The 115,343-nt window shown below is 32.9% G+C and carries 97 protein-coding genes, 1 pseudogene and 1 riboswitch (1 of these 99 running past the window's edge); of the genes and pseudogenes, 8 read left to right on the forward strand and 90 right to left on the reverse strand.

Translation table 11 applies throughout. The features are described 5' to 3' along the window. Positions 1–749: 749 nt before the first annotated feature. Positions 750–1,207 (forward strand): annotated as a pseudogene (locus KA867_RS13465) (transposase); the annotation flags it as partial. A gap of 30 nt (positions 1,208–1,237) precedes the next feature. On the opposite strand, the gene KA867_RS09685 reads toward KA867_RS13465, so the two are convergent. The 26 genes from KA867_RS09685 to ylqF all read right to left on the reverse strand — a co-directional run bounded on the left by KA867_RS09685 (position 1,238) and on the right by ylqF (position 33,023). After that, entirely contained in the window at positions 1,238–2,170 is a 933-nt protein-coding gene (locus tag KA867_RS09685) for a hypothetical protein (protein ID WP_210137852.1), read from the reverse strand. A 313-nt stretch (positions 2,171–2,483) separates the two neighbouring features. Next, the gene (gene infB / locus KA867_RS09690) at positions 2,484–4,598 is read right to left on the reverse strand and encodes a translation initiation factor IF-2 (RefSeq protein ID WP_210137853.1); all 2,115 of its coding nucleotides are present in this window, start codon (positions 4,596–4,598) and stop codon (positions 2,484–2,486) included. Between the two features lie 4 nt (positions 4,599–4,602). After that, positions 4,603–4,920 (reverse strand): L7Ae/L30e/S12e/Gadd45 family ribosomal protein, encoded by a 318-nt coding sequence (locus KA867_RS09695; protein WP_019468439.1) that lies wholly within the window; start codon positions 4,918–4,920, stop codon positions 4,603–4,605. Then, the gene (gene rnpM / locus KA867_RS09700) at positions 4,917–5,201 is read right to left on the reverse strand and encodes an RNase P modulator RnpM (protein WP_019468440.1); all 285 of its coding nucleotides are present in this window, start codon (positions 5,199–5,201) and stop codon (positions 4,917–4,919) included. The genes KA867_RS09695 and rnpM overlap by 4 nt, the downstream gene beginning before the upstream one ends. Before the next feature lie 15 nt (positions 5,202–5,216). Beyond that, positions 5,217–6,413 (reverse strand): transcription termination factor NusA, encoded by a 1,197-nt coding sequence (gene nusA, locus KA867_RS09705; RefSeq protein ID WP_210137854.1) that lies wholly within the window; start codon positions 6,411–6,413, stop codon positions 5,217–5,219. Between the two features lie 23 nt (positions 6,414–6,436). Further along, entirely contained in the window at positions 6,437–6,904 is a 468-nt protein-coding gene (gene rimP / locus KA867_RS09710) for a ribosome maturation factor RimP (protein ID WP_210137855.1), read from the reverse strand. Positions 6,905–7,111: 207 nt separating this feature from the next. Further along, positions 7,112–11,428, reverse strand: coding sequence for a PolC-type DNA polymerase III (locus KA867_RS09715; RefSeq protein ID WP_210137856.1), 4,317 nt, complete (start codon positions 11,426–11,428; stop codon positions 7,112–7,114). Positions 11,429–11,814: 386 nt separating this feature from the next. Further along, a complete protein-coding gene (locus KA867_RS09720) occupies positions 11,815–13,515 on the reverse strand; it encodes a proline--tRNA ligase (RefSeq protein ID WP_210137857.1) in 1,701 nt (566 codons plus the stop codon). 17 nt (positions 13,516–13,532) lie between these two features. Further along, positions 13,533–14,819, reverse strand: a complete 1,287-nt coding sequence (gene rseP / locus KA867_RS09725; protein WP_210137858.1) for an RIP metalloprotease RseP — start codon at positions 14,817–14,819, stop codon at positions 13,533–13,535. Between the two features lie 307 nt (positions 14,820–15,126). After that, on the reverse strand, positions 15,127–15,903 hold the full coding sequence (locus KA867_RS09730) for a phosphatidate cytidylyltransferase (protein ID WP_019468446.1): 777 nt from the start codon (positions 15,901–15,903) through the stop codon (positions 15,127–15,129). A 17-nt stretch (positions 15,904–15,920) separates the two neighbouring features. Further along, entirely contained in the window at positions 15,921–16,682 is a 762-nt protein-coding gene (locus KA867_RS09735; RefSeq protein WP_210137859.1) for an isoprenyl transferase, read from the reverse strand. Positions 16,683–16,909: 227 nt separating this feature from the next. Beyond that, positions 16,910–17,464: a ribosome recycling factor gene (gene frr / locus KA867_RS09740; protein ID WP_019468448.1), complete on the reverse strand. Its 555-nt coding sequence runs from the start codon at positions 17,462–17,464 to the stop codon at positions 16,910–16,912. 16 nt (positions 17,465–17,480) lie between these two features. Next, complete coding sequence (gene pyrH, locus KA867_RS09745; protein ID WP_019468449.1) at positions 17,481–18,203, reverse strand: UMP kinase; 723 nt, start codon at positions 18,201–18,203, stop codon at positions 17,481–17,483. 134 nt (positions 18,204–18,337) lie between these two features. Further along, positions 18,338–19,216 carry a translation elongation factor Ts gene (tsf, locus tag KA867_RS09750; RefSeq protein WP_210137860.1) on the reverse strand — a complete coding sequence of 293 codons (879 nt, stop codon included), beginning with the start codon at positions 19,214–19,216 and terminating at the stop codon, positions 18,338–18,340. Positions 19,217–19,309: 93 nt separating this feature from the next. Further along, on the reverse strand, positions 19,310–20,101 hold the full coding sequence (rpsB, locus tag KA867_RS09755; RefSeq protein WP_040030607.1) for a 30S ribosomal protein S2: 792 nt from the start codon (positions 20,099–20,101) through the stop codon (positions 19,310–19,312). Positions 20,102–20,483: 382 nt separating this feature from the next. After that, complete coding sequence (gene codY / locus KA867_RS09760; RefSeq protein WP_192946725.1) at positions 20,484–21,257, reverse strand: GTP-sensing pleiotropic transcriptional regulator CodY; 774 nt, start codon at positions 21,255–21,257, stop codon at positions 20,484–20,486. A gap of 23 nt (positions 21,258–21,280) precedes the next feature. Then, positions 21,281–22,693, reverse strand: a complete 1,413-nt coding sequence (hslU, locus tag KA867_RS09765) for an ATP-dependent protease ATPase subunit HslU (protein WP_210137861.1) — start codon at positions 22,691–22,693, stop codon at positions 21,281–21,283. A 111-nt stretch (positions 22,694–22,804) separates the two neighbouring features. Beyond that, positions 22,805–23,347 (reverse strand): ATP-dependent protease subunit HslV, encoded by a 543-nt coding sequence (gene hslV / locus KA867_RS09770; RefSeq protein ID WP_107384725.1) that lies wholly within the window; start codon positions 23,345–23,347, stop codon positions 22,805–22,807. A 3-nt stretch (positions 23,348–23,350) separates the two neighbouring features. Further along, on the reverse strand, positions 23,351–24,241 hold the full coding sequence (gene xerC, locus KA867_RS09775) for a tyrosine recombinase XerC (RefSeq protein WP_210137862.1): 891 nt from the start codon (positions 24,239–24,241) through the stop codon (positions 23,351–23,353). Positions 24,242–24,360: 119 nt separating this feature from the next. Next, positions 24,361–25,668, reverse strand: a complete 1,308-nt coding sequence (gene trmFO / locus KA867_RS09780) for an FADH(2)-oxidizing methylenetetrahydrofolate--tRNA-(uracil(54)-C(5))-methyltransferase TrmFO (protein ID WP_210137863.1) — start codon at positions 25,666–25,668, stop codon at positions 24,361–24,363. Positions 25,669–25,820: 152 nt separating this feature from the next. Then, positions 25,821–27,887: a type I DNA topoisomerase gene (topA, locus tag KA867_RS09785; protein ID WP_210137864.1), complete on the reverse strand. Its 2,067-nt coding sequence runs from the start codon at positions 27,885–27,887 to the stop codon at positions 25,821–25,823. A gap of 195 nt (positions 27,888–28,082) precedes the next feature. Beyond that, entirely contained in the window at positions 28,083–28,955 is an 873-nt protein-coding gene (dprA, locus tag KA867_RS09790; RefSeq protein ID WP_210137865.1) for a DNA-processing protein DprA, read from the reverse strand. 226 nt (positions 28,956–29,181) lie between these two features. Beyond that, complete coding sequence (gene sucD, locus KA867_RS09795) at positions 29,182–30,087, reverse strand: succinate--CoA ligase subunit alpha (RefSeq protein WP_210137866.1); 906 nt, start codon at positions 30,085–30,087, stop codon at positions 29,182–29,184. A 21-nt stretch (positions 30,088–30,108) separates the two neighbouring features. Beyond that, positions 30,109–31,275 (reverse strand): ADP-forming succinate--CoA ligase subunit beta, encoded by a 1,167-nt coding sequence (gene sucC, locus KA867_RS09800; protein WP_210137867.1) that lies wholly within the window; start codon positions 31,273–31,275, stop codon positions 30,109–30,111. Between the two features lie 107 nt (positions 31,276–31,382). Next, positions 31,383–32,153 (reverse strand): ribonuclease HII, encoded by a 771-nt coding sequence (locus KA867_RS09805; protein ID WP_210137868.1) that lies wholly within the window; start codon positions 32,151–32,153, stop codon positions 31,383–31,385. Between the two features lie 9 nt (positions 32,154–32,162). Then, the gene (gene ylqF / locus KA867_RS09810) at positions 32,163–33,023 is read right to left on the reverse strand and encodes a ribosome biogenesis GTPase YlqF (protein ID WP_210137869.1); all 861 of its coding nucleotides are present in this window, start codon (positions 33,021–33,023) and stop codon (positions 32,163–32,165) included. Positions 33,024–33,369: 346 nt separating this feature from the next. Here ylqF and KA867_RS09815 point away from each other — a divergent pair, with 346 nt between their 5' ends. Continuing rightward, positions 33,370–35,946 carry a YfhO family protein gene (locus KA867_RS09815; protein WP_210137870.1) on the forward strand — a complete coding sequence of 859 codons (2,577 nt, stop codon included), beginning with the start codon at positions 33,370–33,372 and terminating at the stop codon, positions 35,944–35,946. A 28-nt stretch (positions 35,947–35,974) separates the two neighbouring features. After that, positions 35,975–38,599 carry a YfhO family protein gene (locus tag KA867_RS09820; RefSeq protein ID WP_348634808.1) on the forward strand — a complete coding sequence of 875 codons (2,625 nt, stop codon included), beginning with the start codon at positions 35,975–35,977 and terminating at the stop codon, positions 38,597–38,599. Positions 38,600–38,689: 90 nt separating this feature from the next. Here the strand turns inward: KA867_RS09820 and rplS are convergent, their stop codons facing one another. The 4 genes from rplS to rpsP all read right to left on the reverse strand — a co-directional run bounded on the left by rplS (position 38,690) and on the right by rpsP (position 41,055). Further along, complete coding sequence (rplS, locus tag KA867_RS09825; RefSeq protein ID WP_019468465.1) at positions 38,690–39,040, reverse strand: 50S ribosomal protein L19; 351 nt, start codon at positions 39,038–39,040, stop codon at positions 38,690–38,692. 103 nt (positions 39,041–39,143) lie between these two features. Continuing rightward, the gene (gene trmD / locus KA867_RS09830) at positions 39,144–39,881 is read right to left on the reverse strand and encodes a tRNA (guanosine(37)-N1)-methyltransferase TrmD (protein ID WP_210137872.1); all 738 of its coding nucleotides are present in this window, start codon (positions 39,879–39,881) and stop codon (positions 39,144–39,146) included. Continuing rightward, positions 39,881–40,387, reverse strand: a complete 507-nt coding sequence (rimM, locus tag KA867_RS09835) for a ribosome maturation factor RimM (protein ID WP_107384515.1) — start codon at positions 40,385–40,387, stop codon at positions 39,881–39,883. The genes trmD and rimM overlap by 1 nt, the downstream gene beginning before the upstream one ends. A gap of 401 nt (positions 40,388–40,788) precedes the next feature. Continuing rightward, the gene (rpsP, locus tag KA867_RS09840) at positions 40,789–41,055 is read right to left on the reverse strand and encodes a 30S ribosomal protein S16 (protein WP_019468468.1); all 267 of its coding nucleotides are present in this window, start codon (positions 41,053–41,055) and stop codon (positions 40,789–40,791) included. A gap of 203 nt (positions 41,056–41,258) precedes the next feature. Continuing rightward, a riboswitch (TPP riboswitch) is annotated at positions 41,259–41,357 on the forward strand. A 107-nt stretch (positions 41,358–41,464) separates the two neighbouring features. Here rpsP and KA867_RS09845 point away from each other — a divergent pair. Both KA867_RS09845 and KA867_RS09850 read left to right on the forward strand, forming a co-directional pair. Beyond that, on the forward strand, positions 41,465–42,217 hold the full coding sequence (locus KA867_RS09845; RefSeq protein WP_210137873.1) for a 3-oxoacyl-ACP reductase: 753 nt from the start codon (positions 41,465–41,467) through the stop codon (positions 42,215–42,217). A gap of 19 nt (positions 42,218–42,236) precedes the next feature. Further along, positions 42,237–43,547, forward strand: coding sequence for an LLM class flavin-dependent oxidoreductase (locus KA867_RS09850; RefSeq protein ID WP_210137874.1), 1,311 nt, complete (start codon positions 42,237–42,239; stop codon positions 43,545–43,547). A gap of 257 nt (positions 43,548–43,804) precedes the next feature. Here the strand turns inward: KA867_RS09850 and ffh are convergent, their stop codons facing one another. The 10 genes from ffh to fapR all read right to left on the reverse strand — a co-directional run bounded on the left by ffh (position 43,805) and on the right by fapR (position 55,167). Next, positions 43,805–45,172: a signal recognition particle protein gene (ffh, locus tag KA867_RS09855; protein ID WP_210137875.1), complete on the reverse strand. Its 1,368-nt coding sequence runs from the start codon at positions 45,170–45,172 to the stop codon at positions 43,805–43,807. Positions 45,173–45,198: 26 nt separating this feature from the next. Continuing rightward, on the reverse strand, positions 45,199–45,531 hold the full coding sequence (locus KA867_RS09860; protein ID WP_040030561.1) for a putative DNA-binding protein: 333 nt from the start codon (positions 45,529–45,531) through the stop codon (positions 45,199–45,201). After that, positions 45,518–46,753, reverse strand: a complete 1,236-nt coding sequence (gene ftsY, locus KA867_RS09865; protein ID WP_210137876.1) for a signal recognition particle-docking protein FtsY — start codon at positions 46,751–46,753, stop codon at positions 45,518–45,520. Before ftsY ends, KA867_RS09860 begins: the two co-directional genes overlap by 14 nt. Continuing rightward, positions 46,750–50,319: a chromosome segregation protein SMC gene (gene smc / locus KA867_RS09870; RefSeq protein ID WP_210137877.1), complete on the reverse strand. Its 3,570-nt coding sequence runs from the start codon at positions 50,317–50,319 to the stop codon at positions 46,750–46,752. Before smc ends, ftsY begins: the two co-directional genes overlap by 4 nt. Before the next feature lie 296 nt (positions 50,320–50,615). Further along, on the reverse strand, positions 50,616–51,326 hold the full coding sequence (gene rnc, locus KA867_RS09875; RefSeq protein ID WP_457315161.1) for a ribonuclease III: 711 nt from the start codon (positions 51,324–51,326) through the stop codon (positions 50,616–50,618). Positions 51,327–51,574: 248 nt separating this feature from the next. After that, complete coding sequence (locus tag KA867_RS09880) at positions 51,575–51,808, reverse strand: acyl carrier protein (RefSeq protein ID WP_019467939.1); 234 nt, start codon at positions 51,806–51,808, stop codon at positions 51,575–51,577. A 161-nt stretch (positions 51,809–51,969) separates the two neighbouring features. Beyond that, a complete protein-coding gene (gene fabG / locus KA867_RS09885; RefSeq protein ID WP_019467940.1) occupies positions 51,970–52,707 on the reverse strand; it encodes a 3-oxoacyl-[acyl-carrier-protein] reductase in 738 nt (245 codons plus the stop codon). Beyond that, positions 52,700–53,626: an ACP S-malonyltransferase gene (fabD, locus tag KA867_RS09890; protein WP_210137879.1), complete on the reverse strand. Its 927-nt coding sequence runs from the start codon at positions 53,624–53,626 to the stop codon at positions 52,700–52,702. The genes fabG and fabD overlap by 8 nt, the downstream gene beginning before the upstream one ends. Continuing rightward, a complete protein-coding gene (gene plsX / locus KA867_RS09895; protein WP_019467942.1) occupies positions 53,619–54,605 on the reverse strand; it encodes a phosphate acyltransferase PlsX in 987 nt (328 codons plus the stop codon). Before plsX ends, fabD begins: the two co-directional genes overlap by 8 nt. Next, positions 54,598–55,167 (reverse strand): transcription factor FapR, encoded by a 570-nt coding sequence (fapR, locus tag KA867_RS09900; RefSeq protein WP_019467943.1) that lies wholly within the window; start codon positions 55,165–55,167, stop codon positions 54,598–54,600. The genes plsX and fapR overlap by 8 nt, the downstream gene beginning before the upstream one ends. Before the next feature lie 292 nt (positions 55,168–55,459). On the opposite strand from fapR, the gene KA867_RS09905 reads away from it, so the two are divergent. Next, positions 55,460–57,019, forward strand: a complete 1,560-nt coding sequence (locus tag KA867_RS09905) for a M4 family metallopeptidase (RefSeq protein ID WP_210137880.1) — start codon at positions 55,460–55,462, stop codon at positions 57,017–57,019. Between the two features lie 66 nt (positions 57,020–57,085). On the opposite strand, the gene recG is transcribed toward KA867_RS09905, so the two are convergent. From recG to KA867_RS09930, 5 genes are all read right to left on the reverse strand, one after another. Continuing rightward, a complete protein-coding gene (gene recG, locus KA867_RS09910; protein ID WP_210137881.1) occupies positions 57,086–59,131 on the reverse strand; it encodes an ATP-dependent DNA helicase RecG in 2,046 nt (681 codons plus the stop codon). Between the two features lies 1 nt (position 59,132). Then, entirely contained in the window at positions 59,133–60,002 is an 870-nt protein-coding gene (gene sdaAA, locus KA867_RS09915; RefSeq protein WP_210137882.1) for an L-serine ammonia-lyase, iron-sulfur-dependent, subunit alpha, read from the reverse strand. 13 nt (positions 60,003–60,015) lie between these two features. Further along, positions 60,016–60,681, reverse strand: coding sequence for an L-serine ammonia-lyase, iron-sulfur-dependent subunit beta (gene sdaAB, locus KA867_RS09920; protein ID WP_040030555.1), 666 nt, complete (start codon positions 60,679–60,681; stop codon positions 60,016–60,018). A gap of 368 nt (positions 60,682–61,049) precedes the next feature. Next, on the reverse strand, positions 61,050–62,711 hold the full coding sequence (gene fakA / locus KA867_RS09925) for a fatty acid kinase catalytic subunit FakA (protein ID WP_210137883.1): 1,662 nt from the start codon (positions 62,709–62,711) through the stop codon (positions 61,050–61,052). Positions 62,712–62,725: 14 nt separating this feature from the next. Then, positions 62,726–63,097 carry an Asp23/Gls24 family envelope stress response protein gene (locus KA867_RS09930; protein ID WP_019467949.1) on the reverse strand — a complete coding sequence of 124 codons (372 nt, stop codon included), beginning with the start codon at positions 63,095–63,097 and terminating at the stop codon, positions 62,726–62,728. A 240-nt stretch (positions 63,098–63,337) separates the two neighbouring features. Here KA867_RS09930 and rpmB point away from each other — a divergent pair, with 240 nt between their 5' ends. Continuing rightward, positions 63,338–63,526, forward strand: coding sequence for a 50S ribosomal protein L28 (rpmB, locus tag KA867_RS09935; protein ID WP_002483503.1), 189 nt, complete (start codon positions 63,338–63,340; stop codon positions 63,524–63,526). A gap of 81 nt (positions 63,527–63,607) precedes the next feature. On the opposite strand, the gene KA867_RS09940 is transcribed toward rpmB, so the two are convergent. From KA867_RS09940 to gmk, 15 genes are all read right to left on the reverse strand, one after another. After that, the gene (locus tag KA867_RS09940; protein WP_210137884.1) at positions 63,608–64,243 is read right to left on the reverse strand and encodes a thiamine diphosphokinase; all 636 of its coding nucleotides are present in this window, start codon (positions 64,241–64,243) and stop codon (positions 63,608–63,610) included. 5 nt (positions 64,244–64,248) lie between these two features. Then, positions 64,249–64,893, reverse strand: a complete 645-nt coding sequence (rpe, locus tag KA867_RS09945; RefSeq protein WP_210137885.1) for a ribulose-phosphate 3-epimerase — start codon at positions 64,891–64,893, stop codon at positions 64,249–64,251. Next, on the reverse strand, positions 64,894–65,769 hold the full coding sequence (gene rsgA, locus KA867_RS09950) for a ribosome small subunit-dependent GTPase A (protein WP_210137886.1): 876 nt from the start codon (positions 65,767–65,769) through the stop codon (positions 64,894–64,896). A 219-nt stretch (positions 65,770–65,988) separates the two neighbouring features. After that, entirely contained in the window at positions 65,989–68,034 is a 2,046-nt protein-coding gene (pknB, locus tag KA867_RS09955; protein WP_210137887.1) for a Stk1 family PASTA domain-containing Ser/Thr kinase, read from the reverse strand. Next, positions 68,031–68,774: a Stp1/IreP family PP2C-type Ser/Thr phosphatase gene (locus KA867_RS09960; RefSeq protein WP_210137888.1), complete on the reverse strand. Its 744-nt coding sequence runs from the start codon at positions 68,772–68,774 to the stop codon at positions 68,031–68,033. Before KA867_RS09960 ends, pknB begins: the two co-directional genes overlap by 4 nt. 4 nt (positions 68,775–68,778) lie before the next feature. Continuing rightward, positions 68,779–69,873 (reverse strand): dual-specificity RNA methyltransferase RlmN, encoded by a 1,095-nt coding sequence (gene rlmN, locus KA867_RS09965; protein WP_210137889.1) that lies wholly within the window; start codon positions 69,871–69,873, stop codon positions 68,779–68,781. A 3-nt stretch (positions 69,874–69,876) separates the two neighbouring features. Next, complete coding sequence (rsmB, locus tag KA867_RS09970; protein WP_348634809.1) at positions 69,877–71,184, reverse strand: 16S rRNA (cytosine(967)-C(5))-methyltransferase RsmB; 1,308 nt, start codon at positions 71,182–71,184, stop codon at positions 69,877–69,879. A 2-nt stretch (positions 71,185–71,186) separates the two neighbouring features. Next, positions 71,187–72,119 (reverse strand): methionyl-tRNA formyltransferase, encoded by a 933-nt coding sequence (gene fmt, locus KA867_RS09975; RefSeq protein WP_210137891.1) that lies wholly within the window; start codon positions 72,117–72,119, stop codon positions 71,187–71,189. Further along, a complete protein-coding gene (locus tag KA867_RS09980) occupies positions 72,112–72,600 on the reverse strand; it encodes a peptide deformylase (protein WP_210137892.1) in 489 nt (162 codons plus the stop codon). The genes fmt and KA867_RS09980 overlap by 8 nt, the downstream gene beginning before the upstream one ends. 203 nt (positions 72,601–72,803) lie before the next feature. Beyond that, the gene (locus tag KA867_RS09985; RefSeq protein WP_210137893.1) at positions 72,804–73,493 is read right to left on the reverse strand and encodes a GNAT family N-acetyltransferase; all 690 of its coding nucleotides are present in this window, start codon (positions 73,491–73,493) and stop codon (positions 72,804–72,806) included. A 364-nt stretch (positions 73,494–73,857) separates the two neighbouring features. Then, a complete protein-coding gene (locus tag KA867_RS09990; RefSeq protein WP_210137894.1) occupies positions 73,858–74,304 on the reverse strand; it encodes a GNAT family N-acetyltransferase in 447 nt (148 codons plus the stop codon). A gap of 452 nt (positions 74,305–74,756) precedes the next feature. After that, positions 74,757–77,165 carry a primosomal protein N' gene (gene priA / locus KA867_RS09995; protein WP_210137895.1) on the reverse strand — a complete coding sequence of 803 codons (2,409 nt, stop codon included), beginning with the start codon at positions 77,163–77,165 and terminating at the stop codon, positions 74,757–74,759. Between the two features lies 1 nt (position 77,166). Then, positions 77,167–78,369, reverse strand: a complete 1,203-nt coding sequence (gene coaBC, locus KA867_RS10000) for a bifunctional phosphopantothenoylcysteine decarboxylase/phosphopantothenate--cysteine ligase CoaBC (RefSeq protein ID WP_210137896.1) — start codon at positions 78,367–78,369, stop codon at positions 77,167–77,169. 369 nt (positions 78,370–78,738) lie between these two features. Next, a complete protein-coding gene (rpoZ, locus tag KA867_RS10005) occupies positions 78,739–78,939 on the reverse strand; it encodes a DNA-directed RNA polymerase subunit omega (protein ID WP_019467770.1) in 201 nt (66 codons plus the stop codon). Beyond that, on the reverse strand, positions 78,939–79,562 hold the full coding sequence (gene gmk / locus KA867_RS10010; RefSeq protein ID WP_019467771.1) for a guanylate kinase: 624 nt from the start codon (positions 79,560–79,562) through the stop codon (positions 78,939–78,941). Before gmk ends, rpoZ begins: the two co-directional genes overlap by 1 nt. Positions 79,563–79,721: 159 nt before the next feature. Between gmk and KA867_RS10015 the strand changes: the two genes are divergently transcribed. Next, positions 79,722–81,422, forward strand: a complete 1,701-nt coding sequence (locus tag KA867_RS10015; RefSeq protein WP_210137897.1) for an Rqc2 family fibronectin-binding protein — start codon at positions 79,722–79,724, stop codon at positions 81,420–81,422. Between the two features lie 118 nt (positions 81,423–81,540). Here the strand turns inward: KA867_RS10015 and KA867_RS10020 are convergent, their stop codons facing one another. The 30 genes from KA867_RS10020 to rsmH all read right to left on the reverse strand — a co-directional run. Next, entirely contained in the window at positions 81,541–81,948 is a 408-nt protein-coding gene (locus KA867_RS10020; protein WP_210137898.1) for a VOC family protein, read from the reverse strand. A gap of 118 nt (positions 81,949–82,066) precedes the next feature. Further along, positions 82,067–82,921: a YitT family protein gene (locus KA867_RS10025; protein WP_210137899.1), complete on the reverse strand. Its 855-nt coding sequence runs from the start codon at positions 82,919–82,921 to the stop codon at positions 82,067–82,069. Positions 82,922–83,543: 622 nt separating this feature from the next. Further along, complete coding sequence (locus KA867_RS10030; RefSeq protein WP_210137900.1) at positions 83,544–85,097, reverse strand: MFS transporter; 1,554 nt, start codon at positions 85,095–85,097, stop codon at positions 83,544–83,546. Positions 85,098–85,313: 216 nt separating this feature from the next. Continuing rightward, positions 85,314–85,499 carry a hypothetical protein gene (locus tag KA867_RS10035; RefSeq protein WP_210137901.1) on the reverse strand — a complete coding sequence of 62 codons (186 nt, stop codon included), beginning with the start codon at positions 85,497–85,499 and terminating at the stop codon, positions 85,314–85,316. Between the two features lie 22 nt (positions 85,500–85,521). Next, entirely contained in the window at positions 85,522–86,133 is a 612-nt protein-coding gene (gene pyrE / locus KA867_RS10040; RefSeq protein WP_107383734.1) for an orotate phosphoribosyltransferase, read from the reverse strand. Further along, the gene (gene pyrF / locus KA867_RS10045; protein ID WP_210138065.1) at positions 86,126–86,830 is read right to left on the reverse strand and encodes an orotidine-5'-phosphate decarboxylase; all 705 of its coding nucleotides are present in this window, start codon (positions 86,828–86,830) and stop codon (positions 86,126–86,128) included. The genes pyrE and pyrF overlap by 8 nt, the downstream gene beginning before the upstream one ends. A 218-nt stretch (positions 86,831–87,048) precedes the next feature. After that, positions 87,049–90,222, reverse strand: a complete 3,174-nt coding sequence (carB, locus tag KA867_RS10050) for a carbamoyl-phosphate synthase large subunit (RefSeq protein ID WP_210137902.1) — start codon at positions 90,220–90,222, stop codon at positions 87,049–87,051. Next, on the reverse strand, positions 90,215–91,315 hold the full coding sequence (locus KA867_RS10055) for a carbamoyl phosphate synthase small subunit (RefSeq protein ID WP_210137903.1): 1,101 nt from the start codon (positions 91,313–91,315) through the stop codon (positions 90,215–90,217). Before KA867_RS10055 ends, carB begins: the two co-directional genes overlap by 8 nt. Further along, positions 91,315–92,589 (reverse strand): dihydroorotase, encoded by a 1,275-nt coding sequence (locus KA867_RS10060; protein WP_210137904.1) that lies wholly within the window; start codon positions 92,587–92,589, stop codon positions 91,315–91,317. Before KA867_RS10060 ends, KA867_RS10055 begins: the two co-directional genes overlap by 1 nt. After that, positions 92,573–93,487 carry an aspartate carbamoyltransferase catalytic subunit gene (locus KA867_RS10065; protein ID WP_210137905.1) on the reverse strand — a complete coding sequence of 305 codons (915 nt, stop codon included), beginning with the start codon at positions 93,485–93,487 and terminating at the stop codon, positions 92,573–92,575. The genes KA867_RS10060 and KA867_RS10065 overlap by 17 nt, the downstream gene beginning before the upstream one ends. A gap of 31 nt (positions 93,488–93,518) precedes the next feature. Further along, the gene (locus KA867_RS10070) at positions 93,519–94,826 is read right to left on the reverse strand and encodes a uracil-xanthine permease family protein (protein WP_210137906.1); all 1,308 of its coding nucleotides are present in this window, start codon (positions 94,824–94,826) and stop codon (positions 93,519–93,521) included. Positions 94,827–95,128: 302 nt separating this feature from the next. Then, positions 95,129–95,656: a bifunctional pyr operon transcriptional regulator/uracil phosphoribosyltransferase PyrR gene (pyrR, locus tag KA867_RS10075; RefSeq protein WP_107383727.1), complete on the reverse strand. Its 528-nt coding sequence runs from the start codon at positions 95,654–95,656 to the stop codon at positions 95,129–95,131. A gap of 514 nt (positions 95,657–96,170) precedes the next feature. Next, positions 96,171–97,088 (reverse strand): RluA family pseudouridine synthase, encoded by a 918-nt coding sequence (locus tag KA867_RS10080; protein ID WP_210137907.1) that lies wholly within the window; start codon positions 97,086–97,088, stop codon positions 96,171–96,173. 12 nt (positions 97,089–97,100) lie between these two features. After that, a complete protein-coding gene (gene lspA, locus KA867_RS10085; RefSeq protein WP_210137908.1) occupies positions 97,101–97,577 on the reverse strand; it encodes a signal peptidase II in 477 nt (158 codons plus the stop codon). Between the two features lie 136 nt (positions 97,578–97,713). Then, positions 97,714–98,508 carry a VOC family protein gene (locus KA867_RS10090; protein WP_210137909.1) on the reverse strand — a complete coding sequence of 265 codons (795 nt, stop codon included), beginning with the start codon at positions 98,506–98,508 and terminating at the stop codon, positions 97,714–97,716. A gap of 309 nt (positions 98,509–98,817) precedes the next feature. Beyond that, positions 98,818–101,568 (reverse strand): isoleucine--tRNA ligase, encoded by a 2,751-nt coding sequence (gene ileS, locus KA867_RS10095; protein WP_210137910.1) that lies wholly within the window; start codon positions 101,566–101,568, stop codon positions 98,818–98,820. A 243-nt stretch (positions 101,569–101,811) separates the two neighbouring features. Continuing rightward, on the reverse strand, positions 101,812–102,426 hold the full coding sequence (locus KA867_RS10100; RefSeq protein ID WP_210137911.1) for a DivIVA domain-containing protein: 615 nt from the start codon (positions 102,424–102,426) through the stop codon (positions 101,812–101,814). Positions 102,427–102,559: 133 nt separating this feature from the next. Next, positions 102,560–103,330 carry a YlmH family RNA-binding protein gene (locus tag KA867_RS10105; RefSeq protein WP_210138066.1) on the reverse strand — a complete coding sequence of 257 codons (771 nt, stop codon included), beginning with the start codon at positions 103,328–103,330 and terminating at the stop codon, positions 102,560–102,562. Positions 103,331–103,436: 106 nt separating this feature from the next. Next, on the reverse strand, positions 103,437–103,727 hold the full coding sequence (locus tag KA867_RS10110) for a YggT family protein (RefSeq protein WP_210137912.1): 291 nt from the start codon (positions 103,725–103,727) through the stop codon (positions 103,437–103,439). Positions 103,728–103,739: 12 nt separating this feature from the next. Further along, on the reverse strand, positions 103,740–104,321 hold the full coding sequence (locus KA867_RS10115) for a cell division protein SepF (protein WP_210137913.1): 582 nt from the start codon (positions 104,319–104,321) through the stop codon (positions 103,740–103,742). Between the two features lie 5 nt (positions 104,322–104,326). Then, positions 104,327–105,001, reverse strand: coding sequence for a YggS family pyridoxal phosphate-dependent enzyme (locus KA867_RS10120; RefSeq protein WP_210137914.1), 675 nt, complete (start codon positions 104,999–105,001; stop codon positions 104,327–104,329). An 18-nt stretch (positions 105,002–105,019) separates the two neighbouring features. Next, a complete protein-coding gene (gene pgeF / locus KA867_RS10125) occupies positions 105,020–105,808 on the reverse strand; it encodes a peptidoglycan editing factor PgeF (RefSeq protein WP_210137915.1) in 789 nt (262 codons plus the stop codon). Between the two features lie 237 nt (positions 105,809–106,045). Continuing rightward, entirely contained in the window at positions 106,046–107,212 is a 1,167-nt protein-coding gene (gene ftsZ / locus KA867_RS10130; RefSeq protein WP_210137916.1) for a cell division protein FtsZ, read from the reverse strand. Between the two features lie 29 nt (positions 107,213–107,241). Then, a complete protein-coding gene (ftsA, locus tag KA867_RS10135; protein WP_210137917.1) occupies positions 107,242–108,657 on the reverse strand; it encodes a cell division protein FtsA in 1,416 nt (471 codons plus the stop codon). Between the two features lie 105 nt (positions 108,658–108,762). Beyond that, a complete protein-coding gene (locus tag KA867_RS10140) occupies positions 108,763–109,653 on the reverse strand; it encodes a cell division protein FtsQ/DivIB (RefSeq protein WP_210137918.1) in 891 nt (296 codons plus the stop codon). A 14-nt stretch (positions 109,654–109,667) separates the two neighbouring features. After that, a complete protein-coding gene (gene murD, locus KA867_RS10145) occupies positions 109,668–111,017 on the reverse strand; it encodes a UDP-N-acetylmuramoyl-L-alanine--D-glutamate ligase (protein ID WP_210137919.1) in 1,350 nt (449 codons plus the stop codon). Between the two features lies 1 nt (position 111,018). Beyond that, on the reverse strand, positions 111,019–111,984 hold the full coding sequence (gene mraY / locus KA867_RS10150; protein WP_210137920.1) for a phospho-N-acetylmuramoyl-pentapeptide-transferase: 966 nt from the start codon (positions 111,982–111,984) through the stop codon (positions 111,019–111,021). A gap of 202 nt (positions 111,985–112,186) precedes the next feature. Next, positions 112,187–114,469 carry a penicillin-binding protein gene (locus KA867_RS10155; RefSeq protein ID WP_210137921.1) on the reverse strand — a complete coding sequence of 761 codons (2,283 nt, stop codon included), beginning with the start codon at positions 114,467–114,469 and terminating at the stop codon, positions 112,187–112,189. Next, the gene (ftsL, locus tag KA867_RS10160) at positions 114,450–114,854 is read right to left on the reverse strand and encodes a cell division protein FtsL (RefSeq protein ID WP_019469309.1); all 405 of its coding nucleotides are present in this window, start codon (positions 114,852–114,854) and stop codon (positions 114,450–114,452) included. Before ftsL ends, KA867_RS10155 begins: the two co-directional genes overlap by 20 nt. Before the next feature lie 14 nt (positions 114,855–114,868). After that, a protein-coding gene (rsmH, locus tag KA867_RS10165; protein WP_210137922.1) for a 16S rRNA (cytosine(1402)-N(4))-methyltransferase RsmH crosses the window boundary here: on the reverse strand, positions 114,869–115,343 show its 3' portion. 461 nt of this gene lie beyond the right edge of the window; the window shows 475 of its 936 coding nt (coding positions 462–936); its start codon lies off the right edge, out of view; it ends in the stop codon at positions 114,869–114,871.

Here is a 115,343-nt window from a genome sequence, read left to right on the forward strand (position 1 = left end):
TTTTTTTATTTCATAATATTTCACTTAATATGTGTATTGCTGAACTCCATTTTATATTAAAATATTACGATTTTGATCGTGCATGCTTGCCTGGGGATATGGCTCGAGCCTGTAGTCTCTCGCTCATATCATTTCCCCGGGCGTCAGCACGATGCAAAATCTCTATAAGTGATGTATTTTAATACAATAGAAAAAAGCTTCGTATTATTTAACTGATACACCAAATAGAAAGTCATATTTTTAATCAACCAAAATATATAACTTAATATGAAAACACATGAAGTCCATTTTATATAAAAAACTTACAATTTTGATCGCGCATGCTTGCCTGGGGATATGGCTCGAGCCTGTAGTCTCTCGTCCATATCATTTCCCCGGGCGTCAGCACGATGCAAAATCTCTATAAGTGATGTATTTTAATACAATAGAAAAAAGCTTCGTATTATTTAACTTATAAAGCTAATAGCAAGTCATATTTTTAATCAACCAAAATATATAACTTAATATGAAAACACATGAAGTCCATTTTATATAAAAAACTTACAATTTTGATCGCGCATGCTTGCCTAGGGATATGGCTCGAGCCTGTAGTCTCTCACTCATATCATTTCCCCGGGCGTCAGCACGATGCAAAATCGTTTGGAATATTTGTCAAGATACAAAAGCAAAGGCTCATTTGAAACAATTCATTACCTCTAATCTATTGATGAAGTTCTTATTTTATAAATTTAATAACATGACTCAAATGATACGCATGTGATGATCGTTTCAAATCTCCACTTAAAAATTTATGGATGAAAAACAATGCAAAAACGAATAAGAAGAAGATGAAGCATTTTAATTGGGAGTATTTTAAACCTCAAATTAATCAGCAGTTTTCAGAAACAGAAACTAAAAAATCTACAGTCAAAGAAAAATTGATGTAGAATCAGTTTTTGGATTCATGAAGGCTATTTTGTGTTTCACTCGAATGTCAATTCGAGGGGTAGACAAAGTCGAAAGAGAATTATGATTTGTCCTAATGGCATTAAATGTAAGGAAAATAGTAGCTCAACGTGGTACATTATTTGATAAAAAAGAAAACGACAATTCCTACATTATTTCAATAGAAATTATCGTTTTCTGTTTAGTCAGAGACATTTATGTCCCGAACCTTTTTAGTTATTTCAATTTTACTAGCGTGGTAACGCTTCTTTATATTGGATAGCTTTAAGTTTTCTTATAAAATCCGAATTTCCTAACTCTCGCTCTTTTTTTGTTGTTGATTCCATTTATAATAATCTATTTTATTTAATGATTCTTTCTTTTTTAAGCGCTTAACATGCTCTTTATAACTCAATACATTACATGCAGTGATGTGTCTATTTTGTTTAGATGAAAGCACAAACAAATTGTCAACAAGGTATTGATGTAATGCACTATTAGTAAAATTTTTGAAGATTGAAATAAAGAGTTCTTCTTCACTTACAATATAAATCCGTCGCTTATCATCATTAATAACTTTTAATAATAGTTCAAAATTCATGACTTGTGATGGCAGATAATGATTAAATGTTAAAAAATCTTTTGGTATACCTGCTGTGTGGCCAGTTTGATATGGAAAGAAATTCATAACCATCACTCTATTTGGATTAATATTAAATTGCTTTAATATAGACCCATTGCTATAGATATATTTCTTAAACCAACAATGATGATCTATATAAGGAAGAAATACTTTTTGTCCGTTTAAATTCAACTTACCTTGGATATCTTGCAATATTCTATTACGATAATGTACTACCATTTCTTCTGGTAATGAAGGATCATTAATTATAAAATCATTTTCAGCCTTTTTTTTCAAAATTACTATATCTGCTATTTCAGGATTTCCAAAATATGGTCTTGCTATGGCTGGACTTAATACTGCATCATTTTGTACAATTCGTTGTCTATGCTTATTAATTTTTACCTTCCCATTTGCAAAATCAATCAATTTTTTAAATCTTGGGATATTGCTAAAATCTTCACCAAAATTTTTTTTGAAGTATGCTAAATCTTGTGGGTGTAAAAAAGCAGTTGTGTCATGTCTTTTTATTATTTCATTTAAAGTATCTAAGTCATAAATAGAGTTATATTGATCCAAGTATGCTTGCCAAAATTCATTTATTTCTTTTAAATATTCACTCATCACTTATAACCTCCTATTTATGCTAAGTTTAATTAAGTACATAGACAGTTAGTGTCCAGATTAAGGTAACAAGCAATTTTACTTAAAATTTTTTAACTCGTTCACAACGCTTAATAAATGGCTAAATTTTCAAATAAATATGCACTTAAAGCTAAACATTAAAATAAATTATAAAAATAAACAATTATTTTAAATAATTCAAAGTTACACATGCTCTTACCCAAAAGATAACATATTTAAAAGAAAAAAACCGTAAGCTAACACTATAAATTAGCCTACGGTTTATTTTTTTATTTATTAAAAATAACTGCCTTTATCTTTTAATTTCAACCATTTCGAAAGCTTCTATAATGTCGCCTTCTTTTAAATCGTTATATTTTTCAATTGTGATACCACATTCATAGCCTTGGGCTACTTCTTTAGCATCGTCTTTATAACGTTTTAACGTGTCCAATTCACCTTCAAATTGTACAATACCATCTCTGATAACCCGGACACCGGCATTTCTCGTAATCTTACCATCTGTTACATAACTACCAGCAATTGTACCTACTTTTGAAACTTTAAATGTTTGACGTACTTCTGCTTGGCCAATTACTTGCTCTTCGTATTCTGGGTCTAGCAAGCCTTTCATTGCTGCCTCTATTTCTTCAATAACGCTATAAATGACACGGTGTAATCTCATGTCCACACCTTCTGTTTCAGCTGCACGTTTGGCACCTGTATCTGGTCTTACATTGAAACCAATGATAATACCATTTGACGCATTCGCTAAGGTCACATCGGATTCGTTTATCGCACCTACTGCAGTGTGAATAATACGAACATTAACACCTTCTACTTCAATTTTCATTAATGAAGCTGCAAGTGCCTCTACAGAACCTTGGACATCACCTTTAATGATGACATTTAAATCTTTCATTTCACCTTGTTTCATTTGTTCAAATAAATTATCTAGTGAAACGCTCTTACTTTCTTGACGTTGTTGTAAAACATTGGCTTCATGACGTGCTTCTCCAATACGTCTTGCTTGTTTCTCATCTTTAAACACAACAAAACGGTCCCCAGCTTGTGGTACATCATGAATACCTGTAATTTCAACAGGAGTAGACGGCTCTGCAGATTTAATTCTTTGTCCTAAATCATTGACCATCGCACGAATTCTACCGTACGTATTACCAACAACCAATGCATCTCCGACATGTAGCGTACCATTTTGCACTAGAAGTGATGCAGACGGACCACGTGATTTATCTAATTCTGCTTCTATCACTGTACCTACTGCTTTTTTCTCAGGATTAGCTTTTAGTTCTTGTATTTCAGATGTAAGGACAATCATTTCTATTAAATCTTCAATACCATCACCGCTTAAAGCAGAAAGTGGTACGAAAATTGTATCGCCGCCCCAAGCTTCAGGAATCAAACCATATTCAGTCAATTCTTGCATTACTCGGTCTGGGTTAGCAGTTGGTTTATCAACTTTATTGACAGCTACAATTGTTGGTACATTCGCCTCTTTGGCGTGATTAATAGCTTCTATCGTTTGAGGCATTACGCCATCATCTGCTGCTACTACCAAAATTGTAATATCAGTTACTTGTGCACCGCGTGCACGCATTGTTGTGAATGCAGCATGTCCTGGTGTATCAAGGAAAGTGATTTTTTTACCATCATTTTCAATTTGATAAGCACCAATATGTTGTGTGATACCACCAGCTTCACCTGCTGTTACTTGTGTGTGACGGATAGAATCCAACAATGTTGTTTTACCATGGTCAACATGTCCCATAATAGTAACAACTGCTGGTCTTTCTACTGCATCTTCATCTTCAGATTCATCATCAAAATAAATTGATAAATCCTCTTCATCAATAACAACTTCCTTTTCCACTTCTACACCATAATCATCAGCAATCAATTCTAATGTTTCATCATCTAATGCTTGATTAATGTTAGCCATTATTCCTAATAAGAATAACTTTTTAATAATTTCTGAAGAATCAACATTAATTTTCTCAGCAAGTTCTCCAACAGTTATACCTTCTTGATAAGTGATGTGTGAAGGTATTTCTTTTGGTTCTTCCTGTTTAGTTTGTTTGTTTTTATTGTTATTTTTGTTGTTCTTATTGTTCTTCTTATTTTTGTTATTATTTTTATTATTTTGTTTGTGATTTTGATTACTATTATCTTTTTTATTAGCATTAGGCTTGTTATTTGATGATTTTTGTTGATTTTGACCTTGTTGTTTTTGTTCTGATTGATTGGATTTCTCCGGTTTATAAACTTTATCTAATGCTTTTATTTGGTCGTCTTCTAACGTTTGCATATGACTCGTTACCTCAACGTCCATCTTCTTTAACTCGTCTATAATATCTTTACTTTTTAATTTTAAATCTTTGGCGTATTCGTAAATTCTTATTTTACTCATATAGTCACTCCTTACGATATTCATCTATCATTGACACTAACTTTTTAGCAAAGCCTTGATCAGTGATTCCAATGTTAACTCGTTCTGCTTTACCTAAAGCTTGTCCTAATTCAGCTCTCGTTCCAAATATGCGAAATGATATATGGTAACTTTCACACTTGTTCTGAAACATTGTCATTGTGTTTTCAGAAGCATCAGTTGCAATAATTACGAGCTTCAATCTATTTTTCTTAATGTCATTTAAAATGACTGATTCACCTGTTTTAACTTTTCCAGCACGCATTGCTAACCCTAAAAAATTCACGATTTTCTCTATAGTCATTTAGGTATCTCTTCACGATAAATAAGACGTATAATTTCCTTATATACAGGATTTAGAGTTTCTGCATCAACTTTAAAGTATTTTTCTAATACACCTTTTTTTTGTGCATCTTCTACTAATTTAACATCTTTTGATACATATGCACCACGACCTTGCTGTTTTCCAGTTGCATCAGCAAAAATTTCGCCTTCTTTATTAATAACAACTCGAATCATATCTTTTTTAGGATGCATGTCGTTAGAAAGTATACATTTACGCATTGGAATTTTTTTCTTTTTCATAAAGCTCACTCCAATTTATTTTTCAGCGTCTTCTTCATCTAAGCTATCTGTTTCGTCATCTTTTTTGAAGTCATTAATTTCTGTATTAACGTCTTCTAAATCAATGTCTGTGTTTTGCTCAATATTTTCAACATCCTCAGTGTCAATCGCCTCATCTGTAGGATAAACGCCTTCAGCTCTAGCATCACTTTCTGATTTTATATCAATTTTCCAACCAGTTAATTTGGCAGCTAAACGTGCGTTTTGTCCACGTTTACCGATTGCTAAAGATAATTGATAGTCAGGTACAACAACAACCGTTGATTGGTTTTCCTCATCAACAATGACTTGTAGTACTTGAGAAGGGCTTAAAGCATTTTTAACAAATACTTTCGGATCTTCATTCCATTGAACGATATCAATTTTTTCGCCGCCTAATTCTTCTACAACCGCTTCAACACGGGAACCTTTAGCACCTACACATGCACCTACGGCATCGATATCTGGATTATCTGAATGAACGCTGATTTTAGAGCGATCTCCAGCTTCACGAGCAACTGATTTCACAATTACTGTACCGTCAAAAATTTCTGGTACTTCTTGTTCAAATAAGCGTTTTAATAATCCAGGATGACTACGTGAAACGTAAATTTGAGGCCCTTTTGTAGTTTGCTCTACTTTATTGACATACACTCTAATTCTCTCATTAGGAATGTAGCTATCATTAGGGCTTCTTTCAGCTTCAGATAATACAGCTTCTGTGCGTCCTAAATTAACATAAACATAACGATGATCGACTCTATCAATGAGACCATTAACAATATCATCTTCTTTATCGATAAATTCATCATATAATATTTCACGCTCAGCATCGCGTAAACGTTGCATTACAGCTTGTTTCGCAGCTTGTGCACCTACACGTCCAAAATCACTTGGCGTTACGTCTTCTTCGTAGATATCACCAACTTCATATGCTGGATTTTTAACTAGTGCTGTACTTAAGTCGATCTCTTCTCTATTATCCATTACTTCTTCTACGACTTGTTTACGAGCGATTACATGAAATGTACCTTCATCCATATTTAACTCAACGCGTACACTTCTTGCACTATCATAGTTCTTTTTATATGCAGTAATTAGCGCTGCTTCAATTGCATCAATTAAAACTTCTCTTGGAATCTTTTTTTCTTTTTCTAAATATTCAGTTGCTAATAATAATTCATTACTTGACACGATTTATCATCCTCCTCATCACATTAAAGCATTACAGCATGACGTGCTTTAGCGATTTTATTTCTTGGAATTTCAACTTGCTTCTTCTTAGATTTTTCTTTTACTTCCATAATAATCGTTTCACTTGTTACTTCTTTTAAGATACCTAACCATTCTTTTCCACCTTCAATAGGAGCATATAAAGAAACGTATATCGGTTTTGAAACAGCATTTTGGAAATCTTTTTCTTTTTTTATAGGTCTTTCAGCACCTGGAGAAGCTACATCTAAATAATACATTTCTTGAATAGGATCTTCTTCATCCATAACTTCACTAATCTTTTCAGAAGCTAGGGCACAATCGTTTAAATCGACGCCACCTTCTTTATCAATGGATACTCTTAAGAAGTAATCTTTTCCTTCTTTTGTGTATTCGACTTCAACTAATTCGAAATTTAAGTCGGCAAGGACGGGTTGAATAATTGATTCAACTTGCTCAGTTACTTTACTCATACTGACCTCCTTTTTTGGCAAATAGAAAAGAGCGGGTATAACGCCCACTCTTCCTGCCTGAGTCTAATTTTTTAAGCAATATTATTATACCATATGTTTATTTCCTATACAAACAACTATATCTTTCATATAGTATGACAATAACTAATATCAAATTTTTATACATTTAACATTTTGACATTCAATTTTAATCAATATATTGAGCGATTACATATCAAATATTGATAATTGTGCTTTATCTGGCAAGTTAGGTAATGAACCAAGTTCGTCTAAATATTCAATGACTTTTTGTGACAAACCTGCTTTTTTATTTAAATCTTCTTTAGATAAAAACGGTCCTTCTTCACGTGCCTCAACTATACGTTGTGCAACGTTTTCTCCTAATCCAGGAACAGAAATAAATGGTGGAATCAAACTATCATCTTCAATGATAAAATCAAATGCTTTACTTTTCTCTAAACTAATCGGTTGCATACGATAACCGCGTTGCGCCATTTCATTCATGATTTCTAATACAGTTAATGTATCTTTTTCTTTTTTGGCTAAATCCATGTAGCGTGAATACATATCGTTTACTGTATTTCGAATACCTTCTTTATCCTTAATCATTGAGATCAAATCAAAATCAGACGCACGCACCGTAAAGTAACTTGCATAGTAGTAAAGTGGATAATGGACTTTGAAATATGCAATACGTACCGCCATCAACACATATGCTGCAGCATGCGCTTTAGGGAACATATATTTAATTTTTCTACATGAGTCCAAATACCAATCGGGCACTTCATTGTCTACCATTGCTTCAACCATATCATCCGTAAGTCCTTTACCTTTACGCACAAATTCCATTGTCTTAAAGGCTAGTGATGGTTCTAATCCGTTATACATTAAATAAACCATAATATCATCACGACAACAAATGACACTTGATAAATCACAAGTTCCTGAACGTATTAAATCTTGTGCGTTACCTAGCCAAACATCTGTACCATGTGATAATCCAGATATTCTAACTAATTCTGAAAATGTAGTTGGCTTGGTATCTTCTAACATTTGACGGACAAATCCTGTACCAAATTCAGGCACACCAAATGTTCCAGTTTTACATAAAATTTGCTCTGATGTTACACCTAATGGTTCTGGTGAACTAAAAATACCCATGGTTTCCTTGTCATCAACAGGTATTGTTTTAGGATCAATCCCAGATAAATCCTGTAACATACGTATCATCGTCGGGTCATCGTGTCCTAATATATCCAGTTTCAATACGTTATCATGTATTGAGTGGAAATCGAAATGAGTTGTCATCCAAGCTGATGATTGATCATCTGCCGGAAATTGAACAGGTGTAAAATCGTAGATATCCATATAATCTGGTACAACAATGATGCCACCTGGATGTTGTCCAGTTGTACGTTTTACGCCCGTACAACCTTTTACGAGTCTATCAACTTCAGCACCTCTTTTGTGAATGCCTTGATCGTTTAAAAATCCTTTCACAAAACCGAAAGCTGTTTTTTCTGCCACCGTACCAATTGTACCGGCACGAAAGACTTTGTCTTCACCAAACAATTCTTTTGTGTAATTATGTGCTTGAGGTTGATACTCACCACTAAAGTTCAAGTCGATATCAGGCACCTTATCACCTTTGAAGCCTAAGAAAGTTTCAAATGGAATATCTTGTCCTTCTTTAATCAATTCACAACCACATGTGCCACATTTTTTATCTGGTAAATCAAAACCAGAACCGATAGATCCATCGTTAAAGAACTCACTTTCTTTACATTGCGGACAAATATAATGCGGTGGTAATGGATTAACTTCTGTAATTTCAGTCATTGTCGCTACAAAACTTGAACCTACAGAGCCACGTGAACCTACTAGGTAACCGTCATCCAGTGATTTTTTAACAAGTCTTTGCGAAATTAAATATATAACGGAGAATCCATTCCCAATAATACTTTCAAGTTCTTTCTCTAATCGGTCGATTACAATTTGTGGTAAATCTTCGCCATACAATGCTCTAGCATTGGCATAGCTCATATCTCGTATTTCATCATTAGCACCTTCCATACGCGGCGTATACAATTCATCTTTTATCGGAACTACACGTTCGATACGGTCTGCTAATTCATTCGTGTTTTTAACAACTAGTTCATGTGCTTTTGCTTCACCTAAGAAATGTAATTCGTCTAACATTTCATCTGTTGTTCTAAAATGTGCCTCAGGTAAAGTACTACGATTTAACGGGTTACCTGGCTGTGATGCAATTAAAATTTTACGTGCAATACCATCATGTTCGTTTAGATAATGCGCGTTTCCTGTCGCAATAACAGGAATATCATTTACATCTCCAGCTTGAATAAGACGTTGATAAATTTCATGCAATGTCTCATTATCTCTCACAAGTTCTCTATCTATTAAATCTTGATATAATGCAGGTGGTTGTACTTCAATGAAATCATAGTATTTTGCTATTCTTTCCACTTGCGATTGATCTTTTTGCATTACTGCAGTAAATACTTCACCTTCATCACATGCAGAACCAACAAGAATACCTTCTCGATATTCATCTAATAGTGATCGTGGAATTCTAGGTGTTCTATAATAATATTTAACTAAAGATGCACTTACTATTTTAAATAAATTTTTCAAGCCTTGTTGATTTTGCACAATAAGCGTTACGTGGTTTGGACGTGCACGTTTATACGCATCTTCATTAGATAACGATTTATTAATATCTTGATGATTATAAACTTCCGCTTCTTCTAATTGTTTTAACATTTTTATAAAAATATAAGCTGTTGCTTCAGTATCATAAATCGCTCTGTGATGCTGTGTTAAATCTACACCATATTTTTTAGCTAAAAAATTCAGACCATGCTTACCATATTCTGTGTTGATAGTTCTGGAAAGTTCAAGTGTATCTATCACACCATTCGTTGATGCACCTAGACCAATTTTTTCATAACCAGTATCTATGAATCCCATATCAAATGATGCATTATGTGCTACAAATATCGCATCACCGACCCACGCTTTAAACTCTGTTAATACTGTTTCAATTTCAGGCGCATTGACGAGCATATCGTCTGTGATATGCGTTAAATTCTTGATTGTTTCAGATAAACGCTCATGTGGATTACTAAAACGTTCAAATTTATCAATGATTTCTCCTTCTTTTACTTTTACAGCTGCGAGTTCGATAATTTTATCATATTGATTAGATAAACCTGTTGTTTCAACGTCAAAAACAACGTATGTTGCAGTTTTCAAATCAATATCTTGTGGCTTATAAGCTATGGGCACACCATCATCAACCAACATGCCTTCCATACCATATATCATTTTAATATTATTTTTTTCAGCTGCAGCATGCGCATCTGGAAATGCTTGAACCACATTATGATCAGTAATTGCAATCGCTTTATGGCCCCATTTAGCTGCTTGATCTACATATGCACTTATATTCGGAATGCCATCCATCTGACTCATGGATGAATGCAAGTGAAATTCTACGCGTTTCTCATCTGCTTTGTCTTGTTTAACTGTTTTTTTTATTTCTTCAATATCAGACATCATCATTACTAAGTCACGTACGAATGTGTCTTCTTCTATTCGACCTTGTGCTCGTACCCATTTACCAACACTGAGCGCTTTAAAATGAGCTAAATCATCTTTATTTTTTCTAGTGAACATTTTCAACACTAATGAATCAGTATAATCTGTAACTTTTAATTCAACAATATGGCGTCCACTTTTCAATTCTTTTAAATTAATATCAAAGATAACACCTTCTACCGCAACTTTAAATTCTTCTTCGATAATCGATTCTATAGGTTTTACATTTTCTATTTGAATCGGTTTACCGATTTGACATTTTGCTACAGCACTTTCGTTATTATCTTGTTGCTTGGCTTTTTCAGCGCGCATCTTTTCTAATTTTTCAGTGGCTTCACGAGCACTTTTTTCATCTTCTTGTTGAATATGTGCCTCTAATGAGGCTAAATCGTCCCCATTTGAAGTATGATCAGTTTCAAAAATGATACTACTGATTGCAAATCCACATTGTTGAAATGCTTTAATCAAACTCCCATTGCAAGCTTTATCAAAATGATCACGTTCTATATCATTCTGACACATAACTTTGAGAACATCCCCTGACATAATTAAGCGCTTTTGCTTAAGCTGACCTTTTACTTTTGGCGATAATTGCGTTTGATCAATACAATAACTAAAGTATTTCAAGGCATATTCATCTTGATTCACTTTATTCGTAATTGTAAAATTGCAATCAACTTTGGCAATTGTTTTAAATTCTTCAGTAATTGCATTCATAAATAACAGATAATCTTCAATAGGTAAAAAATATGGAAATGTTATCTGAAATACCCAAATACGATCAGTTGTTTTAACATCTACACGCGTTAATTCACTTTGTGCTAAAATTTCTGGATCCAAATGATCTGCAATTTTAATTTGATCAGCTAAGACCTTAAATTTTTCTTGATTTGTCATTGACATGACGATAACCACCTTACTATTAATTACACTACGTTACTATTTCAAATCACTTTTTTAACTGTCGCGTATGTATTTTTTACATTATCTATCTTATAACGGAAAAGCATTAATTTCTAATACTTAAACTCTACTACTTTTACAATATGGTTACTAATAATAAATAAGAGCGGAAATGAAATCAAATATGACTCATTCGATTTCGCTTTCCCGCTCCCCTATATAAGGCGATTATTTACCAAATTACAGGTTAATTTTAAAAATTCAACAATACCTGTATACAAACATATTTATTGTTATAAATTATCTTTGCTTTTAATTGTTTAACATACATATCATTTTTAACATCATATGTCATAGCAATTACTTTTTTAAAGTAAATTGCTGACTTATATACTTAGGTATAAGTCATTAATATAACGATTTAAGTTATCAATTTGAACATCTTCACTTTCACCTGTATCACGTCGTTTAACTTCTACGATACCTTCTGCAGCATTTTTACCAACCACTACTCTAATTGGTAACCCAATTAAATCAGCATCATTAAATTTAACACCTGCACGTTCCTTACGGTCATCATATAGTACATCGTATGTTTCTTTTAATTGTGTATATAGTTGATCGGCCAATTCGCGTTGTTCTTCTTTTTTAGGGTTGATTGTAATTAAGTGTAAATCAAATGGCGTTACTGATTTAGGCCATATAATACCATTTTCATCGTTATTTTGTTCAACAATCGCACTTAAAGTTCTAGAAATACCTATACCATAACATCCCATTAATAAAGGTTTGGCCTTGCCTTGATTATCTAAGAATGTTGCGTTCATTGCTTCTGAATATTTTGTACCAAGTTTAAATACTTGCCCGACTTCAATTCCTTCAGCAAATTTAGCGACACCTGATCCATCAGCTAAAGCTTCACCTTCTAAAATAAATCTAAAGTCACCATACGCTTCTATTTCAAAGTCACGTCCTACATTTGCATTCAATAAATGGTAACCATCTTCGTTAGCACCTACAACAATGTTATTTAAATCTTTTATAAAATTATCAGCATATACTTTGATGTTTTTATCAAAAATTGGTCCAAGTGAACCAGGAGATGCACCTAATAAATTTTTAATTTCATCTTCTGTTGCTAATTCGATGTGATCAGTACCAAAGAATGCTTTTAATTTCACATCATTAATTTCATGGTGACCACGTACAAGTACCATAATAAATTCACCATCGACATTAAATACCATAGATTTTGTAATTTCATCCAATGGCTTTTCTAAAAATGTTGCTAATGCTTGTGCTGTATGTACTTGAGGTGTTTCTATTTTTGTTAATGGCGCTACATCATCATGTTTTTCATTAGGATGATATACAACCTCAGCTTTTTCAATATTGGCAGCATAATCACTATTTTCACTATAAACAATTGTGTCTTCACCAATTTCACTTAAAGCCATAAATTCGTGTGTATGGCTTCCACCAATAGCACCTGAATCTGCAACTACTGGTCGTGCATTAATTCCGACACGTTTAAATATGCGATCATATGCGTGATACATATCTTGGTATGTTTCATCTAAAAAAGCTTCATCTGCATGAAACGAATATGCGTCTTTCATAATAAATTCACGACCACGTAACAGTCCAAAACGCGGACGTTTTTCATCTCTAAACTTAGATTGTATTTGGAATAAAGTAAGTGGTAATTGTTTATATGATTTAAGCTCATCTCTTATCACAGACGTTATAAGCTCTTCATGTGTTGGCCCAAGTGCAAACTCACGGCCATGTCTATCTTTTAAACGCATTAGTTCTGGACCATATGCATTCCAACGACCTGATTCTTCCCATAGTTCTGCTTTTTGTAACGCTGGCATTAAAATTTCCACAGCCTCGATACGTTCCATTTCTTGTCTTACAATTGTTTCAATGTTATTCAAAACTTTTGCAGCTAACGGTAAATAGCTATATATGCCACTCGTACTTTGTTTAATTAATCCTGCTTTTAGCAAAAGTCTATGACTTAAAGCTTCGGCTGCAGCCGGTACTTCTTTCATCGTTGGTATAAATACTTTAGATTGTTTCATTTACATGCTCTCTCCTTTTATAAGAAATAACGTTGAATGTCATTCCATGTCACTAAGACCATAACAATTAAGACAAATACTGCACCAATCGCTATAATGGTAGTTTCTGCTTTTTTGTTTAATGGCTTTCTGAAAATCGCTTCATATATAACGAATAAGATACGTCCGCCATCAAGTGCTGGAACTGGTAATAAATTCATCAAACCTAAATTGACACTGAGTAATGCTGTCCATGAAATTAAATTGATAATGCCTGTTTTAACAACAGAATCAACCGTATGGTAAATACCAACAGGACCGTTTAACATATCAAATGAAAATTGACCTGTAAAAATGCTCGCAATCATACTTAAAATCGCAGTAAAAATCAGTTTCCCAGCTACTAATGAACGTTCTACACCAGATACAATTGGTTTAAATAAAGTATGTTCAGTAGAAGCAGTATAACCTAATAAATATTTTGTTTCTGAATGTGTTTTAGTTACTTTTTGTTCATATTTTTTAGGTTTTACTTGTAAGTTTTCTGTTTTGCCATCCCGTTCTACTTTAATTTGCGTCTTTTTGTCTTTAACTTGCGACATCGCTTGATCTATATCAGATTTACTATCGATAGATTGGTCATCAATTTTCACGATAGTGTCACCTGTTTTTAAGCCAGCGTGTGCTGCTGGACTATCTTGCGCAACTTTATCAACTGTATTTGTTGGTGTACCTTGATAATAAGCCAAGCCAATAAATAATACTAATGTAAGTAAGAAGTTAAATAACGGACCCGCAAACAGTGTTAAGAATTTTTGATAAGGTTTTTTGTGTGTGAATTGTCGGTTTTTAGGAGCAATTTGAATTAAACTACCATTTTCAACAAAATAGGCTTTGTTAGCAATCTGATAATGATGTCTTTGCTGATCATATGCAGTTACACCTTCTATATATAAATCTTCTTTAAAATCACATTGCTTAACTTCCATTGCTTCAATTTGTTGGAATTTGTGTTGATCATCTAAAATGATATGTGTAATTTCATCTTTATCATTTAATTTTATCTTTACATGCATACCTGGTTGAACGGGGGGTTCTTCCAACCCGTCACCTGCCATTCTTACATACCCTCCAACTGGCAATAAACGAATGGTATATAAAGTTTCATTTTTTCTGAAACTGAAAATTTTTGGCCCCATTCCAATTGCAAATTCTGGACACATAATGCCAGCTCTTTTTGCAAAAAACATATGACCGTATTCATGAACTGTTACAAGAACACCAAATACGATTATAAAAGAAATAATTGTCACTAGAAAACTCAAATTGATACACCTCATATTTTCCGTAAGATTGTTCCATTATTTTATATTATTATAATATACAAGAAATTTAATGCTTTTGATTATAAAATTATAACATAACACTACCGACTGATACACGTAACTTTATACAGTATAATAAATTTTCACGACTTACCTCTTAAAATATATACGATTCATTTTATAAACTTATGAAAAGGAGTTAAAAATTTAAATGTCTCATATGATCAATCATCAGCATTTAAATTAATAACTCCTTTTATTTTTCAATTATACAATTTTAAAAGCATATCATTTCTTTCAAAATCACTTAAATTAGGAATATATTTAATAATGGTAAAACAAACATAAAACTATCGAATCGGTCTAATATACCACCATGTCCAGGTAAAATGCGTCCAGAATCCTTCACACCAAAATGGCGTTTAAAACCTGATTCCACTAAATCTCCTAGCTGCCCAAACATACTCAAAATAACTGTACATAATAGCAATAACCATATTGCAATGTTAAAGTCTATAAACATCATCATTATAAGTGGGACGATCAAACTACAAATAATACCACCTATAAATCCTTCAATTGTTTTATTAGGACTGATTACAGGCCATAATTTATGTTTGCCCATTAATCTACCAAAAATGTATGCACCAGTATCAGTAGACCACACAATTAAGAAAGCTAACAATATGTAATGTAATCCCTCTGATCTTGTTTCATAAAGATACATAAAACCTATGCCTACATAAGCTATAGACATTAAACAAAAAGCAGCATCCATAAAACTAAATCTATTTTTAGATAGCACAGTATAACTTAATAAAATAAAACTCATTGCTATCAAAGATTTTAATTGTAAATCATTTACCCATGTACCTGCCTCTTGCGGTATCATAATAATTAAAATTCCTAATGCACTTATAATTCCTGGGATGGACAAGAACTTTATCATATTCATATTTAACAATTCTTTGAGACCTATAAACGCTAATAAATATGAAAAAAGCATTAGTACAAGGCCACCCTTTAACAATACAGGTAGAAAAACAATAAGTGCTATTATTGCTGTTAAAGTTCTAACTTTCATACTATTCTCCTAACTATCTATAATCCCCCAAAACGTCTTTGACGAGATTGATAAATTTTAATACAGTTTATTAATTCTTCTTTGTCAAAATCTGGCCAAAATTTTTCATTGAATATAAATTCACTGTAAGATACTTGCCAGATAAGAAAGTTACTAATTCGTTGTTCACCTGAGGTTCTAATTAAAAGGTCTGGATCAGGATAATGGCGGGTCATTAAATGTTCATTAATCAGTTGTTCTGTAATATGTTCACTGGATAAGCCTTCTGAAGATAATTTTTCATAAATTGACTTTACACTTTGGACAATTTCAGCACGTCCGCCATAGTTAATTGCAAAAATCAGTTTTAAACCAGTATTATCTTTGGTCTGGTCCTTCGCTTTACTGATGGCTTCAAGTGTTGCTGTTGGTAAATCCTTTAAAAATCCAATAGTTTCTACTTTAACATTATTTTCTATTAATTCTGGTAAAAAGGTTTTTAAGAAATTAACTGGTAGGTTCATAATATAATTAACTTCATTTTTGGGTCTAGTCCAATTTTCAGTTGAAAATGCATACAACGTTAAATATTTAATACCTAAATCACTAGCTTCTTTAGTTATTTTTTTGATCGTTTGCATACCTTGGTAATGTCCTTTTATTCTAGGCAGCTTTCTTTGTTTAGCCCAGCGTCCATTGCCATCCATAATAATTGCTATATGATTAGGTACATTATGTAAATCCAGGTCAATGTTGGATGCGTTAGGCTGGTTTTTTTTCTTGTTTAGCTTTTTAAACATGGTATTTCCTCCGAGCGTTATCATCTCTGCTTTTTATATTAGCTTCTAAATGCAATTATCTATCATTTTATCATACTAGATAAGCGCAATGAATAAACAAATAAAAAAACTGTACCAAAGTCTGATTTGATACAGTTCAGATAAATTCATAATATGCTTTATTTTCAATATCAAACAACTAAAAGATAGATATTTACTCACGAAAAGTCATATCATAATTACCATGTTTATACTGACATAATATCTTGTTCTTTTTCTTCTAATAATTTATCAATGTCATTGATAGAATCGTCAGTTATTTTTTGAACTTCATTTGTTTGAGTTCTTAGGTCATCTTCAGTGATGTCACCATTTTTCTCTTGCTTTTTAAGCTCGTCATTCGAATCACGACGCACATTTCTAACTGCAACTTTAGAATCTTCGCCAATTTTTTTAACTTCTTTTACAAGTTCTTTACGACGTTCTTCTGTTAATGCAGGTACGCTGATACGGATTACTTCACCATCACTAGATGGATTCACACCTAAGTTTGCTGCATTAATTGCTTTTTCAACATTAGCCACTGATGATTTATCGTATGGTGAAATGACTAAAAGACGTGCTTCTGGCACACTGATACTAGCAAGTTGTTGTATAGGTGTTGGTGCCCCATAATAATCAACCGTAACACCGTTTAAAAGGTTTGAATTTGCTCTACCAGCACTAATGTTGGCTAATTCTCTTGAAAGACTATCAATTGATTTTCTCATCTTTGTTTTCGTGTCATTAATTATGTCACTCATATTATACACCTCTAAATTATTTTGTAATTAATGTTCCTATTTTTTCACCCATAACAGCACGTTTAATATTTCCTTCTTCTGTGATAGAGAATACATTCAATGGGATATTGTTATCCATACAGAAAGAAGATGCTGTCGAGTCCATGACTTGTAAGCCCTCTTGTAACATTTGAATATGCGTTAAATGTTCATATTTAACTGCATTTTCATCTTTTTTAGGATCTGCAGAATAGACACCATCAACATTATTTTTGCCCATTAAGATAACATCTGCTTCAACTTCAGCAGCACGTAAAGCTGCAGTTGTGTCAGTTGAGAAGTATGGATTACCTATGCCAGCTGCAAATATCACAACGCGTTTTTTCTCTAAGTGTCTAATTGCGCGACGACGAATATAAGGTTCTGCAACTTGTTTCATCTCTATAGAAGTTAATACACGTGTATCACACTCTAATTGTTCTAAACTATCTTGTAGTGCTAAAGCATTCATAACAGTAGCTAGCATACCCATATAATCTGCTGTACCACGATCCATACCTAGATCACTACCAGTTTTACCTCTCCAGATATTACCTCCGCCAACAATCACTGCAATTTCACAATCCATTTTTGCTACCTCAGCTACTTGTTGAGCAACACTTTTAATAATTATGGGATTTATCCCGAATCCATCTTCACCTGCTAGTGCTTCGCCACTTAATTTTAAAACGACACGTTTATATTTAGAAGTTTGAGCCATTGTCTTATCCTCTCTATTGTGAAAATATGTATTTGATACAAGTAAAGAAGACACAGTAGAACTTCCAATATAAAAGTAAGTCTTTCATACGGAGCACAAAAAGGTGTCTTCTTTCTTGTTCAAACTATGAAAAATTATTTCATTTGTCCTTTTACTTCGTCAGCAAAGTTTTCTTCACGTTTTTCCATACCTTCGCCTACTTCATAACGTACGAAGTCAACTAGTTTTCCACCTTTTGATTTTAAGAAAGCTTCAACTGTTTGATCAGGATCTTTAACAAAGTTTTGGTCAACTGCACAAATTTCTTGTAAATATTTACGTAAACGACCTTCAACCATTTTCTCAACGATTTTTTCTGGTTTTCCTTCGTTTAAAGCTTGTTGTTTCAATACTTCTTTTTCATGAGCAATTTCATCTTCACTTACTTGTTCAGATGAAACATATTTAGGGTTAATCGCAGCAATATGCATAGCTACATCTTTAGCAGCATCACTATCAGTAGTACCTTCAACAACTGTTAATACACCGATACGTCCACCCATGTGTAAATATGAACCAAATGCATCACTATCTGATTTTGTTCTAACTGCAAAACGACGGATACTTAATTTTTCACCGATTGTAGAGATTGCTTCTTTCATGCGTTGATCTACAGTTTTACCGTCAGCTAATTCAGATTCTAATAAAGCTTCAACAGTATCTACTTTACTATCTAACACTTGGATAGCAATTTCTTTTACTAATTCTTGGAAACCTTCGTTACGTGCTACGAAGTCAGTTTCTGAATTAATTTCTACGATTGCTGCCTCATTTCCTCTTTCTTCTACATGTACTAGTCCTTCTGCAGCGATACGGTCAGCTTTTTTAGCTGCTTTTGCAATACCTTTTTCACGTAGGTAATCAATAGCTTTATCAATATCACCATCAGTTTCTGTCAACGCTTTTTTACAATCCATCATACCAGCGCCAGTTTTTTCACGTAATTCTTTTACAAGTTTAGCTGAAATTGCCATTTCATATTCCTCCATTATTTAATGAATTTTAATATATTTATTTTAAAAAAAGGTGATAAGCTTATATATCTTATCACCCATTTTACATTATTCTTAGTTTGATTCAACAGAAGTGTTTTCTTCAGTTGTTTCTGCTTCAGTAGCTTCTTCTTTTGATTCATTTAAATCAATGTTTTGTTCAGCTGCTACTTCTTCATTTGATACACCTTGTTGACCTTCTAAGATTGCATCTGCCATTTTACCAGTTAATAATTTAACGGCACGGATAGCATCATCGTTTGCAGGGATAACATAATCGATCTCATCTGGATCACAGTTAGTATCCACAATACCAACGATTGGGATGTGTAATTTACGTGCTTCAGCAATTGCGTTGCGCTCTTTACGAGGGTCAACTACAAATAATGCTTGAGGCATAGATTTCATATCACGAATTCCGCCTAAGAATTTAATTAAACGGTCATATTCTTTTCTAAGTTCTACTACTTCTTTTTTAGGTAATACTTCGAATAAGCCATCTTCTTCCATTTTTTCAATTTCAGAAATACGTTTGATACGTTTTGAAATTGTTTTATAGTTAGTTAAAATTCCACCTAACCATCTTTGGTTAACATAGAATTGACCAGCACGTTCTGCTTCAGCTTTTACTGATTCTTGTGCTTGTTTTTTCGTACCAACGAATAAAACTTTTCCGCCATCTTCTGAAATTTGTTTAATAAAGTTGTAAGCTTCTTCTACTTTCTTCACTGTTTTTTGTAAATCGATAATGTAGATACCGTTTCTTTCAGTGAAGATGTATCTTTTCATTTTTGGGTTCCAACGGCGTGTTTGGTGACCGAAGTGAACACCTGCTTCTAGTAATTGTTTCATTGAAATTACTGCCATAAATAAAATCCTCCTATTGGTTTTTTACCTCCATAAAAAGCTCATATAAACACGATAATAAATTATCGCACCCTTTATACTTCCGCTCTTTATGTGCGTATTGGCTTAATAGCCGTGAATAAATATATCATATTCATACATATAAAGCAATAGTTCAGCTTATAATTTCTCATTCATAATGGCATGGTCTGAATTTGTATTTTTACAAATTCAGATAACACGATTCTACTACAGTATGAGATGCTTAATATGAGATGCTTAAGTTTAAAAATGACATTGTATTTATTTTTTACATATTTATCTAATCAACGCATATCGCATGGATATACAAAATGATGTGAATAGTGTAAATACCAAATGCATAAATTAGTTATTATACGTTTTATTTTATTCTATCTAATTCATCTAAGAATTTTTCTTTTTTAACTTTAATAAACGTACCTTTCATGCCTAATGAACGTGATTCAATAACTCCTGCACTTTCTAACTTACGTAATGCATTAACAATCACAGAACGTGTAATACCAACTCTGTCAGCTACTTTAGAAGCAATTAGCAAGCCTTCTTTACCACCTAGCTCTTCAAAAATATGTTCAATGGCTTCGCTTTCTGAGTATGATAACGAATTGATTGCCATATTAATTGCAGCTTTATCTCTTGCTTCTTGTTCAACTTCATTATGTTTTTCACGCAGAATTTCCATACCAATAACTGTAGCCGCGTACTCACCTAAAACGAGATCATTTTCAGAAAAATCGTCTTGTACACGTCCGAGCACTAACGTACCCAATCTTTCTCCTCCACCTAGTATTGGAAAGATAGTTGACTTACTATCTTTAAATACATCTTCATTTTCAGGTGGAAAAACTGAAAGAACACTTTCAATACCAATGTTAGATTTCGTTTCTTTTACATCCATTAATTTGTCTGTATATTCTACAGGTATATGTCTATTTTCTAACATTTGAGTAATACGTTCATTTTTTAACAATTCATTTAAACTTGATCCTAAAATTTTACCTTTTCTTGACACAATAAAAACATTTGTCACTGTTACACTACTTATTGTTTGTGCGACATCTTTAAAGTCTACAGCGATTCCTTTGTGCTTTTGCAAAAGTGTATTTAATTCTCTTGTTTTTGATAATAAGCTCATATTACTTCTCCTTTTTGTTTATATTATAAAATAAATGCACTTAAATCTTTATTTGTTGAAATTGATTTCAACTTATCATCAACATATTGAGGTGTGATATCTACAACGGCATGCGGCATGCTCGGTGCTTCAAACGACAGATCTTCTAACATTTTTTCAAGTATTGTGTGCAATCTACGTGCACCAATATTATCTGTATCTTGATTGACTTGAAAAGCAATTTCTGCCAGACGTTTAATCGCATCTTCAGTGAAATTAACTGTTACTTGTTCTGTTTGAAGTAGCGCTTCATACTGTTTAATTAATGATAACTTAGGTTCTGTTAAAATGCTTACAAAGTCTTCCACAGATAGGCTTTCTAATTCAACACGAATTGGGAAACGACCTTGTAATTCAGGTATTAAATCACTTGGTTTTGAAACATGAAATGCTCCTGCGCCAATGAATAGCATATGTTCAGTATTAACAGTACCATATTTGGTTTGAACCATGCTACCTTCAAGTATAGGTAAAATATCTCTTTGAACACCTTGTCGTGAAACATCTTGACCTGAATTTTGATTATTCGTAGCCACTTTATCTATTTCATCAATAAAAATAATTCCCATTTGTTCAGCAAGCTCAATTGCTTCTTGGTTGGCAGTTTCTTGATCAATCAGTTCATCAGCATATTCATCTGTCAAAATATTTCGAGCTGTTTTGACTGGTACTTCTCTTTCCACTTTTTTCTTAGGCATAAGTTGGTTCATCATATCTTGCATTTGTTGATTTTGATTTGTTCCTAACATACCTAAGGCACCTGGGTCTTGCTCGACTTTTAATCTCACTTTTTCTTCTTCAAGATCACCATTTAATAATTGTTGTTTGATTTCAGAACGTTTTGTTTTGATCTCTTCTGTTGGTGTATCTTCTTCAGCATCTTCATTATTTTGACCAAAATTGGGTATTGCTCCACCAAAAAGGGACTCTAAGGGGTTATTATTATTACTGCTATTCGCTTTCTTCTTCATACTTGGTACTAAAAGTTTAACTAATTTTTCATTCGCTTTATTTCTCGCTTCGTCTTTAACTAATGCTTTCTTTTGATCTTTAACTAATCTAACAGCAATGTCAACTAAGTCTCTAACCATACTCTCAACGTCACGACCAACATAACCTACTTCTGTAAATTTCGTGGCTTCTACTTTAATAAAAGGTGCGCCAACTACTTTAGCCATACGTCTCGCAATTTCCGTTTTCCCTACACCAGTCGGTCCAATCATTAAAATATTTTTAGGTGCAATTTCTTGTTTCTCTTCATCAGAAAGCAAGCTACGTCTATATCTATTTCTTAATGCTACTGCTACCTTGCGTTTAGCATCATCTTGACCGACTATATATTCGTTAAGTTTTGATACGATATCTTTTGGCGTTAATTTAATACCATTCGACTCCATAAGATAAATACCTCCGTTACTATATTTTCTTCAAAAACTCGCTATTTATTATACATTTATTTCATAAATTTTTAGTTTTTGTTATTTCTACTTATTTTAAAATATGAATTTTTAAAGTTCTTCTACAACGATTTGGTCATTCGTGAATACGCAAATATCTGATGCAACTTTCAAACTTTCATAAGCCATTTCACGTGCGCTTAAATCAGTCGCATGACGTTTTAGTGCTCTACCTGCACTTAGAGCATAATTACCACCTGATCCAATTGCAATCAAATCATCATCTGGCGCAATCACTTCTCCTGTACCACTCACAACAAGGATGGAATCTTTATCCATAACAATAAGCATTGCTTCCAGTTGTCTTAACTGTTTATCGCCTCTCCATTCTTGTGCTAATTCGACAGCAGCTCTTTCCAAGTTGCCACTAAACTGTTGTAATTTTGTCTCGAACTTTTCAAACAATGTAAATGCATCTGCCACACTACCAGCGAATCCAGCTAACACTTTATCATTATATAAGCGTCGAACTTTTCTAGCAGTTTTTTTCATAATAACTTGTTCTCCAAGTGTTACTTGACCATCACCAGCCATTGCTGAATGTCCATTATGTTGTACTGCGAAAATAGTTGTCGCATGAATAGATGTACTCATATATTAATTCTCCTTCTTTGCACGAGGATGTGCATTTAAATATACTTTTTTAAGTTGCTCATTCGTAACATGTGTATAACGTCCTGTCGTCGATAAATTGACATGTCCTAATAACGATTGCACTGTTCTTAAGTCAGCGCCTTGATTTAACATATGTGTAGCAAACGTATGTCTTAATTTATGCGGATGTATATCTGTCACACCTGCAGTTCGTTTCACTACATCATTCAACACATAACGAACGCCACGCTCAGTGATAGGCGCACCGTTCATATTAACTAACAAGTAATCGTGTTCGGTATTTTTTTTAGGACTAAATGTTTCTAAGTAATGTTCAATGCTCTGTTTACAAAATTCGCCGAAAGGGATAAACCTTTCTTTACCACCCTTACCTAAAACTTTAACACCTGGTAAATTCATGTCCAAATCTTGTTCTTTGATATTTACTAACTCTGAAACCCTAATACCAGTTGCATATAAAAGTTCCAAAATAACACGATCTCTTAAACCTTTTTTTAAATCTTGCTCTACTGTTTTAAATAACGCTTCCATTTCTTCTTCATAAAAGAAATGCGGCAAATACTGTTCTTTTTTCGGATGAACTAATTGTATAAATGGATTTATGACACTATCATCTTGTACCATCCAATACTCATAAAAACTTCTCAGCGTAGAAATTTTACGAGAAACTGATGTTCTTTTCAAGTTTTTTGAATATAAAAAGCTCAGGTAATTTCTTGCATCTTTATATTCAAAATTAGCTAAGCTTAAATACTCTTGATTTAAAAAATCATTAAATTGTTCTAAATCATCATGATATGACTTCAATGTATGATCTGAAAAATGCCGTTCTACTTTAAGCATATATAAATAAGCTTGTTGGATTTCTTCCAATAAAAACCCCTCCATCGATATAAATTGTAGCATATCGATGGAAGGAACTGCGAAACATAACTATTAAATTGAGAAAAACTTTTTTTAATTTTCTGAATCACTTTTTCATTATATTAAAATCATAATGTTTCTTTAAAGTTGTCTAAATATGATAAAGCTCTATGAGCGAGTTGTTCATATCTTATTTTTTTATCTTTAATTTTTTCATCTAAAACTGGCAACAAACCAAAATTAGCATTCATCGGCTGGAAGTTTTTTTCATTTTTTGCATGAGCAATATAATAAGCCATGCTACCTAACATCGTTTCTCTAGGGAAAATAACCTTCCCTCTATTTTTAACTTTATGCGCTACGTTGATTCCAGCAATTAAACCACTTGCTGCACTTTCTACATAACCTTCTACACCAGTCATTTGGCCAGCAAAGTGGAGTGTTTCTTTTCCTTTTAGTTCATAAGTCTCCGTAAGTACATCAGGAGAATTAATAAATGTGTTTCTATGCATAACACCATATCTAACGATTTCAACATTTTCTAAACCAGGTATCAATCTAAGTACTTCTTTTTGTGCACCCCATTTTAGATGTGTTTGAAACCCTACTAAATTATACAAAGTACCAGCAGCATCGTCTTGACGTAATTGTACAACAGCATATGGTATCTCACCAGTTTTAGGATCTTCTAAGCCAACTGGTTTCATTGGACCAAATAATAACGTTTTACGGCCACGTGCTGCCATTACTTCAAATGGCATACAACCTTCGAAGTATTTTTCTTTTTCGAATTCATTCACAGGTGCTACCTCTGCTGCTAATAAAGCCTCATAAAATCTATTAAATTCTTCTTCAGTCATCGGACAATTTAAATAAGCCGCTTCACCTTTATCATAACGTGACTTTAAATAAACTTTATTCATGTCAATACTGTCTTTTTCAACAATCGGTGCTGCAGCATCATAAAAATATAGTTGATCTTTACCTGTTACATCAACAATTTGTTGTGCTAATTGATCTGTCGTTAGCGGACCAGTAGCAATAATGGTATATCCTTCAGGTATAGTGCTGATTTCTTCATTCATTACAGTGACATTTGGGTGATTTTTCAACGTTTCAGTAATATAACCTGCAAAATCATGCCTATCTACAGCTAGTGCACCGCCAGCAGGTACACGTGCTTTATCTGCTGCAGTTATAACGAGTGAATCCATTCGGCGCATTTCTTCTTTCAACACGCCCACGGCATTAGTTAGCGCATTGCCACGTAATGAATTGGAACATACTAATTCAGCAAATTTATCTGTATGATGTGCTGGAGTTTGTTTAACCGGCCTCATTTCAATTAAATTTACTTTTATGCCTCTTTGCGCTAATTGGTAAGCGGCTTCTGAGCCAGCTAAACCAGCTCCTACAACATTGACAATTTGAGTCATATATTATTATCCTCCTATACAAAAAAATAGCAACTACGATACCAATTTATAAGTTTAATAACATATCTCTACATTATAAATATGAATCGTAAGTTGCTAAACATTATTAAAAAAATACTTTCTTTTCCTAATAATCAATTTATATATAATTGTTATTTTTGTTCTTCTTCTTTGTAATCACAGTTTGAGCAAATAACCTGACTTTTACGCCCTTGTTTTTTCTCAACTAAATAGTGTTCACATTTTGGACAATCACGTCCGATCGGTTTATCCCAAGTGACAAAATCACATTCAGGATATTTAGAACAACCATAGAAGATACGATTTTTCTTAGACTTACGTTCAACGACATCGCCCTCTTTACATTTAGGGCAAGTCACACCAATTGTTTTGACAATTGCTTTAGTATTTCTACAATCAGGGAAGTTAGAACATGCCATAAATTTACCATATCGACCCATTTTGATAACCATAGGTGCACCGCAAACTTCACAATCTTCTCCAGCAGGTTCGTCCTTAATTTCAATTTTTTCCATTTCTTCTTCTGCACGTTCAACATCTTGTTTAAAGCTATTATAGAAATCTGAAATAACTTTTTTCCATGCTATCTCACCTTCGGCAACTTTATCAAGTAATGTCTCCATATTAACTGTAAAGTCTACATCAATAATTTCAGGGAAATATTCTTTAACTTGTTCATGAACAATTTCACCTAATTCCGTAGGAACAAAACGTTTACTTTCATTTTTAACGTAGTTCCTTTTTTGAATTGTATCAATTGTAGGTGCATATGTTGATGGACGTCCTATTTTCATTTCTTCCAAGGTTTTTACTAATCTTGCTTCGGTATAACGTGGTGGAGGTTGTGTAAAATGTTGTGAAGGTTCAATATTTGTTGCTGTAACCATTTCACCCTCATTTATATTAGGCAATTTATTTTCTTTACCTTCATCTCCATCATCTTTTGTTTCAACATATAAAGTCATAAAACCTTTGAACTTAATTGTTTGTCCATTTGCTCTAAATTTCAAATCATTTTGTGTTAAATCTAATGCTACCGTATCTAAAATAGCTGGTGCCATTTGACTTGCAACAAAACGCTCCCAAATTAATTTATATAGTCTATATTGATCCCTAGTTAAATAATTTTTCATTTCGCTAGGTGTACGCAAAGTACTAGATGGTCTAATAGCTTCGTGGGCATCTTGGTCTCCTTGACCTTTAGATTTGCGATTTGAAGTATATTCATTACCATAAGTATCTTGAATATAACCCTTAGCTTCACTCTTGGCCTGTTCAGAAATTCTAGTAGAATCTGTACGCATATAAGTGATTAAACCAACTGTACCTTGTTTTTTTAGGTCGATACCTTCATATAATTGTTGAGCAAGCATCATTGTTTTACGCGCTTTGAAATTCAATTTTCTTGCAGCTTCTTGTTGTAGTGTCGAAGTCGTAAATGGATTTGCAGGATAACGTGTCTTCTCTTTTTTCGTTACTTTTCTAACTTCAAATTGATCTCCGTCAAGCTGTGATGTAATCGTCTCAACTTCATTTTTATTAGTTAATTTGTATGGTTTGTTTTTATAATGTAAGAATTTAGCACTAAATTTTGATTTTTTATATCTAAATTCTCCTTCTATTTTCCAATATTCTTCTGGCTTGAAATTTCTGATTTCATTTTCACGATCTATGACTAATCTTAAAGCGACTGATTGTACGCGTCCCGCAGAAAGCCCTTTTTTAACTTTCTTCCATAAAACAGGAGAAATATTATAACCTACTAAACGGTCTAAAATTCTTCTAGCCTGTTGCGCATCCACGAGTTCCATTTCTATGCCTCTAGGATGTTTAAAACTTTGTTTTACTGCATCTTTTGTTATTTCATTAAATACTACTCTATTTTCTGTTGAGTCTTCTAAATTTAATATATTCGCTAAATGCCAAGCAATTGCCTCACCTTCACGATCGGGGTCACTTGCTAAGAATATATTTTTTGCTTTCTTAGCATGTTTTTTTAATTCTTTAACAACAGGACCCTTGCCGCGTATAGTAATATATTTGGGTTCATAGTCATTTTCTACATCTACGCCCATTTGGCTTCTTGGCAAATCTCTTACATGCCCCATAGATGCGATAACTTTATATTTTTTACCTAAATATTTTTCAATGGTTTTAGCTTTTGCAGGCGATTCAACTATGACTAAATTTTCTGCCAAAGTAGTTACCCCCTTGCATTTCTAATTACAAAGATAAATGATAAACGGTCTATTTTGTTTTTGTCAATGTTTTTAATTTTAAATTCATTTAAACAAAGGCATATTTAGGTTTAAATATTGGAAAAGACACCGATTATTCACATCTTTTCTTTACAAATCAAAAAGTGTTCTCGTACAAATTTATTTATATCAATTTTAGCCAAAATCATCTATGATATCTTTCGGTGATATTACAATTTTCGCGCCATCTTGTGCACTCATTAGGTTGCCCATTGTCATATCATTAAACATTGAACCTGGTAAAACATATACCTCTCTGTTTTGTTCTAATGCGCAATTTGTTGTAATTAAAGTACCACTTTTAATTGTAGATTCTGTTATCAATACACCTTTCGAAAGACCACTTATCAATCTATTCCTTTCTGGAAAATGGTGCTTGAGCGGTTTTTGATAAGGTAGATATTCACTGATGACTAATCCTGTTTGTTCTAACTGTTCCCTAGATTTTTGCGTTGATTTTGGATAATGATTAAGGTGACCAAAGGCTAATACTGCAATAGCTGACATATGATTTTCTATAGCGTATTGATGTGCTACTTGGTCTGCACCTTTTGCTAATCCAGAAACGATAGTTAAATTCTTCTTTTTAAATGAAGGAAAAAGGAATTTTAGAGCATCTCTTGTATAATCAGTTGCATATCTAGAGCCAACAATTGCAAGGGTTTGATTACTTGCAGTTATCGCGATATTTCCTTTATAAAAAAGTATGAACGGGGGATCATGTATTTCACGAAGTAAATTTGGATAAGATGGATGGTTAATTCCAATAAAATTAATATTCCATTTATATAATTGCATCAGTATAGCATCAATGTGATAGTTAACAAAATCATGATATATTTGATATCTCTTTTGAGATTTAGTAGTCGATAAATATAGTTTTAATATCTTTTGTTGTTCACGCTTAGTGTATGACAGAAAATTGCTTTTAAATTTAAGTAACCGGTGTATTTGCTGTGTGGACAGTCCTGAGAAACGTAATTTTAAAAATAGATAGTCTGTGTTCATATATCGTACTCCTTTATAAAATCATTATAAAGTAAATCGATATAAAGTCAGTTTACAAATTAAATTCATTTAGACTATATTTGTAATCTATTTTTAAAAAGAAATTTAAATAAGTACAGTACATAAGCTGCATATCATACAAAATTCATACACTTAAAATAGCACAAACTCCAACATATTTTGGGAGTTTGTGCTTATTTTAATACTATTTTATTGATAATTTATACTATTTAACAGTAAGTAATTGTTCATAGATACCTGCTTCTTTTGCAGCATCAATTAACGTAGTACCAATTTCTGAAGGTGTATCTGCAGTCTTCACACCACAACTATTTAATGTTTTGATTTTCTCTTCTGCAGTCCCTTTACCACCAGAAACAATTGCGCCAGCATGACCCATACGTTTTCCTGGAGGTGCTGTTTGACCACCAACGAAACCTACAACAGGTTTAGTCATATTAGCTTTAATCCACTCAGCAGCTTCTTCTTCTGCTGTACCGCCAATTTCACCAATCATAACAACCGCTTTCGTTTCATCATCTTCATTAAATTGTTTTAATACATCGATGAAGTTAGTACCGTTAACCGGATCTCCTCCGATACCTACTGCAGTAGTTTGGCCAATGCCTTCTTCAGTCAACTGATGTACAGCTTCATAAGTCAGTGTACCTGAACGTGAAACCACACCTACATGACCTTTTTTGTGTATATAACCAGGCATGATACCAATCTTACATTCATCTGCAGTAATAACACCTGGACAGTTTGGTCCAATCACACGTGTTTTCTTACCTTCTGAATAACGTTTCACTTTAACCATGTCGATAACTGGAATATGCTCTGTGATACATATCGCTAAATCTAACTCAGCTTCAATACATTCTAAAATAGCATCTGCCGCGAATGGCGCAGGTACATAGATTACTGAAACAGTGGCACCAGTTTCTTTTTTAGCTTCTTCAACAGTATTGAAAACTGGTACGCCTTCAACTACTTGTCCACCTTTTCCTGGAGTTACCCCTGCAACAATTTGCGTACCATATTCAAGCATTTGTTTTGTATGGAAAAGTGCAGTAGATCCTGTGATACCTTGTACAATTACTTTTGTATTTTTATCTATCATTACGCTCATCTTAGCGTTCCCATCCTTTCCTTACGCTTCTTTTACAAGTTTTACGATTTTTTGTGCGCCTTCTGCCATTGTTGCAGCCGGTTCAATAGCTAATCCTGATTCGTTCAGAATTTCTTTACCTCTTTCAACATTTGTACCTTCTAAACGTACAACTAACGGTAAGGTTAATTCAACTTCTTTAACTGCAGCAACAATACCTTCAGCAATTATGTCGCATTTCATAATGCCACCAAAGATATTAACAAAGATACCTTTTACGTTTTCATCACCTAAAATGATTTTAAACGCTTCAGTAACTTTTTCTTTTGTTGCGCCGCCCCCTACGTCAAGGAAGTTCGCCGGATTACCACCAAAGTGATTGATTGTATCCATTGTCGCCATTGCAAGACCAGCACCATTTACCATACATCCAATGTCGCCATCTAATGCAATGTAGGATAAATCATATTTAGAAGCTTCGATTTCTTTTGGATCTTCTTCTTCTAAATCGCGTAATTCTTGGATATCTTTATGCTTAAATAACGCATTGTCATCAAAGTTGAGTTTTGCATCTAATGCAAGTACTTGTCCATCACCTGTAGTTACAAGTGGGTTAATCTCAACAATTGAACAATCTTTTTCAATAAATACATTATAAAGTGATACTAAAAACTTAGCTGCTTTATTAATAGATTCTTTAGGAATATTAATATTGAAAGCAATTCTTCTTGCTTGATAAGGTGCTAATCCAACAACTGGATCAATTGTTTCTTTGAAGATTTTTTCAGGTGTTTCAGCAGCAACCTTTTCAATTTCAGTACCGCCTTCTTCTGATGCCATCAAAGTAACTCTATCAGTTGCACGATCAATGACAAATCCAACATAATATTCTTTTTGAATATCGCAGCCTTCTTCTATGTAAAGGCGCTTAATCTCTTTACCTTCTGGTCCAGTTTGATGTGTTACTAATGTTTTTCCTAACAATTCTTTTGCATATGTTTCCACTTCAGATAGTGATTTTGCAATTTTAACACCGCCTGCATTACCTCTACCCCCGGCGTGAATTTGCGCTTTTACAACATATACTTTTGAATCTAATTCTTTTGCCTTTTCAACTGCTTCTTCTACAGTAAATGCTACACGTCCTTCTGGGACAGCAACGCCCATTGAACGAAATATTGCTTTACCTTGATACTCGTGGATATTCATTCTCCATCCTCCTGTTTCTTAGGTTAAGTTCATATTTAATTATAGGAAATGAAAGCGCTATTGTAAACTGATTTAAACTACTTATTTCAATTCTTTTAATTTTTAGATTATTTATAAAGTGATTTAATTGGTTGAAATGTTTTTCTGTGGACATTTAAAATGCCGTGATTTTTAATTGCATCTAAGTGTTGCTGAGTCCCATAACCAACATTCTTTTCAAACCCATACTCTGGAAATTTTTGGGCAAGCTGCGTCATATACCTGTCTCTATTTTCTTTGGCTAAGACACTTGCTGCAGCAATCGATACACTTTTAGCATCGCCTTTCACAAGAGATGTTTGATCGATATCTGTTTCTAAAGTCATCGCATCAATGAGTAAATGTGTTGGCTGAACTGACAGACCGTTAATAGCACGATTCATAGCTAATTTTGTCGCTTCATATATATTGATTTCATCAATTTCCTCTACAGTAGCATAACCGAATGCATAAGCATGTAGTTCCTCTAATAATTGACGTTCTAATACTTTTCTTTTTTTGGCAGTAAGTTGTTTCGAATCATTAAGTCCTATAAAATGATGATCATGATTAAGTATCACCGCACAAGCGACTACTGGTCCTGCAAGTGGACCTCTCCCCACTTCATCAATACCACAAATTATCGCCCTTTCATCTTTTGCTAATATTTGATTTTCATAAAAAGTCATGGCTTGATATTGATTTAATAATTGTTGTTCTTTATCTAGTTGTTTTATTCTTGTTGCTATTGCTTTTTGAACCCCAATTCGTTCATCCATATAAAATGGTTGAAGTTGAATGTCGCTAGAGTTGTCTATCGTTGCTAATTGATCTTTAATTTCTTTTATCGTTTGTTTCATAAATTTACGTTACACATCCATTTCTTTAATAACATCAAACGTATATGTGCCGATTTTCGCATTTCTAATTTCATGGATGATTAATTCAATGACCGCTTCATAGTCAACCTCATTACCGCTACGTAACAATCCTCTACGACGTCCTATAGCATCAAACCATTCTAAATTTTCAGCTTCTATTGGCACATCGATCTTATAGTGATTTTTCAATCCTTCATAATCATGAGTTTTTAAAAATTCAAGACCATAAATCGCAACTTCATCCAAATGCACGATACTGTCTTTAATCGCTCCGGTAATACTTAATTTTTTTCCTACAAGTTGATCTTCAAATTTAGGCCAAAGTATACCTGGCGTATCTAATAATTGAAGTGAATTTCCAACTTTGATCCATTGTTGTTGCTTTGTGACGCCAGGTGTATTTCCAGTTTTAGCAATGGCCTTGTGTGCTAATTTATTAATGAGTGTAGATTTTCCAACATTAGGAATACCGACGATCATCGCACGAATCGCACGTGGTTTTAGTCCTTTTTTCTTTTCACGGTCAAACTTTTCTTGTGTTGCTTTAATAGCTGTTTGTTCTACTAATTTTAGTCCTTTACCATGTTTAGCATCGATTGCCACCGGATAATAACCTTTTTCTTTAAAATAAGACTCCCATTTTTCTAGTTCTTTTAAATTTGCCATGTCTTTTTTATTCAAAATAACTACTCTCGGTTTTTGTTGTATCACATCATCGATCATTGGGTTTCTTGAACTATAAGGAATACGGGCATCAACAAGTTCAAAAACAACATCTACTTTTTTCAATTGTTCAGCAACTTCGCGTTTTGCTTTTGCCATATGTCCTGGATACCATTGAATTACCATTTACTTCACCTTTCTTTTTACGTGTATTCGTTTGTTTTTCAAAATTTTATATTTTATTCATACCATTCATTGACCTTAAAATCATAACACGAGCGATGAACAGAGATAAATAAAAAATTGTATTTACTTCATTTAAAAAACTAATTTACACTATTTTCCTATAATAAATACCCAATTGTCTAGAACAGACCTTAAACTAAGCAAATTTGTGCCCTTCAATACTAGTATCAAAATAAATATAATCTTGTGATTAATTTTTTTGAAATAAAATAATAGTAATTTTTATCAATAAATCTAAAAAATCGTTACAATAGAATTAAAATACTTCAATTACAGGAGACTACTCATGAAAAGGATGCTTTTTTACATATTATTATGCTTTATATTAGCAATCATTGGTCATGGATATGTCATCTATAGATTTATAAATGATGGTGTTTTATTTACAGGACCCAACGATGGCATGGAACAAATGATTCCAATGCAAATGTACTTGTATGATAAATGGAGTCATGGACAATGGTTTTACGCCACTGATTTTGGATTAGGCGGAGATTTTTTTACTGACTTAAGTTATTATTTTTCAACTAATATTTTATTTATGATTAATGTGCTATTTATCTTTATCATTAAATTAGTTGTCAATTTAAATACGCAAGACATCATGTTTTGGATGACAAATGCTCTTATAATATCAGTATTTAAATCAACGTTAGCGATGTTAGCAACTTTTGGTTTTGTGCGCTACATTACACATAACAGAAGCATTGCAATACTATCGTCATATCTTTTTGTAATGTCACCACTCTATTTTAGATTTACTGTATATTGGCCTTTTTTCAGTGATATTTTTATATTATTACCGCTACTCTTATGGTCTATTGAATCATTTTTACAAAAAGAAAAAAAAGCTATGTTTATTATAGTAGTCACAGTTTCATTGATTAATAACTTTTATTTTGCATATTATCAATTAATCGTAGGTCTAATCTATTTCACGGTTAGGTTAATATATAAGCATAAACATGATATCGTTCCTAGATTTAAAGCAATATACACAATCCTCATCGCTGCAATTTTAGCACTTGGTTGTAGTCTTTTCTTTTTTTATCATGGCTTACGTGCTTATAACAATAATAGACGTATACCTTTTAATGGAGACGTAGATGCTTTTGAACCTTTCAATCAAAATACGAATTTATTTTATGACAATTATTTAATAGTGATTTTATTTATAGTGATACAAGCACTGTTATCATTTAAACTGTACAAACATTTTTATTTTAAGTTATTTGCTATCTTTATGATCCTTACGATAGGTGCTAATTATTTACCATTTGTCGATCAGCTCTTTAACGGCTTTTCTGCACCACAAAAAAGATGGCATTACTTAATATCTTTTAACGCTGCATTGCTTATTGGACTATATGCAAAATACTTTAATACTTTAACGGTTAAAAATTATCTTTTTTCATCAATCATAAGTTTAAGTTTTATCTTTATAAGCGCTTGGGTTTATGATGATTTCGTTTCTTGGCTTTGGTTTACACCTATTGTTAGTTTAATAGGCTTATTAGTATTGTGTATTCAAGTCCCAACTTATCGTAAACGTTTAGTTTATTTTTACTATACTGCCATATTGATATTAGCAACACTCGTTGTAGCTGTTTTTATACGCAATCAAATTTACTTTGAAGATCATGTTGAACGAGCAAATCGTTATTATGTCAATGCAAGTCTTTTTAACACACCCTTACAAAGACAATTAGTCTCTGAAATGAAACATGCTAAGACCGAAGACGAACGTATCGATTGGCGTGTTAATGAACAAGATAACACACCTATGTATCAATTTTTTAAAGGTTCAAGTGTATACTCAAGTATTTTTCACCATAATATTTTAGACTATTATTACGATGATTTAAAAATTAACCTGCAGTCTGAATCAGTGAGTCGATACCAAAGTACTAATGGACGACAAAATATTAGCAGTTTATTTTCAATAAAATATTTAATGTTAAAAGATTATGAAAACAATGTTCCTAGTTATTTTAAAAAAGTCAAAAGTGAAGGACAATATCACATTTACGAGAATACTTTAAACTTACCTTCCGTAAAAGTGACTGATCAAATCTATAACGCCAACGCTTTAAAATCACCTATCGATCGAGAACATGCGATGTTAGATGGTGTTGTTATTAAAAATAAAGGTAAAACTTATACGGATAATGCACAAAACCTTATCAATTCAACTAAAATAGTTTATAAAAATGTAAAAGTGAAAAATCATAATCAAATTTATCTGTCCAAAAACCAAGGTCAGATTAAAATTCATGTTCCAAATCACATAAGAAAACGTTATTCAGACTTTTATTTAAGTTTGAAAGTTCAACGTGGCCAACCCGATAGTAACTACACAATTAATATAAATAATTATGCTAACCACCGTTTATATAACAATTCAACCTACAAAACTGGCGTTGAAAACCAATTATATAGGACGCAACTAGATAAAGATGGTAATATTAACATAGCTATTAATCCTAGAGGTAATTATTATTTTGAAATTCAAAGTCTTCATGGAGAAAACTATAATAAACTTAAAAAAGCCTATAACACAAAACAAAATCATTATTATAATGATATTAACAATGGAGTTAAAGTGAAGTTAGCGCCGCATTCTAAGGGTATCGCAACGATTAACATTCCTTATCGTGACGGTATGATGGCCTACATAGATCATAAAAAAGTAAAACCTAAAAAAGTAAATTATATGATGACTGGTGTGCCAGTCTCAGAACAAGATCGTGAAATCATCATTAAATATCGACCTAAATATTGGTTTACGATGATCATCATTTCAAGTATAAGTATCTTAATAAGTGCTTTTTGGTGTCTAAAACAAAAATCTAAATTTAAATAAAGGAGTTTATCTGAGATGAGGTATGACCGTGTTTCATAGAATTTGGTCCCACAAACTAACAAGATTTTTTACGATTCTTTTAATGGGTGTCGGCGTAGCTTTATTAACGTTTGCACCATATATTTACCGCTATTTAACTGACGGTATCGTATTCAGCGGTCATGGTGATGGGTTTAGACAAATGATGCCTTTCCAAATGTACCTTTACGAACACTTTAGCCAATTCAAAAGTTTTTATGATCATTCTTTTGGTTTAGGTGGAGATTATATTAAAGATTTATCCTATTATTATGCAACCTCACCTTTTGTAATAATTAATTTTTTATTCGTGTGGTTATCTGAAGTAATATTTAATAGCAATCCTAGCAATATCACATATTGGGCAAGTAACCAATTGATTGTAGCCTTTGTCAAAGGCATTGCAACATTTATTCTTGCATTCTATTTCTTTAATTATATCAAGCTCAAAAACTACATAGTATTTTTGGCTTCAATGTTATATGCAGCTTCAACAACTGTCATTTATTTAAATTTTACTTGGTCATATTATGGAGATTTATTAATTTTTCTCCCACTATCTTTACTTGGTATTGAACGGTTTTATAAAGAAAGAAAAATTGGATTATTTATTTTTGCTATTGCCTTAACATTATTTTCAAATTTTTATTTTAGTTATTACGAAGCCATTGTTATTTTGAGTTACTTTATCTATAGATGTATCTTCCCCCATGCAAAAGATATCGTCACAAGGAAACAACAACTTTGGATGATACCTACAGCTGTTATATTAAGTACTTTAATTGCTATATGGGGCTTTTATACTGGAGTTTCTTCTTTTTTAAATAATGATAGAGTAAGTAACCCTTATTTTAATTTTGGTATCATTACAGATTTCGCACGACAAAAACATTTTTTCACAAATGGATTTTATATCACTGTTACTATCATTGCACTCATTGCTTTACTATCTTTTAAATTATATCGACATTATTATTATAGGTTATTTGCTATCGCTACTTGGGTGATGCTAATAGGATCTCTAACTCCCCTTTTCGATAGTATGTTCAATGGGTTCTCAACACCCGAGCGCCGCTGGGTTTATATATTTGCGCTTACTACTGCTGGATTAATTGCATTATTCATTCAGCATTTATCTGAAATATCATTGAAGTCGTATATATTCGCTTGCTTACCCATATTAATGATTATGGGTATTATGCAAATTATAGTTAAAGCACAAAAAATGTCATGGATGGGCATCTGCCTTGTAATTATGATTTTTATCGGTATATTGCTTTATAAAAAATCACTATTCAAATTAAAATGGCCATCTGTTGTACTTGTAATATTATTCATTATTCAACAAGCAATTATTTTAGAGAATGACCATGTAAATAACGTTCAAAAATATGAATCAACTGTTTCGTCAATGCATGATTCAAAATATAAAAGTCCTGCATTAGCCAAAAAGATTGATAAGATTAAACAAAGTCAAGATAATCCATTCAGTAGAATCGATTACATGTCACAATACGGTTTGAATTCACCAATGATATATCATTTCAACGGCATTGCGTTATATTCAAGTATTTTTGATGGCGATATTTTAAAATATTATGATAAAACATTACAAATCAATATGCATACGGATAAAAACAGCACTTACCGTTTACTTTCAAATAGGGCTAATTTGATGGCACTTTGGGATGTCAATGATCGTATACGTCGTCCAGAAGACAAAAATATGCCTTACGGTTTTTCTAAGCATAGTACAATCAAACATTCCGATGATGAATCCTTTATACATTCAACAAATAAAATCGACTATCCTAGTGCACATATTACACATAAAGTATTTAATAAAAAAGATCTTAAATCACCTCTGGATAAAGAACAAGCAATGTTACAAGGGGTCGTTTTTGACCAGACAGACGCATACCCTACCAATCAACAGTTCACACCGAATAAAAACTTACTTGCAGAAACTTCAACTCATTTAGTTAATGCAAAACGTACACAAAAAAATAAATTATCCGTTTCTAAGGACGGTGGTGGTATCCAGTATCAGTTACCAACATCTATTGCCAATCAATATAAAGACCTTTATGTAGAGATGGATGTTGAATTGATGGGACCAGATAAAGTACACAATGTTGGCGTGAATGAATATAATCAACATCGTAATAACTTATCTTATAAGTACAGACGTTTCGTCACTCCTGTAACAATGCGCATAAAATCCGCTCAAGATTTGAATATAAAATTATCTAAAGGTACTTATCGTTTTAATATTAAAGGAATATATGGAGAAAACTACAACGTATTAAATAAAGCGCATAAACAACTACATTCAGTGAAAGTTTCACAAAATGCACGTAATTATACAATTGAAAAAAATAAAGATGATGAAGGTTATCTCGTGTTGCCAATGCCTTATAGAGATGGAATGAAAGCTTATACAGACAAAGGCAAAACGTTACCTGTTAAACAAGGAAATGGCATCATGACAATCATCCCTGTAGAAAAAGGACAAAAGACAATTACGCTTAAATATACACCACCCTATACATGGTTGTTGATTATAATTAGTGTTATTGGAGTAGTTTTAAGTTTCATATATACAAAATGGATTTATGCTAAAAAATCAAAATAATTTCATTATCATCTTCGTCAAATTTTTGCAAAGCAAAAAAAGAAGCAGTTCCTAATAGGAACTGCTTCTTTTTTATGACTTTTATGCTGATTAACGAATTTCTTTAATTCTAGCAGCTTTACCACGTAATTCACGTAAGTAATATAATTTAGCACGACGTACTTTACCGCGACGTTTAACTTCGATTTTTTCGATTTTTGGAGTGTGTAATGGGAATGTACGTTCCACACCTACACCTGAAGAAATCTTACGTACCGTGAAAGTTTCTGAAATACCTCCACCACGACGTTTGATTACAACACCTTCGAATACTTGGATACGTTCGCGAGTACCTTCAATAATACGTACGTGAACTCTTAAAGTGTCACCTGGACGGAATGAAGGTAAATCTGTGCGTAATTGTGATTGTGTTACTGCTTCGATTAATTTGTGATTACTCATTATTTTTTCTCTCCTTCAACCTATGTTCTTGCCTAGACAAATATATAGCAGCGGATCATAGTGATTTTCGTGTGTCGCACACTTAAATTATGTTAGCACACTGTCATTCATTTTTCAATTGCTTTTTATATCTTTCTAAAATATCTTTATCTTTATCCGTAAGTGGATAATTTTCTAATAAATCGGGACGCTTTTCCCACGTACGTATCAGTTTTTGTTCATGACGCCATTGATCAATATGCGCATGATTACCTGACAATAATACATCTGGCACGTTCATATCTTGGTATGAACGTGGTCTTGTATATTGTGGAAATTCTAACAAACCATCTTGAAAGGAATCATCCTCATGTGATTGTCGATTGCCTAAAACACCTGGTATTAACCTTACAATTGCATCAGTCATTACCATAGCAGGCAATTCTCCACCTGTTAAAACATAATCTCCCATAGAAATTTCATCAGTAACTAGGTGCTGTCGAATTCGTTCATCATACCCCTCATAATGTCCACAAATAAAAACCAAATGTTCTGAATGACTGAGTTCCTGTGCAATTTCCTGATTAAATGGCCGACCTTGTGGACACATTAAAATCACTCGTGTATCTTCTGTTTTTTCAATGCACTTCATTGCATTAAATATAGGTTCTGGTTTGAGCACCATACCTTGTCCACCGCCAAATGGATAGTCGTCTACTTGATTATGTTTATTTTCAGCGAAACTTCTAAAATCGACAGTATTGACTTGTAGCATTTCCTTATCTTGTGCTCTTTTTAAAATCGATTGATTTAATACGCCATCAAACATTTGAGGGAACAAAGTTAAATAATCTATCTTCATTATTCCAACAGTCCTTCCATAGGCGTAATATCAATACGTCTACCTTCAACATCTATATGTTTAACAACATCTTCTATATATGGTATAAGATATTCTTTATCACCTTTGACAACCCATACATCATTCGCACCCGTTTCAAAAATTTCTATCACGCGTCCAATAGGCGTTTCTTTTTCATCGAATACGGTACAACCAATAATATCTGAGTAATAATATTCATGTTCACCCAATTCAATTTCTTCATGGTCGCGTTCTTGTAAAAGTATCTCCCCTTTTAAATGTTCAATATCATTAATATTATTGATTCCTTCAAAAGTCAACATGTGCAACCCTTTATGCATACGATATGTCGCAACTTTCAATTCTATTGTTGGTTCATTTTGACGTTCTATCATCACAATTTCACCTGGTTGAAAGCGAATATCTGTAAAATCTGAGTGAGATTGGACTTTGATTTCGCCTTTTATACCATGTGTGTTGATAATTTTACCTATTTCTACTTTCATTTAAGCTCCTCCGATAATGTATATATCATTGAAATTCGTTTTTTACATTTTTGATTAAACTAATTATAACATGAATTGTTTTAATTATTATAAGTCTTCACTATACGTTACGTGGTAAAATGTTGTATTGATTATTCTAAATTACTTTTTTAAACAATCTTATTAATTAGTGAACGTGCGCTAAAATGTTTCTGATCATTTATATAAGTTTTCACTCATTTGGTAATTTAAAAGGCTGGGACAAATGTATTGTCTCAGCCTCTTATCATTATATTGACATGTGCTATGGTAAACGTTTTACCTTAGTCATCCATGCGGAGATGAGACGATGAAATCATTTTAAATCACTGAGATTTCTACGCCTCTCCTTTTATAAATTTAATATGTGTAAATGATGACAATTATTTTTGATCGTCAAATTTTTTCAAGATACCTTCTCTTGATAAGATATTGTGTACAGTATCTGTTGGTTTAGCACCATTTTTTAACCATTTTAATGCTAACTCTTCATCAATTTTAACTTCTGGAGCATTTACATTATTTGGATTATAAGTTCCGATTTGTTCGATGTTACGACCATCACGTGGCGCACGAGCATCTGCTGCTACGATACGATAGAATGGATTTCTTTTTGAGCCTAAACGTGTTAAACGTAATTTAACTGCCATTTATATTCTCTCCTTTGATTGTTCTAATTTTTATTTTCTACAAGAAATAATATTAACAGTTATTTAGAAGTTTGTAAAGAGTTTCTTCTTTACCATTTTATATTTCTACTCTTAAACAATTAATTGTATCAATATAGCTTCTGATTTCGACGTAAACTTGACATTAATCATTAAACACTATAAATTGAGAATAAATTAAATATGAAATGCACTAGGGGTGTTTTTTAACTGAGATGAGTTTACTCAAACCCTTTGAACCTGATCTAGTCCGTACTAGCGGAGGGAAGTGTTACAAAAATGACAAAGCTATTTTAATATCTTACTTATAGATTGTAGATTTTTAGTACACAACTTCTCTCACGGAGGTTGTGTATTTTTTTATTTAATAAATAATTCTAGGAGTGAAATGATGACTAAAACAATACTTATAACTGGTAGCAGTAGAGGATTAGGTGCATCAATAGCAAAAACTTTAGCTAAGCAAGGACATAATGTAATTATCAATTATTTTCAAAATAAAGCATTAGCAGAAAAAGTTGTGGACGAAATTGGTCACGCGCGTGCAATTGCGATCCGCGCTGATGTCACTGACAGAACACAAGTTGATCAATTAATCACGGAAGCTACTAATTATTTTGGAAAAATAGATGCTGTTGTGAATAATGCGCTTATAGGATTTAAATTTGATCCTTCTAGTCAAAAATCATTTAAAGACTTAAGCTGGTCAGATTATCAACAACAAATTGACGGTACACTCAAAGGTGCTTTTAATGTAACGCAAAGCGTTATTGATCAATTTATTAAGCACAAATCAGGTACCATTATATCTATCGGAACGAATTTATACCAAAATCCTGTTGTACCCTATCACGAATATACTACCGCTAAGTCAAGTTTAATCGGTTTCACTAGAAATATCGCTGCCGAACTAGGTCAATATGGTATCAAAGCTAATGTCGTTTCTGGTGGCTTATTAAAAACTACAGACGCTAGTGCTGTCACTACGGATGAAGTGTTTGATTTAATCGAACAAACTACGCCATTACATAAAGTTACAACACCACAAGATGTAGCTAACATGGTGACATTTTTAGTTTCCGATCAGGCTAATGGTATCACCGGACAAAATATTACCGTAGATGGTGGCTTAACAATGAATTAAAATATGGAGGGCATCAATTATGACACACGATCAACATCTCAATATAGGTGTATTAATTTACGGTTGTGGCCATCACCAAGCTGCATGGCGTATGCAAGATTCTAGTATTGAACGAATCGGCGATATCGATTATTATCAATCGCTAGCTCGACTAGCAGAACAAGGCTTGCTGGATGCTATATTTTTTGCTGATAATCAATCTTTTCCTGCAAAAACGGATAATGATATGCCAGCTTTTTGGTTTGATCCATTAATGAATTTAGCAGCAATAGCACAAGTAACACAAAATATAGGCCTTGTTGCGACTATCTCAAGTACATTTTCGAATCCTTTTACTGCTGCAAGACAATTATTGAGTCTTGATCATATGAGTCAAGGACGTGCAGGTTGGAATTTAGTAACGTCTATGACAGATTTAGAAGCTGCAAATCATAGCATGTCTCATTTACCTGCACATCAAGAACGTTATAAAAAAGCAGATGAATTTGCATGTGTCATGAATCAATTATTAACATCTTGGAGCTTAGAAGATTTTATACATGAAAAGGTGCATGATATTCTAATCAATGCGAATCATATCCATGCGATCAATCATGAAGGAGAACACTTCAAAGTACAAGGGCCTTTAACAACACCAAGCAGCTTACAAGGCAAACCTGTTGCTATGCAAGCAGGTGCATCAGATCCTGGCATTGCATTAGCTACTAAATACGCAGATGCTGTTTATGCAGTAGCTTGGAACATACAGCAAGCTACTACATTTAAAAAAAGATTAAATCATCAACTAAAATTAGCAGGTAAATCAGAAAGCAGTATAAAAGTCTTTCCCGGGTTAGTCACATACGTGGCCCCAACATACGAAGAAGCTTATGCTAAAAAGCAAAAACTAGATGAAAACTTAGCAATTGAAACAGCATTAAATCAATTAGAATTTTTCATCCATCAAGATTGTCATAATTGGGATTTGGATGAACCGGTGCCACCTTTACCACCAATAGAAGCTTTTAAAGGTCCCAAAGGTCGTTATCAAACTGTATTGGAAATTATAAACGACAAAAACCCAACTTTACGACAATTGTTAGGATATCTTAGCGCAGGTGGTGGACATTTAACGCTTATCGGAACACCGGAACAAATTGTTGATGAAATGGAACATTGGTTTAATGAGGGTGTAGCCGACGGATTTAATTTAATGCCACCAACTTTTCCTAATAGCTTAGAAGATTTTGTAGATTTCATCATTCCAGAATTACAAAAAAGAAATCTTTTTAGAACAGAATATGAAGGTACGACATTTAGGGAAAATATTAATATACCTAAGTCAAATTAAATAACATGCCATTCACAAATGAAAATTCATAATTTTATATTTCAAACGATTTTGCATCGTGATGACGCCCAGGGAATTGATATGGACGAGAGACTACAGGCTCGAGCCATATCCCTAGGCAAGCATGCACGATCAAAATCGCAAGCTATCCATATAAAAAGGACTAATCCATTTTTTTCATATGGATTAGTCCTTTATTTTGTGAATGAGAATTATGCCCCGTTCACTTCTTTAAAAAATTATTTTATAGACAATTGTTAAAATGGTAAATTCATACCATTTAACATATTCTCCATTTGTTTACGTTTACCTTTTTTGCCTTTGCCGCCACCAGAAAATTGTTTCATCATTTTCTTCATTTCATTAAATTGCTTCATCAATCTGTTAACTTCTTGAACAGTACGTCCTGAACCCTTAGCAATACGTTTTTTACGTGATACATTTAGTGTTTCAGGGTTATTACGTTCGTTAGGTGTCATAGATTGAATAATAGCTTTAATATGGTCGATTTGTTTTTCATCCATATTAAGATTATTCATCCCTTTCATTTTGTTCATTCCAGGGATCATTTTCATAATGTCATCTAATGGACCAAGGTTTTTAACTTGATCTAATTGTTCTAAGAAATCTTCCAAAGTAAATGAAGACGTACGCATTTTCTTTTCTAAATCTTTAGCTTTATCTTCATCTACATCTTGTTGTGCTTTTTCTATTAAACTTAACACATCACCCATACCTAATATTCGAGAAGCCATACGTTCTGGATGGAATGGTTCTAAGCCATCTAATTTTTCACTCATACCAACAAATTTAATTGGCTTTTGTGTCACTGCTCTAATTGATAAAGCAGCACCACCACGTGTATCACCATCTAGTTTAGTCAAGGTAACACCTGAAACTTCTAATTGCTCATCAAACGATTGAGCTACATTTACTGCATCTTGACCAGTCATGGCATCAACAACAAGCATAATCTCATCTGGTTTAGTGATTTCTTTTACATCACTTAATTCTTCCATTAATGCTTCATCAACGTGCAAACGACCTGCCGTATCAATAATGACAAAATCTAAATGTTCTTCTTTTGCATGTTTAATTGCATTTTCTACGATTTGTTGCGGCTTAACTTGGTCCCCTTCACTGTATACAGGAATATCAATTTGCTTGCCTACAGTTTGTAATTGATCAATCGCGGCTGGTCTATAAATATCAGCTGCAACTAATAATGGTTTTTTGTTGTATTTTTTACGCATTAGCAATGCTAACTTACCTGAAGTCGTAGTTTTACCTGCACCTTGTAAACCAACCATCATTACAACTGTTGGCGGTTTGTTGGCCATTTGGATGGTTGAATTTTCGCCACCCATGAGTTGTGTAAGTTCTTCTTGTACTATCTTAATGACTTGTTGTCCAGGTGTTAAAGACTTCATTACATCTGAACCTAAAGCTCGTTCTGATACGGTTTTGACAAAATCCTTTACGACTTTAAAGTTAACGTCTGCTTCAAGTAATGCGAGTCGGACCTCTCGCATCATTAATTTAATATCTGCTTCAGTAACTTTCCCTTTGCCACGGATTTTTTGCATCGTCCCTTGGAGACGATCGGATAACCCTTCAAATGCCATATCAATACCCTCCTTTATACTCTCAATTATTCTAAATCTTCAAGTGCTTGAAGATATTGTTTAATTTTTTCTGGCTCCTCAATATGCTTTTTTATTGCTTCATATATATTTTGTCGTTTTTCAAAATTTTGATAAAGACCTAGTTTCTCTTCATAATCTTCTACTAAATCACCAGTTCTTCTTATGTTATCATACACTGCTTGGCGGCTCACATCAAACGTATCTGCAATCTCACTTAAAGAATAATCTTGTAGATAAAATAGTTCTAGATAGTTTCGTTGTTTTTCCGTTAATAATGATTGATAAAAATCAAATAAATAATTCATACGTATTGTCTTAATTAAATCATTTTGACTCATCTTTATTGCCTTCATTCTGTACATCCGTGCTATCTGTACGATTGTCAGATGTCTCTGTATCATCAACATTTTGTTCAATCATATCAGCAAATAGTCCATATACATAACTTTCTGGATTAAATGGTTGTAAATCATCTAATTTTTCACCTAAGCCAACATATTTAACTGGTATTTTTAATTCATTACGTATCGCTAAAACGATACCACCTTTTGCAGTACCATCCAGTTTAGTTAATACAATACCAGTCACATTCGTAACTTCTTTGAATGATTTAGCTTGGGACAATGCATTTTGTCCGGTAGTAGCATCTAAACAAAGTAGTACTTCATGCGGTGCTTCAGGAACTGCTCTACCTATCACACGTTTTACTTTTTCTAATTCATTCATCAAATTAGATTTGTTTTGTAAGCGACCTGCAGTATCACAAATTAAAATATCAACACCCTTACTTTTAGCTGCATTAATGGCATCGTACATAACAGCAGCTGGGTCTGAACCTTCTTTTTGGCTCATTACATCCACACCAACACGTTCTCCCCATACTTTGAGTTGTTCAATGGCACCAGCTCTAAAAGTATCACCAGCTGCTAGCATCACTTTCTTACCTTCAGCTTGATAACGATGAGCTAATTTACCGATTGTTGTCGTTTTGCCAACACCATTCACTCCCACCATTAAAATGACATTTAATCCTTCATTTTCAATGTTCATTACTTCTGAATGTTCATCGTCTTGGTGATAGATATCTACAATTTTTTCTACGATAACTTCACGTAAATCTTCAGTTTCTGAAATATTACGTCGCTGTGCTTCGTTACGTAATTCTTCTACGAGTTCCATCACTGTGTTAAAGCCAACATCTGCAGTTATTAACATTTCTTCCAGCGCTTCAAAGAAATCTTCATCAACTTTACGATAACGTGCAATTAAGTTGTTTAACTGTTCTTGGAAATTTTCGCGAGATTTTTCTAATCCTGCTCTAAATTTTGCACCTAATTGCTGTGCTTCAATTTCTTCAAAGTCTTCAATTGAAATTAATCCATCATCATCAAAATCAGCTTCTTTTAATTTTTTTGGCTGTTTTACTTTTTCTTGAGGTTCTTCAGATGTTTGAGATTGTTCTACATCTAATTCAGATTGTTGTTCTTGCTCTAATTCTTCTGTCTTTTGATTTTCTGTAGACGTTGTGAATTTATCTTTTAGTCGTTTGAAAAAGCTCATACTTGTTCCTCCTTAATGACTTCATCAATCGTATTTAAATTGACACTTACTAATTTTGATACACCTGATTCTTGCATCGTTACACCGTATAAGCGGTCTGAAAATTCCATCGTACCTTTACGATGTGTTATGACAATAAACTGAGTTTGACTTGATAAAGCTTTTAAATATTGCGCATAACGTATAACATTGGCTTCATCTAAGGCGGCTTCTACTTCATCTAAAATCACAAATGGTGCTGATCTCACTTTTAAAATAGCGAATAACAAAGCAATTGCACTTAAAGCACGCTCTCCACCACTTAATAATGATAGATTTTGTAGTTTTTTACCTGGTGGTTGGACGATAATATCTACTCCTGCTGATAAATAATCATCATCTGTTAAGCGCAGCTCTGCTTGTCCTCCACCAAATAATGACTTAAACACTTCAGAAAAATGACCTTGTACGGAATGAAAAGTCTCTTTAAATCGTTCTTTAACTTCTTTATCCATTTCTTCAATTAATTGTTCTAACGTCGCTTTTGCTGCTCTTAAATCTGCACGTTGCTCATTCAAGAAAGTATAACGTTCATTGATTTCTTCAAATTGTTCAATCGCATTTAAGTTTACAGGTCCTAATTCTTCTATAGACATCTTGGTTAATTTTACTTTTTTACGTAAACTCTCAATATCTTCTTCTAATGTATATAATTCACTCGCTCGTTCAAAGGTAAGATGATACTGCTCACTTAAATGATCTATCGCATGGTTAATGAGTACATCTAAACGAGACTGTTCTGCTTTAATATCTTGGTAACGATTTTCAATTGATAAAATATCTTGATTTGCTTCTTCCAACTTACGTTCTGTTGTCTCAATTGTATCATTCAATGTTTGACGTTGTGATTTAATAGTAGCTAAATCTTCAGTTAATTTTACTTTATTATTTTTACTTTGTTCAATATTATTTTGAATTGTTTCAAAAGCTTTTTCGCCAGTTATCTCATCTGAATTAAATAATTCAATTTGTTCACTCAATTTTTGCTTTTGCTCTTTTAATTGTTTAAATTGATGATTTAATCTTGATTCAGTTTGCTTTTGAGTATTTAGTCTTTCTTTAATTACTGCTAAATCAGATTGTTTTTGATGTAATTTTTGTTGTATTAACGTTGTACTCTCTTTACCTTCTTTTGATAATTTTGTATAGATATTAATATCTTCTTCTAATTTTTGCAATTGCGCTTGAATTGTTGTTAATTGTTCCTTTTTGTCGTTTAAGGTTTGCTTACTTGTTTCGCTTTGGTAACCATCATTTTTCTCAAATTCAAATTCTTCATGCTCATTTTTTAAATGTGTTTCTTGCTTTCGTAACCTATCCAATTCTAAGTCAAATTCATGTACGTTTTGTTTTATCGTATTATAGTTTTGACTCGTATCAAAATAAGTATTACTTAACGCATCGGCTTCTTCTTTAATTGCTTGGAACTGTTTTTCAAATGTAACAGTTTGTTGCTGATAATCTTCTAATTGTGTGCGCATTGTTGAGAGCTCATCTTTTTGAGATAAAATACTTTTAGTTTTACGATCACCACCACCAGTCATGGAACCACCTGGGTTTACAATATCTCCTTCTAACGTTACGATACGTGTTCTATAACGAATTTTTCTAGCTAATTCGTTAGCATTTTTCAAATTGTCTACAATTATTGTATTACCTAATAAATTTTGAATCACATGTTTATAATCATTTTCAACTTGTATCGCATTTGAAGCAACATTTACAAAGCCAATTGAGCTATCTGCTATATTCAAAATATCGTTTGCAACATTACGAGGTTGAATGACATTTAATGGTAAAAATGTAGCTCTTCCAAGACCATTTTGTTTTAAATATTGTATTGCTTGACGACCATCTTTTTCAGAATCCACAATGATATGTTGCAGTGAAGCACCTAAAGCCGTTTCAATCGCTTTCGTTAAATTCGAAGGCACTTGGATGACTTCTGCGACTGCACCACGGATACCAGAAAGTTTATTATCCTTCATTTTCAGTATATGTTTAACACCATTGAAAAAATAACTATATTCCTCTTGCTGTGTCGCTAAACTGTCAATACGTGATTTTAATTTTTCATTAAATCTGTATGCTTGGTGTAATTTCTCTTCGTATTCATTTTGTTGATTTTTAAGTTGTGTTAATTTTTTCTCATAAGATGCTAAATCACTTTCCGCTTTTTTCAATTCTTTTTTCGCGTTGGTACTTTGTTTCTCAGTTTCAGTAATTTGATTTTGAATATTTTTCAAATCTTTATAAGCATCTAACAAGCGTGAATCTAATCGTGATTGTTTCGTTTCATTTTCTTGAATCGTGTGCTCTAAAAAGCGAATATCATTATTGACATCTGACTGTTCTGACATAAGTTGATAGTATTTATCTTTTATTGATTCTAACTTTTCATCATGTTGTTCATCGGATACATATAATTGAGATTCATATTGTTGTATCTCTTCATTTAAATCTGTTTGTTTAGATTTTAAATGTTTTATTTGGTCTTTCACTTCTGATTGCTCTTGTTTTATATTTGTGATTTGTGTCGCTAGGTTTTCTTGTTCTTCTTCAAATCGTGCATTAGTTTGTGATTGGTTTTTTTTACGTTCCTCTAACACATTCAACTGTCCAGCAAATTTTTCAACTTCTTCAGTTGCTTTAACAAGTTTAAAATTTAAAGATTCGATTGTTTCGTCTAGTTGTTGACGTTCAGATTTATATTGATTCAATGATTGTGTATGTTGTACCTTTTCTGCATCTTTTGAAGCTTGTTGGCTTTTTAAGCGATTGAGATTTTCGTCTAGTTCATAAATATTTTGATTATATTGCTCAATATCATAAACAGTGACTAGCACATCACTTTTTTCCATCTCACTAGATAAATGTTTATATTCTTTTGCTATTGCAGCTTCTTCTCGTAGTGGTTCGACACGACCTTCTAAATCAAATAAAATATCTTCTACACGTGTCAGGTTGTCTTCTGTTTGATCTAATTTTTGCACAGAAGTTGCCTTTCTTTTTTTATATTTTAATACACCGGCAGATTCTTCTAATATTTGTCTTCTATCAATTGGCTTTGCATTAAGAATTTCATCAACACGACCTTGAGATATTATACTGAATGCTTCTTTTCCTAATCCTGAATCTAAAAATAATTCTATAATATCTTTAAGTCGTGACCGGTCATTATTTAAATAATATTCACTTTCCCCACTTCTATATAAGCGGCGAGTGACTACGAGTTCTTCCGTATCAACATTTAATTTACCTGTACTGTTATCTAATTTTAATTTTACTTCAGCAAAATTTTGAGCTTTTCTATGCTCTGCACCAGAAAAAATAATATCTTCCATTTTAGCGCCACGCAATGATTTCGCGGATTGTTCGCCCAATACCCACTTTATTGCATCTGTAATATTACTCTTACCACTACCATTAGGTCCAACTATTGCCGTGACACCTTCATCAAACTGTACATTTGTATGTTCAGCAAATGATTTAAATCCAAAGGCATCAATAGATTTCAAATATACCATGCTATTCTCCTTTAAAGTGTTTCTCAGATGCGAGATAAAAACTACGCAATACAGATACGTTCATGCTCTCGCTTCTATATGATTAGTGCATCAATAAATTTGGCACAGCGACTTGCAATTATTACATTTTCACCAAATAATATCCATAATTAAAGACATGTAATAAATGCATTATAGACTAATCTATTAGAAATACTTTTACATCAGTGCTTAACTCATGCTACTTTAATTACATTTTTGTACAATATTCGATATATCGCGTGTGAGCTATATCTCACTAAACAATTGTACTGGTATTAAGTTTCTTTATTTTTCAAAAGTTTATATGCACTTTCTGCTGCTTGTTGTTCCGATTCTTTTTTCGTTTTGCCTTTGCCAATCGCAACTGGCTTATTTTCTAAGATGACTTCCGACGTAAATAAACGATGATGTGCAGGACCTTCTTCATTTATTAAACGATAAGTAACGTCACCTTTGTTTTGTTGATGCACATATTCTTGAAACTGTGTTTTAAAATCAACGACGCCATCCAGTTTATCGCCTTCAACAAATGGAAAAATCACACTTTCAGCAAACTTCCAAACAGCGGCTAGTCCTTGGTCTAAATATAATGCACCTACAAAAGCTTCAAATGCATCTGATACGAGTGAAGGTCTTGTTCTACCACCTGTTTTTTCTTCTCCTTTACCTAATAAGATAAGGTCGTGTAATGCAATTTTATTCGCGAATATTACAAGTGAAGGCTCACAAACAATTGTCGCACGCATTTTCGTTAAATTACCTTCAGGTAACTCTGGATATTTATCAAACAAATAGCGTGAAACCGTCAATTCTAATACCGCATCTCCTAAAAACTCTAAACGTTCATTATGATCTAATCTGTCCATATTAAAGTCATTAATGAAGCTCGAATGCGAAAATGCTTGTTGGTATAAATTTACCTGATTAAAATTCAAATTTAATTCTTGCATTTTTTTTGAAAACTTTTCTTGGAATGCATTAACCATTTCTTTCTTTTTATGATTCGTCAATACTTTTCCACCTCAATCTAATGTAACTTTGTATATACTTATGCCTTTATATTTTACGTGAATTTATTATAAAACAAAAGGGAAAACTGCTAATAATACGTTCATTTTATCATATATCGTACCCTTAACATTTTTAACGAACACTAATAATATTATGGCTAAAAATAAACCTTTTTAATAGAAAAAATCTGAGCCGTAAAATCCACGACTCAGATATTGGTTTATTATTTTTCCATACTATTGATAAAGTTAACTGCGTCACCAACTGTGTTGATTTTTTCAGCTTCTTCATCTGGAATTTCAGTACCAAATTCGTCTTCTAATTCCATAACTAATTCAGCAATATCAAGTGAGTCAGCGCCTAAATCATCTTTGAAAGATGCATCTTGAGTTACTTTTTCAGCGTCAACACCTAAACGGTCAACGATGATATCTTTTACTTTGTCGAAGTTTTCCACGTCGATTCACCTCCTTTTAAAAGTCTATAATAGACTTTTATATTTTCCCATTTTATCCATTGAAATACAAGTAGTATTTCGATGAATTACATACTTAAAGCATGACATACATATATAAGACACATCAAGTAATGTTAAAATGGCGTTTTTTACTGTTAACACTATTCCATGAACATGCCACCATTAACATGTATTGTTTGACCAGTAATATATTTTGCTTTGTCTGAAGCTAAAAACGCTACTGTATTTGCAATATCGGTGTCTTCACCGAATCTTGATAATGGAATTTGTTGAAGCATTTGATCTTTTAAATCATCTGTTAACGCATCAGTCATGTCAGAAACAATAAATCCTGGCGCAACAGCGTTAACTGTAATATTTCTTGAAGCTAATTCCTTCGCAGCAGATTTAGTCAATCCAATAACGCCTGCTTTTGTCGCCACATAATTGGCTTGACCAGGATTACCGACTGCACCAACTACACTAGATAAATTGATAATTGAACCACTTCTTTGTCGTAACATTTGTGGTGTTACTTTTTGAATACAGTTAAATACACCTTTTAAATTAGTGTCGATAACGTCATCCCATTCACTTTCTTTCATGCGCATCAATAAGTTATCTCTAGTTATACCTGCATTGTTAACTAATACATCGACTGTACCAAATTGGCTTACAACTTCTTTAATCATTGCTTTTACTTCATCACCATTGGCAACATTAGCTTGAATTGCAAAACTTTCTACACCTTTAGCTTTGATTTCTTCTACTACAGCTTCTGCTTTTTCTTTATTGCCTGCAAAATTTACTGCTACGTTATAACCTTCCTCAGCTAATTGAATTGCTATACTACGACCGATACCTCTAGATGCTCCAGTTACTAATGCATTTTTAGTCATTTTCATTCCACCCTTTTACATCTTCTAATGTTTGAATTGAAGTGAGTTTAACATCTCTATTTATTTTTTTAATTAAACCTGAAAGTACTTTACCTGGTCCAATTTCTATAAAATGATCTACACCTTGGTCGAGTAACCATTTCGTAGAATCTATAAATTGAACCGGAGAATATAATTGTTTAATCATATTTTCTTTTATTATTTTAGCGTCTGTTTCACCTTTAGCATTTACATTTTGGACAACTGGATAATATGCATCGTTCCACTCAAATTGTTCGATATAATTTGCAAAATCTGTTTCAATGACTTGCATCATCGATGAATGGAATGGCCCAGAAACCGCTAAAGGCATAACACGTTTAGCACCCATAGATTTTCCTTCTGCAACGAGTTGATCTATCAACGTCTTATGTCCTGAAACCACAATTTGTCCAGGTGCATTTATATTAGCAGGTTCTATGATTTCGTCTTCTGTTGACAGTTGTTTACAAATATCATCAACTTCACTGTAATTTAAACCTAGTACAGCCGCCATACTACCAACACCATCAGGAAAAGCTGCTGACATTAATTGTCCACGTTTACGTACTATTTTTACCGCATCTTCAAATTTTAGTACACCGCTTGCTACTAAACTTGCGTATTCACCTAAGCTATGCCCCATTGTATAATCTGCATTAATCTGATTTAACGCCTTTAATAATGCAGTGCTATGCGTTAATAATGCTGGTTGTGTATTTTCAGTTTGGCCTAACTTATCTTCAGCATCTTCAAACATTGTTTCTAAAATATCAAAATCTAATTGTGCTTGCGCTTCATTTAGAATTGATGTTGCTGCATCATTTTCATTAAACAAATCACTAGCCATACCAACTTTTTGTGACCCTTGTCCAGGAAAAATAATCGCTGTTTTACCCATTTTTTGACCCCACCGTTTCTCTCATTGTATCTACTATATTTAATTCTCCTGCAACCTTGGCTTGACGAATTGCTGAATAAAATGCCTTAGCATTAGAACTACCATGTGCTTTAACAACGATACCATTCAATCCTAGTAAAACTGAACCACCGTATTCTGCATAGTCCATTTTGGTAGTTAGCTCATTTAAATCTTTACGCAAGACTAATGCTGCCAACTTATTTTTGAAATTACTTAAAAGTGTAGTTTTCAACATTTTTCCTATAGATTTTGCTACACCTTCTAGATTTTTTAGAATCATGTTACCAGTATAGCCATCCGTAACAACGACATCTGCAGCATCATCCATTAATACTTTAGCTTCAACATTACCAGCAAAATGAAATTCTTGTTGTTCTTCCATTAAATTGAATGCTTTTTTAGTTAATGTATTCCCTTTAGCAGCTTCAGTTCCTATATTAAGTAATGCTACAGAAGGTTGTTCAATATTACGTATTTTTTGTGCATAAATATTGCCTAATTGCGCATATTGCAATAAATGTTCGGCTTTAGCATCCGCATTGGCACCAACATCCATAAATACAAAACCTTTACCTGAGACAGTCGGTAAAGTAAGCACTAATGCTGGTCTTTCAACACCTTTAATCCTACCAACTATAAATAATCCTGCTGACATTAAAGCACCTGTATTACCAGCTGATACACAACCATCCGCTTCTCCAGATTTTACAGCTTCAGCCATGCGCACCATGGAACTATTTTTTTTTCGTTTAATTGCTCTTACAGGTTCATCTTCCATTGTTATTGCTTCTGTACAGTGTCGCACTTCCACTCGACCGTGGTTAATATTACATTTATTTTGATCACCAAATAATATAATTTCTAAATCTTTAAAATCATTGACCGCTTTTTCAACAGCTTCTAAAACGATGCCAGGTGCATCATCGCCACCCATCATGTCGATAGCTATTTTAACCATTTTGTTCATCCTCACTTGTATAATACATTTTAAACGTACCTCTAAATACTAAAGTATCTTTGACATACGAACTTACTTTTATCTTAAAATATTTATTAGTTATTTCAACAGCTTGTGCTTCAGCACGTACCGTATCATTTAATTTAACTTGTTTTAAAAATGTAACGTTACTTTCTTTAGTTAAAACGATTGGTTTATGTATAAGTGCCACACATAATGAATTGGCCTGTGCAAACAACACATGACCTCTGGCAATTTTATTTCTTGTAAATACTGAATCTTCATCAATATTAATCAGAGATGTTGCTTCATGATCAGGTTCTACGTTAATCACATCACCTATGATTTCACTTCCATCAATAGACCGAATACTTTCGTAATTTTTTCGAGCAACAGATTTTATTCTTTTTCTCAACTCAGGAATATTTAAGTGTGTACGGTCCAATCTTATTGTTTGGATACTGACTGAAAAAAGACTACTTAAATCAAGATCAGTAATAAAGGGATTTTTTTCTATTTCTTTTTTAATTGCTTCGCGACGTTCTTGTTTTTTTAATTTCATAGTTTACTACTCCCGAATTTTAGTACCAAGTCTTAAACATTCCTCACATATCATAACACTTTCTATTTCAATTGCTCAACTAAAAACATAAGACTTTCTACATTAAATCGAGTTAATACCGAGCACTTTTATTGTTAAAACAAAAAAGTTTTTTGTGGTTAATATATAATTTGAAATAATAATATGTTAAATTATATAAAAATAATATGTATAATTTTTAAATTTCTTAACCATTAAGAAATTTTTAAGAAATAAATAGATCATACATTCCAATTCAAAGGGGTTGAAAACAATGAAAAAAGTAGTGACCAATGTATTACTATCAGCAACATTTTTTGCAACTATCTCTACGCAGTCCAACGCAAAAGAACTAAATAGTATCATTCCTGAACGCTTGGAAAGTTCAAGTGAAACAAAAATATCCAATAAAATAGATGTAGAAAATTATCTTCAAAACAACGCTACGTCTATGCTTAACAATAATAATAAAACTAAAACGGAATCAATTAATAAAAATGCTTTTAAACAATATAAAGTAATCAATAGCAATATTGATTCAACTGGCGTTTCGCATTATGAATTAAAACCAAAAATCAACAATGTATTAGCAGATGATAGTACTATAAAAATTCATGTCAACAGAGACGGAAAGGTATCACTCATTAATGGGCATATACACAGACAACATATCAATGTTAAAAACAAAGTAAACATTTCATCTTCTCAAGCAGAAAAATTAGCCTTTAAAGCGATTGGTAAAAAAAGTAATGACGTTGCAAACATAGATGGTTTTAAAATAGTATCTAAAAACAAATTAGATATTAATAGCGAAAAGGAAAGATTTATACATAATATTGAATTAAATTACGTATCTCCAAAACTTGCGCATTGGCAAATACAAGTGGATGCTAGTACTGGGGAAATATTAAAAAAACAAAATGTGATTGAACATGCTTCTGAAGCAGGTTCTGGTATCGGAGTGAACGGGGATAAAAAATCACCACTTAACGTATCTAGCAATAGTGGACAATATACTTTAAATGATACAACTACAGATGCGCATATTAATACTAAAAGTGCCAATGAAACCATTGATCAATTTTCTCCTATCACTCACGATTCAAAACATTTTGATGAAAAGCAACAACGTCCCGGTGTCGATGCACACTATTACGCAAAAGCAGTTTATAATTACTATTTAAATAAGCACGGCAGAAATAGTTATGACGATAAGGCTGCTGACATTAATTCTGTCGTACACTTTGATAAGAACTATAATAACGCTGCATGGACTGGACAATATATGGTTTATGGTGATGGTGATGGTCAAACATTCAATCCTTTATCAGGTGCTAAAGATATTGTCGCTCATGAATTGACACACGCAGTGACAGAAAGAACTGCTAATTTAGAATATGAAAACCAATCTGGTGCGCTCAACGAATCTTTTTCAGATGTTTTTGGATATTTTATAGATCCTGATAACTGGCTAATGGGTGAAGATGTATATACACCCAAACAAGATGGTGATGCGTTAAGAAGTTTAAAAAATCCAGAAAAATATGATCAACCAGCACATATGGACCAATTTTATACTGGCTCTGAAGATAATGGTGGTGTCCATATTAATAGTGGCATTCCAAACAAAGCAGCATATCTTACCATACAATCTATTGGTAAAGATAAGGCTGAACAAATATACTATCTAGCATTAACGCAATATTTGACATCTAACGCTGAATTTTCTGATGCTAAAATCGCTTTAAAACAAGCTGCAGATGAATTATACGGTCATGATAGTACCGAATCAAAGTCCATAGAGCAAGCATGGACTGAAGTAGGGGTTGATTAGTAAATATTTAAAAAACAGCTATTTAGCGAAACTCAAACTAAATTGCTGTTTTTTTATATTATTTGGTTAATCAAAGCTAGTATATAGTAAATTATCTTCAACAAAAGTTCTTAGCCTTTGATACTCATCTTCAAAAAATGCACCAGATTGTATTAATTCTGCTGCCTCATCTCTTGCTACTTCTAACATTTTGTAATCTTCAACTACATTGGCTACTAGGAAATCAGGTAATCCACTTTGTTTTACACCAAAGAAATCACCAGGTCCCCTCATCTCTAAGTCGCGTTCGCTTAATTCAAAACCATCTGTCGTTTGGGTCATTACATTCATACGTTCTATCCCTGTTTCTGTTTTAGGAGAAGCGATTAATACACAATAGCTTTGATGTTCACTTCTACCAACGCGTCCTCTTAATTGGTGCAAAGTCGATAATCCAAAACGATCCGCATCATAAATCATCATAAATGTTGCATTTGGTACATTAACCCCCACTTCTACAACAGTTGTAGACACTAATATATCAATTTCATGCTTACTAAATTGCTGCATCACTTGATCTTTTTCTTCAGAAGTTAATTTACCATGAAGTAATCCAACTTTTTCAGTACCATAATAAACTTGTAAAGACTCGAATAATTCAACAACATTTTGTACATCCTCTAAATGCTCTGAACTTTCTATCAATGGACAAATCACATATGCTTGTCTACCTTTCTTTAATTCAGCGGACATTTGTTTTAATACACTTTCATATGCTTCATGCTTAGACCAAGATGTTATAATAGGTTTCCTACCTTTTGGTAACTGTTTGATTGAGGATACATCCATTTCTCCAAAAACTGAAATTGCTAAAGTACGTGGAATAGGTGTCGCTGTCATAAACAAAACATTTGTCATAGCACCTTTTTCTCTCAACAATTGTCGTTGATTGACACCAAAACGATGCTGTTCATCTGTAATTACAAGACCGACATTATTAAATACAACATCATCTTGAATAAGCGCATGTGTTCCAATAATACAATCTATCTCATTTTGCTCAAGTTGTTCCAACAAAATTCTGCGCTTTTTCCCTTTAACAGAACCTGTTAGTAAAGCAATGTTCATTCTGTCACCAAATATCTCTGCTAAACTTTCAGCATGCTGCTCTGCAAGTATTTCCGTAGGTACCATTAAAGCAGATTGATAACCTGCCGTTTTTAATGCATACATACAAATTGCAGCTACTACTGTTTTCCCTGATCCAACATCACCTTGTAATAATCTATGCATACGGATAGGTGCTTTTAAATCTCTAAATATCTCATTGACACTTTGTTTTTGTGCGTCGGTTAATTCAAATGGTAAATGCGCTATAAAACTTCTAACTAATTGAATATCATAATCAATTTCGATTGCCTCATCTGATATTTTTTCCAATCTATTTAGCCATTGCATTCTTAGTTCAAACATAAATAATTCAATAAATGCGTATGTTCTTCTAGCTTTGAGTAATGAGGATTTATCAGGCGCAAGGTGCAATGTTTTGATTGTATCTTCTAGCGTTTCTAATTTATATTTTGCTCTTAACGAATCTGATATCCATTCATGAATTGTGACATGTCCTAATACTTGCCTAATCATATCACGTAGTGGTTTTTGCTTTATACCCTCTTTAATTCGATAAATGGGTTCAAATTGTACATCATCCATCGCTGATTGATTAAAAAACATTCGATTTCCGTTAATTTCTTGCTTGTTTCTATTCCATTTACCTTTAATCGTAATCGTTTGGTGTAATTCTAGTTTGTTTTTCAGATAAGGTTGGTTAAAAAACACACATTTTACAGCAATGTTGTTAACCATTAAATGAACTGTAAGCTTAGATTTATTCCTACCAAAAAAAGCGACAGTGGGTGTTGAGTATACTTCCCCAACAACAGTCACCATCGCTTGATCTTCTGCTTCATTTAAGTCAATTACAGTATTGTCTTCATAACGCGTTGGTAGATATAAAATTAAATCCTCTACTGTATAAATGTTCAATTCATTTAATACCGCTAACCGTTTCGGACCTAAACCCTTAATTTGAGATAAAGGAAATGGACTTTCTATTAAATTGACTTTTGACATTTTAATCACCAAATATTTCTTGTTTTAAACGCTGTCCTGTCGGTGTACCTGCTAAACCTCCACGACCAGTTTCACGCAATGCTGAAGGCATCGTTTGCCCTATTTTATACATCGCTTCTATAACTTCATCTGTCGGTATTCTAGAAGTTACACCTGCTAATGCCATATCTGCTGATACGATTGCATTAGATGCTCCAGCTGCATTTCTTTTGACACAAGGTACTTCTACTAAACCAGCTACTGGGTCACATACTAAACCTAGCATATTTTTCAAACAAATTGCAAAAGCTTCAGAAGATTGTTGAGGTGTACCACCTGCAAGTTCAACTGTTGCACCTGCTGCCATAGCCGCAGCAGAGCCAACTTCAGCCTGACAACCTCCTGCCGCACCTGATATCGATGCATTATTTGCTACAACAAATCCAAATGCGCCTGAAGTAAGTAAGAAATTCAACATATCTTTACGCGTAGGCTCAAGTCGTGGTTTCAAACCAAACAAAACGCCGGGAACTACCCCAGCTGAACCAGCTGTTGGTGTAGCACAAATTTTCCCCATTGCAGCATTTACTTCATTTGTTGCTACTGCTTTACTAACAGCGTCTAATAATGTTGCACCAGATAAAGATTTACCTGTTTTCAAGTATTCTTTGATTAAAACAGCATCTCCACCTGTTAAACCAGTCGTTGAAGTAACACCTTCTAATCCTTCATCTAAAGCATTTTCCATAGTTTGTAAATTTTTATCCATATGTGCATATACTTCTTCTTCTGATAGACCCGTAACTTCCATTTCTTGCTCGAACATCACTTCATATATTTTTTTATTTTCTGTCTCACATTTTTCAATGAGTTCTTTCACACTTTTAAACATTGATAACCCTCCATTAGGCGTCGCCCATGAGTGAGACTGTCACTACACCATCGACGTTTTTTATTTTTTCTATTATTTCATCATTGATAGCATCATCTAATTCACAAGTCATTAATGCTTGGTCACCTTTTTCTTTTCTTGAAACTTGCATACTGCCAACATTAATACTGGAATCACCTAAAATATTAGCGACGCGTCCAATCGTACCGAATGTATCTTTATGGAATACTAAAAGTGCTGGATAATTGCCACTAATTGCAATACTAAAACCATTGATTGCAACAACTTCTATTTTACCACCACCGATAGATACACCTTCAACAGAAATTTCTTTTTCTCCGTCTCTCATATTAATTATTGCAGTATTTGGGTGAGAGCGTTCTTCTGCCATTTCAATAAAATTTACTTTCATCCCAATTTCTTCAGCAGTTTCCAAACTTTTTTGGATTCGATCATCGTCTGTATCATATCCTAATAAACCACCTACAAGTGCAACATCAGTACCATGCCCCTTATATGTTTCCATAAATGAGCCATACAAATATATATCAACTTGTTTTGGTATTTCATTAAATAAATCTTTAGCTACTAACCCAATTCTGACTGCACCAGCTGTATGTGAAGATGATGGACCAACCATTGTTGGACCAATTATATCGAAAACTGTTTTATATTTCATAATGGATACCCCACCCTTATTTTTAATCATTCTAAAGTGTTGCGCTTACATTTTATTTGCACCTTTATTATTATAACAATTTAAGTTAACATTATAAACTAATTTTGGTTGTACTGCTTTTAATTTAAAATTGTTACAAATTGCACACTATTGTGAATTGAATATACATATAAAAGCAGTGAAAATAATTATTTTTTTACAGTAAATATTACTAAATTAAACACAACAACCTTGTATATACTTTTTAAAAATTTTAAATCTACCAAATGTTTTATTTTATTTCAAAAAGAAATATACATAACTAGATATGAAACATACCTAATTACGTATATTAATAGAAATTTTTTGTCGTTATCAACAGACTAAAATTATTCAACGGAGAACAGATATTGATATACTGGCTGATCACCTTGATGTTGATCTAGTTCAATGTCTGGATATGTTGCTTCAATCCAAGATTCAATATTAGATGTTATATCCTCATTGGCATCTTCACCGATAATCATAGTGATTATTTCACTTTCGTCAGTGATCATTTGAGACAATAGTTGTTTCACTGTCTCAAATTCGTCTTCATTACTTGTGATAATTTTATCTTCGATTAATCCCATAAATGCATCTTTTTTAATTTCTACACCATCAACTTTCGTATCTCTCACCGCATAGGTAACAGATCCAGATGCTACAACTTCTAATGATTCAATCATACGTGCTTTATTGTCAGTTAACTCGTCGGATTCATCAAAGTTAAATAATGCAGCTATTCCCTGTGGTATAGATTTCGTAGGAATTACAACAGCTTCAGCATCTACGATTGTTGCAGCCTGTTCACTCGCCATCATAATATTTTTATTATTTGGCAAAATGATTGCACGTTTACATTGTGATTGTTCAATCACTTTCACAATATCTTCTGTAGACGGATTCATTGTCTGGCCACCACTTATTAAATGTGTCGCACCCATGGATTTAAACAATTCAGATATGCCTTCTCCCATAGAAATAGCGATGACTGCAGTGTCTACTGTTGAAGTTTCTTGATTAGAGTGCTGTGCATTAGTACCTTTTTGTTCTTTTTTTACAACTTCACGATGTTGTTCACGCATATTCTCAACTTTTAGCTTAATTAATTCACCATATTGTTGACCGTAATTAAAAACATCCCCGGGTTTTTCAGTATGTACATGAACTTTAACAATTTCATCATCATTAATAACTAATAATGAATCACCGAATTGGCTCATTTCTTCCCTAAAAGTATTTTCATCGAACACTTTTTTATTAACACCAAAACGAACCATCATTTCGGTACAATACCCATAAACAATATCTTCAGTATTAATCACACCGTGGAAGTCATGTTCTTCATTTACAAAAGTTTCTGTATCTAATTTTGGAGTTTCTGCAGTTACAGTTTCACCTTTTAACGCTTTTAGAAAACCTTCATAAACGATGACTAATCCTTTACCGCCACTGTCAACTACACCAACTTCTTTTAATACAGGCAATAAATTAGGCGTATTTTCTAAAGAAATATGAGCTTGTTCTATAATATATGTCACAAGTTCAATGCAATCTTCTGTTTCTTGCGCCTTTTGTAGACCTGCATCCGCAGCATCTCTAGCAACAGTTAAAATTGTACCTTCTACTGGTTTCATAATTGCTTTATATGCAGTGTCAACACCAGCTTTAAAACTGTCTGCTAATTGTTGTGCATTAATTTCACTGAAATCTTCTAAATTTTTACTAAAGCCTCTAAAAAGTTGTGATAAAATAACACCAGAATTACCTCGTGCACCCATTAATAAACCTTTTGAAAAGGTTTTACCTAACTCACCTATATGTTGAGATAAATTCTCTTCTACAGCTTCTCTACCTGATGTCATAGTTAAGTTCATATTTGTCCCTGTATCACCATCTGGAACCGGGTATACATTTAATGAATCTACTAAATCTGAATGATTAGATAAATTTTGTGCCCCTTGAATAATCATTTCGGCAAATAATTTACCATTTATTTTACTAACCATCTCGTTATGTCCTCCTAGTTTTTCTTGCCATTATCCACTCGTACGCCTTGTACAAATATATTAATTGAATTTACTTTAACTTTTAATGTTTGTTCTAATGTATATTTGACAGTTGATTGAACATTGCTAGCAACTTCTGATATCTTCGTACCATAACTTACAATGATGTACATATCAACATCCAACACACTATTTTCTTCTCTCACAACAATGCCTTTTGCATAATTTTCATAGCCTAATATTTCAGCAATTCCATCTCTTACTTGTTGTCTAGAAGCCATTCCTACAATGCCATAACATTCTACTGCTTTACTCCCCACAACTGAAGCTATTACTTCGTTTGAAATATCTATGCTACCATAATCATTTGTAATTTCTAATGTCATTTTATTGGGCCTCCTAGTTTATGGTTCTCACTCTATTTTTGATATTTTAAAACTCTTTATTAAGATTAAAAAATACAATATTATCCATAGTTTACAATTATATCATAAAATGAGTGTAACAAAAGTAGAAGCTATGTAAAGAAATTTTTTTCATTTTATTGCCATTATTTTTTTTATGTGGTACATTATTCAAGTATGTAGTAGATATGTGTATTTATATTTATTAAAGGAGGTACTTTCATGGGCAAACAATGTTTCGTAACAGGTCGCAAAGCTTCAACTGGAAACAATCGTTCACACGCTTTAAATTCTTCTAAAAGAAGATGGAATGCTAACCTTCAAAAAGTTAGAATTCTTGTAGACGGAAAACCTAAAAAAGTTTGGGTTTCTGCACGTGCTTTAAAATCTGGTAAAGTAACTAGAGTTTAATAAATATAATGCACGAAAAAGACCAATCCTTATGTGGAGGATTGGTCTTTTTTTGTTTAAAATTAAATGTACTACCATGTATTAGTCTTTACTTTTAATCATTAACACGCTACCTGAATGAATAGAAACAATGCCTTGTGGTTTTATTAATTCATTAGATATTGTCAATGTAGAACCTAGCTGTAAGGGTGCTTGTTTCAATTCATATTTAAAATTGATTAATGAAATAACTGTGGGATATGCAATAGGAATAAATGATATATAAGGATAATTTAAATCTCTATCGATATGATAGTCTTTAGCAGATAGATATGAAATTTCATTTTGTTGATCAATGATTTTAATATTAATTTGTTTTTTTGTATATTCTGGCTTTTCTAATATTTGCAATGCACCCATAAAATGGTCTAAACGCCCTCCGGTTGCACCATAAACACATATTTCACTATAACCTGAACTTATAGCTTGTTCGATACCTAATGCTAAATCAGTGTCATCTTTTTCGGAATTATATGGATTAATTGCTAATTTTTCAGTCAAATAATCCTTTTCTTCTTTAGTTATCGAATCAAAATCACCGACTGCAAATTGTGGCATAATCCCTGATTCAATCAAGATTAATGCACCTCGATCAATCCCTATCCATGCCTCATTTGTTTTATTTTGTAAAATGCTTTCTGGTAAATTTCTTGCACCACATAATAAATTGACTTTCATTGACTTCAACCTTTCAATGTTTGCGTCACTTGTTTATAATCTTTTTGTTTAAAGAAATATGAACCAGCTACTAACATAGTAGCACCGTGTTCGACTACAGTTGCAACTGTTTCGTCGTTAATACCACCATCAACTTCGATTTCAAATGATAAATTTAATTCTTTCTTCATCTTGTCAAGTTGGTCTAATTTATCAATACTTTCTTGAATGAAAGTTTGACCCCCAAATCCAGGATTGACTGTCATGACAAGTACGTAATCCACCATTTTCAGCACCGGAATAATCGCATCAACCGATGTACCTGGGTTAATGACTACACCAGCTTGTACATTTGCCTTTTTAATTTGTTGTATCACTCTGTGAATATGTGGCGTTGCTTCTACATGTACTGAAATCATATCTGCTCCTTGCGTTGCAAAAAGCTCTACATACTTTTCAGGTTCTTCTATCATTAAATGTACATCTATTGGTAAATCAGTACCCTTTCTAACTGCTTCTAATATAGGTAATCCAATTGAAATGTTTGGAACAAATTGACCGTCCATCACATCAAAATGCACACCATCAACACCTGCATCTTCTAATGCCTTTAATTCCTTTTGTAATTGTAAAAAATCAGCTGATAATAATGATGGATATAATTTTGCCACTTAATATCTTTCCTTTCTGTTTGCAATTTCTTTAAATAATTGTAAATAATGTTCATATCTAAAATGAGCGATATTTCCTTTTTCCATTTCATTTTTAACGTTACATTTAGGTTCGTTTATATGATTGCAGTCTCTAAATTTACATTGTTCACCATATTCATTGATCTCCATGAAATAATGTTTCACTTCATCTTTTTGAATATGCTTAAAATCTAACGCGCTAAATCCAGGCGTATCAGCTATAAAGCCATTTTCTCGTTCAAATAACTCTACATGTCTTGTAGTATGTCTCCCTCTATTTAAGGCTTTAGATATATGTTGCGTTTCAATATCCAATTCAGGAAAATATTTATTTAATAATGTAGATTTTCCTACACCTGACTGACCGCTTAATACCACTAGTCCCTCACCCCATTGTGTGAAAACCTCACCAATATGGTCTTCAACACTTATAAATTGTGTATGATATCCCATTTTTTCATAAACATTTAGCGTCTGTAATATTGTATTTTGCATATTAGGTGAAGTAATATCACGTTTAGTTACTAATATGCGAGGTCTCATATGATAAGAATGTGCGATTACTAAAAACCTATCCAATAACTGAGTTGAAAATTCAGGCTCTACTGCACTCATCACTAATACAAGATGATCAACATTGCTAACTGGCGGTCTTTTCAATTCATTTTTTCGTTCATGAACATGGTGAATATAACCCTCTGTAATATTTTCAACTTCAAAATCTACAACATCACCAACGATAGGCGAAAATTTATTTTTTCTAAATAATCCACGTGGTTTTGTGTCATACATTTCTCCATTTACATCTACACGATATACACCACTTAATGATTTTATGATGCGTCCTGTTTTCAATTAGGCACCTCTCTTTTTAAAGCTTTACATACTATATTATAGCAAAGGCGTTTTAATTTAAATACGATTTGAGACTATTTCAGTTAAAAATAAATAACAGAGCATTATAACTACGAGCAATCGTAGAAATAATACTCTGTTAAAATGTTTTTTATAAGCAGTCCGCTGTGCATAAGCGCAACTAAACGCTCTTCGCTTTGCTCCATTCGTTAAGTTGCGCTAAAAATCGTAAGGAATATCTTTATCAGCTACAACCTTACCATCAACTCGAATGGTATAACCAGCCGTCTCTCCTTTTTCAATAGTCATCGGAATAGTTACGGTTTTATCATCTTTAATTTTAAAGCTTTGTGCAGCTGACGATCCTTTGTCATCTTTGTCTCTCACATATACCTTCACTTCTTGACTTTCATCATCATCACCCGTATAGGGAACTTGATAGGTTTCTGTATATGTTTTAGTTTGTGATTTTTCATCTTCTTTAGATGACTTATCTTCTTGCTCATCAGAATCTTTATCATCTTTTTTCTCTGATGCTTTCGGTTCACCTGTGGATACCACAAATTCTATGGTAGAACCTTCGTCTACTTCTTCGCCTTTAGGTGATTGACTAATGACATTATCTTTTTTAACTGTTTTATCAGAGCGTTTTTCTACAGTAACTACTTTAAATCCTTTAGATTCCAGTTCAGATTTAGCAGTCTTAAACGATTTTTTCTCATAATCATCCACATAAACTTGTTTAACACCCAACGATTCAGTCAATTTAATATCACTATCATTTATTTTCACTCTATCACCTGGTGAAATACTTTGTGCTTCAATTAAACCTTTAGCAACATTTTGCTTTGTATAAGATTGATCAACTTTAGCATCATCAATTCCTAATTTTTTTAATTTATTTAATGCTTCTGATTTTGGTAAGCCATATAAATTTGGCATTTCTGCAGTTTTAGGACCTTTTGATAATACAATGTCTACTTTACTTTGTTGCTCTAAACGCTCACCTTTTCCTGGTGATGTTTTAATAATTTTGTTCTCCGGATACTTATCACTGTACGCTCTTGTAGTTTTGCCTAATTCTAGTTTATTATCTTTTAAAATACCTTCTGCTTCTTTTTCAGTTTTACCTATTAAATTAGGTGTTTCTAGATATTTATTACCAAACATTCCCATAGCCATGAAACCAAAGAGCCCAAATAAAAGTAGTACGATGATTAAACCATAGAAAAACTTTTTCTTTTTTGATCTTTTTTTCTGAGGCATCGTATATAATTGTTCCTCATTTGATTGAAAATATTGTTGATTAACAATTGGAATTTGCATGGTTTGATTCATGCTTTTTGATTTATCTTCTTCACGTGTCTGATTAGCTATTTCATTTTTATCAATAGGAATCGTTTTAGTGTCAGCATCAACAGAATGGTATGGTGATTCGTTCTCTCGCTCTTTTGACAGTACAGTAGACAAGTCATCTTGCATTTCTTGAACTGTTTGATAACGATCATTCTTATCTTTTTCAGTAGCTTTTAGCACAACATTGCTCAGTGATTGCGGTACTTCAGAACGTTTATCAGAAGCATTAGGCATCGGATCTTGAATATGCTTTATAGCAATACTTACTGCTGTTTCACCTGAAAATGGAGGTTGTCCTACTAACATTTCATAAAGCACAACTCCAATTGAATATATATCAGTACCATTATCTGTTGCATCACCGCGAGCTTGTTCAGGAGAAAGGTATTGAACCGTACCTAAAACATGGTTTGTTTGAGTCATCGTTGTTTCACTTAATGCTTTGGCAATACCAAAATCTAATATTTTTAATGTTTGATCACGATTCACCAAAATATTTTGAGGCTTTACATCACGATGAACAATTTTTGTATCATGTGCATGCTTTATTCCTTCAATAATTTGTTCAGTAAATTTGATTACAGTTTTGATGTCTAAAGGTCGATGTTGTTGAATATATTGTGATAAAGTGGGACCTTCTATGTATTCCATCACTAAAAAGAAATTTTCATCATTTTCAGTAACATCAAAAACATTAACGATATGTTGATGTGAAAGTTGTGTTAAGTTGTGAACTTCACGCTCAAAACGCTTAATTGTTTCTTCTTTTTCGCCAGAAGGTATCCTAATAGCTTTGATTGCTACATTGCGATTCAAAATAGTGTCATCAGCCAAATAAACCGTGCTCATGCCACCGCCGCCAAGCTTTTTTATCACTTTATAACGTTCGCTTATTAATTTTCCAATCATACCTTATCTCCTTCAATTTCTGCTAAAACAATGCTTACATTATCATTTGTTTCTTGTGATAATGCTAATTCAATAAGATTCCAACCATGCGTTTCTAGATCATTTTCTTGCATTAATTCTTCTTGAATCATATGATTTCTTGCAAAATCTGTTAATCCATCCGAATTTAATAATAGAAAATCATAAAAATTAGTTCTTTTTACAAAAATATCTGGTGTTACTACTTTATCCGTACCCATGACTTTTGTAATGATATTCTTTTGGGGATGATTAAATGCTTCTTCGACACTAATTTGTCCAATCATTACTAAATGATTAACAAAAGAATGATCATTTGTAATTTGTTCGATTTCTCTACTATTAATCAAATATCCTCTTGAATCGCCAATATTTGCGACAACGACATAATCATCAAATACAAGTGCACAAACACAAGTTGTTCCCATGCCATGATAGTCTGCATTGTCAACTGAGAGTTGATATAATTCACGGTTAATCGCTTTTAGTGTGGTTCTCAGCCAATCTTCGGCTTGGTTAGGTTCAATTAAATTTTCTTCTTCAAAACGACGTTGCAACTCATCTGTTACAAATTGACTTGCTACTTCTCCTGCTAAATGTCCACCCATACCATCACAGAGTACAAGTAACTGTTGTTCTGTTTGATTATAGAACACACCACCTGCATCTTCGTTCTTATCACGATATTGACCTGTGTCAGTAAAAAATTGTGCTTTTAGCATACTATTACCTCGTTTCTACTTTTCGTTCCTTAGCTCTTAATTGACCACATGCTGCATCAATATCAGCACCTTGTTCTCTTCTTATTGTTGCATTAATACCTAGTCTCTTTAATTCTTTTTCAAATTTAAAGATATCCTCTTTAGGTGTCTTAACATAATTTCTTTCTGGTACATGATTTACAGGTATTAAATTCACATGACAGTTTAATTTTTGAATTAGATGTGCTAATTCTCTCGCATGTTCAACTTGGTCGTTGACGCCTCCAAACAGTCCATATTCAAATGTAATACGTCTATTTGTTGTTTCTTGATAATATTTAATAGCTTCCATTAATTTTTCAACGTTATACGCTCGATTAATTGGCATTAAACGAGAACGAATTTCGTCATTAGCACCATGTAAGCTTACTGCAAAATTTATTTGAATATCTTCATCAGCAAAATCATAAATTCTAGGTATAATACCAGAAGTAGAAACAGTAATATGACGCGCACCTATATTTAGACCATTATCATTGTTAACAATCTTTAAAAAGTCCATCATTTCATCATAGTTCTCAAATGGCTCACCAATCCCCATGATTACAATTTGAGATACACGTTCATCGGTTTCATCTAATGCTTTTTGAACAGTGAGTACCTGAGATACAATTTCTCCTGCTTCTAAATTACGCTTTAAGCCACCTAATGTAGATGCACAGAATGTACAACCTATATGGCAACCCACTTGAGTAGTAACACATACGGAATTCCCATATTCATGTCTCATTAACACTGTTTCAATCGTGTAGCCATCTTGTAATTCAAATAAAAACTTAATTGTACCGTCTCTACTTTCTTGTTTGACTACAGTAGTCATCACTGTCATTGCAAAATGGTCTTTCAAAAGTGCTCTTAACTCTTTAGACAAATTTGTCATTTCATCAATGCTATCTACTCGTTTTTTATATAACCATTCAAAGATTTGTTTCGCTCTGAATTTTTGTTGTCCATTTTCTTTCAACCAATTTTCCATTTCATCATATCTCAAAGAGTAAATAGATTGCTTTTCGAAATTGGGAAGAAATTTATTTTTTTTCTTCTTTTCTGCAGTTATCATTATTTATTGTTCCTTTCTTTTTATCCTAGTAATGAAAAAGCCATCAGAATTAAAATGCTGAGGTAGCACCTGTAACGTTTTTACTTTTTCTCCACTGATTGGATGTTCAAATAAATCAAATTCAAAATCTTTATTTTCTTTTAAAAATGTATATATAACATTTTCATTTTCTAACTGTTCTATCGTACAAGTTGAATAAACTAATGTGCCGCCAGGTCGTAAATGATTTTTCACGTTATTTAAAATTTCTAATTGAACATTCACTAATGATTGAATGCTTTGTTGACTTTGTTCATATTTGATTTCTGGCTTATGTCTAAGTACACCCAAGCCACTACAAGGTGCATCTACCAAAATCTTATCATACACTTTATCATAATTTTCCGTCGCATCGTGACTAAAAGCAGAAATGTTAGATAATCGTAATTTTCGAATATTAAAATCAATCAAATCGATTTTATGTTCATGGATATCTGTCGCATCTACATGTCCAGTACCGTGAAGTCTTTCTGCTATATGACATGCCTTTCCACCAGGTGCACTACAAGCATCTAATACAAGGTCGCCATCTTGGAGATTCATTACATCAGCTACAAACATAGAGCTTTTATCTTGGATAGATACAAGACCATCTTTAAATACACGTGACTCTATAATCGTTTTACCACTAATATGTAAACAAATTGTAATGTCATTATCTTGCGTTACAGTATACCCTTCGTCTTCTAAACGTTGCATCACATTTTCAACTGAAATTCTTGTCAAATTGACCCTTACAGTTGTTGTCACTTTTGTTAAAAATGATTGTGCAATTGCTTCAGTTTCTTCTATTCCAAAGTGTGTAACCCAGTGATCAACAAGCCATTTAGGCAAACTATATTGAATAGCAATGCGCTTCTTATCGTCCGTAATTTCATTGAAATTTGGTAATTCACTGCGCATAAGGTTTCTCAATATCCCATTAACCACATTACCGTTATGTGGTCCACCTTTATATTTTGCTATATTAACAGCTTCATTAATAATGGCATGTTCAGGGACTTTGTCCAAGTAAATATATTGATAGATACTCATCCACAGTAATTGTCTGACCCAACCTTTAAGTTTAGTTTGAACGAAAGGTTTCAAATAATAATCAAGTGTATATTTTCTTTTTAATGTGCCATACACTAATTCGGTTAATAAATTCTTATCTGCCCGGCTTAAATCATTATTGGTTAATACCTCGTTAATAATAATATTACTATATGCCTTATCATTAATAATATCTTGTAATGTTTCAAAAGCTAATAATCTTACATTATTTTCAATTGTCATTTTAATACCTTCCCAACGAGTGTTGATTGCACACCACTTAAGTAATTAGCTGTAGGCATTCTTTTTTTACCTGCAACTTGAATCTCTGTTAATGCAATCGCATCGTTAGAACCTGTAGCCACAATAATTGCTTTCTTAGTTGTCTCTATTATTGTACCCGGTTCACCATCTTTATCTTTTTCAATGCGAGAAGCATAGACCTTTAAATTTTCTTCATCCATTATTGTGTAAGCAACCGGCCATGGAGACAAGCCTCTAATATGGTTATAAATTACTTCAGCAGGTTTTGACCAATCAATTTTTTCATCTTCACGACGAATGTTAGATGCAAATGTTGCTTCGTCTTCATTTTGAACAATACTTTCATTCGTACCGTTAATAATAGAAGGAAGCGTTTCTTTTAATAATTCAGCACCTAAAAAGCTTAATTTATTATGCATCACACCAACATCATCTTGTGGTTCAATATTGATTGCTTTTTGAGATATAATATTTCCAGCATCCAATTTCTTAGCCATATACATAATAGAAATACCAGTTTGTGTTTCTCCATCAATAATCGCTTGATGTATGGGAGCGCCACCTCTATATTTAGGCAATAATGATGCATGTACATTGATAGCACCTAACTTTGGTGAATCCAATAAAGTCTGTGGTAATAATTGGCCAAATGCTGCAGTAACAATTAAATCCGCGTTCAAATCAATCAACATCTGTAATTCTTCAGATTGGGACAATTTTTCCGGTTGATATACAGGAATTGCATGTTCTATCGCAACTTGTTTCACTGGTGGTGGTGTTAGTTTTCGTTTTCTGCCAACTGGTCGATCAGGTTGTGTAACTACTGCTATGACATTATGTTCTGCAATTAACATTTCTAACACTTTTGTCGAAAAATCAGGTGTTCCCATAAAAATAATTCTACTCATTTTCAAAATACGCCTCCACTTCTGCTTCAGTCAAAATTTTATCCGCACGTTCTGTAAAAAGTTTCCCTTCAAAATGATCAATCATATGTAATATCATACGCGCAATATCATCATATGCTGTCATCTCTACTTCGTTTCCATTTTTATCATTACTTTTAACAACAATCATTTTACTTCTTTCAACTTCACCATAAATGTCAGGTAATGAAATAGATCCTTCTAAGTCAGTTACTTTTTGGTCTGATTCACGAATAATTTTTGGATTGATAAGTTGTAACAATCCATCTATTTCCATATCGATAATAGCTACTTTTTGTAAGATGCCAATTTGTGGCGCACATATGGCAGAAGCTTCAACTTCATACATAGTGTCTTCTAAATCGAGCAATAATTGAGCTAAGTTTTCATCAAATCGCGTTACATCAGGAACGTTTTTATATAAAATTGGGTTTTCTGCTGCAACAAGCTGCTTTATTGTCATACAAATTACTCCTCATAAAAATTCATCACATCATTATAACTTATTTTAGTTAAATTTGCACCAAGCTTAGATGAAATGCACGAGTTAAAACAATACATATTTTCTTTTTTACACTTTTGCTTCATTACAAAATATAACCGTAAGCTCTCACTTACAAGCTTATGGTGTGATATATCTTTATGATTCAGTTAATTTTTGTAAGATCATAGCGATAATTTATTGATTTGATTACCAAATTCATCAAAATTGTTTTCGTTCAACCAATTTTCAAACTTACTTTTATATAGTGACCACTCATCTGCTAACATAGCAAGCCAGTATGTATCTCTACTTCGTTGTTTATAAATAGTATGATGTTTAAATAAACCTTCATATTTGAACCCAAGTCGTTTTGCCGCTTTTATCGATGGTTCGTTGAATGCATCACACTTCCATTCATACCTTCTATAGCCCAACGTGTCAAAAATATATTTTGCTAATAAGTAGTGCGTCTCTGTAGCTATACGTGTTTGTTTCATTTTATTAGCATAATGAATATGCCCAACTTCAATCGTTGCATTTTGTTCATTTATTCTCAGTAATGACAAAATACCTACCACGTCATTATCGAATTGATCAATGACAGCAAAAAAGTATGGATCTTTTGTCTGTCTTTTATTATTGATGTACGCTGAAAAATCATCATAACTTTTAGGCTGCTCATCCGGTAGATAAGTCCAATTAGGTGTATCTTCTTGTGCCTTGAAATGATTAAATAAAGGGTTAATATGTTGCAAAGCTAATTTTTCTAACCTACAGTACTTCCCTTCTAACACATCAACGGTTGGTGCTTTGGGTTGATTGAAATTGATTAATGACTTACCAATAGGTTGTTTGAACTGATTATATTCCATTTATATCCCCCTTTTTAAAATCAATAAGTATAACCCATTATCATATAATATTTCCGTTAACGATTAAGTATTGAAATGTTTAGCAATTGCGTATAATACATCTATACCAACTAATTCTTATAAATTAATAATATGCTATCATTATTATTCATATTACGAAAGTATTTTTATTATTCGTTTTACATAATTTGAGATATGAATTAATTAAAAAAAGTAGAAGTAAAAAGAAATCAATAATAGTTTAATTGAATACTCTTACTTCTACTTCTTAATTTTATATTTAGATTTATTATATATTGAAAAGTTTAGCTTTAATTATGATTTCAATAAAAAATTTATATCTAATACTGTTCACTTCATTATTTTATAACTCAATGGTCATGGATGATGCGTTTTTTATGAAACCAATTTTAGAATATAATGGTTCTGCCTTAGTAGAAGCTTTTAAATTAACTATATTGACTTGTTCTGTTTTACACTTTAATAAAAGCTCATCTAAAATTTGTTTACTTAAACCTAATCCTCTATACAATTTAGTTGTATAAACATTGGTAATATAGCCTTCAACACCAGAATAATTATCATATGCGGGTGGTATTTGTTGAAAAATAACTGCTCCTGTAGCTACAACTTGTTGATTATCTATCATAAACACTTGGTAGATGTTTTCTTTGTCAAAAACATCTTCAAAATATTCTCTCATATTATCATCAATATCTTCCGTAGCAAGCATACCTTGATCAAGTAATTGTACTTTTCTTAATTTTATAATTGTTTCAATATCATTTTTATTTGCAATTCTCATCTCCATATCAAGTACTCCTTTTAAAAAAATATGAGCAAATAAATTTACTATATCTAGCAATTACATTCAACCAATAATATTTAAAATTTAATAAAAAAATAGGGCCATCAAATCAGCAAAACACTGATTTATAGCCCCATTTTTAAAAGAGAAAAATATTAACTTTCTAATCTGTAACTTAAGCGCTAAACAACAGGTTTATGTTGTTTGCTACCCTATTGTCAAAATTTATTTGTAAGCAAGCATATTAAAAATTTAGTGTTTTAATGCTAAAAATTACGATTCGATATCACAAATCTAACAAAAGTAAATTTTGCTTTTCTAAAATAAGACTAACGTGTATTCAGTAATTTAATAACATACCATGTTAAATTACTGCTTTTTTTCTGCCACTAGTTTATTTTTTACAACCTAGAAAAGTTTTTAAACATTACGGTTAAACGACATTTAATAGTGTCCTACATCATCATTTGAGGATTAATGTCAATCTTCAGTGATAATTTGTCTTTTAAATATTGATCATGATAAAAATCATCTAAATATTTTAGCGCTTCGTGTAATGAAGGTTCGCTTTTATATTTAATTAATATTTGAAAACGATATTCATTATTAATCCGTGATAAAGCTGCTGGAGAAGGACCTAACACTAATGCCTTATCTGATAAGTGCTGTAACAAAATTTTGTGTATATGTTTAGAAGCTTCCATGACTTTTTTCATATCTTTATGAGCAATCGTAAAATTAATTAAAAAGAAATATGGCGGATATTTACCTAATTTTCTATAATTCATTTCTTTTTCAAAAAAGGAATGATAGTCATTATCTTGAACATCTTTAATTGCATAATGTTCAGGATTATACGTTTGTATAATTACTTGCCCCTCTTTTTCATGGCGACCTGCACGTCCTGAAACCTGCGTCAACAATTGATATGTACGCTCACTAGCTCTAAAGTCAGGCAGATTCAACATCGTATCAGCATTTAATACGCCAACTAATGTAATATTGGGAAAGTCTAAACCTTTTGCTATCATTTGTGTTCCCAGTAAAATATCACCTTTACCTGAACCAAAGTCATCTAATAATTGTTCATGTGCACCTTTTCGAGAAGTGGTATCAACATCCATACGAATAATCTTCGCTTCCTGAAAATTTTCTTGTAATAATTCTTCAACTCTTTGCGTACCGGTTCCAACCTGTCTAATATGTTCACTTTCACAGTTAGGACACTTATGGGGTGGGATTTCTTGATGACCGCAATAATGGCATTTCAATTGATCTGTTGATTTATGATATGTTAGAGAAATATCGCAATTAGGACATTGAGGTACATGACCACAATCACGACACAACATAAATGACGCATAGCCACGTCTATTTAAAAATAAAACAACTTGTTCTTTTTTATCCAACCGCTCTTGAATCGCCTGACGCAAATCTTCTGAAAACATAGAGCGATTTCCAGATGCAAGTTCAGCGCGCATATCTACAATGTTCACTTCTGGCAAAGCTTGTTGATTCACTCTATGAGGTAATGATAATAGTTCATAAACACCTTTAGTTGCACGTGCATATGTTTCTAGACTTGGCGTAGCACTGCCTAATACCAAAGGACATTGATGATATTGACTGCGCCATTGTGCAATATCTCTAGCGTGGTATCTTGGATAGTCTTCTTGTTTATACGAAGACTCGTGCTCTTCATCAATTATAATCATACCTAAATCTTTAAAAGGGGCAAACACACTGGAACGAGCACCAACACTCACACTCGCTTTACCATCTCTAATTTTTTGCCATTCATCATAGCGTTCACCTTTAGATAATCCTGAATGTAAAACCGCAACTTCATCCCCAAATCTTCGCTTAAATCTTAGTACCATTTGGGGTGTGAGTGCAATTTCCGGTACTAACATCATCGCTTGTTTACCCTGATTGAGTACTTTTTCTATAGTTTGTAAGTAAACTTCCGTTTTCCCAGAACTTGTTACACCGTGTAATAAAAATGTCCGTTGTTCATTTTTATTAATCGTCTCAAGTATGGCATCATATGCTTCTTGTTGTTCTTCTGTAAGTTGTTGCTTTTGATCTTGTTCAAATACTCGCGTCGCAAAAGGATCGCGCTCTACGGTTGTATCATATTTCTCAATAAAACCTTTACGAGCTAATGTCTCAATGCTAGATTTTGAAAATCCCATTTCTTCTAATTGCTTTAAAAAAACAACGTGATGACTTTCATCGATTAAATAAGCATATAATTCATATTGCTTTTTTGATTTTTCTAAAGAACCTAATACCATATCATAATCAAAACCTTCGACGATACGCACTGCACGTTGTTTCTTTTTCTTTAAACTTTGAGATAAAATGGTATCTTCAAGAATTGCACCTTGCTTTAAGAATGGTGCAATTAGAGTTAAGTCTTCATTTTTTTGTGCTTCTTTATATGCATAATGCCCTTCCGAGTCAAATCGTTTTAATAATTTTTCTGGTATAGCTTCAGCATCTTCAACTGCAAACACTTTAGTATATTTAGCTTTGATTGCGCTTGGGAGCATAACCTCTAACATAGAAATGCGCTTTGTTACAAAATAAGTATGGTACCAGTCTGTTAGTTGTATTAATTCTTTCGTTAATTCAGGTTTAATATCTTGTATCTCTTTTATTGCTTTTAATTTTGATATGTCCATATCAGTGTCAGGTTGCTTAGTGATGTCCATGACATAACCTTGTATCGTTCTCGGCCCAAAAGGTACAATTACGCGCATACCAACTTCAATCATCGCTTGAAATTTTTGTGGAATTATATAATCAAATGTAAAGTCAACACTTTTAGATGGGATATCTACGATTACTTTTGCTATCATTTTATTGCCACCTTGTTTCTAAACTATCTAGTATAAGCTCCGCTAATATGACTTTTTTGTGTTTTCCTAACGCTATTGTTTCACCGTTTTTATAGTACATTGTATATGCATTATCATCAGAGCTAAATCCAATTGTGCGATCTCCAACATTATTCGCAATGATGACATCTGCTTTTTTATTTTTCAATTTCTTTTGAGCATATGCTTCAATGTTTTGTGTTTCTGCTGCAAAACCAACTAAAAATTGTTTACCTTTATGTTCTCCCAAATATTTTAAAATATCAGGTGTGCGTTTAAAAGTAACCGTCAAATCACCTTGTTGTTTTTTTAGTTTATGCTCTAATAATTCTGTTGGAGCGTAATCTGATACTGCTGCAGATTTAAAGATAATATCCATGTTCTCGAAACGTGTTTTTACCGCTTCAAACATCTGCTGAGCACTTTCTACTTGTATGACTTCCACATTCTTCGGAGGTGTTAGTTTGGTTGGTCCAGATATAAGTGTCACGGTCGCACCTCTTTGAACTAAAGATTCTGCTAGCGCATATCCCATCTTACCTGATGAGCGATTAGATAAATAACGAACTGGATCTAGTTCTTCAATTGTTGGTCCAGCAGTCACCAAAGCTTTCATACCGTTAAATCTACTATTTGTTGGTGTTGATATGTCGTGTTGAAAGTATTGATTTAACCTTTCTACAATTTGCAAAGGTTCTTCCATTCTACCTTTTGCAACGTAGCCACATGCTAAGAAACCTTCACCAGGTTCTAAGAAATAATATCCATCTGAACTTAATGTTGCTAAATTATGTTGCATTCTTTTATTCTCATACATATGTACATTCATTGCTGGAGCGATAAATTTAGGTGTTTCTGTAGCTAATAGCGTTGATGTAACCATGTCATCAGCAATACCATTTGCTAGTTTTGCGATTATATTTGCAGTTGCCGGTGCAACTACAATTGCATCTGCCCAATCTCCTAAAGCTACATGTTGAATTTCTTCTGGATTGTGTTCTTTAAAAGTGCTCGTATAAACAGGATTTCTACCGATGGCTTGAAAAGCTAAAGGCGTTACAAACTCTTGTGCATGGTCTGTTAACATCACTCTGACATTATAATCAGCCTGTGTGAGTTTACTCGTTAAATCTATTGCTTTATACGCTGCGATACCACCAGTTACAGCAAGTAATATATTTTTCATCGTAGTTCTCCTCCAAATAATTTATATCTTTCTATTAATGGTTTAATATAGTAGTTTATATATTTAATCTTCAATATAACTAAATATAGGCAAATGTTTTTATTCTGTATTAGGTTAATGTATTGGATTACATAGCATGTTTTTATTTTCATTAGTTAAATTAACTTTTAATATTTCAGCTATATTGTTTTAATTATACATATGGTTACTGCTTATTATACACAAATTAATGTCCAAATTAAAAAAGCACACCTTGGCTATGAAACCTCAAAGTCATCGCATGCGTCCGACTTTTGAAGTGCACATCATTAACCCGGTGTACTTTTCAAAATTATAAAATTATATTATTCAACATTCGCTTAGAAAGTGTTATTTAGTAGTTTCAGGATAAACTTCGCCGCCAGCAATTTCTTCCAATGCTTTTCCCACTGATTTTTCAGAATTATATTTGTTTAATAGCGTACTATTTGGATGCTCGTCCAACTCACGTGCACGTTTAGCAGCAGTCGTAGCGATTAAATACTTTGATGTGATTTTTGATGTTAAATCATTTAATGGTGGATATAACATTATTTTTTTGCCTCCAATATCATTTTTCTATATTTTGCTTCAATTCTTTCCCTTTTCAAATGCTCAGCTTCAACAATAGATTGAATACGTTGTTTAGCTAATTCAACTTCATCATTAACCACAACATAATCATATAAATTCATCATTTCAACTTCTTTACGAGCTTCGAGTACTCTACTTTGAATTTTTTCATCAGACTCTGTACCACGCCCTACTAAGCGTTCACGTAAATGATCTAAACTTGGTGGTGCTAGAAAAATAAATAATGCATCAGGGAACTTTTTACGAACTTGTTTGGCACCTTCTACTTCAATTTCTAAAAATACGTCATGTCCTTGGTCCATTGTATCTTTTACGTATTGCACCGGTGTACCATAATAATTACCCACATACTCTGCATATTCTATAAATTGATCTTGTTTAATTAATGCTTCAAACTCTGATTTTGTTTTGAAGAAATAATCTACACCATCGACTTCACCTTCACGCATATTACGTGTCGTCATCGAGATAGAATATTTATAAGATGTGGTTGGGTCATCAAATATTTTTTTTCTAACTGTACCTTTTCCTACACCAGAAGGTCCAGAAAGTACAATCAACAAACCTTTCTCATTATCCATGCCTTACTACCTCTCTAAGCTATTCTTCTATTATTAAACTATGATACCATAATGAGCGTTTGGTTGTATAGCATACGTTCAAACAATCTTTGCTCATGACCAAATCTTTTCATCATGTTACAATATGATGAATGACTAAAAATAAGGTGGCTGATAGTAATGGCATACGATGGTTTATTTACACGAAAAATGGTAGAATCTTTACAATTTCTCGTTGATGGTAGAATTCATAAAATCAATCAACCTGAAAACGATACAATCATCATGGTAATACGTCAAAATCGTAAAAACCATCAACTTCTACTCTCGATCCATCCTAGTTTTGCTAGAATGCATTTAACAAATAAAAAATACGATAATCCATTTGAACCACCAATGTTTGCAAGAGTATTTCGTAAACATTTAGAGGGTGGCTTTATTAAAGCTATAAGACAAATTGGAAACGATAGACGTGTAGAAATAGATATACACAGTAAAGATGAAATTGGTGATACCACATACCGTACCATTATTTTAGAAATAATGGGTAAACACAGTAATTTAATATTAGTAGATGATCAACGTAAGATTATTGAAGGTTTTAAACATTTAACGCCTAATACAAATCAATATCGTACAGTAATGCCTGGTTTTCAATATGAAGTACCTCCTACGCAAAATAAAACAAATCCATATGATATTACGGGTACAGAAGCTTTAAAATTCATTGATTTCAATAGTGGGAAAATTGCTAGACAGCTATTAAATCAATTTGAAGGCTTTAGTCCTTTAATTACGAATGAAATCGTCAATCGCAAACAATTTATGACAACCGAAACGTTACCAGAGGCATTTGATTCAGTAATGAATGGGACAAAGGAATTACCTACCCCTGTTTTTCATAAGAATCATGAAACAGGAAAAGAAGATTTCTACTTCATGCATTTAAATCAGTTTTACGATGATATGGTTGAATATGATTCTTTACATGATTTATTAGATAGATATTATGATGCTAGAGGCGAAAGAGAACGCGTTAAACAACGAGCAAATGATTTAGTTAAATTTGTACAGCAACAGTTGCATAAATATCAAAATAAATTAAGTAAATTAATCGATGAACAAGAAGGTACTAAAGATAAAGAAGTACAGCAATTATTTGGTGAATTAATCACTGCCAATATTTATCGAATTAAACAAGGCGATGAGTATCTGACGACTACTAATTATTATGATGGTAATGAAGTAACCATTCCTTTAGATACCACAAAATCACCAGCAACAAATGCCCAAATATATTATAAAAAATATAATAAATTGAAAACACGTGCACATGAATTAACACGTCAAATTGATTTAACTAAAGAAAACATCACATATTTTGAAAATATAGAACAACAACTTGCACATATATCCGTGGAGGATATTGATGATATTAGAGAAGAACTTGCTGAACAAGGCTATATGAAACAACGCAAACAAAAAAATAAGAAAAAGAAACCTACCATTCAATTACAGGAATATATCTCAACTGATGGAGATACGATTCTTGTAGGAAAGAATAATAAGCAAAATGATTATTTAACAAATAAAAAGTCAAGCAAACAGCACCTCTGGTTTCATACAAAAGACATTCCTGGTTCTCATGTGGTGATATTAAATGAGTCGCCTAGTGAAAATACCGTAAAAGAAGCGGCAATGCTAGCTGGTTATTTTTCAAAAGCTGGTAATTCTGGTCAAATACCAGTAGATTACACTGAAATTAAACATGTTCATAAACCTTCTGGCGCAAAACCAGGGTTTGTAACATACGATCATCAAAAAACGCTTTATGCTACACCTGATTACGATCATATTCAAAAAATGAAAGTGACATCATAAACGTTAAATTCTTTAAAGTTGTAGTAACCGCGTCTCAATAAATTAAAAACAAGGCTAAGATTATGAGCAATCAGTACACACAACATGTGCACGATGTTTAATCTTAGCCTTTTTAAAATTAATTTTTTTCTGGTAACGCAAGTTGAAAATTAACACCAAATCTATCTACAATCCATGTAAATTCTCTAAATGGTGGCATTTCAGTTTTAGGCATTAAAATTGCTCCACCACTTTTTAATTTACTAAATAATCTTTCCATTTCTAACGGACTGTCTACCGTAACATATAATGACATTGCTGGATTCATGTCCACATCGACACCATTCATATTATCAATCGCCATAAAAACTTGATCTTTCAAGCGAAAGATAGCATGTTGCACTGCACCAGTAGGTTCATTATCATTTTCTCCATATTTAACCATTGCTAATATTTCTGCATCTTCAAATGCTTCTACATACAGATTGATTGCTTCCTCTGCTTGCCCATTAAACATAAGAAACGTCGTTATTTTTGGAATTGCCATTGAATTGCCTCCTTAAAACATCTTAAATATAGAATAAAACAAATCTTTAAAAAAATCGAACGAATAAAATTAGCAATTAACAAATAATCTGAAGCATAGCACCTATAATAATCTATAATTAAGATAAATTCATAAATCCGTTTCCTAATACATCTCTCACATCATGTATAACTAAAAAGGCATTTTCATCTACCTCATTTACAAGCTTTTTAACTCTAGTCACTTGCGATTGTGGCACTACAACATACAACATACTTGTTTCATGTTTACCGTAACCACCCTTCCCTTTTAAAAGTGTCGAGCCTCTACCTGTAAAGCTATTGATTTCATCACTTATTATCTCATTTTTACTTGATATCACAGTAACTGCTTTTTTAGGATGGAATCCTTCAATAATAAAGGCAGTTGCACGTTCAGTGATAAATATCATAATTACAGTAAATAAGACATTTTCTAATGGTAAGACAAATAAAAAGGATAAGACTACCAGAGCATCTAAAACAAAAATACCTTGTGATGTTTTAATGTCAAAATATTTATTTAACATCTTAGCAATGACTGATGTACCACCTATCACGCCCCCAGAAGCGATCACTAATCCTATACCTACACCTACTAATACCCCTCCAAAAGAAGCATTTATTACAAAATTATCAATACCTGTTTTAAAGTTTTCAGTTAAATCTAAAAAGATAGATATCGCTGTATTGGCAATAAAAGTATATACTGCTGTCCTGGTACTTAAAAAACGCCACCCTACAATAATGACCAATGTATTTATAATTAAAGAGGATATAGCAGGTGAAAAGCCAAATGCATATTTTAATGCCAATGACATACCAACTGTACCCCCATCACCTAGATTGGATTCTAATATAAATGAATTAACTGCAATCGCACTCACAAATGCACCAATTAAACAGACAATCACATTTTTAGTATGGTTTTTTAGTAGTTGTTTCACAAATTTCATATCATTTCCCCTTACATTTGATAATATAAATTTAAATAAGGTAAGCTCGAAAAGCGTATTTTAATCATGCGCCATTTTGATTTTACAAATGCGTATTTTCACTCACAAATTGAATTAAAAACCAAAATAAATGAAAACATAACATTATTTGTTGTTACATAGTATAATTGCAAATGTAACACAACCTATTTCAATATACCACTTAGTGTAGTTTGCAACATTAATTTGTAAAGCGTGTGTTGTTGAAAACTTTGATGACTTTAAACAATAAAATCATTTTACTTTTGAATATTTATAGTTAAAATAAATACAAATACAATTGGAGGTATTTCATGCTTTATTATGTTATTCCATTACTTATTGCAGCTTTAGTTATACTCATTGGCTTTATCATCATTAAAATTATGATTCGTTAATAAATTTTATATAACAACTTTATCACATTTCTTTTTAATCATTTCAACATCGTGAATGGACTTCAGTCGTTTTCATATAACAATATTCAACAACGCAGAAACGTAGACAATTTAATTTTGTCTACGTTTCTGCGTTGTTGCTTTTGAAGTTAAGCTAAACTCTTATAAAAAGTCTGTAACATTGACTTACTTATTAAATTTTCACTTTATTTAAATTCTTTTCTAAAAAGCGTAACAAGTAACAAAATGATAAAAGCTGCAATAACTGCGGTTAAAAATATTGGCATATACGCAAGGTGGGTTGCATCTTCAATACCATTTGTGATTGCATGTCTTAATGCATCGTTAGAAATTTGATTTACCTGCCCTAATATTTTAGTAAGATTACCTGAACGATGCTCCATTGTGTTCATTAAAGAAACTGGTATGTCTTTGAGTCCAAAATGGGCTGTATTTATACTTTCTTTAATTTTACTCGCCATTTGGCTATATCCAAATTGAATAAATGTCGTAAACATTGTCGGTGCAATAGTAATACCGACTTGTCTGGAAACTGATAATGTTCCAATAACTGTACTATTATTTTTAGTTGAATGTGCTGACTTAGTTGCTAATACAGTCATTGGTGCGCCAATAGTAAAACCAAAGCCTAATCCTGCAATTATTGAAAATACTAAAAATGGCATGGTTGAATAAGTTAAAAAGGCTAAGCCACCATAGCCAACCATACTAATGATACTTGCAATCACTAATGCAAATATTGGTCCTTTTTTATCTACAATCTTTCCACCCATTGATGCGCCTACACCAGAAGCTAATGCCAAAGGCGTCATCCAATATCCACTGTTAGCAGCTTTAACATGCAATACGTTTTCAACAAATGAAGGAATGAAAATAATTGAGCCAATCAACATCCCAGACAAAACGCCCATAATCAATACCACTGAAAAAGCTGGCTTTTTCAGTAAATAAAAAGGTAAGAAAGCATCTATATCAGTCGCTTCATTTTTATATTCCACTAAAATTAAAATACCATAGCCAATAATAGCCAGTACAAATAAACCAATCACCGAAAAGCTGAGTATACTATTAGCAATATTACTAGTTTGTATATTATTAATCGCAAACATCATTAATAACGTTGAAAATGAAAATACAATGATGGCATATTTATCAATTTTAGTTTTAACTTTTTCTTGTGTTTCTGGCATTCTAATCATCATAAAAATAACAATCATTATTGCCACTGGGACATTGATCAAAAATAACCAATGCCATGTACCACTTACATTAATTAATAAACTTCCAATATTTGGCCCTAATACGGAAGCAATACCATTCATTGCACCTAACCCGCCAAGCATACTACCTTGTTTTTCTTTGGTATATGTAGAAATGATATGTGAACTAGCGATTACAAATAAACCGCCACCACCAAATGATTGAATTAAACGTGCAATGATAAAGAACGTATAATTAGGACTTAATGCAACTAACAATGATCCAAAACCAAATAAAATCACTTCAATAATAAATATTTTTTTACGACCATACATATCAGCAAATTTACCTGCTATAGGTGTGGTTACAGCCATACCTAATGTATAAATCGTTATTCCCCATGACCCCATTTGTGCTGAAATCTCAAAGGATTGATTTATTGTTGTTAACGCTGCACTAATAATACCGTTGTCTAAAGCCGCCATAAACACACCAATGAGTAAAAATAATGCAACAATATCAAATTTTTTTTGTTTCAAATGCATTCATTCCTTTCTGTCTTGGAATTTCATATGATATTTATTATTTAAAACCTACTTTGTGAACTAATTATGAACACAAATGTATTTACATATTAAAAAATGCCTAAAAGACCTTTTATCAATATATAAAAGTCTTTTAAGCATTTTCTAATCAATTTAATTTCATAATTTTTTTGCGTTATTTCAAATTCGACAATATATTTGCAAATATAGTTATTTAATATGGCCTTTTTGCTTAAGATTTGATTTGGATTTTTTATAAATATTTGCTTCTGTAGCATTAAATACCCATTTATTTTCGTCTTCTGAAGTTGATTGTGCTCTATAGTCTTCTGATTTTTTGAGGAATTTATTTAAATGAGCAAAATGATTATAGGCTACATTCGAGTCTTTTGTCATAACATCCCCTCCAATTAACATTTTATGACAAGTTATCTCTCCAATCAACTAATGTAGTAATATCATTTTCAGAAATTTCTCCATTTTCTCTTGCAACTTCAATTAATTCATTATAATTACTTAATGTATAGAAAGGAACCCCAGCTTGTGCAAATTGTTCATCTGCTTTTTTCAAACCATAAGTAAAGATTGCTACTACCCCAATGACATTCGCGCCAGCAGCTTTCAATGCTTCTACTGCAGTTATTGAAGAACCACCTGTGGATATTAAATCTTCTATAACTACTACATTTTTACCTTCACTTGATGCACCTTCAATTTGATTCTGTTTACCATGGCTTTTACTTTTTGATCGAACATAGTTCATCGGTAAGTTCATCACTTCTGAGACATAAGCTGCATGCGGAATACCGGCCGTTGCAGTACCTGATATAACTTCAATATCTTTAAAATGTGATTCAATCAATGCTTGTAGTCCATCTCTAATATGATTACGTACGTCTGGAAAACCTAATGTAACGCGATTATCACAATATATTGGTGATTTAATACCTGAACTCCAAGTAAACGGATCATTCGGAGATAATGATACAGCTTTTATGTCTAACAATGCTTGTGCAATTGATTTAGTCATGTGATTTCAACCAACTTTCTTTAATTTTTTGGTAACTCTTAACCGGATTTTCACTCTGCGTAATCGGTCGCCCTACAACAATATGTGTAGCACCAAAAATGCTTGCTTTTTCTGGTGTCGTAACACGATGCTGATCATCGGAGGAAGTATTTTCCGGTCGGATGCCTGGCGTCACTTTCAAGAAATCTTCACCTAATTCTTGTGTTAATAATTTTGCCTCAAGTGGTGAACATACAACGCCATCTAAACCTGATAATTTGGCTAAACGCGCATAATTCAAAACTGCTTCATCCATTGTACTTTGGATATTTTGTTCATCATGTAACATTATTTCTGTAGTTGACGTCAATTGCGTCACTGCAATAATTTTAATATCACGATTATATTTTTTAATGCCTTCTAGGGCTCGTTTCATCATTTCTGAACCACCAGCAGCATGTACATTTACTAAATCAACATCTAATTTACTTAAACCTTCCATTGCTTTGCCAACAGTGTTAGGAATATCATGTAATTTTAAATCTAAGAATATGCTATGACCACGTTTTTTAATATTAGTGATTAATGACGGACCAGTTTGATAAAAAAGTTCCATACCGACTTTGACAAATAAAGATTCATCAAATTGATCTAAAAATTGTTCAACTGCTTCTGCTGAATCAAAATCTAAAGCAATCATGGGTAGGTTATTTTGCATATATATATCGCCTCTCATAATATCTTTTTTATTATATTTGCCAAGCGCGTAAAGGCATATGACAACAATGATATTTTTCAATTTCTTCACTCTGACAATGACAACTAGGAGAAAAATTTATAAAACTGTTTTTCATCCTAGCCATCTACTGCCAATATCATAATTTTCACTTAAACATAAACAATTGTTTTAGTTTTCTTGACATTGGAAATTAGATTTTACATATTTTTCATCGTGAAAGTCATACTTTCTATAACCGATGTTAATGCTTCCGCTGTATCTAATGAAGTCAGACAAGGTACACCATTTTCTACAGAGGCACGTCTAATTTGGAAACCATCACGTTCAACTTCTTTTCCTTTTGTCATCGTATTAATCACAATTTGCACATCATTCGTTTGTATACGTGATAATAAATCGTCTTCTCCGCCAATTTTCCCCACAGTTTCTGCAGTTATATGGTTATTTTCTAATTTTTTAGCAGTACCTTCAGTAGCTAATATTTTATAGCCGACTTCATTTAAACGAGCTGCGATATTCACAATTTCATCTTTGTCTTTATCACTTACAGTCATCAATACCGTGCCATAATCTTTAACTTCCATACCACTTGCTGTCAAACCTTTATATAAAGCCTTTTCCATGGTTAAATCTTTGCCCATGACTTCTCCAGTTGACTTCATTTCAGGTCCTAATGTGATATCTACATTTTTTAATTTATTAAAGCTAAATACCGGTGCTTTGACAAAGACACCGTCACTATATGGTTGAACACCTTCGCTATATCCTAAATCTGTAAGTTTCTCACCTATAATTGCGCGCATGGCCAACTGTGCCATTTGTATATGCGTAATTTTACTTAAGAAAGGAACTGTACGACTCGCACGAGGGTTCACTTCTAAAACATAGACACCATCATGTGCAATGACAAATTGTATATTGATTAAACCTATGATATTTAGCCCTTTCGCTAAGCGAATTGTATAATCTTCTAGTGTTTTAAGCTCTTCTTGTGTCAGGGTTTGTGGAGGATATACTGCAATCGAATCACCTGAATGAACACCAGCACGTTCAATATGTTCCATAATACCAGGTATAATTACCGTTTCACCATCTGAGATAGCATCGACTTCAATTTCTTTACCTGTGAGATATCTATCAACTAATACAGGATGATCCGGACTCGCTTTTACTGCTTGGTTCATATAATTAGTTAACTCTTCATCGTTATACACGATTTCCATAGCACGTCCACCTAATACATATGAAGGTCTAACTACTACAGGATAACCGATTGCACGTGCGTTTTTGAGCGCTTCTTCAGCTGAAGTTGCTGTTTTACCGTTAGGTTGAGGCACATCAATCTTACGTAACAGCGCCTCAAATTCTTTACGATCTTCTGCACGGTTCAGATCTTCAAGTGATGTACCTAAAATTTTCACGCCATACTTTTCAATTTTATCTGCTAAATTAATCGCAGTTTGACCACCAAATTGAACTACTACACCTTTTGGTTGTTCAATATTTATAATGTTCATTACATCTTCTTCCGTTAATGGTTCAAAATATAATTTGTCTGAAATTGAGAAGTCTGTAGATACTGTTTCAGGATTATTATTGACGATAATGGCTTCATAACCAGCTTGCTGAATGGCCCAAACAGCATGCACAGTTGCGTAATCAAATTCTACACCTTGACCGATTCTAATTGGTCCTGAACCTAAAACTAATATTTTCTCTTTTTCAGTGACGATTGACTCATTTTCTTGTTCATATGTGCCATAGTAATATGGTGTAGCAGATTCAAATTCTGCTGCACAAGTATCTACCATTTTATATACTGGTGAAATATTATGTTGTTTTCTTAAGTTATAAACTTCAGATTCTGACATATCAAATCGATGTGCAATAACTCGATCGCTAAAACCATAACTCTTAGCAAATTTTAAATAGTCTATATCTCCTTTGTGTTCTTTTAAATCATGTTCTATATCAATGATGTGTAGGAATTTATTTAAGAAGAAATAATCAATCTGCGTCATTTCGTGTATTTCTTCTAAAGAAGTACCGCGTCTTATAGCTTCTCCTATAAAGAATAAACGCTCATCATCTTGATCTTGTATACGCGCTTTTATATAATCTAAATCATATGTTTCACCATTTGGTAATCCTAAATGATGTACACCATATTCAAGTGAACGAATCGCTTTCAATAAAGACTCTTCATATGTGCGGCCAATCGCCATAACCTCACCAGTTGCTTTCATTTGTGTACCTAGCACACGTTCACCCTTTTCAAACTTATCAAACGGAAAACGTGGGATTTTTGTTATAACATAATCCAACGTAGGTTCAAATGCAGCATAAGACGTTTTAGTTATTGGATTCAGCATTTCATCTAATGATAAGCCTATCGCTATTTTTGCAGCTAATTTTGCAATCGGATACCCCGTAGCCTTCGAAGCTAAGGCTGACGAACGTGAAACACGTGGATTCACTTCAATAATATAATATTTCATTGAGTGTGGGTCTAATGCCAGTTGTACATTACAGCCACCTTCAATGCCTAAAGCACGAATCACTTTTAATGACACATCACGTAACATTTGATATTCAACATCTGATAAAGTTTGACTAGGTGCTACAACAATCGAATCCCCTGTATGTATACCGACTGGATCTATATTCTCCATGTTACAAACAACAATGGCATTATCATTTTTATCGCGCATCACTTCATATTCAATCTCTTTAAAACCTGCGATTGATTTTTCTATTAAACATTGTGTTGCAGGACTGTAATGCAAGCCGTTCGTTACCACTTGTCTGAATTCTTCATCATTATGGCAAATACCACCGCCTGTACCGCCCATAGTGAAAGCAGGTCTCACAATTAATGGATATCCTACCATTTCTTTAAATTCAAATGCCTGTTCTAAAGTATTTACGATATCACTTTCTGGCACGGGAACATCTAGCTCATTCATTAAGTCTCTGAATAACTCTCTATCTTCCGCTTGTTGAATAGACGCTAGTTTTGTACCAAGTAATTGTACATTGTTCGCTTCTAATACGCCGCTATCATGTAATTGAATCGCCATATTAAGCCCTGTTTGGCCACCTAAAGTTGGTAGTAAAGCATCAGGTTGTTCTTTACGAATAATACGTGCAATAAAGTCATGCGTTAAAGGTTCAATATAGACTTTGTCAGCAATCTCATTATCCGTCATGATTGTCGCTGGATTTGAATTTACTAATATAACACGATAACCTTCTTCTCGTAATGCTAAGCAAGCTTGCGTTCCGGCATAATCAAACTCTGCAGCTTGACCTATAATAATCGGTCCAGATCCTATCACTAAAATCGTTTTAATATCGTTACGTTTAGGCATTTGTCAAAAGCTCCTTTTCTTTAAAGTCATGCATCATTTTAATAAATTCATCAAACAAATAATTTGAATCTGTCGGGCCAGGATTTGCTTCAGGATGATATTGTACTGAAAATGCAGGTAATGATTGGTGTCTTAATCCTTCAACTGTACCATCATTAATCGCTACATGTGTGATTTCTAGTGGTGTATTAACTAATGAATCTTTATCAACTGCATAACCATGATTTTGGCTTGTTAATGCTATTTTTCCAGTTTTTAAATCTTTCACAGGATGATTTGCACCTCTATGTCCAAATTTCATTTTAAACGATGTAGCTCCTTGTGAAAGTGCAAATAATTGATGACCTAAGCAAATGCCAAAGAAAGGAATTTTTCCTAAAATGCCATTAATCATATTAATTGCAACTTTGACTTCTTCCGGATCACCAGGTCCATTTGATAACATCACACCGTCTGGTGACATTCTAATAATTTCTTCTGCCGTGGAATCATAAGGCACAACTGTAACATTACAACCACGTAAATTAAGTTCTCTCACAATATTTTGTTTTTTACCAAAATCTACTAATACAACACTTAAATCATAGCCAGTTGACACATATGGTGTTTTAGTAGACACTGTTTTCACTTCATCTCTAGGTAATTCAATTACCTTCAACTCTTCTAACAATTGCGGAATATCTGCCTTATTATCTGTAAAAGCTGCTTTTAAAACGCCATAGTTTCTAATTTTTCGAGTAATACTACGTGTATCCACGCCAGAAATACCTGGTATATCATAGTCTTTTAACACTTCATGGAATGTTTTTTGCATGCGAAAATGGCTCGGATAAGTGCTCGCTTCTTTAACAACAACACCACTCAATGTTGGTATCAATGATTCAAAATCATCTCGATTAATTCCATAGTTTCCTATTAATGGATAAGTAAATGTAATAATTTGTCCAGTGTATGATGGATCTGATATCGTTTCTTGATATCCGGTCATAGCAGTATTGAATACTATTTCACCTTTCGTCAAATGATCTGAACCTAATGGATAACCTTCATAATATGTTCCATCTTCTAAAACTAAATAGCGTTTTTGCAACATTACTTTTCCTCCTTAAATTTAACTTCACCTTCTACCAATGTTAATACTGGAGTACCGTATACTTTTTCACCTATAAATGGTGTATTGGTTCCTTTAGATGCAAAATCTTCTGCCCTAATCTCTTGCTCTTCTTCTAGATTAATGGCAGTAAGGTCAGCCAAACCACCTTCTTTTAATCTTCCATAAGGTAAATCAAATATTTGAGATGGTTTGATTGTTAAATAGTCAACCAATTGTTGCAATGACCAATCACCATTTTTCACAAAGTGCGTATACAATAATGGAAATGCTGTTTCACTGCCAACGATACCAAAAGGTGCTTTTGTCATTGGTTGTGCTTTTTCTTCTTTCGCATGTGGTGCATGATCTGTAGCAATACAATCTATTGTCCCATCTAACAATCCTTCGATTAGTGCAGCTCGATCTTCTTTACTTCTTAAAGGAGGATTCATTTTATAGATTGCATCATCACCAGGCACATCATCTTCAGTTAATAATAAATGATGTGGTGTCACTTCTGCTGTTACATGAATACCTGCTTTTTTAGCATCTCTTATAGCTCGTACACTTTCTTTTGTAGATACATGACACACATGATAATGTGCCCCTGCTGCTTCAGCTAACAGAACATCTCTCGCAATTTGTACCGCTTCACAAATATTAGGTATGCCCGGTATACCTAAAGCTTTACTACGTTCCCCTTCATGCATAGCACCGCCATATATCAAACTATTATCTTCACAATGCGCAACTACTGCTTTATTTACTTTTGCTGCTTGTTGCATGGCTTCATACATCATATTTGCTTGTTGTACACCTACGCCATCATCAGTAAAGGCAAATGTACCTAACTTTGCTAAAGCTTCGAAATCAACGTGTTCATTTCCTGCTTGTCTAACTGTGATTGCACTGTATGGTAAAACTCTAACTTGTGCATTTTCTTCGATTAATTTGTTTAAACGCTCTAAATTTTCAACAGAGTCAGGTACAGGGCGTGTGTTTGGCATTGGACAAACTGTCGTAAATCCTCCTCTAGCAGCTGCTTGAGTCCCTGTTGCAATTGTTTCTTTATGTTCGCCACCCGGTTCTCTTAAATGTACATGTACATCAACTAAACCTGGAGCAACAAAATCCCCTTTTAAATCAATGATTTCAACATCGGCATCAACCTCTATATCTGACGCAATTTTTTTTATATTTTTACCTTCTATTAAGATAGAAGTAGTTTTAAGTTCACCATTTTCTAAGATTTTCGCATTAGTTAGCAATTTCATTTATTTCTGCCTCCTTTGTTTGTAATATATACTCAATGACAGCCATACGTGTATACATGCCATTTTCCATCTGTTTAAAGATGCGTGATTTTTCTGCCTCCACTAAACAATCATCAATTTCAACACCGCGATTGACAGGTGCTGGGTGCATAACGATTGCTGATGATTTCAATCGATTATAACGATCTTTCGTCAAACCAAAGTTTTCGTGATAATTTTGATTTTCAAAATTTGATGTTTCTTCTTCTCCATGTCTTTCGTGCTGTACTCTAAGTAACATGACAATATCTATATCATCTATCACTTTATCTATATCAACATAAGGTGCCGCTAAAGTGTCATCTCTCCACGCTTCAGGACTTGAGAACATAACGTTTGCACCGAGTGCTGTTAAACTTTGGAAGTTACTTCTCGCTACACGGGAGTTTTTTATGTCTCCACATATTAAAATATTTAAATCTTTAAATGTGTCATACTCTTCATATATTGTCATAAGGTCTAATAAACTTTGTGTTGGATGCTGTCCACTTCCATCACCTGCATTGATAATCGGTAACTTCAGTGAATTTAAATCATTATAGTATGTTGTATCTGAATGTCTAATTACTAAAACATCTGCGCCTACTTGTTCTAATGTTTTACACGTATCGTATAGGCTCTCACCTTTTTGAACTGAAGAAGTGCTCGTCTCAAAATCAATCAATTTCAATCCTAATTTTTGCTCTGCCACTAAAAAGCTACTTTTCGTACGTGTAGAATTTTCAAAAAATAAATTTGCTACAAATTTGTCTTCATAATTATGTGGTTTAAACGATCCGTTTTTAATACCGCTCGCAATTTCGATTAGTTCATAAATCTCATTTGTAGTTAGATGTTCCATTGATAGTAAATTATCCATTTTTTCAGCCTCCTAATAATGAAATACACATTTATTTATTTGTTTCAATCTGTTGCGGTAAAATTAAGTTTAGTAGTATACCTGAGAGTGCTGCTAATGCCATACCTTCAATTTCTAAATTAATACCTATTCCGTTTAAGTTGAAGACAAGGTTGCCTATACCTATTACTAATATGACTGATGCAATGACAAGATTTCGATTACTTGCAAAATCAACCTCACTTTCTACAAGCATTCTCAGACCACTTGCTGCAATAATTCCGAAAAGTAATATCGATACACCTCCCATAACAGGGGTTGGTATAGATGAAACCAATGCTGTGAATTTGCCTACAAAACCTAATATTATAGCTATGACTGCAGCACCTCCAATTACATATATACTATAAATTTTCGTGATAGCTAATACGCCGATGTTTTCTCCGTAAGTTGTACTAGGAGGGCCACCTATAATACTTGCAAACATTGTTGACACACCGTCACCAATGATGGATTTATCTAATCCTGGATCTTTAAAGAAATTTCGTCCCACGATTTTGTTAATCACCATTTGATGCCCAATATGCTCACTTACCGTAACAAAAACGATTGGTATTAACACGAGTACCAAACCTAGATGAAATGATGGTGTGTAGTCTTTAAACGGTAGATACACCTCTGGAAACTGCAACCATTTTGCTTCGGCTACAGGTTTAAAGTTAACAAGTCCCATAAAAATTGAAACAATGTAACCCGTGATAATGCCTATTAATACAGGTATAAGCGACAAGAAACCTTTAAAATATCCTTGAACCATAATCGTTACAAGTAATGTAATCATTGCTACTACTAAATAACTTAAGTTATAACCTTTCATATCTCCTGAATTTTCAAACATTGCCATGTTAACCGCAGTAGGTGCTAAATTCAAACCAATCACCATAATGACAGGTCCGACAACAACAGGAGGGAGCAAGTGCATAAGCCACCCTGTTCCACTTAATCTAATAGCTAATCCAATGAGCACATACATTACACCGCTCATAAACAATGCCACTAACATGTCACCTAAGCCATGTGAGTTCAATCCAGTTATGATTGGTGTGATAAATGCGAAACTTGAACCTAAATATGCAGGTATTTTTGCTTTTGTAATTAGTATATACAATAATGTCCCTATGCCTGATGCTAGTAAGGCAGATGATATGGGTAATCCAGTTAAAAAAGGTACGAGAACAGTCGATCCAAACATTGCAAATAAATGCTGAGTGCTTAAAAATGCCCATTGTCCTAATTTAGGTTTATCTCGTACATCTAATACTGGTTTAGCTGTCCGTTCAAACATTGTTTCATTTTCCATGACTTTCCGCTTCCTCTCATAAAAAAAGTCTCTTTACATTGTTTTCATGTAAAGAGACTTAAAAAGTATCAATCTTCAAATTAAAATTTAGCTCATTCAAACAACGTTATAGCTTAAAGCGTTAGGTTTGTTATTTGAATACTTAGCTTAAATTAAAATCAGATGATATGGAGAGAATCTATAGTATATGTTTATATAATATAACTATATCTTGAAATGTGGTTGCTTTAAAACTTGATTTTGGCTTCCACATGATTCTCTTCCCTTTTTCAGTCTCTCGTACTGAATTAAAAGGTGTTGATTTATTCAATTACAACTGCATTTCTATTATCTATTTCACTAAGAAAAACTGAGACAGCTTCTTCTCTAGCAGTAGGTATGTTTTTACCAACAAAGTCTGCACGTATCGGCAGTTCTCTATGTCCGCGATCGATAAGTGTTGCTAGCCCTATTTTTCTAGGTCTTGCATATTGAAGTACTGCATCAAGTGATGCCCTAACTGTGCGTCCAGTATATAAAACATCATCCACAATAATTACGACTTGATTTGTTATATTGACATCAATTTCATACGTTTGTTCTGCAGCTTGATCTATTGTCTGTTCCAAATCATCTCTAAATTGTGTAATATCAATGGTACCTGTTGGAACAGTGATTTCTTCAATTTGTTCAATTTTTTGTTGTATTCGTCGCGCTAAAAATGCCCCTCTTGTTTTAATGCCTAACAAAATTAAATCATCAGTACCTTTATTATATTCTAAGATTTCATGTGCAATACGCGTCACTGTTCTTTGTATTGCTGCTTCATCCATAATCACTCGTTCTGACATTTTGGGCACCTACCTTAATCTTAATGATATAAAAAAACCTCACATCTTTAGAAGACATGAGGTTGCGTAATAAAATATTACAAACAAAACGCAGAGACATATCTGAAATTCAGATGATTTCTCTATCATAACCCATTTTGTGTCTGTGATTACGATTTTTTATCGCGTTTCTATAAAACTACGATGGTTTTTAGCTATTTTTGTGACTAAAATGCTTTGTTTGTATATTCTATTTTCATTACATGTCTTCGAAGCCTCTCTGGACTTTCAATTAAAGACGTTCGTTCTTTATTAAACTGTCATTATATTATCATGAATAACATGTCGTTGCAAGTCTATATTAGAATATCGTTCGATTTGTAAGAGCTATCGTTTCCCTTTAAATCATATTTTCAATTCTAGTTATCCTTGTCGAGGTGGGGAAACGAAACTATTTAATAAAATTAGATTGCTGTCCCACTCTCATTATAAATATCATGGTATGACTTTCAATTTGTCATATAACTTAGCCTTATTAATTATCAGATTTACGAATATCATTTAAAAGTTGTTCAAAATCATCTGGTAACGGTGAAGTCTTTTCAATGTAGGCTTGTGTAACTGGATGTTCAAAACCAATTACTGCCGCATGCAATGCTTGACCACCAATATCTAATGTTTTCTTCTGACCATATTTTGGATCTCCTACTAATGGATAACCAATATATTTCATATGCACACGAATTTGGTGAGTACGACCTGTTTCTAACTGACATTCTATTAAAGTATACTTATTAAAATGTTCTAATACATTAAAGTGAGTAATTGCGTCTTTACCATCATCGACCACAGCCATAGATTGGCGATCATTTTTATTTCGACCAATAGGTGCATCAACAGTACCATAATCATGTGGAATGTTACCATGTACTAATGCAATATATTTACGCGTGACTGATTTATCTATTAATTGTTCAACCAAACTTCGATGTGCAATATCGTTTTTCGCAATCATTAATAAACCTGAAGTATCTTTATCAATACGATGTACAATTCCCGGACGTATCTCACCATTTATACCAGACAAGTCTTTCATTTGATACATTAAACCATTTACTAATGTACCTGTATAATGACCTGCAGAAGGATGTACTACCATACCCTTAGGTTTATAAACAATTGCGACATCATCATCTTCATAATAAAAATTCAGATTAAGATTTTCTGGCTTAATATCTGCCTCAACAATTTCTTTTTCAGTTACTACAATTTTATCATTTACCTTAGTTTTATAATTGGATTTTATCACTTTATCATTGACTTTAACCAAACCTTCTTTAATCCAATCTTGCATTTGAGTACGTGACCATTCAGCATTAAATTCAGGCAATAATTTATCTATTCGTTGTCCTGCGTTCGCTGGGTCTTCTATGTTAAACTCATGAAACTCCATACACTATCTCTCCTATTCTTCTGTCCTCATATCCCTTAACAAAGCGATTATGACTAAAACGACGCCTATAGTTAAACTAGAATCAGCTACGTTAAATATTGGAAAATTATAACTAAATATATAAGTATCAACAAAGTCTACAACTTCACCGTTCAATACACGGTCAATAAAGTTACCTAAAGCGCCAGCAAACAACATACTTATAGCAATTTGCATCAATAAATTATGCTTCGCTTCTTTTATAAAAAAGACAATGAGTATAATCAGAATAATGACAGTTATGATATAGAAAAAAACCATTTTTCCACTTAAAATCCCCCATGCTGCACCATTATTTCTATGTGAAGTGATGCTCAAAAAGTTAGGGATTACTTCAAATGAGTCACCAATTTGCATTGTTTTAGTTATTATAAATTTTGTGATTTGATCTAATATAAGTATAACGATTGTTATAAATATAGAAGTAACAATATAGTACTGACGTTTCATGTCTGTACCTCCTATTTATTCTACGTGCGGTCGATTTTTACAACAACTCTCATTATATCCTAATCAAACTTATAAAAAAAGTTACAGTTCAAATATTAAGTTATTTTTTTAAAACATTATTCAAATAGACATTAATTTAAAGTACTGAATAATAATTAAATCTAAACTGAATACCATCGGGACCAGTCAATAATTTATGTGTTGTTTCTGGAAAATGAAAATCAACGCATGCTAGACCATACGTTTTATGATTTTCTATGCGTTTAACACTTGATAACCAATTATTCACTACAAGATGTTGATGATATCCATTTGAAGCCAAATATACTGCACTCTTTGTTTCTACAGAAGATGGTACCAAGCCAAAGTAATTTTTATAATATTGTTTAACTCTATTTAACCGAATTGTTTTTAAATTAATATATCCGATAATACTGTCATCAGGAATGCCTTGCCATTTCTCATCTGAGACATATGTTAATAATTTAGGTACATTTAATGGTTTTGTTTCTAAAACTGCTTTTTCATTTTCAATAGACCACTCATCAATTGGATTGTCTACATAAAACTCTAAGCCATTTCCTTCAGTATCTTCTAAATATAATGAAGTTGAAATATCATGTTCTCCACCGTTGATTGGTATTTTATATTCACTTAATTGAACGAGTAAGTCTGCTAAATCTGTTTTAGTTGGTAATTTAATAGCTAAGTGAAATAAACCTGCTTCTGAAACAAGTGGTTCTCTTCCCATATTTATTTGATTAAGTGTCATGAAGTGATTTAAATTTCCAATCTCATATTGAATCGTAGAGTAGGATTCATTCACTACATTTAATCCAATTATGTCTCCATAAAATTTTTTCATTTCATCTTTGTCTCTCACATTTAATATAATGCCATTCACAAAATGGGCACTTTCGTTATGGAACATATTTAACACCTTTCTAATTACTTATTGCTTTCATTATATATGAACTGTTCAATTTTAAATTTCAATATGCTCATTTTAATCTAAAAATTGGGTTTGCTAAATAGTTCACTTAATCTCTATATTAGAGAAAAGAAAACCTGGGACATCGCAACGATGTCTCAGGTTATTCAAAAATAATAGTCGAAAGTTGTTGTAATGTTCAAAACACATATCGAACTTTATTTAATTCAAAATTTGCTGGAACAAAACTGTGGAATAGTTTTGTTAATACAGTTATTGCCACACTCTTACATTTTCATTTAAAAATGTTTAAACAAGTGTTTTAACAACTGCTTGACAACGTGGGCATAAGTTATCTAGTTCGCCTACAGAACCTAATGCTTCACTATAATTCCAACAACGTTCACATTTTTCTCCGTGAGCATGTTCAATGTGGATATCACCGTATTGATATGCTTCTCCATTTTCAACTTTATCAACTACCTCTGCTTGTGAAGTAATGAATAATTGTTGTAAATCAGAAAATTGTTGTAAAAATGTAGTTGCATCAAAGTTATCATTACTACCGATTACTACTTTGGCTTCTAATGATTTTCCAATTACTTTTTCATTACGTGCAACTTCTAAAGCTCGGTTCACATCGTCACGTAATTTCATAAATGTATTCCATTTTTCCATGAATTCAGCATCAACAGCGACACGTTCAGGCATGCGTGATAAATGCACACTTTCTTCCTCTACATGTGGAATATGTGACCATACTTCTTCAGACGTATGTGCTAGAATAGGTGCTAATAATTTCGTCATGTCTACTACAATTTGGTATAACACAGTTTGCATGCTACGACGTTTATGCGCATTTTGCTCTTCTATATATAAGATGTCTTTACCATAATCTAAATAGAAATTACTTAGTTCAACGTTAATGAAATTTTGTAATTCTTGATATATATCTAAATAATCATAGTTATCATAATTATCTAATGTGTTCGCAGTAAATTCACGTAATCTATTTAATAAATATTTATCTACTTCTAATAAATCAGATTCTGGGACTGCATCTGTTGACGGATTATAATCATTTAAATTACCCAACATAAATCTTAGTGTATTTCTAATTTTACGATATACATCAGAAGTTTGTTTTAAAATTTCATCTGAAATACGCACATCTGATAAATAATCAACACTACTTACCCAAAGACGTGCAATATCTGCACCTTTTTGTTTTACTATTTGATCAGGTACGATGACATTGCCCAATGATTTACTCATTTTTTTACCTTCACCGTCCATTACGAATCCATGTGAAAGTAACATTTTATATGGTGAGATACCTCTCGTAGCAACAGATGTTGTAATTGAGGAGTTAAACCAACCACGATACTGGTCACTACCTTCAAAAAATAAATCAGCAGGATAAGATAATTCCGGACGCTCTTCTAATACCCCACGGTGTGATGACCCTGAATCGAACCAAACATCCATGATATCTGTTTCTTTTGTAAATACACCATTCGGACTGCTTGGATGTGTGAATCCTTCAGGTAATAAATCTTTAGCTTCTCGCTCAAACCACACATTTGAACCATGTTCTTGGAATAAATCTGCAACATGATTAACAGTTTCTTTAGTCATAATAATATCGCCGTTTTCCGCATAAAATACTGGTAATGGCACACCCCAAACACGTTGACGTGAAATAACCCATTCGCCACGGTCTCTTACCATGTTATAAATACGAGTTCTGCCCCAATCAACCTTAAAGTGTGTATTTTCGATTGCATCTAAAATATCTTGACGTACTTTATCAATAGAAGCAAACCATTGTGGTGTTGCACGGAAAATAACAGGTTTCTTAGTACGCCAGTCATGTGGATAACTATGTGTCATAAATTCTAATTTCAATAATGAACCATTCTCTTTTAATAAATCTGTAATTTCTTTATTGGCTTTATCGTAGAACATACCTTCAAATTGACCGGCTTCTTCTGTAAATACACCTTTATCATCTACAGGGCTGATAACAGGCAAGCCATATTTTTGACCTACTATAAAGTCATCTTCCCCGTGTCCAGGAGCAGTATGAACACATCCTGTACCAGCATCTGTTGTAACATGTAATCCATTAATTACAAGTGACACACGATCAATAAATGGATGTTGTGTTTCGATATATTCTAAGTCACTACCTTTGAATTCTTTTTCTAGTTCAATGGCATCTTCGTCCCATTCTAATGCTTCTGCAACATTAGCTACTAAATCTTTACCAATGATATATTTGTCACCATTCACATTATATTGACCATAAACTAAATCTGGATGAACCGTGATTGCAACATTAGATGGTAGTGTCCAAGGTGTAGTAGTCCAAATAACGAATTTTGCATCTTCAGCAACAATACCTTTACTATCTTTAACATCAAATGCGACATAAATAGATGGCGAACGCTTATCTTGATATTCAATTTCTGCTTCAGCTAATGAAGATTCACTAGATGGTGACCAATAAACTGGTTTTTTACCTTTATAAATAAGTCCTTTATCAGCCATTTCACCAAACAAACGAATTTGAGCCGCCTCATATTCTGGTTTTAAAGTTATATATGGATTAGCAAAATCCCCTTTAACACCAAGGCGTTTAAAATCTTTTTTTTGATTTTCAATTTGCTCTAACGCAAATGCTTCACATTTTCTTCTAAATTCAGCAATTGATAATTCTTTACGCTTAACGCCTTTTTTAGTAAGTGCTTGTTCAATTGGTAAGCCATGTGTATCCCAACCTGGAACATATGGTGTATAGAAACCTTGCATAGTTTTATAACGCGTAATAAAGTCTTTCAAAATTTTATTTAACGCATGTCCCATATGTAAATTACCATTTGCATATGGCGGACCATCATGTAAAATGTAATGCTTATTATCTTTATTTTTTTCTAATGCTTTTTGATAAATATCATTAGCATCCCATTCTTCTTGAATCTTTGGTTCTTTGTTTGGTAATCCTCCACGCATTGGAAAATTCGTTTTTGGCATTAATAACGTATCTTTGTAATCCATTTCCTACACTCCTTATTACAATATTCTGACTTGTCTAGTATCTAACAATAAAAAGAACTCTAAGTTCAATTAACAGGGACGATATTTACCGCGTTACCACCCTGATTAACTCAACTTAGAGTTCTCTCATTGCATGATATTCAATTAAAACGACAGTGATATAAGAAACAAATATATATTAGGCTCGCACTATCCCTAACTCGCTTGAATATATCGACTGTTTCTTACGCGTCTGTTGTTTGTTTATTGTTTATTACCATTATCTGTTGCTTCTGCATCCGCCTCTGCTGCACTATCTGCTTCAGCCTTTGCTTTCATTGCTTTTTCTTCTTCAGTTAATTCATTTTCATTTAAATGATTAATGTTCTCTTGCGTTACTTGTTCAGAATCAAGGTCATAATTCAATAAATAATCCCAATCATCATTTTTAAGTAAATCTAGCTGTGCTTCTACTAACATACGGAAACGAGATCTAAATATTTTAGACTGACGCTTCATATCTTCTGTTTGGAAAGAAAGTCGACGGGCTTTTTCAACTGCATCATTGACAATACGATCTGCTTCACTTTTCGCTTTTGCAATTGTTGCCTCTGCATCTTTATTTGCTGCTGCTTTCGTTTCTTCTCCAGCTTGTTTCGCTTGAACTAATGCATCACTCACTGATTGATGCACATCTTTATAAGATTGAATATTCGTTTCTTTATCTTCAACAACTTTTTCTAATTGTGCTTTATCTTCTTTTAAACGTTCAATTTCATTACTGAGTTGTTCTAAATAACTTTCAACTTCAGTTGGTTCAAAACCCGTTTTAACACGAGTAAATGATTTGTTTTTTATTTCACTTGGTGTAAAAGCCATGCGCCATTATCCTCCTTTTATCATACACTATTTTGTTATTTCATTAAATATCAGAAATAAAATTTATTTTATATCATATCATTGCTAATATTAGTCGTTAAAATTCGGTTGTTTTACACTTTATAAGTATAACTTATTTAAATAAAGTTTTGTAGGAAATTCGTGTTTTATCTTTTTTTGTTTTTCCACCGATATCAACAATCATTGCTCTTCCGTAACCTTGAATAGACAGTAAGTCACCTTTGTCCAGTTGGAAATCAACAGAATCAATGATCGTATGATTAACTTTAACGCGTTTCTTTTCAATTAATTGTTTGCTAATAGAACGCGATTTACGAATCATTTCTTTTAGAACGACATCTAAACGTAAACCAGATACGGTTGTCTCAAATGACTGCCAGTTCTCCTTTGATTGTACCATATCTTTTATGGGTATCGCATTTAGTTTAACTGTAGCACCTTTGATTTTATTTAATTCCAATATAATATATGATTCTAATTGCTTTGTCAAAGTAAATTGTATACTTTCATCTACCACAATGTCACCTAATTGGTCTCTTTCGATACCTAATGACATAATTGTACCCAGTACATGTTGATGTTGAAGCGTGACAAATTTTTGAGGATAATCAATTTCAAAAAGGATGATTTCAAAATCTTCCACTTCAGGTTGAAAGTAATCTGGTGCTATGATTGCTCTTTTTCTCTCAGCAAATGGTCCTCCATAAAATGTAACTTCTAAATCTTGAAAACTACCAACTACAACATTTAATATATATTGGCCTCTAGGATCTAAAAAAGAGGTTAACACAGGTGCAAATTGTTCATTGGCACGAAAACATTTATCGATAAGTTGATCGATTAACTCATGTTCTTCTTTTCTAAAATGTTGATAAATATCGATGTGATTTCACTCCAAATATAAGTTAAAGCACCTCTCGTTTTTAACGTTAGGTGCTTAACATTTATTTTAAAATTTATTCAATTATTATTTATTCACAGTACAAAACTCACACTAAATTTCTTAAAATCAAATTAAAAATATTTGCCAAACCAGTTTGGAATAATACAAGTACAATTATTGCAACAATTGAAGAAATATCAATCATGCCGATGGGCGGAATAATTTTACGGAAAGGTTCTAAAAACGGCTCATACAATTTTGATAAAAATCGACCGAATTTATTTTCCCGTGCACCTGGAAGCCATGACATAAAGAAATACACAATCATCCCAAAGTAATAAATTTTGACCAAGAATAAAATAAATTGAAATATATTTGCTAATAAACCTATATCCATGAATGTTTACCTCTATTCACTTTGGTATTCCATATTTTCAATTTGGTCCGTTATGCTTCCTGCGACTTCAACATTATCTGGCGTACATAAGAATATATCAGAACCAACACGTTGAATATCTCCACCAATTGCATAAACAGTCCCACTTAGAAAATCGATAATTCTTTTTGCCGACACTTTATCAATGCGTTGTAAGTTTACTAAAGTTGCTCTGCGATTTTTTAATTCATCTGCAATATCTTGAGTATCTGAAAAGACGCGTGGTTCAAATAAACACATTTTAGAACTTTCTTGCGTAAATCCATAATTATTTTGTTCTTGATTATTCATGTTCACAACGTTCCTAGCATTATTTTTAGGTGCACTGTTATTCATTTGATACTTCCTTTCCCCTGTTGATTGTTGTAATCTTGTTGGTTGTTTTTTGGGTACGGACTGTATACGTTGTCTTTCTGTATTTTCAGTTTGTTGGTTATTATAACTTGTTTGAGACTGTGCTTGTTGTCTATCTTGTTCTTCTTCGGGTGGCGCTTTTAAATCATCGTCTTCCTCTTCAACTACGAAAAAACCACTAAATAAATCTTTTAAAGCCACGGGGCTCACTCCTCTTTTCCTACAAGTTTAGTCCCAATTCTCACAAATGACGCACCTTCTTCAGCTGCTAAATGGTAATCATTGCTCATTCCCATCGATAACTCTGTGCATGGTGCATAATTTAAATTGAGCGCTTTAATTTCATCTCTTTTTGCTCTTAATGATTTGAATAAATCTTTAATATACGGTTCATCATCCGTATATGGTGCCATTGTCATAAGACCAGTAATTTCTATATTTTCATATTGCTCTAAATCTTTAATAAACGTAACTACTTCATCTAAAGCGATGCCTTGTTTTGACGTTTCTCCAGAAACGTTTACTTGAACAAAACATTTCACTTTATGTTCAGCTCTTTTATTAATCTCTTTTGCTAATTTCAGACGGTCTAAAGCGTGAAAATAGTCGATATCATTGATTACCTCTTTTACTTTTCTTGTTTGTAAAGAACCGATAAAATGCATGACTACATCGTCTGGTAAAGCTGCTTTTTTTTGTTGAAAACCTTCTAAACGATTTTCACCAAAATGTCTAATACCTGCTTGGTAAGCATCATTAGCTCGCTCTATTGTAACATATTTTGTCACTGCTATCACGTGCGGGACTGTTGTAATATTTCCTTTTTTACAATGTATGTCCAATTGTTTATTTATTTGCGTTAAACTTTGTTGTACATCCAATTTTTATACACCTCTTAATTATTGACCAATATAAGCTAACATACGACCAGTATTACCTTTTTCTACTCTATATGAAAAGAATAAAGTTAAATCTTCTGATGTAGCATAATTCGTTATATAAATATTGTTTTCAGGGACGCCACCATACGCTAACAACATAGCATTTGCTTTTTTTAAGTCTATACCGTGACGGTCTTCTGCTCTCGTCTCAATATATTGATGTGAATCTATAGGTAAACGTTCAAATTTACTTTTAATATCATCGTTAATTTCATATGATGTTGCTGTTGCTGGTCCTATAACAACTTTTAAATCATTTAAATCAAATGGCACATGTTTTAACATTTGGTTGACAATTTGTCCTACTGTACCACGCCAACCCGCATGAGCCAAACCAATAAAGTCATGCTTTTCGCTGTAAAAATAAATTGGTACACAATCTGCATAACACATGGTTAATAAAATATCCTTTTCAAATGTATACATACCATCTATACCATGTAACGCATTAGAAAGTCTATCAATATTGGTACCCTTATCTTTGTTAGTAATTTCAACCACTTTATTTTCATGTGTTTGAATTGGAAAAACCCATTGATTTCTTGGAAACTGAATTACAGAAGCAAGTAACATTTGATGCTTGGTAACATTATCTTGATCATCATTAATATATCTTGCCATGTTAAATGCATTTTTCGGGTAATTACTAAATCCATCTTCTCTTGTTGTTATACCCAATTTTACATTGTTTAATTGATTGTCATCATATTTTAAAATATGACAATCTTTAATAAATTTCTCTTGCATGTCATAAACCTCCAGCTCTTCAACATTAACAAACTATCTAAAGTCATTGGGAGATTCTAAATAATTGAAAACTGTATTTTGCTCTATAACGAAGTATTGCACATCTAATTATATGCCAATTTCTAAATTCAAAAAAGTCATCAGATCTTTGGACCTGATGACGTCTATATATTTTATATTGTCTTAATTAATATTAATTATTATGAAAAACTAACAGAAGAAGAAGTTCATTCGAGATTAACGTCTAGTTCTTCTAGAACGTCTTTCTTCACGATTTCTAATAAAGCTAGGAATATCATCTTCATTTGTAGTATGTGTTCTACTTTCATTTGCACTATCTGTAGATTGTGATGCACTAGAAGAGAATGAATCTTCTTTTGCAGTTGTACTTCCAGATGATGCACTATTGCCGAATCCTGTGTTTGAAGCTTTGCGACCTTGAGATGAAGGTTTATCTTCAAATCCAGTAGCAATTACTGTTACCACGATTTCATCTTGTAATTCTGGATTAATGACAGTACCGAAAATCATATTAACATCTTCGTCAGCTGCATCTTGTACAATATCTGCTGCTTCTTGTGCTTCGAATAACGATAGTGATTCGCCACCAGTAATGTTCATTAACACACCTTGTGCACCCACAATAGAAGTTTCTAATAATGGTGAAGAAATAGCTTTTTTAGCAGCTTCTACTGCACGGTTTTCGCCAGAAGACACACCGATTCCCATTAACGCAGAACCTTGGTTAGACATAATTGTTTTAACGTCTGCAAAGTCAAGGTTAACTTCACCTGAAACAGCGATTAAATCTGAAATACCTTGAACACCTTGACGTAATACATTGTCAGCTTCTTTAAATGCTTCCATCATTGGTGTAGACTTATCAACAATATCTAATAAACGGTCATTAGGAATTACGATTAATGTGTCAACAGCAGCTTTCATTGATTCTACACCAGCAGCTGCTTGTGTTTGACGTTTACGGCCTTCAAATCCGAATGGACGCGTAACAACACCAACTGTTAACGCTCCCATTTCTTTTGCGATTTTCGCTACAACTGGCGCAGCACCTGTACCAGTACCGCCACCCATACCTGCTGTTACGAAAACCATATCAGCGCCTTGGATTGCATCTTCAATTTGTTCACGTGATTCTTCGGCAGCTTTTTTGCCTATTTCAGGGTTTGCACCAGCGCCTAAACCACGCGTTAATTTTTCACCAATTTGGATTTTAGACTCAGCTTTAGATAAGTTTAAAGCTTGTCCATCCGTATTGATAGAAATAAATTCAACATTATTCATACCATGATCAATCATTCGGTTAACAGCGTTATTTCCGCCGCCCCCTACACCGATGACTTTTAACGTCGCTAAATGATTAAATCCTTGTTCAAATTCTAACATTTAAATTTCCTCCTAGTTTTAGTGGCCAATCAATCGAATAGTGATTTCATAAGTTTCTTGAACTTACTTTCTTCTTTGTCTTGAGGTTTACTTTCTTGTTCTACTTGTTCATGTTCTATGTTGTCTTCTTGTTCGTATGCCTCAGACGCTTCTGGTTCATCTATATCAGAAGTTGATGTATGTGGCTCTTCTTGTTTGTTTGATTTCTTTTTGAACCAATCAAATCCGCTTGACTTCGTACTATTTTCTCGATCATTTGATTCTATGACTTCTTCTTCAAATTCTTCACTGTCATGATTATTAATTGTAACATAATCTAGTAATTCATCGAAAGTAATGCTACTAGAAATCGTTGAAATCGCAGAAGAAAACTCCGGTTTTCTTATGCCCATTTGTGATGGTGTATGAATTCTTACTTTTTCACTTACCATATCTTGAAGCAATTCTTTAACGCCTAGTAAATTAGCTGAACCACCAGTTACAACGAAACCACCATTTACCTTTGTAAGACCTAACTCTTGTAATACATCAAACACATTAAAGAATATATCTTCTACACGTGCTTCTATTACATCTGCTAAATCTTTTTGAGTAAATTGCGCTTCTTCTTCACTATTTACTTGATCAATAGTGAAGACGTCATGATCAGACGCTGAATCAAAGAAAGCGTGACCATATTGATGTTTAATTTTTTCAGCCGTTTCATATGATGTATTTAAACCTTTTGCAATATCTTCTGTTATATCTCTACCAGCCATTTCTATAGCATCAGCATCTACGAGCTCTCCTCTTTCGTAAAATGCTAATTGTGTTATATCCTCACCTATATCGATGATGCATGCACCGAGTTCTTTCTCTGTTGCTGAAAGTACTGACCCATAGTTATATGCATCAGAATAAACATCTAATACGTCTACACCACAAGATTCAACACATTTAATCATGTTTATTAAGATTGATTTTTGAATGGCAATGACACCAGCTTCTACTTTTAAACTGTGTCTAGCAATGAGTTCTTTAGGATCTGACACTTCATTTTCGCCATCTACCACAAATTTAATTGGGAAAGCGTTTATTATTTCTGTTTCGGGTACATCATTTTTTTCACGAATACCTTCCAGTACACTTTCAATGTGTGTACCATCTAGTTCAGTATCTTCATAAAATTCAATTTCATTTGATTCATCAAATACCTCAGTACCGATAATTGGAAGTTTTAAAAACACTTCTTTAACATCGACACCTGATGCAATAGAGGCTTTTTTGATTGTATCTTTAACCGCTTGTTTTGCGATATCGAAATCATCAATAAGACCATTTTTTATACCACTTGTGTAGGTCTGTCCTGTACCTATCACATTAATTCCATTGTGAAATTTTTCGCCCACTATCGCTTTAACACTTGACGAACCGATATCTATACTTACATAATAATGCTCTTCCATAGATAGGCACCTCCTGACAATTACTTATTCATGTTCACACTATTAACAGTTTACAATACGTTTTGACGCTTGTGAACTATAAACACATGTATTTGTCTAAATTTTTTAATTATTTTTGTCTGATTCTTTATTTATCTTATTTAATGCACTTTGTAACTCGTCTTTAGCCTTATCTTCCTGTGTATTTCCTTTATCAACGTTTTGATCACTCGTTGATTTAGTCGTACTTCCACCACTATAAGGAATGAAAGAAGCACCAACTGACAAATCAATATAACCTGATTTTTTTAAACTTCCTGATTCATCACGTTCTAATGATTGTGACATTTGAGGATAATACTTCATCTTATTACCAATAGTATTTAAGTTACCCACAATTTGAATCTCATCTGTCGTAAATAGTTTGATTTGATTTTGTAAATTTTCTTGTGGATCATATTGCACTTCTGCAATCATACCTCGAACTTTTGCAGGCATTTTTGATAATTCTTGTATCATTTTTTCTTTTTTCTCTTTTTTGAATCCTTCAAGAACGGGACCGTCATCTGTTACATTACTATCTTCATAATTTTCTAACTCTGTACCATCTTCAAGAACGGGAACATAATCATCCTTCTTTTTAACTAAACCAACGATTTGACTTTCTGTCACTTTAACCTTCAACTTATTCGGTAATACTTTAGTCACTTCTGCATGTTTTATTAATTTATTCTTCTTTAAATTATTAACAGCTGTTGAAGTACTATAAGTATACATTCTTGAATCATCTTTCACATCAATAGCTTTTTTAATAGATGTTTTAGATACATTATCATTACCTTCAATGGTCACTGAGTTGATTTTACTTAATGGTGTGAACATATAAATAAGAATCAGCAAAATGATAAATAACAAAATACCGAAAATCGCATATTGGATTTGTTTTTGTTTTTTACGTCGCTTTGCACGTTTCTCTTTTAAATATTCAGAATCAAATTCACTAACTTTATCTGACATTTATTTCACAACCTTTAAAGTGAAGGTAAATGCGCTTGGAAACTCTTTATAAACTTATTCCCGCGCTCTTCGAATGTATTGTATTGATCCCAACTTGCACAAGCTGGTGATAATAATACAACGTCATTAGGCTCAATAATTGATTGTACTTTATCGACTGCATCTGTTACATCAGTAGCCTTTATTACATATTTGCCTTGATTCTCACCTAATTTTACAAATTTATCTTGTGTTTCACCAAAAGTTACCATCACTCTGACGTTATTCATATATGGAATTAATTCATCAAATCCATTTCCTCTGTCTAAACCACCACACAACCAAATTATAGGTTGTTTAAATGAGTTAAGCGCAAATTGCGTTGCTAAAGTATTAGTAGCCTTAGAATCATTGTAGTACTTATTCGTTTTGTTTGATCCCACATATTGAAGCCTATGTTCTATACCTGAAAATGTTGTCAAACTAGCAATAATTGCTCTTACAGAAATACCTGCTAATAATGCAGCTAATACGGCAGCTAGTATATTTTCTAAATTATGTTCACCTGGTAATACTAAATCATCTTTATGAATTAGTCGGAAACCTTTAAATGTAATATAATCATCTTTTACATAGATACCATCAACCTCTTGCTGTGTTGAAAAATAATATACTTTTGCTGTTAAAGATTCAGATTCAATCAAATGGCGTTGATGATAATTACATATTAAGTAATCATCTTCTGTTTGATTTTTATATATTTGTTTTTTGGCATTTTGATAATTCTCTAAATTTTCATGATAATCCAAATGTGCCGAATAAATATTAGTAATAATAGAGATATGTGGTTTATATTGATCAATGCCTAATAATTGAAATGAAGATAATTCAGTTATAAGGTAATCCTCTTCATCTACTTCTTGTGCAACTTTTGAAGCAACATAACCTATATTGCCAGATAATTTACCTGTAATTCTACTCTTTTTAAACATATCTCCAATTAGTGAAGTTACCGTTGTTTTTCCATTTGTACCTGTCACACCAATTATAGGAGCTTTTGAAACTAAATAACTCAATTCCACTTCAGTAAGTATTTTTAATCCTCGGCGTTCCGCCTCTTGAATCAACGGAACAGTATAAGGTATGCCAGGGTTTTTAAAAATGAGTGGCTCATTATCAAGTAAAGAAAATGGGTGCTCTCCACCAACAACTTTGACACCCATATTTTCTAAATCAATTGCATGTGCATCTCGACTTAAATCCTTGCCATCGTTAACAACGACATTTGCGCCAAGTTTTTGTAATAATTTCGCTGCTTCATATCCGCTTTTTGCCAATCCTATTACTAATACATCTTTATTTTCTAAACCTGTATATTTCAGCAATTTAATTCACTCCAATCCACAAGCCAATAAGACCTGAAATAATACCAACTGTCCAAAATACAGTAACAACTTTTCGTTCATTCCAACCGACTAACTCAAAATGGTGATGTAATGGTGACATTTTGAAAACTCTTTTCCCTGTAAGTTTATATGATGTAACTTGAATCATAACCGATAATGTTTCGGCTACAAATACAAAACCGATAAAAATGAGTGACAATTCTTGATTTAGCATAATTGAAATCGTGGCAAAGATACCGCCTAAAGCTAAGCTACCTGTATCTCCCATAAATACTTTTGCAGGATTTAAATTAAATGGTAAGAATCCAAGCAAGGCAAAAATCATGATAATACAAAACAAACCAATGGAATTAGCCCCTTGTATATAAGCCATTAATGCATACATAATAAATCCAATAATGGAAAGTCCTGTAGAAAGTCCATCTAATCCATCCGTTAAATTCACCGCATTAGAAAAACCAACTTGCCAAAATACAATGAAAATTACATATGCAATTGATAAAGGTACTTCTAAACCTGTAAATGGAATATGAATGCCAGTTGAAAAGTCTGTTAAATTAAACACTTGGCTTAATATGAAGAAAATAACCGCAATAGCGATTTGAGCAAAGAATTTTTGTTTACTCGTTAAACCTTGATTATTTTTTTTGACAACAATGATGTAGTCATCTATAAAACCAATTAACCCAAAACCAATCGTCACAAACAACAATAATATAATCGGATTCGCATTATCCATAAAAATGATAGCTAATATTGATGTGACAATAATACTAAGTAGGAAAGTTAACCCACCCATAGTTGGTGTACCTGTTTTTTTCATATGACTTTGAGGGCCTTCTTCTCTAATGCTTTGTCCAAATTTCATTCTCTTTAGTGTTGGTATCAATACAGGGACTAATATAAATGTTATTAGTAATGCAATGATTGCTAGTAAATAAACCATATTATGCTCCTTTAATATTAAATTGGATTAATGTCGTTAATGCTAGGTGCAACTTATAAATCATATGTAACGAGGCAGTATTTATGTTTTAAAACTACAAAAATATATTTTGTACTAAACATTTAAATTACTACCTCGCATCAATTTCAAATTATACATTTTAACATGTTTTACCATTGACGTCAGAAATAAAATAATTTATTTATTCACTTTGTTTGTCACTGCTTGAATCTGAGTTGTTATCATCATTTTTATCAGAATTGTCTTTGGATGATCCCTTTTCTTCAGATGACGTGGTCGATGATTCACCATTAATCGCTTCAGCAGATAATGTCACTTCTACTTTATCTTTTTTGTCAATTTTTTGTCCTTTATTAACAGATTGATTAGAAACAAAACCACTACCTTTTGTAGTCACTTTTGTTTGCGTCAATGTTTCAAAAGCAATCACTTCTTCTTTTGTCCAACCAGTCATATCAGGCATTGTTATATCTCCATCTGTCAAGAGGAGTACTTTACTATTTGGAAGCACTTCTTTATCAGGTGAAACTGATTGTTTTACAACCTTATCTCCACTTCCTATGACTATTGGATCAAGAGATTTACTATTCACCTTATCTTGTGCTTTTTGCGTCTCCTGACCTTGAACATCTGGTACTTTACTATACTTCACATCAGATTTATCTTTAGAGTTTTTATCTCCAACATTTAAGTATTTTAATGTATTTTCCATAATAGGTTTGAACGCTTTACTTACACCCATTTCGTAGGCTTCTTGGTCATTTTTTTGTGCTAAACTCATACCAGCATATACAATTACTTCTGGATCATCTTTAGGTGCGTCACCAATAAAGCTTACAAAATATGGATTTTCACCTTGAACATAACCACCATTATCAGAATCAGCAACTTGTGCCGTACCTGTTTTACCTGCTACATCATACCCATCAATTTGATAGTTTTTAGCGTGACTGTCTTCACTGTTTACAACTTTATCTAATTCTGTACGAACTTTCTTAGCAGTATCTTTAGTAATTGGTTTTCCTGCAAACTCTTTTTTACCTTTATAAAAAGTATCGTCAGTAACAGGATTGCTCACACTATCCACAAACCACGGTTGCAACATTTTGCCTTCATTGTTAAAAGCTGATTGTGCTCTTAACATTTGAACTGGTGTTACAGTTGTAGATTGACCGAATGAAGATGTTTTTTGCTGTGCTTCATTATCCCAGGCAATACCACCTGTAGATTCACCATCAAACATGCTATTGGTAGATTTACCAAAACCAAATTTTTCATACCATTCTTTCATTTTATCTGCGCCAACTAAATCTTGTAAGTGCATCATTAAAGTATTTGAAGAATATGTGAAACCAGTAGACATTGAGATTTCTCCCCAACCTACTTTGTTCCAGTCAGATATTTTAGATCCCATTACTTCTCTAGGTTCAGCAGTGTATTTTTTATCTGGCTTAAATTCACCTTCTTGAATTGCAGCCGCTAATCCGTAAGATTTAAAAGTTGATCCAGGTTCATATGTGTTTTGATATAAATCATTTGCCCATTTTTTACCGAAATTTTTACCAGTTTCTGGGTTGAAAGTTGGCCTTTGACTAAATGCCAAGATTTCTCCTGTTTTCGCATCCATGACTACGGCAAACAAATCTTTGGGTTTATAGTGTTCAACCATGCCATCAAGTGCTTCTTCAACGAAAACTTGTATGTTTGAATCAAGGGTCAAATGAACGTCATCTCCACGTTTAGGTACTTTTTCTTTTTTGGTATTTGGTGCAATATAGCCCCAAATATCATGAATATATGATAATGCACCTTTTTGACCTGAAAGATAGCTATCAAATATCTTTTCAACGCCTAAAGCACCTTTTAATTCTCCGCTATCAGGATCTTTTTGAGCAATTCCTATCAAATGAGATGCGAAGTTTCCATTAGGATAAAATCTTTCGGTTTCTGGATATAACGTCACACCAGGAAGGTTCATTTTTTCAATTTTTTCTTTCTCTTGATACGTTAAATCTGTGCCTTTTTGACCAAATTCAACTTGAAAGGCTTTTTTATTATCCAGTTTTTTTTCAATTTCTTTTGCTGACATATCAATCACAGTTGCAAGTTTTTTGGCAGTTTCTTTTTTGTCTGTCACATGTTTAGGTTTATCGCTACCTTCACTTGCTTTTTTGTCTACAACTGCCACAACTTTATAACGTTCCACATCTTCAGCTAAGACTTTGCCATTTCTGTCATATATCTTACCTCTTTCTGGTTGTTGTTGTGTATTTACTAAGTACTTTTCATTCGCTTTCATAATTAGATCTTCACCAGAAGAGTGTCCTGTCAACATAATATACGAGTATCTTAAAACCAACGTAAAAAAGAGCAGTCCAAATCCAAGGATGAGTAGGACTGCCCCTATTTTACTTTTTTTAATTAAAAACTTCGGTTTTTTTAATTTAATTCTTCGCTTCGCCATTATTACGCACTACCTTTACATTATCGTTCTTAAGGCTCATTCCATCTTTTTTGGCCTTATCGTAAATGCGTTCATATGAGGAGTTCTTTTTAATTTCAGATTTTATTGCGCTGTTTTCACTAGATTGTTTTTCAATTTTTGTATCTAAATCTGCAATTTTTTCTCGAGTTTCATACGCATCCATTTTTAAAGATAGCATATAAATACTTATTAAAGCAATTACTGTTATAAGTCCTATGTATAACATCTTTTCAAACTTAGTTAGCTTGACAATTACTTTACGCTTAACTGTCTGGGGTTGACTCTGGGGATGAGGCGACGGTTGCGTTTGTGGTATATGCTGCTCTGCTCCACTATACGGTTGGTATATTTTCTCTACTGCCACTCAAAAATCACTCCTTATTTTAGTATTTCAGCTATACGTAACTTGGCACTACGCGCTCGATTATTTTCTTCTAAGTCTTCATCTGTAGCAAGGATTGGTTTCCGGTTAACTCGCTTCAATTTAGGTGTATAAGCTTCTGGTATCACAGGTAACCCTCTAGGAACTTCAGGCCCTTTTTCATACTCTTGAAACATTTGTTTACATAGTCGATCTTCTAACGAATGGAATGTAATCACAGATATTCTTCCGTCCACTTTCACCAAATCAATCGCTTGTTCTAACGAATTTTCAAATGCAGATAATTCATCATTAACTGCAATCCTAATTGCTTGAAAAATTCTTTTAGCAGGATGCCCACCTTTTCTCCTTGCCTTAGCTGGGATACCTTCTTTAATAACATCTACAAGTTCTAAAGTTGTTTCAATTGGCTTTTGTGCTCTATTTTGTTCTATGCGTCTCGCAATTTGTTTTGAAAATTTTTCTTCACCA

This window comes from Staphylococcus sp. GDH8C109P (genome assembly GCF_017893405.1).
Taxonomy (GTDB): Bacteria; Bacillota; Bacilli; order Staphylococcales; family Staphylococcaceae; genus Staphylococcus; species Staphylococcus cohnii.

What these genes read in the sequence shown, in the direction of transcription:
- pgeF (WP_210137915.1), bottom strand. Translation starts at nt 105,808, where the DNA reads ATGCAAGAGAAATTTATTAAAGATTGTCATATTTTAAAATATGATGAC.
- frr (WP_019468448.1), bottom strand. Translation starts at nt 17,464, where the DNA reads ATGAGTGACATAATTAATGACACGAAAACAAAGATGAGAAAATCAATT.
- KA867_RS09720 (WP_210137857.1), bottom strand. Translation starts at nt 13,515, where the DNA reads ATGAAACAATCTAAAGTATTTATACCAACGATGAAAGAAGTACCGGCT.
- sdaAB (WP_040030555.1), bottom strand. Translation starts at nt 60,681, where the DNA reads ATGAAATATAAAACAGTTTTCGATATAATTGGTCCAACAATGGTTGGT.
- sdaAA (WP_210137882.1), bottom strand. Translation starts at nt 60,002, where the DNA reads ATGTTTAAAAGTGTGAAAGAACTCATTGAAAAATGTGAGACAGAAAAT.
- KA867_RS10100 (WP_210137911.1), bottom strand. Translation starts at nt 102,426, where the DNA reads ATGGCTTTTACACCAAGTGAAATAAAAAACAAATCATTTACTCGTGTT.
- pyrR (WP_107383727.1), bottom strand. Translation starts at nt 95,656, where the DNA reads ATGTCAGAACGAGTGATTATGGATGAAGCAGCAATACAAAGAACAGTG.
- KA867_RS09845 (WP_210137873.1), top strand. Translation starts at nt 41,465, where the DNA reads ATGACTAAAACAATACTTATAACTGGTAGCAGTAGAGGATTAGGTGCA.
- KA867_RS10140 (WP_210137918.1), bottom strand. Translation starts at nt 109,653, where the DNA reads ATGTCAGATAAAGTTAGTGAATTTGATTCTGAATATTTAAAAGAGAAA.
- trmD (WP_210137872.1), bottom strand. Translation starts at nt 39,881, where the DNA reads ATGAAGATAGATTATTTAACTTTGTTCCCTCAAATGTTTGATGGCGTA.
- rnc (WP_457315161.1), bottom strand. Translation starts at nt 51,326, where the DNA reads ATGGTTAATGCATTCCAAGAAAAGTTTTCAAAAAAAATGCAAGAATTA.
- KA867_RS10090 (WP_210137909.1), bottom strand. Translation starts at nt 98,508, where the DNA reads ATGTTCCATAACGAAAGTGCCCATTTTGTGAATGGCATTATATTAAAT.
- fapR (WP_019467943.1), bottom strand. Translation starts at nt 55,167, where the DNA reads ATGAAATTAAAAAAACAAGAACGTCGCGAAGCAATTAAAAAAGAAATA.
- KA867_RS09940 (WP_210137884.1), bottom strand. Translation starts at nt 64,243, where the DNA reads ATGAAAGTCAATTTATTATGTGGTGCAAGAAATTTACCAGAAAGCATT.
- carB (WP_210137902.1), bottom strand. Translation starts at nt 90,222, where the DNA reads ATGCCTAAACGTAACGATATTAAAACGATTTTAGTGATAGGATCTGGA.
- ileS (WP_210137910.1), bottom strand. Translation starts at nt 101,568, where the DNA reads ATGGATTACAAAGATACGTTATTAATGCCAAAAACGAATTTTCCAATG.
- KA867_RS10020 (WP_210137898.1), bottom strand. Translation starts at nt 81,948, where the DNA reads ATGGCAATTCCAAAAATAACGACGTTTCTTATGTTTAATGGGCAAGCA.
- KA867_RS10025 (WP_210137899.1), bottom strand. Translation starts at nt 82,921, where the DNA reads ATGAAATTTGTGAAACAACTACTAAAAAACCATACTAAAAATGTGATT.
- ftsY (WP_210137876.1), bottom strand. Translation starts at nt 46,753, where the DNA reads ATGAGCTTTTTCAAACGACTAAAAGATAAATTCACAACGTCTACAGAA.
- smc (WP_210137877.1), bottom strand. Translation starts at nt 50,319, where the DNA reads ATGGTATATTTGAAATCTATTGATGCCTTTGGATTTAAATCATTTGCT.
- KA867_RS09805 (WP_210137868.1), bottom strand. Translation starts at nt 32,153, where the DNA reads ATGAAACAAACGATAAAAGAAATTAAAGATCAATTAGCAACGATAGAC.
- rplS (WP_019468465.1), bottom strand. Translation starts at nt 39,040, where the DNA reads ATGAGTAATCACAAATTAATCGAAGCAGTAACACAATCACAATTACGC.
- KA867_RS09735 (WP_210137859.1), bottom strand. Translation starts at nt 16,682, where the DNA reads ATGTTTAAAAAGCTAAACAAGAAAAAAAACCAGCCTAACGCATCCAAC.
- KA867_RS09860 (WP_040030561.1), bottom strand. Translation starts at nt 45,531, where the DNA reads ATGAGTCAAAATGATTTAATTAAGACAATACGTATGAATTATTTATTT.
- rlmN (WP_210137889.1), bottom strand. Translation starts at nt 69,873, where the DNA reads ATGATAACTGCAGAAAAGAAGAAAAAAAATAAATTTCTTCCCAATTTC.
- fabG (WP_019467940.1), bottom strand. Translation starts at nt 52,707, where the DNA reads ATGACTAAAAATGCATTAGTAACTGGAGCATCTAGAGGTATCGGTCGT.
- infB (WP_210137853.1), bottom strand. Translation starts at nt 4,598, where the DNA reads ATGAGTAAAATAAGAATTTACGAATACGCCAAAGATTTAAAATTAAAA.
- hslU (WP_210137861.1), bottom strand. Translation starts at nt 22,693, where the DNA reads ATGGAGTCGAATGGTATTAAATTAACGCCAAAAGATATCGTATCAAAA.
- rimM (WP_107384515.1), bottom strand. Translation starts at nt 40,387, where the DNA reads ATGAAAGTAGAAATAGGTAAAATTATCAACACACATGGTATAAAAGGC.
- hslV (WP_107384725.1), bottom strand. Translation starts at nt 23,347, where the DNA reads ATGAGTACATCTATTCATGCGACAACTATTTTCGCAGTACAACATAAT.
- ftsA (WP_210137917.1), bottom strand. Translation starts at nt 108,657, where the DNA reads ATGGAAGAGCATTATTATGTAAGTATAGATATCGGTTCGTCAAGTGTT.
- rpoZ (WP_019467770.1), bottom strand. Translation starts at nt 78,939, where the DNA reads ATGTTATATCCACCATTAAATGATTTAACATCAAAAATCACATCAAAG.
- ffh (WP_210137875.1), bottom strand. Translation starts at nt 45,172, where the DNA reads ATGGCATTTGAAGGGTTATCCGATCGTCTCCAAGGGACGATGCAAAAA.
- KA867_RS09985 (WP_210137893.1), bottom strand. Translation starts at nt 73,493, where the DNA reads ATGGAATATAATCAGTTCAAACAACCTATTGGTAAGTCATTAATCAAT.
- rpmB (WP_002483503.1), top strand. Translation starts at nt 63,338, where the DNA reads ATGGGCAAACAATGTTTCGTAACAGGTCGCAAAGCTTCAACTGGAAAC.
- KA867_RS09715 (WP_210137856.1), bottom strand. Translation starts at nt 11,428, where the DNA reads ATGTCAATGACAAATCAAGAAAAATTTAAGGTCTTAGCTGATCAAATT.
- sucD (WP_210137866.1), bottom strand. Translation starts at nt 30,087, where the DNA reads ATGAGCGTAATGATAGATAAAAATACAAAAGTAATTGTACAAGGTATC.
- KA867_RS10065 (WP_210137905.1), bottom strand. Translation starts at nt 93,487, where the DNA reads ATGGATAATTTACTATCAATGGAACATCTAACTACAAATGAGATTTAT.
- coaBC (WP_210137896.1), bottom strand. Translation starts at nt 78,369, where the DNA reads ATGAAAAATATATTACTTGCTGTAACTGGTGGTATCGCAGCGTATAAA.
- KA867_RS10080 (WP_210137907.1), bottom strand. Translation starts at nt 97,088, where the DNA reads ATGGAGTTTCATGAGTTTAACATAGAAGACCCAGCGAACGCAGGACAA.
- priA (WP_210137895.1), bottom strand. Translation starts at nt 77,165, where the DNA reads ATGATAGCAAAAGTAATCGTAGATATCCCATCTAAAAGTGTTGACTTT.
- KA867_RS09685 (WP_210137852.1), bottom strand. Translation starts at nt 2,170, where the DNA reads ATGAGTGAATATTTAAAAGAAATAAATGAATTTTGGCAAGCATACTTG.
- KA867_RS09850 (WP_210137874.1), top strand. Translation starts at nt 42,237, where the DNA reads ATGACACACGATCAACATCTCAATATAGGTGTATTAATTTACGGTTGT.
- gmk (WP_019467771.1), bottom strand. Translation starts at nt 79,562, where the DNA reads ATGGATAATGAGAAAGGTTTGTTGATTGTACTTTCTGGACCTTCTGGT.
- KA867_RS09980 (WP_210137892.1), bottom strand. Translation starts at nt 72,600, where the DNA reads ATGACAATAAAGCAGCTTGTTGCAGCAGAAAACCCAATTTTATATAAA.
- KA867_RS09695 (WP_019468439.1), bottom strand. Translation starts at nt 4,920, where the DNA reads ATGACTATAGAGAAAATCGTGAATTTTTTAGGGTTAGCAATGCGTGCT.
- pyrE (WP_107383734.1), bottom strand. Translation starts at nt 86,133, where the DNA reads ATGACTAAATCAATTGCACAAGCATTGTTAGACATAAAAGCTGTATCA.
- plsX (WP_019467942.1), bottom strand. Translation starts at nt 54,605, where the DNA reads ATGGTTAAAATAGCTATCGACATGATGGGTGGCGATGATGCACCTGGC.
- mraY (WP_210137920.1), bottom strand. Translation starts at nt 111,984, where the DNA reads ATGGTTTATTTACTAGCAATCATTGCATTACTAATAACATTTATATTA.
- pknB (WP_210137887.1), bottom strand. Translation starts at nt 68,034, where the DNA reads ATGATTGGAAAATTAATAAGCGAACGTTATAAAGTGATAAAAAAGCTT.
- KA867_RS09930 (WP_019467949.1), bottom strand. Translation starts at nt 63,097, where the DNA reads ATGACATTAGAAATTACAAATGATTATGGTAGCATAGATATTTCAAAC.
- recG (WP_210137881.1), bottom strand. Translation starts at nt 59,131, where the DNA reads ATGTCAAAAGTCAATTTAATAGAAAGTCCATTTCCTTTATCTCAAATT.
- codY (WP_192946725.1), bottom strand. Translation starts at nt 21,257, where the DNA reads ATGAGCTTATTATCAAAAACAAGAGAATTAAATACACTTTTGCAAAAG.
- fmt (WP_210137891.1), bottom strand. Translation starts at nt 72,119, where the DNA reads ATGAGTAGAATTATTTTTATGGGAACACCTGATTTTTCGACAAAAGTG.
- pyrF (WP_210138065.1), bottom strand. Translation starts at nt 86,830, where the DNA reads ATGCAAAATAACCTACCCATGATTGCTTTAGATTTTGATTCAGCAGAA.
- KA867_RS10015 (WP_210137897.1), top strand. Translation starts at nt 79,722, where the DNA reads ATGGCATACGATGGTTTATTTACACGAAAAATGGTAGAATCTTTACAA.
- pyrH (WP_019468449.1), bottom strand. Translation starts at nt 18,203, where the DNA reads ATGGCTCAAACTTCTAAATATAAACGTGTCGTTTTAAAATTAAGTGGC.
- KA867_RS09815 (WP_210137870.1), top strand. Translation starts at nt 33,370, where the DNA reads ATGAAAAGGATGCTTTTTTACATATTATTATGCTTTATATTAGCAATC.
- KA867_RS10070 (WP_210137906.1), bottom strand. Translation starts at nt 94,826, where the DNA reads ATGGAAAATGAAACAATGTTTGAACGGACAGCTAAACCAGTATTAGAT.
- KA867_RS10055 (WP_210137903.1), bottom strand. Translation starts at nt 91,315, where the DNA reads ATGTTGCAAAAACGCTATTTAGTTTTAGAAGATGGAACATATTATGAA.
- KA867_RS10060 (WP_210137904.1), bottom strand. Translation starts at nt 92,589, where the DNA reads ATGAAATTGCTAACTAATGCGAAAATCTTAGAAAATGGTGAACTTAAA.
- KA867_RS09960 (WP_210137888.1), bottom strand. Translation starts at nt 68,774, where the DNA reads ATGCTAAAAGCACAATTTTTTACTGACACAGGTCAATATCGTGATAAG.
- trmFO (WP_210137863.1), bottom strand. Translation starts at nt 25,668, where the DNA reads ATGACTCAAATTGTCAATGTTGTAGGAGCTGGTTTAGCTGGCTCAGAA.
- KA867_RS10035 (WP_210137901.1), bottom strand. Translation starts at nt 85,499, where the DNA reads ATGACAAAAGACTCGAATGTAGCCTATAATCATTTTGCTCATTTAAAT.
- rimP (WP_210137855.1), bottom strand. Translation starts at nt 6,904, where the DNA reads ATGAGTAAAGTAACTGAGCAAGTTGAATCAATTATTCAACCCGTCCTT.
- fakA (WP_210137883.1), bottom strand. Translation starts at nt 62,711, where the DNA reads ATGGTTAGTAAAATAAATGGTAAATTATTTGCCGAAATGATTATTCAA.
- rnpM (WP_019468440.1), bottom strand. Translation starts at nt 5,201, where the DNA reads ATGAAAAAGAAAAAAATTCCAATGCGTAAATGTATACTTTCTAACGAC.
- KA867_RS10110 (WP_210137912.1), bottom strand. Translation starts at nt 103,727, where the DNA reads ATGGATATAGGTTTATTAGCAAATATATTTCAATTTATTTTATTCTTG.
- ftsZ (WP_210137916.1), bottom strand. Translation starts at nt 107,212, where the DNA reads ATGTTAGAATTTGAACAAGGATTTAATCATTTAGCGACGTTAAAAGTC.
- dprA (WP_210137865.1), bottom strand. Translation starts at nt 28,955, where the DNA reads ATGAACACAGACTATCTATTTTTAAAATTACGTTTCTCAGGACTGTCC.
- KA867_RS09905 (WP_210137880.1), top strand. Translation starts at nt 55,460, where the DNA reads ATGAAAAAAGTAGTGACCAATGTATTACTATCAGCAACATTTTTTGCA.
- rpsP (WP_019468468.1), bottom strand. Translation starts at nt 41,055, where the DNA reads ATGGCAGTTAAATTACGTTTAACACGTTTAGGCTCAAAAAGAAATCCA.
- fabD (WP_210137879.1), bottom strand. Translation starts at nt 53,626, where the DNA reads ATGGGTAAAACAGCGATTATTTTTCCTGGACAAGGGTCACAAAAAGTT.
- KA867_RS10155 (WP_210137921.1), bottom strand. Translation starts at nt 114,469, where the DNA reads ATGGCGAAGCGAAGAATTAAATTAAAAAAACCGAAGTTTTTAATTAAA.
- lspA (WP_210137908.1), bottom strand. Translation starts at nt 97,577, where the DNA reads ATGAAACGTCAGTACTATATTGTTACTTCTATATTTATAACAATCGTT.
- KA867_RS09990 (WP_210137894.1), bottom strand. Translation starts at nt 74,304, where the DNA reads ATGGAGATGAGAATTGCAAATAAAAATGATATTGAAACAATTATAAAA.
- tsf (WP_210137860.1), bottom strand. Translation starts at nt 19,216, where the DNA reads ATGGCAATTTCAGCTAAACTTGTAAAAGAATTACGTGAAAAAACTGGC.
- ylqF (WP_210137869.1), bottom strand. Translation starts at nt 33,023, where the DNA reads ATGGTAATTCAATGGTATCCAGGACATATGGCAAAAGCAAAACGCGAA.
- rpsB (WP_040030607.1), bottom strand. Translation starts at nt 20,101, where the DNA reads ATGGCAGTAATTTCAATGAAACAATTACTAGAAGCAGGTGTTCACTTC.
- KA867_RS09730 (WP_019468446.1), bottom strand. Translation starts at nt 15,903, where the DNA reads ATGAAAGTTAGAACTTTAACAGCAATAATAGCACTTATTGTTTTTCTA.
- sucC (WP_210137867.1), bottom strand. Translation starts at nt 31,275, where the DNA reads ATGAATATCCACGAGTATCAAGGTAAAGCAATATTTCGTTCAATGGGC.